The following is a 115,343-nucleotide window of genomic DNA, read 5'->3' on the forward strand; positions in this document are numbered from 1 at the left end:
GAACGTGTCGGAATCGATGGTAATGAGACTACAGACGGCGGTAAAGGAACTGCAGCCGGAGATGGTGCACTTTGACGCTCAGCAGGCTGTACTGCTTGCTCCTTTTCGTGCGCCTGCTCACGAATACCTTCAATATCAGGAAAATGTCCAGCATTCTCGTGTTGCTGCGGCTGATATTCCGGCATTGCCTGTGGCGCAGGAAGTTCTGGTTTCATATCTGTAATTATACCATAACCAAATTTTTCATTTATACTTCTGTCACGTTCTCCGGGCTACATATACGCACCCAAGCAGGACAAACAATGTTACTAAGCTAAGCTCATAAATCCCCACAGTACCGACAGACCGCAGACTGGCGACTATAACAACACCGAGGGAAACGACAGAGGAATAATAATACGCCTTACTTAAACTGATAACTTGAACATTTTGTAAAACATGAAGACTTTTACCAATTTTTCCTACAACTCTTACAGAAATCCAAACGAAAAAAGTAAGCAAACAAAGCAAAACAACATAGCTTAGTATAAAAACAGCCAATATGCCTGACGCACCCGCAGAACTTGGCGCAACAGTAGTAATAATAAACAAAAGAAGCCCCGCCGCAGCGAGACCGATAAGTACGAGTATTCTAGTAAGCATAGGTATTTAACAGTATACCACTTTAAATTTGGGTCACAGTGACAGGCCGTAATGATCTGGTTGCAACATCCGCCACTAATATATAGAGGGCGCGTGCTCCAATGATCAACCTGCCACTGGTGACTCTGACCGCTCCCGTATGGGAGCATGTCCATCTAATATTTCCGCAATACACCTAGTATTATCGCTGCTATTCCTATAAACAAGGATTAACTAGGTGTATTGGTACTATATTAGGCGCTTTAAGCCATTTGGGCTAAGCGTTTCGATAGCGCCAGAAGGTACTTGTTTTGCAAGATGCAAAGCATATTTTGTCGCTATCGATGAGCTGTCAAAATGACTATTTTTTATGTAAAGGTTCGGCGTTTTTTGTTTTTGTAAATGCCTACGTTTAATTTAGCATAAGGACGATAAAAGGTCAATAGACATTGATGTAATTATTGCGTATTAAACAAATAAGCGTAAGTTTTTCTCTGTTAATTTATATCGATGTATATACAACATCGTTGTTATTTTTAATTATTTGAGTCTTGGCCAAGTTCAATAAGTGTATTAACTAGGTCTTTTTTGTTCAAATGAGATGTATCTATGTTGTTGTGCTGAGCAATAACATAGCCTTGAATAATATGTTTTAGACGGATGGCATCGCTGCGCCATAAATGATTAATTTGGAAATGATCAACCGTACTCATAACACGACTAGCGATCGTCAACGATCCGAATAGCGGCCCGACGGATACTTGTACATTGAGTACGTCTTCAATTCTTATACTAAGCACGTTCGAAGACCAAAAGAAATCACGACGTGTTATCGTTACTTTTGTTCTATCGAGAGTTACGCTGTCTGGAAATAAAGTAATAGGAAAAACCGTATTCGCTGTCATAAGAACTTCATGAGATCGAGACACCGTCTTCTTAAGAGTCCTCTCCTTCTCTTTCGTCCACCTATCTGACACAACTTGTGGCCCTGATGGAATTGACGTTTTCGGTATAACACTCCCAAATAAGCTCTCGGGGGACGTTACAAGCGCTCTTAAGTCGAATGGCTGACCATGCTCACCTACAACCGATTGTCGCGCGGCAATAGTTCCTATTTTTCTACTCAACTGGATAACCAAGTTATAACTTTTAGGTAAACGTGGTGTAGCATTTTTGGAAGCCTTTTGAGTAGACCAACTTTCTCTGTTGTTCATAAACCTCCCTCAGCTTAGGCTATCTCTTATTATAGTCGCGTACGGGGCTGTTGTCACTCTTGTCGCGCTCAATCAGGCCCACTCTCATACACATCTTTGAACCTAAAGATAACATCATATGCCACCACCTATTATTCGTTTAGCCCGTAGTATTTTTTACCTAATGAAATAAAAAAAATCTGTTGACACAAGCACTTTGTAGGCATATTATGGGGGTAGCTTCTGAATAAAAAAATTATACAGGGGCCAAAAATAAACACTGTCAAAACACTCCACGTTAAGACAACCACTACTCGCAGGTGGTTGTCTTTTTTATCCCTACAATTTAGTTTTTCGCCTCAGTAAATGTGCGTCTTATGGACCATTTTAATCAATATTTAGTATATGCCTAGTCGCCTAAAACCCCCTAGACTCCACCAATGAAAACACCTGACAAATGTCAGGTGTTTTCATTGGTGGAGCTGCGGGGAACCGCCCCCCGGTCCGAAAGGTAACCAGTTATTCTTCTACGAGCATAGTTTACCTTGATATTTACGATTCAAAAACTTCAAAGGCAAACAAAAAAAGTTTTCTCATCGCGTGGAAATTTTCCTTGTCCCTTGGCCACTGCGCCTAAGGTAAGTAAGTGACGAAAATATGACACCACGGATCAGATGCGTCACCTATCTGATGTGGCGGCCTAAAATAAGTTAGGCTGTTTGCATGGCAAACTGAGGTGTGACAAATGCGCTAGCAAGTGTCTGCTTCAAGTTAACCCATGCAGATGCAAGTTTTGTTGCAATTATTAAATGCTTGACGTGCATAATCGACTCGCGAAATAACTTGTTAAAGTCCTCTCGTCGAAAGCTAAATCAGCCCCGACCTCTGTTTATTATAACATGCCTTGTGCCTAATGCGACTATAGGCTTATAATAACTTTAATATGGTTGCTCACGTTTTTACTGTTGCCCCCTCGGGGTACGAGGGTGCTGTCATTGAGGTGGAGAGTGATAGCAAAAAAGGTCTTCCTTCTATACAAATCGTTGGAATGGGCACAAAATCGGTTGATGAAGCAAAGGACCGTGTCAGAAGTGCAATTACCAATTCTCTTCTACAGTTTCCCGCAAAAAAGATTACTATTAATCTTGCGCCAGCAGATCTTGTAAAGGATGGCGCACATTATGACCTCCCTATTGCCCTTGCAATACTCGTCACCAGCGGTCAACTACGTCAAACAGATGTAGACGACTCCATGTTTGCAGGAGAACTAGCGCTAGATGGCGCCCTTAGGCCCATCAAGGGCGCAATTAACGTCGCTCAGACGGCCAAAGAATCAGGAATTAAAAAACTTTTCGTACCTCTGATTAACTTAGACCAAGCAAGACTTATCAAAAATATTGAAATCATTGGGGTGCGCAATCTTAAAGAGCTATACCTACACCTAAAAGGAGAGCTCAACCTCTCGCAGCCCGAAATAAAAATTACCCCGGTAAGCAATAACCAAGTACCAACCCACCTTTTAGATAACATCTTCGGTCAGGATCAGGCAAAACGTGCGTTAACGATAGCTGTCGCAGGCCGGCATAACATCCTATTAAGCGGCCCACCCGGTGCAGGAAAAACGATGTTGGCGAAGACATTAACTGCCCTTATGCCTCCGTTAACATCTGATGAAAAAATATCTGTCACTAAAATACACAGCCTAGCAGGGGAGATTGATGGTGAAATCATATCTAAACGCCCTTTTCGCTCACCTCATCACACAACGAGCCCCGTTGCTCTCATAGGAGGGGGCACGAAGCCGAAACCTGGTGAGATAAGCTTGGCGCACCTTGGAGTACTTTTCCTTGATGAGATACCCGAATACCCTAGATCCGTCTTAGAAGCCCTTAGGCAGCCCCTTGAGGACAAAAAGATTGCAGTTACTCGAACTGCCGGTCGAGTTGTTTATCCTGCAGACTTCATGCTTGTAGCAACAATGAATCCTTGCCCATGCGGTCATTTAGGGGACCCGTCAAAAGAATGCACCTGTACTACGACTCAAATTCTTGCATATCAAAAAAGACTTTCCGGCCCACTTCTCGACCGTATCGACCTCATAGTGAATGTCTCTCGAGTGCCAAATAATGTATTTCTTCAAAAGAAATCGTCAGAAAATATACAACATTTAACAGCGCTGGGCTTAATAGATAGGGCGAATTCTGCCCAGCAATTAAGATATAAAAGTAGTGATATATACAATGGATCATTAGCCAGTAGCCAAGTTGCCGATAAGCTCCACATTAGCGATGATGCTCGCAAGCTCTTAGTTACTGCAAGTGAACGACTCGGCTTGAGCGCACGGAGCCACTTCAAGGTCATGAAAGTAGCCCAAACAATAGCAGATATGGCCGACTCACCCATCATCGAACTGCCGCACGTTAGTGAAGCATTACAATACCGTAGTCAGACCTCTTGAAAAGCTAGTAACTATCTGATAAGATAATCTTCGAGTAAATGCTCACTATTACGTGTGTATTCATACGCAACACCCAGTAGAAAAGGAGAGAGAAGATCAGTACAAATATTCGCATCAACGGAGCCATCAGAGCAAATGAGCTTCGAGTGATTGGTGGAAGCGGAGAGCAACTTGGCATTTTGTCACGCCAGGATGCACTCAAGCTAGCAGAAGATGCGGGAGTTGATTTGGTCGAGATCTCGCCAAATGCCGATCCGCCTGTAGCAAAAATCATCGATTGGGGTAAATACCAGTACCAAAAGATGAAGGAGCAACAGAAGAACCGGCGCAGTAGCAAACAAAGCGAGCTTAAACAGATGCGCTTTGGCCTAAAGATTGGCGCAGGTGATCTCGAGATCAAACTTCGCAAAATCCGTGGCTTTCTTTCCGAAGGACACAAGGTAAGAATCCAGATTTTCTACCGTGGTCGCGAAAATGCTCATAGAGAGCTGGGCTACGATATGATTCATAAAATTGTATCAATGCTCGAAGATGACGCCGTAATGGAACAGCAACCACAAATGGCTGGCCGTGCGCTAAGCGTTGTAGTAAGGAGAAAATAATGCCGAAGATGAAAACCCATAAAGGAACCGCGAAGCGGATTAAACTTACCAGTACTGGTAAGGTTACACGACGTCGCGCGTTTGGCACGCACATGCTTGCAAAAAAAAGCAAAAGTCGCAAACGAGCGATTAGCGTGTCTGCCAGTGTAACTGGTTCTGTAGCAAAAAACGTTAAACGAGCACTAGGAGTATAAATTATGCGAGTAAAACGAGGCGTCCCTGCACGGGCGAAGCACAAAAAAATTCTAAAAGCCGCTAAAGGCATGCAGCATGATCGCACGCGCTCATTCAGACTTGCGAAACAAGCAGTTATTCGAGCCCTAGGTTTTGCGTACCGTGATCGTCGCAACAGAAAACGCGACCTTCGCAGCCTATGGATTACCCGAATTAACGCAGCCGCACGCGAAAACGGTACTTCGTACGGTCGCCTGATTGCTGGCCTCAAGGGTGCAAGCATTAATCTTGATCGCAAGGTCCTAGCAGAACTAGCCGTAAGTGAACCAAAAGCGTTCAGCGCTATTGTGAAAAGCGCCAAGAACTAAATACCGCCTACAATTATAAAATAACTCCCGTGTCGGGAGTTATTTTATATACAGCCTGTCGATAAGCCGGGTTCTGTACCGCAAATAGCGGAGACAATCATCTATCTAGCCTCACAGTTGCCTATGAGATCAAGCGGATATCGACCTGCAGACGGACCGTCTCTTATGCAGATCTCCTTGCAGCTGACAGGGTTTACCTTCTTCGTCTGTCACCAGACGCCGCTGTGGGCTCTTACCCCACTCGTTTCACCTTTTCCCAGATATTAATCAGGGTAGTTTTGTTTCTGTGGCACTTTCCCTAGGGTCTCCCCCGGTTGCCGTTAACAACTGTCATGTCCTACGCTGCCCGGACTTTCCTCCAGCCAAAATATATGACGGGCGATTGTCTAACAGACTGCATTCTAATTATACACTAGCCTGAGCGCTTTTATGATCGTCAAGAGTGCGGTTAACTTCTCTGTCCGCCAGTTGATTCATCTCTCTAGGAACGTGTCTAAAACTTACCCGTTCAAAACTAGGAATCAAATCTCGAATCCTCTCATTAATTGGCCAAAGATCTCTGTTTTTTATTACGTAGATTCCATTCATCTGATTCACTACAAGCATACTATCAAGCCTAAATTCTATTTTTTTCAAACCAAGCTCTAAAGCTTTTTCTAGACCTAAACGGACTCCTTGGTATTCGGCTTGGTTATTGGTAGTTATTCCTAAATACTCACCACCTTGAGCAAGTATGTGCTGTCCGTTATCCATAATCACATACCCAGAAGCTGACGGCCCCGGATTGCCCCTAGATCCACCATCCGCATAAATAATTGCATCACTTAACGTTGCGTTATTATCATCATTCACATCAACTCGGTCACTGCTTTTATCCGTTAACTGTTCTTGTTGTATAATTCCCAACAACAATTGCGTAAGGTCGGTTAAAGAATTCTGTTGAACATCTGACAACGTTTGCCATACGTGCTGATCATAGTTTTCACTAAGTCGCGGCTCATGATGACCGCTTGCCAAAGTCACCGAGTACGTGATTACTGCATACTGAATATTACGGTCGTCCCTATCGATGTATGTAACAACATCGAAAAGCTTTGCCTTTCCGATATGTAAGCCGACATCCTCGTGAAGGTATCGTCGCAGTGCGTCTTCCGGCTGCTCGCCATAATCCAGTCGTCCACCCGGTAATTCATAAAGTCCAAGTATACTCTCTCTGCCCGACGATCGTCGCAGCAAAAGTATCATATCTTCTTGTTTAATAATTGCTCGAATTGCTATTCGTTGGTTCATAAGTCTAATATACCAGTTTTCGCGTGGTCGGGATGACTGGACTTGAACCAGCGACCTCACGGCCCCCAGCCGTGCGCGCTACCAACTGCGCCACATCCCGAAACCATAATAGCCCCGAAGGGAAATCATGACGCTTGATATTCCCCGCTTTACGCAAGGTGGGTGTCCTCAAACCATTTCCACGGAAACAGATCATCTTGGATTCCCTATCATATGACATTAGGAAAATCATGCACGCCACAATACCCTCGGGACACTTATATTATACTCCATTACACTATGAATATCTTGGTGAAGAATTCGAGAATCGCTACGATTGCCGAGCCCATAATTGAGCTAATAGCAGTACTTGCAAACAAAACGATAACAAAAATAAACATTAATCCATACTGTTCAATAAATTCCATGGCACGTCGTGCGAAATCGGGCGCAAGGGCGTAGAGTACCCTTGAGCCATCAAGAGGTGGGAGTGGTATCATGTTAAAGACAAAGAAACCGAGATTGATAATTACTCCGTAAGTAAGAATCATACTTAAGATATTTGAATAAACTGGAATGGCAAGATTATATCCCAGTAATGCTCCAATACCGAAGGTCACAAAGGCGATAATAAAGTTGGTCAAAGGTCCAGCCAGCGCAACGAGTGCCGCACCCCATTCATTGTAGCGAACTCTCCCAGGGTTAAAGGGGACGGGCTTCGCTCCACCGAATATCGGTGCACCGACAAGAGCTAAGACTAGTGGTAGTAATATCGTAAGGAATGGATCAATGTGCTTAATGGGATTTAAAGTTAACCTACCCTGTAACTTTGCAGTATCATCTCCTAGCCAGTAAGCCACAAATCCATGCATAACCTCATGAAGTGTCATAGACACCAATATCACACCAAATATGACAATTAGGTTGAGGATTAGCTGTTCATTCATTTCCTTGTCAATTATAGCACTTATAATTGTGACGCCATGGCCATGGACGAATTGATTGATGGATTGACAGATACACTAAAAAGCGGTACACTGGGTAGGATTGTAAAAAATAAGACGTGGAGCAACAGACATGGCAGCACAATGCGATTTGACCGGTAAGGGAAAACAATTCGGCCACAATGTGAGCTTTTCTTTGCGTCGCACCAAGAGAGTATTCAAACCAAACCTCCAAAAGAAAACTTTCGTCGTCGACGGCCAGAAAGTTACAATGACCCTGAGCACTCATGCAATCAGGACCCTCAAAAAAAAGGGCATTTTAACACAGGCAAAATAAGGCACACATCTCGATAACAAATAAGACACCGTAACCGGTGTCTTATTTGTTATCTACCATTAATTAACTTCGTGTTATTTTAACTACCGTGAGTACCTGAGGAATTGAGGAAGATGATTTAACTTTATACTTTGATCCAGCATCTTCCACAGTGGCCGCTAGCTCTTTTACAAAAATATCGAGGCTATCTTGCGGTACTTCATATTTTAATGCAGAATCCGCATAATGAACGGGAATGACAACTTTCGGATCGATTTGACGTACCATTGTTGCCGCCGAGGTTCCGTCTAGGGTGTAGCCATTTCCTCCAACAGGTATAATTACAATGTCTGTAACCCCGATGGCCTCAAGTTGATCTTCGTTAAGTTTAGGGGCAATATTGCCTATAACTACCAATCGCACATCTCCAATTTCTATTCTATAAATAGTGCTCACAGGCTCATCCTCTGGACTATCTATATGACGAGTAGCTCTGATTCCTCTGACTGAAACTTCGCCGACCTCATACGCACCCGGGCCTTCAATCTGTAACTTTGCCGTATTGTCGTTAACAACAAACCTAGGCTCAGTAGCAATTTCTATAGAATCTTTAACACTTACATTCTTATGCCCAACTACAGACATATTTGGGTTAAAAACAAGTTGTATTTTTTTACTCGTTAGTACTACGGTGTTACCGCCTTTGTATTCAATGTCGAACATGCCTTATCCTTTCAGCACTTTATCGGTGTCCACCAAAACCGCATGATTACTATTCAATATCTCTGTAATAAATTTATCACGAACACTGAGACGATAATAGAACTCGTCGTATGGAATTACGCTGTAATTTAATTCTCTTCCTTCAATTTTTTCAATTGCTTTAATAGACTTCTTCAATCTAGTTGCAGCGACGCTACCAACCAAAAGAAGATCAACCTTGCTACCAGAATCTCTTACGAGCATACCTGCAGCAATGGCGACTCTTACGCCCGGCAGATCTTTAATGAAATGCTGCCAATCATTTGAAGCAGGGTCTGCAACAGATACGGATGCAATTTCTTTTTGATCAGAAAAAATGGCTCGCAACGGCACGTAATGTTCATACCTTTGATTCACCTCGTAATAGAGCTTATTGTCTGACGTGTCGCTTGTAATAATCCCCACGGTCAACATATTGGACAGTTCTCGGCGCACGGAATTTATTTGTTCATCAATAAGACGAGTAATCTCTCGTACGTAAAATGATGTACCGGGATTATTCATAAAAAGGTGAAGTAATTTCACCCTTGTTTTTGATCCAAATAAAGCATCAATCATCTTACCCCCGTATAATTCTCTTACACCGACTATACCACGATTATTGTTCAGATGCGAGTAAGGATGCGATGCTTTTTCTTGCCTCCTCCAGAGGAAGCCATAATATAAACTGATTACGTCGCATCCAGGTCAACTGCTTCTTTGCCAAACGTCCATCTTGAACTATAAATTTCTCCTTCACTTCTTCCAAATTCATACTTCCTTCAAGATACGCTCGACACAGCGGATAAATATTACCCGTCATCGACTCATGATCCCAACCAAACTTATTACCCAAATGTTCAGCTTCGCGTAAAACACCCTCTTCAAACATCACGTCAGCTCTTTGTTTGATTCTTTTTTTTAATTCTGCGATATCAGTCGATACACCTATAACAATTGAACCTTTCGTAGGCTTGCTTCTACGCTTATCGTTTAAACCTTTTTGTTCAATTGCCCGAATTAGATGCCGCTTATTCATATAGTTACGAGGTAACTCTATGCCGTCAGTATTACAACGTAACTGCAAATCCTCTACTGACAGCGCTTCAAGTTCCTGACGCACCTCCATGTCTGCAGGTTCGCCAAATTGATAGTCAAACAAAACCGCATCAACGTAAAGTCCGCTACCGCCAACAAGAAAAGGTATATTACCCCGATCTCGAATTTCCCGTATCTTATTTTCGGCATACTTTTTAAACTCCGCAGCTGTGTAACGTTGGTCGGGCTCCACAAGATCTAACCCCCAGTGCGGAATCTTTGCGCGCTCCTCGTCAGTCGGTTTTGCCGTACCGATATCCATACCTTTATATACCGTACGACTATCAGCGCAGATGACCTCTCCGTTAAATTGCTCAGCCAATTCAATGGCAAGTGAAGTTTTGCCGCTGGCAGTAGGCCCTACAATAACTACTAAAGGCTCAGTTTTCATCTAGCTCTCTCTGTTGAAGTCCATCGACTCATAAATTTCTTAGATACTCACCTAACATATCAATTGAAATCTTTTCTTCTCCAGATTGCGTACGAACGCTCACAACACGTGAATCTTTATCTTTTGGACCAACTATGAGCTGAACTGGAATTTTCCACGTAGTAGCCTCCCTGATTTTCTTACCAAGCGATTCATTACGATCATCCCTAGTAAAACGAAGCTCGTTGTATTTAAGCGGCTTCTCTAAGACCGTGTCCTGTAAAATATTCTCTATCTCTTTTACATAATCAAGCACCGTATCATTGATTGTCAATATACGGACCTGCTCGGGAGCCGTCCAGAAAGGAAACCATCCAGCCGTATGTTCAATAAACACGCTGAGAAATCGCTCAATCGACCCTAGTAGCGCACAATGAATCATGACGGGGCGTTCGGAGCCACCGTCACTGCCCGCATACTCTAAACCGAACCGTTCAGGTTGAACAAAATCTAACTGAACCGTAGCAACCTGGTGTTCACGTCCTATCGCGTCTGTTGCCATAAAGTCAATCTTAGGACCATAGAATGCCGCCTCTCCTTCTTGCTCAAAATAATCAAGTTCATTACGCAATACAGCAGCCTTCAACTGCTCCTGCGCTGATTTCCAAAGACTTTCATCGCCAAGATAGCCATCGCCATCATCACGATAGCTTAGGCGGACGCGAAGCTTCATTCCTAGTGTCGCATAAAGCTCATTTGCAGATTCGAGCAAGCCATTTATCTCATCCTCTATTTGATCATTTCGACAAAAAACATGACTATCATCCTGAGTAAGTGATCTAACTCGGTTCAGCCCACCCAGCTCACCAGTCTTTTCATCCCTATAGTCAGTAGTGGTCTCCAAGAAACGCACAGGCATGTCCTTGTAACTACGTGGCTTGCTTATATAGATTTGCGTATGATGAGGACAATTCATCGGCTTGAGTGCCATCTTGTCGCTTGTCTCCTGACTAGTAACCAAAAATAGCTCATCGCCAAATTTCGCCCAATGACCAGATGTTTCATAAAGGTCAGTCTTTGTAATATGTGGCGTCCAGACTTTCTCAAAACCCCTGTGCTGTCGCAATTGGTTTGAATACTGAGCCATCAAATCTCGCAAAATTGTACCTCTCGGTGTAAAAAGCGGTAAACCTACGCCTACAAGCGGGGAGATTGTATAGAGGTCAAGTTCCCTGCCCAATTTACGGTGATCGCGCAGCTTGGCTTGCTCTAATTGCTCTAAGTACCGATCAAGCTCCTCTTGAGTTGCAAATGAAACACCGTAAAGACGCTGCATTTGGGCATTTTTCTCATTGCCACGCCAATACGCACCAGCAACACGCATTAACTTAAACGCGCCAACTTCACTTGTGTTTATGGCATGCGGACCGCGACAAAGATCCATAAAGTCACCATTTGAATAAAACGACACCTCATCAACAGCCGCGTCACCCTCGGCGATTGTGCCCATTGCATCATTATCGAGATCCTTAGCAACCGTCGTGCCACTTCTTTTAAGGTCGTTCAGCAGCTCTTCCTTATATGTTTGCTTATTCTCTTTTGCCCACTGTATAGCATCGTCAATTGGCTTGGTCGAACGCACAAAATCCAGGTTTTGATTGATAACTTTACGCATCTCTTTCTCAATCTTGCCGAAATCTTGCTCACTTATCTTAGTATCCCCAAGATCAATATCGTAATAAAAACCGTTTTCTACCACTGGACCTACGCCAAATTTTGCATCCGGCCATATGTGCTGGACAGCCGTTGCGGTAATGTGGGCCAAGCTATGTCGCATTGCGTGAAGTTGTTCTTCATTCATATTGCATTCTCCTTTGCGTTTTATAAATAAAAACATGCGATGTCCAGATTCACGCTGTAAATCCATAAATCGCACGTCTCGGGTCACGATACATTATCGGGACGGTTCCACCGGACTTTTACTCGTAAGGAAACGTTACGCACGTCCCCATATCCCACGAAGCTCAGCGGGCGGTTACTCCACTTCATCGCTTATCGTAATGATACCACATTTCATATGATTGCAACACTTTACCATATCTGTTAATATAATGAGGCTTTACGGGCGATTAGCTCAGCTGGCTAGAGCGCCTCATTGACGTTGAGGAGGTCGGGGATTCGAATTCCTCATCGCCCACCAGAAAATATTCCAACAGATTACCGCAAGGTAATCTGTTTGTTTTCCACTAGGTCACAAAGTTTTCCACTAGGTTCTACGTACACTTTACACGTACCGTATATCAGCCATGATATACGGTACGTGTACTTGTTCCATTGACATTTCTAATTGCTTATGTTAACATTAGTACATGACAGAATCGTCACACAAAAAAGTTACCAACAAAAAACATATGTCCGACATCTCTGAACTAGAAAAGTTTACTCTTGGCTTTGAGTTAAATGTACCCTGGAGTGAAGCAAGTCAGACAGTTCAACACCGACCTACGAAAAGATAACTTTACAGTTATTTTGATTTCGATTTTACAGTAGCTTTTTCGGTTACATCGAATTTATCAAAATATCGACCTAACAAAAGGGCTGTTTGTGATGTAAAAGCCGAAGCTGAACTATATACAATAGCCGTAACAGGCATCAGGAACCACTGAAGAATCATCCAAACATTACGATGACGTTTGTATCTTAATGGGCGCGGTGGAAGCATCTTAAAGGCGAAAAACACTGTTATAAACAAGCCAACAAGAGCAATCTGTTGGATATGACTGATAACTTCTGGAAGTTGATGAGCGGCGATACTATGAGCAGCCTGACCGTTAACAAAAAGTGGCACCCACCCACCTATTGCAATCAGTATCGCGATGCTTGCAAGAGTAACGTGACCATCAATCAAACGAATAAGCCGAGCTAAACTTGGTCCAAGAGGCACTTCTCTACGATCAGTAAAAATTCTTGTTGCAACATATGCTATATCGGAAGCTCCGTATGCCCAACGACGAAGTTGTATAAACTGAGCCTTAAGTGTTCGTAGATAAGTTGAAGATAAAACAGCATCTTGATATATGGGTACAAATATAGATACAACGCCGTAATTACCTTTAAAATGAAAGTAACTCCTCCAATACTGATGGCCGTCTTCTACTATTGTTCGAGTGCTCCAAAAATTCATTTCAACAAGCGCATCCATTGGCTGAGAATGTGATGCAAAATTACGCAAAGTATGCGGTCTCATTGAGCTAATAATATTCCAAAATGAGTTTCCAGTAGCGACCACGCGCATCGGCGCTGGAGCATCCCAGATATTGTTAATGAAAAGGCATATTGGTTGATAGGAAAGGTTCTTGCGATCAAGATGAACGACATATTCATACGTAAGATAGTCAAAATAAGTAGGGTGTGTTCGATTGTCTGCGTCAAGAGTAGTAACAATTACATCACTATATTTAATTTTACGCTTATCTAGCCAGTCCTTTAGAAAGAATCCTGCATACGTTATATTGCCGCCCTTACCCCGAACTTCATTAGGCAAATCATTCGGATGTTCAACAAGTAGAAAATCCTTAAACTTACCCCGAAATTCCCTTTCAAGTGCATGAACTGTATCTTTAATCGCAGCGCCACCTCTCGCTTCATATGCGACGACGACAATCATATGTTTTTTATCATAAGTAGAGTCAACAAGCGACTGAATTGTTGGCTGCAAGATATCATAGGACTCATTGTATGTTGCAATTATAACAGCGTTATATATTTGAGACGGCTTCGGGTAGTTGTTCGGATGGGCGATAATTTCCTTTAGGTTCCCCGCATGATTATCGTGTGCAAAATCATTATCCGGTTTCAGTGCGTCATCGATATATTTCGATGGATTTTCTAATTGTTTTAGCCTATCATGCCAATCTACCTTCTGAGCCTTCTCAAGTTGATTACGCCCAGTCGTTGTATGATATGCAATACCGACAGCCTTTATAAGGGTGGTTATAATAATCGCCAACAAATAGGCGGCTGCAATTAACGGATTAAGCAAAGAAAGTGCAACGAGCAATATAATGGATCCGTAACTTAAAAACGCAGGCAACATTTCATAGAAACGATATGCTGGAGTTCGCTTGCCTATTGGAATCTCTAGATCAGGCATATCACGACAGCGAAGCAATTTTAAGAATTTGATAAAAAATTGTAGCCGCAACAAGAATAAGAATAATACTGAACCATATAAATGCCGCTGTAAAGTCACGCCCCTTTTTTTGAAGCAATTTATAACTGGTCATACTGTGCACAACCGCTAAAACAATTACGTAAGCAACAAAAGTTAGAAGATAATACCATTTATCACGATAAAAATTCGTAGGGCCAAAACCTGTGTAATGAACGACAACCTGAAGCTCGCTTGGGTGAATTTGGGAAAGTAAAAAGACGATGACACCAGCACATACTAGAAGAAATACGAACAGAAGGACGGCTATATACCGATCTTTAACGACTTCATTCACTGAACCTATGATTGTTTGCTTAATATTCATAATCTAATTGGTGCGGGTACAGAGAATTGAACTCTGCTCTTAACCTTGGGAAGGTTACATATTAGCCACTATACGATACCCGCGTTTATCGTTATGGAGCCGCTGTCCGGATTTGAACCGGAGACCTACGCTTTACGAAAGCGCCGCTCTACCAACTGAGCTACAGCGGCGAAACCGCGGTCCGTGCGTCTGATTATACCATTTGACGTAAAAGAAATAAACGAATCTACACCGTTGCGCCAGAGGCGAAAAGCTGGTATCATACTTGAAGCGCCAAGCTATGAGGGCTCGTAGTGAAGTTGGCCTATCACGCCTCCCTGTCACGGAGGAGATCGCCGGTTCGAATCCGGTCGGGCCCGCCAAAAATGTATCACCCAAACAGGGTGATTTTTGTTTACATAAAACAGGGGTGTTTTGATTGACCGCTATCCGTTAGCGTGATAGGATATAACAGTAGTAAAACAACTTCGCAAAAATAAAAAAAATGAGAAAAATATTCGGACACAAGTTTATAATCGGGCTAACGCTTATTACTGCTCTATTTTCACTTGTTCCCACCTCTGCTTACGCAGCTAGCAATTCCGTAGCCCTGACGCCCGCATCAGGAACCAACCAGCCTGGCACGAATTTCCCGGTCAGCATTGACGGTCATGTCGGGAGTTCATGGTTTGGAACCCACAGTGTCACCGGAACGATTACGTTTCCAGCGAATTTAATAAAAGTTGTCAGTATCAACACATCCGGATCAACATTCTTCGCATCGTCAAAAATTACATTCAGCAACACCAATGGTACGATAACGTTTAATCAAAGTAGCGGCCTCTTTTCTGCTGCTAATAACCAAGATGTTCACTTATTTATAGTAAACTTTCAATTTCTCGCCAATGGAACTGCGAATGTTAATTTCAGCAACGTAAAATACGACACAGGTACAGCCGCTACAAGTGGCGGTATCTACACCATTAGCACACCATCACCATCACCATCACCCTCACCTTCACCATCTCCGTCTCCAAGCCCAACGCCCACTCCTACGCCATCTACGAAACCAAGCCCGACCCCTACGCCCAATGCGAAATCGACCCCGAGTCCAGCGCCATCTACGAAACCAAGCCCGACCCCTACGCCCAATGCGAAATCGACCCCGAGTCCTACCCTTAAGGATAATGTAAAGCAAACACTATCATCCCCCACTCCAATAGCTAATAACCCTGTAAACCAGGATCTCGAGAGCACTCTCACACCCGTGTCGAGTAGTGAAGGAGGTCTTAAAATAAAAAACGTTAAGGTCACGGCTACTCGACAGCAAAACAGTATCACTTGGTCTCTAAGCAGTATCGACGCAAAACCCATATTTCTCTACGGGACATCAAAAGATTCTCAAAACAACACCGGAACAATCGTTCAACAAAATGACGGCAGCTATCTTGTCAACCTTACAAACCTTAAACCCGGAACGCTGTATTACTTCACTATCAATGCCGCATCTAAAGATAACTTACTCGGAGCAAACTATAGAGGCGCCCTAACTACCCGAGGCTACCCCGTTCAATTAACAATAAAACAAAATAACTTACTCATACCTGGCGCAAAAGTAAAAATTGGCGAAAGAGAGTTTGTAACAAATGAGTACGCAATCATATCAACAGAACTAAGCGATGGGGATTTCACGGCCATCATTACAGAACCCAATTCAACCGATAGTCATAGTGTTGAATTTACCGTAAAAAAACTTGTATACAACGGAGGCCAAAATCCAAGTCAACAGAAAATTGCACTTAATTTATCGACTCTTGGAAAATCAGCCGCGCCGAACACCTCGCTTTTGCCTATGGCCGTCGGAGGTGGCGTATCAGTAACTGGCATGACGGGCGGTATAGTCGGTCTCGCTATCTATCGAAAACGAAAAGCCAGTGAACAAGCAGGAAACCAAGTGGACAGCGACCTTCTTATTTCGAACTACGGTGAAAATGTAAGTCAACACCGTGATAATACCCCTGCTCCAAATTTAGCAATGATACCTGATATCAAATCACAATCTGGAATAACCCAAGTCAATCAGCCAAACTCCGAAAATCTACCCGCTGAACAAATAATTTATTCAGCTCCATCACCTAATGTCGACTCGGAGCCTAACTCCTTTAACTCAGAATCCCTGCCCCTACCCCCGTCGCCCAGTGTGACTACGGTCACGACCAATCAAAATGACTCTACCGGAGCTGTCATGAATAGTGACGTCTCTACGAATACCCGGTATGATTCTGAAGCCGAACAAATCTCTGAAGAAATAATAAAAGTGGAATCTTCCGAGCAGACAGTTGACGATTCACCGAGTGCTATTTACGATGCAGAGACAGGACAACTTGACATAATCCATCATCATAACTCCGAGAATTCAACCGAAAGTGAATCTCTCAACAGTTCCGGAACAGAAACATCACCTCCGAATGACTCAACAGAAACGACATTAAGTAATTCGTCTATAGACCAAGATGAATTAGACTTTCCCGATAACGATCATAGCCAGACCGAATTATCTTTAGATGAGAATGATTATTTGGATCATACTGCACCGTCCGTCATGTCTAAAGCAGCAAACCCCGCACCAGCATCAACATCAACATCAGCACCGACGACAACACAGCAACCCGTGATAACAGAACCTCATCAGGAGCTGATATGAGTAAGAAGATTCACCTAATCCGAACAACTCGTCGATATACAAAGGTGATCGTGGCAATTTTATACATCATAACAATCATTACGCCGTGTACGAATGTATTTGCAGCGACGAATATACTTTACGTTGCACCAAATCAATCACAAATGAACATAGGTGATCAACTTTGCGTGGACATCACTAGCTACGTCGGTACAATTAGTTCCGGTACAGATATCACAACCACTGGCACACTAACTTATAACTCAAACTTGCTGCAATTCGTACAGATATTAGCAAACGGCAAAAAATGCCCAGGCACCAACGGCAACGACAATGCCACTAGCTATTACCAGGGTCGATCAACAACCGTACATACGGGTTCAATCGATTTCAGCGCATCACAAAGTCAAGCGGATAGCGGAGTGCGGTACGTATTCGCCGCTAAATTCAAGGCAACCGCAGCTGGTAATGCCTCAATTGACTTCAGTAGTGGCAGTCTTAATGGCACTCAACCGACCCTTCAGGGTGGTACGTTCACGATTATCAACCCCACTCCTTCCAGTACGCCACAACCATCTAAAAAACCCTCATCCAGCCCCAAACCCGTCAGCTCGACACCCAAAACTACACAGCCTAGTACAACAACTCCTCCTAATGCGACAAGTCCCCAAACAACAACCAGTACGACAATACCTCAAACGACAGTCGACCCCACCGGACTTATTGACAGTGTCACGGCGACACCTTCATATACATCAAGCACGGTTACATGGCGAGTGGACGCTACAAATCCCACTTCAAGTATTAACTACGGAGTCTCATATGATCAATTAGATAAGAAAGCCAGTGTGAAAAAGGGAGCAGGCGGCACCTTTACCGCTACGCTATCCAACCTTTCACCGGGAATATATTATTATTTCACTATAACTGCAAATGGAAAGCACGTTTCAACCGGAAATTACAGTTCATCATTTGTCACATCTGGCTATCCGGTTGTTCTAACAATCACCGAAAACCATATACCTATACAAAGTGCGCAAGTAAAGATTGGTGAACAGAGCTTAACGGCAAATAGCAGCACCCTTACCGTTGGACTTGCCGCTGGCAGCTATAGTGGCACCATTACGACAGATACTGCCACGCTAAACATCAACTTAACCGTCAAAGAAGAACCGATTCCGACTGACGGCACTCCACCAAAATCGCAATCTCGATCATTCGATCTAACTAGCGCAGCCATTGATGGAGGACCTGGCTCTAATTTTGCAATTTTCGCATTCATTGGCGCCCTTGCTGGCGGCACCATACTTTTGGCATTTGGTTTTGTTGTCTTTATGAACTACCGCAAACGAAAGTTTGATTCAGAAACCTACTCCACTTCTCCCACGTCTACTGTCGTTATAGAAGACGGTTACAATTGGCATCAAAAAGCTGATTTACCCTTACCCGATGTAGAGCCAGTACCACCTATGCCAACCCTGGTGCCACCAAATATAGAAACACCCCGACACGCTAATTCGGTTTACTTAACAGAAGAAGAGCCACCCGATATGTTTGAACAAATACAGACACCTTCGCCAGAAACAATTAATCCGACTTCTCCGTCGACAAACGAGATGCCACAAAATCCCAATTCACCACATTCCACCACGCCTTAACATAATCATCTCTCTTATTTTTATAATCAAGATAATATGCGTGCTCCCACACATCCAATCCTAAAATCGGTTCAGGAAGACCATTGTTTATAGGGGTATTCTGATTAGGTGTTGTAGTTATTGTCATATCAGGCTGCAACCATACCCATCCACTTCCAAAAATACCTAATGATTTTGTAGTAAATTCATCAACAAATCTCTGAAAACTTCCGAACTTTTCTGCCAAATCTAACGCCAATTGGCCTGTTGGCTCGCCTCCGCCGTCAGGAGACATCCATTTCCAAAATAGTGAATGATTGTAATGACCACCACCATGATTTTGAATTGCGGTACGAGCTGACTCCGGTAGATTATCTAACCCACTCAGTAAATCTATCAATGTTCGATTCTTAAGCTCGGGGTGGCTATCTAGTGCGACGTTTAACTTATCGATGTAAGCTTGATGGTGTTTATTGTGGTGCAGCTCCATGATGTCGCTACTAATATATTTTCCGAGTGCATCGTAATCGTAGTCGAGAGCTGGTAAGCTGTACATATTTTAACTCCTATGGCTGTGTACTAAGTGATGATTTTACTTCAGGTAGATTTATATACTCCTCTACCTTGTGATCCTTCTTAATCTGATCTAACTGCTGCTGGAACATCGTCAACGGGATGCGCAACACTGCATAACTTATACGTTCGTTGTCGCGTTGCAATAATTTCACAACGTAATAGCCGTCTCCCGTGGTTGATCGAAAAATCTCTGAAATTTTCCCCACTTCAAGTTTTGACGCTTGTTCCGCCAAGCCTCCATCTTGATTATTAGAGGGAACGAGTGGAGTAACGCTTGATTGCACCTTGACACCACCTACGGGAGCAATCGCTGATGCTATCTTATCAAAATCAGACTCGCTTTTTAACTTTGCCTGCATCTCATCACGGAGCTTTGATGCAATAGTATCAACACGATAAGCCACTTTTTGGCGAAGCAGTTCATTTGCAGTAGCCTCACGAACCTCATCTGGAGTCCAGTCGTAATGGTCCAGTGCAATTGCAAAGTACGTATCCTCGGATATGGTACCGTTACTTGACTGACGTTGGTGCAAGATAGCCTCATTCACTTCTTTTGTTGAAACAGTTATATTCGTGGCTTTAGCCAATTTCTCTGCATAACTGTGAGCAATGGCACTATCAAGAGCCTGACGTTTCAACCAATTCAGTTGGGCTTTATTCTCTTTGCTATATAGATTAACGCCTTGCTTCGTCTCTAAATAATGCTCCTGTGACCTGAAGCTCTCTAAATAATCACTGTACGGAACATACTGACCATCCACGCTAGCCACTGGTAACGGCACCACCCTCGTTATTCTGTAGAAAAAAGTAGACGTATTTTGAACTAAGTATAATTGCCACCAAATCAAGACAACAACCAGGATAAGAGCAACTACGCTTATGACAATCGTGTTAATAACTAGACGATGTTTCGCGTATTGTACCGGGTATTTAAAACGACGACCACCAGCGAGAATCTTCTCTCGATGCTCGGCGACTGTTTCATTGGTAATCCGATTAGGTTTTTCGGCCTCTTCGGACTTATTTCGCTTAAATCGGCGTAGCTTTTTCATGCGATTCCTTGGTGCCCTCTGCTGCCGCAACGGCATCTTGAAGTTTGTTGTAGATCTCTTCGGGGTGTTCAACTTTATTTATAACCAAATCTCCAACATAGGTCTGAATTACTATAGTCCCAAACCCAAGTACCTCACCACCGAATCCAGGTATATTATAGCTTATGCTCTGTATTTTTGACAGGCCAAGCTCAACGACGTCTTTACCAAAAAACCCTTTTTGTGTCACCTGCCTCAGGCGCTGGTCGGTAACAATATAGACTGTATAGTACCACATGAGAAAATGATATAAAAATAACAACAATCCAACTCCTAAACCCGCTACGGGAAACCAATATATCGGAAGTATTGTAGGCCAAATAAATACAGGGATCGCTGATAATGCAAATGGAATCAACAGTAGCCAGAACCCTTTACGCATGGCGATTACATGACGTCGAAAAACGAAGAGTAGCTCTTCACCTACGCGCTGACCATCGAAATCAATAACTTTTTTTGCCATAGCACTATTCTAGCATGGTACCCCGGGCAGGAGTCGAACCTGCAACCTTATCCTTAGGACGGATCTACTCTATCCAGTTGAGCTACCGGGGCACGTCAGAATCAACGTTCAGCTTCTACGATGCCAATAAATAACAATCGCCTCGAAGCTCTAGTCGCTTCTTCCCTTCAAATTATCAAACAACTAAGGTTCGATTTGGCAATTTGGGTAACAACAAGGGTTACAAGAAAGATTATACTTTTTTTACTTCAGATTAGCCAATCGCTACCGTGTGAATTTCTCATTCAAGACGTTGTAGTCATACAACTCATCGTCACTGAACCAATGAGGTATCTCTTTCTTGGCATCATCAAGATCCCCAGACGCATGTATCAAATTCGGGATACCTTTGCCCTTCGCGTCTCCATATCCATAGCTCATATGCGAAAAATCACCACGAATCGTACCGGGCGCAGATGATTTCGGCTCAGTTGAACCCACAAGCTTTCGAACCAACGCAACCGCCTCTACACCCTCGAGCACCATGGCAATGACCGGACCCTCGTTCATCATGTCGAGGACATTATTAAACGTCGCTTCGCCTCGTCGAGTAATTACTTGTCCGATTTCTTCATAATGTTTGTAGTAGTGTTCCTTATCTGGAGCAATCATTTTAGTACCGATAATCTTCAAGCCGACACGTTCAAAACGAGTTAGAATCTCGCCTACAACACCACGCTGTACTGCATCGGGTTTAAATAATATTAGTGTTCGCTCTACATGTTCGCTCATTTGATCTCCTCATATTTTCAAACTAATTGTAACAAAAGTACGACTGTAAGCACAGCCGCAAGGGCCACACGATACCATCCAAATAATGACAAACCGTGATGCGAAAGATAATTAATAAGAAAGCTTACAGCCCAAAGACCTGAAACAAAAGCGACAGCATTGCTCAATATAAGAGTCGGCGCGTGCTCAATAAAATAATGCCTGCCATCAGAAGACACGATCAACTTGAGCATAAGTCCGAACATAATCGGCAGCGACGCCAAGAAGCTATATTCTGCGGCAGCAGCTGCACCAAGCCCCATCATACGGCCCGCTACTATCGTGGAACCAGACCTAGAAACGCCCGGAATTAATGCAGTTACCTGAATAAGCCCGATTACGAGCGCCCTACGCCAACTTAGTTTCTCACCGCTTTTAACACTGGACTTACTTGGAAGTTTATCTACCATCACCATAATGACTCCAACCACACCCAAAAAGACAGTCACCGTTACGAGGCTGCTGAAGAAGGGTGCGGTCTCAATAAAACCACTAAATGCTAATCCTACAGCTCCTGCAGGTATTGTGGTCAATATTATATTACGGCCCAGTTGATACTTCTTGCGCACCGTCACGTCAAGCGCAATATCAACAATACGATGCCTGAAATATACAACCAACGCGAGAAAAGTACCGAGATCAATCCACTCCAAGAAAAAATGGTCAGAGGCACCCGAGAAAAAAATTTGCGCGACTACCAGGTGGCCCGAACTACTTACAGGGATAAACTCCGTAAGCCCCTGGATTAGTCCCAGAATTATTGATTCGAATACATTCATAACGCTTATTATACGTTATTCTTATAGTATGTACGTCTCCGAACTTATCAATGACTACGTTGAACACCTTGAGGTGGAGGGCGGACGATCATTAAAGACGGCTGAAAGCTATAGGCTATATCTGGAGCGATTTGTAGAATTCACTGATGATATCGACGTGTCTAATATATCATCAGAACAAATAAGAAAATATCGATTATGGCTAAATCGTTACAAAAACAGTAACGGTGAAGAATTGGCCACTATTACACAAGGCTATCACTTGATTGCTCTACGTGGTTTTTTACATTACTTATCAACAAGAGACATTGATTCGTTGAGCCCAAATAAAATCACATTACCAAAAATTTCACGCAAACAAGTAACTTTTCTTTACAATGACGAAATAGCTCGACTCATTTCACAAATAGATACAGCTACGGAATCGGGACTTCGTGACCGTGCAATCATTGAACTACTCTTTTCAAGCGGACTTCGCGTTTCTGAGCTAGTGAACCTCGATCGTGATCATGTAAACACTAAAAGACGGGAATTTATGGTTCGCGGTAAAGGGCAAAAAGACAGACCGGTCTTTATCAGTCAATCCGCTTCTGCGCATATCGAGGAATATTTGGACGCACGGCATGATAGTTTACCACCTTTATTTATTAGCTACAGTCGAAACGCAGGAGCCGACACAAGCGGAAACTACAGGCGACTAACTGCCAGGAGTATCCAACGAATGCTTAGTGGCTACGCGCGTCTTGCCGGCATTACCAAGCACGTCAGCCCACACACTATGCGCCACAGTTACGCAACAGACCTACTTATGAACGGTGCCGACATACGCTCAGTCCAATCAATGCTTGGACACAGCAACATCAGTACGACACAAATATACACTCATGTCACAGATAAGCATCTGCGTGAAATCTATGAACAACATCATTCGGAAATAGATTAACTACTTGGCTTACATAAGTGGCTATTGGACTTATAATCACCTGTGGAATCTGTGATTTGGAATGCCTTACATAAACTTCCGGTGATATCGACTGTGGCCTCAACGTTCGGAATACTACTCTTCGTAAACTCAACACGACTTTGAACTCGTCTAAAATACGTATTTGCTCTACCCGTTGAATCTACTATAGGTTGAACACCCGAAAACCTCGGATGGCTAGGGTCTGTAGGATTACCACAGGACTCCAGGCACACACGAAATGTCGTATTCGTATTGTAGAACTCACTAACGTTTAAGTACGCATGCCGATCGGTACCGTCAGAAGAAGCATCCTTAGGTGTCGTAAGGGTTATTGTGGCGCTACAAGCATATTCACCCGCTGAAAAGTCCGTATTTTCACATCTTATAGGGCTTAGCACTCCTGATCGTATACTTGATAGTCTTTCGTCATCGGCAAAATTAGCTTTTTTCAACCCCACCTCACTAGGAACCAAGAAGAGTGTTGCATTGTTACTCTTGAAATTAAAGTCGTCCAAGCTAAAGGTTTTGCCGTATTGAAAAAGTTGCAGCCTCATAAGCGCTGGCGTATGCGGTGTCCAAGGATAAACAGACGTACCTGAATCTGTTGGAAGTTTTAGGTCCCTGCGTAAGTCGACCGTATTTCGATGGGCACTACCCAGTGAATCTGCTTGAAAATCTTTTTGAGAATACCATTGGATTTCGATATGTGTAAATTTCTGACCATCTTCCGCTTTAAGTGGAATAAGCCTAGAAGTGTTCTGCACTAATGATCCAACATAATCAAAGGTATTAAGCTGCACTTTTACGCATGTATACGCCTGATTGAGCTCCTTATCGCCCTCGCTTTGCTTTATGAGCACCTCTTTATCACTAGGAGATCCAACGACACCCGCCTGTTGTAATGTCGTACATTGCGTACTTTTACCGTCATTGCCGCCCATCAAATTAAGTAAGCTGTCGCATGTCGTACGATTCGCAATGGAATGAGATGAACATTGTTGGTTGTACATTACGACAAGACGCTTCGCGTCTTCTACTCCGGCATTAGCAGAATCAAGTGCGCTTTTTGACAAATCGTTTGCTGTCGCCTGCATTTGATTCTGAATCATAATTCGTATGAAAACTATAGTAATTGTAGTAATAAGAAGTGCTGAAAAAACAACTATGAATATCGAGACTGCCCCTCTTTGCTTATGATTATCCATGCTCATGTATTGCCCCCTTTATTTCCCGCAAGTGCCGTGAAGTCAAAATGGTTGATAGCACAAAAATCCTGCAGGGAGCTAGAATCACTTGGTGGCTTACAGGACGTATCGATTGTATCTATAGCGCCAGAGGACGATGCTGTACGGTCCACCGTAGACAAATCATCTGTACCGATTTCCATGACTACACGATATAGCGCTTCGTTGGTCGTCGGGTCTTTTGCAATTTCGGCGATATTGAAGCTCTGCAGTGCTATATGTCCACCCTTGTCCAGTAACTGCGTCGCATCGCTCTCATTGATTTTTGCATCCGGATTAGCACAATAACGCCCGCCATTATCGCGGACTCTGATAAACCGAATTTCTTTATTTACACCATTATCATAGACATTAACGTGGATATTATGAGAAAGTGAATCACTAAGATTCCATACGTAGCTATACGTACCGGTGCATAAACGTCCGCCATAAGCATCGTTTGCAGAAGCACCACACGCGCCAAGCTGTTTCTGTAAACATAAAGCGGTGCTAATTGAAAATGGCTGGCTTTGGCTGAGAGTCTGGCGAATGTCAGTACTAATTGCCCTGCCGGCTTGATCCACTTGCTGCATGGTCAAACCTCTATTGTATATAGTGATAATCTGTATAACCGTCAATGCTATCACGATTAACAAAACTGACACGAACGTCATAGCAAGCGTAAGCTCAATTATGGTGAATCCGGAACGATTATCAGCCTCGTGGTTCATATAACCTCACAATCGTTCCCAATGTAATTGGGGTAGTCTGGCCGGGCGTATGCCAACATGCCCTGATGTGAAAATCGTAAAAACCAGGCTTCTGCTTTCCACTGTCTGTGTACGTACTATTTGGCGATGAGACTGCCTGAATCCATAAGCCCTCGGCAGTCGTAGGTGCATTGTCGCTATTAACCCTGGCATAGGTGATGGCATCAGCTGTAGGCGACAGTAGCGGATTACTGTCCAGCTTCGTTAAATCAAGTGCAAAGTATGGCTGACCGTGTGGCAAAAGACAATTTGCACCATCCGTCATTTGATCAAATTGCTGAGCCTGCGCGCCACTAGTTAGGGCGTTATTGGTTACAATATCGTTCCAGAGTTTTGATGCTGGCCCGTTCTTACCGTAATCTGTTATATACGAACTGTTAAGAAATCGTAGAGCATCCGCTTGTCCATCTATCTGCTCACGCACAAGACCAATTTCTAGCGATCTTTGAGCAAGGGCCGTACCTTGATTCATGACAGACAAACCTCCGACTGATACCAAACTAAATACGGTAATAGCAAATAACACCTCAATGATCGTATCACCACGACTATACCCCGCCATGATGCACACAATCTGGATCTGCATCCATTACTGTTACACCACTCGCCCCTGCCACGCTAGGATCGATAGAAACTGACTGTACAGGTAAAAATACCGCGTCACCACGGACACAGTATTTCAGCAAATCCGTGTTCATACTAGAAATATCAATATTGCTTGTCAGAGGTCTTGGTGACCAAAATACTTTTATAAGCCCACTTACCGGTGAGCGCAGGATTAATACACTCGCTTGAGACACACTACTGTCTTTGGCATAAAGAGTCGTACCCCATCCAAGGCTATCCTTTTCTTCGTCAATTGTCGTTACTTTTGGCGCATACGATTTAAGCGCCGAAACATCGTCAGAGCTAAAGTCCAACGTATTATTATCTAACCCGACAACATTTGAAATTTTCACTGAAGTCCCGTTATCTTCAACTTGAACTGCTCTACCCAAAAGAACGCACTGTGACGTTCCAGAAGTCTGAGCTGTCGGAGCATTAGGGTCTATAACTCCATTACTAGCACACTCGCCGATCGTACGAGCATTTTGAGTATTTAAAACTTCTGAATATTGATTTTTTAAAAGCGAGCTATATTCAATAACTCCGTCACGATAGCGCTGCTGAGTTAGGTTACTGTTTACCCCTATCATGAGAGCTGCAAATAGCACTCCCGTGATACCCAAAAAAAGCATCACCTCAATAATTGTAAATCCACGCTCTACCATGCCCATTTGAGGTAAATTATAGCATAAGCTTTAAACAGTGCCCAGAGTAAATGTGAGGTACCAAGCAATGATATATGTTCCAAAAAGACCTGCTATAAACCACCCACCTATCAATAGTGGTCCAAATGGTATGTGTGTTCGGCGCTTTACACTTCCGCGTGCCATGAGGGGTAGGTAAATTATCGTACCTATTAGATTCGCCAAAAAGAGCGCTAGCGCAGAAAGCCTCCAGTCAGCTAACAATAATGCCAGCACAAGTCCCAGCTTGACGTCACCAAAACCAACCCATTTATATCGAGATAGGATGTAAATCAAATAATAAAGGCCCGAAAGGATAGCACAGCCATAAAAAATTCCTATAATTTCAGACCATGCAAACTGTCGATCTGCCAAAACGACAAGGACATTAATGATACCCAAGCCCAAAAGCGGAAAAACAACTGAATTCGGCAACAGGAACCATCGCATGTCGTATACGAACAAAATCGCAAGCCCAACACCAGCAATAAGCCAGATAATAAACTGTGTGATATCTGTAATAGAAACGAGCTGAGACGGCCAAAACAAATAAGAGACAACGAAAAAGGCCGCAACGCCTAATTCAATAGCTGGTTCAAACCACCCAATTGCCACGCGACAATATCGACACCTGCCCTGCAGGGATAGCCAACTAATGATTGGTATAAGGTCATACCATTTCAATTGATGACCACAGTGAAGACAAACAGACCGATCCTCAAGTGCAGACCTCTTCTTTATTTTAGTAACTTCTTGTAGTGCCTTTTTGCCGACTTTTTCGCCTTCCGATATATCTATTCGCAACTGTCTCGCTCTCAATCGCCAAACAGACGCGCCAGCAAAACTACCAAAAAAGAGACCAAGAAGACCCAAGATTAGACTTATACTTATTCCGCTCATGCATTATCATTCTAGCAAAGTAGAATATTTAAAGATAGGCATGCCAGTAATAATAAATAACGGCCATAAATTGACCGTTATTTATTAAACTTCGAAACAATTAATTGGTCTGGCAATACGCTCCGCCAGCTTCAAGACCTATAGATACTGCTATACTGCGGCCTGAGCCCCCTGTTACGTGTGGAGAGCCGTCGTCGTTACAAGATGCCGACTTACCAGCAACATAGTTGATATTAGCATCACCTGGAGTCGTAGAGGTGTCTCCAGCTTTAGGAACTTTGTCATTAATTGACATGTGAGTGTAGTCGCCTCCGCTCTGAGGATCTTGGAACTTATCATTACCTACAGTCAAGTATTGACTTATGAAACTATTCACAGATCCGGCAGTGGGTACATCTCCACGGTGATTTGATTGATAGCTACTGACCTGCGAAAGAAATCGACTTAAATCGTCTTTACGCTGCGCATCTCGCTGACTCCTCTGTAACGAAGGAAGCGCAATGAATACCATAAGAAATATTAGACCCGCAATCGCAAGTACCAACACAACTTCAATGATGGTAAAACCACTTTTTGCTGCCCGTTTTGATTGTTCTTGTTGTTTGTTCATGAATCCCACCTTTCTATGAACGTTTGGAAATATTTATCCGTTAATCTGTTAATTCCGTTCCGATGGGAACGCTTATGCTTATGGTACACCAGTCCCCCGACATTGTCCATATCACACGTGCATGGTGTTTACTAGGCTGTAGATAGGCAAGAGAATTGCAGCCACCATACCACCCGCAACTACAGCAAGTACCACCATAAGAACCGGCTCGATAGCGGTAGAGATTGAACCAATTTCGTCATCAAGTTCATCCTCATAAATCTTCGCGGTCTTACCCATCATCTCATCAATACGACCCGACTTCTCACCGATGTTAATCATTTGAGATACAAGCTCTGGAACATGCCGCTCCGGTAAGAGTGACGATGACAAATCCTTGCCACCTTTAACCTTTTCAGCAGCATTATCGATTTCATCAGATATAACACTGTTGTTTACTGCTTCACTAGCTATAGCAAGCATGTCTAGCATGTTTACGCCCGTATCAAGAAGTGTCTGCCCTGTCCTGTTAAATCGTGCCATATAGAGACGCTGGAACAAACCTTTGATAATCGGAGTGTTGAGCTTAATCTCGTCAAGCATTCGTTGACCCCCTTCAGTACGAAAATACTGATAAACCATATAGGCAATAATCGCTACTACGAACACTACCAGCCACCAATATTGCGTAGAGAATTGCGAAAGCGCAACGATAATTTGCGTAATAAGAGGTAGTGACTGATGTAAATCGTGGTACAGCTTCTGAACCTGTGGCACGACTGTGAAAAGCATAAATACCATAACAGCGAGAATGACCACTAAAACAATAAGCGGATATGTCATTGCTCCGCGAATACGACCTACGATTACTGCATCTTTTTCCTGTTGCATCGCGATTCGCTGCAATGCTTCGTCTAACGTACCCGAGGCCTCACCTGCAGCCACCAATGAAAGAAATAACCTGTCAAAAACATCTGGATGCTTCGAGAAAGAATCGTGGAGAGTGTGTCCTCCCTCGACAGAAGCAATAACTTCCTGAATAACATTGCGCAGTCTTGAATTTGCGGTTTGATCAACTAACGTGCGCAAACTCTGAGACAGAGGGAGTCCTGCTGTAATAAGTGTCGAAAGCTGACGAGTAAATACAACTCGGTCCTTAGTCGTAATACGATTCGTAAATCGAGCAAAAAAACTTTCCTCGGCGTTTACTTCCTTAATATTAAGCGGAGTAAAACCCTGCGCAACAAGTAACTTTGCCGCTTCGTGCTCAGTCTCGGCCTGAACAATAGCCTTTACAACCTTATCTGTAGTGTTGTCTCTTGCTTCGTAGTTAAACTTTCTCATAGCAAATCTAGCCTCGCATCAATCTTTCAAATTCAGTCAAATCTACTGCAAAACTTCTTGCTTCGTCATATGTTATGACACCGCTTTGAACAAGACCTACTAGAGTACGGTCCATCGTCTGCATGCCCGCATCTGCGCCTGTCTGTATAACTGCGTCGAGCTGATGAGACTTACCCTCCCTGATAATGTTACGTACAGCAGGATTAGCAATCAAAATTTCAGCCGCTACGACCCTGCCCCCTCCAATCGCAGGAACAAGACGCTGTGAACAGATTGCCATAAGAATATTGGCAAGTTGAGCGCGAATTTGCGATTGTTGATGTGGTGGAAATACGTCTATCATACGATCTATCGATTGAGCAGCACTGTTCGTGTGAAGGGATGCCAAAACCAAATGGCCCGTTTCAGCAATTGTAATAGCAGCACTGATCGTTTCGAGATCTCGCATCTCACCAATCAATACAACATCTGGGTCCTGACGAAGACTTGAACGCAAAGCTGCCGAGAAACTATAAGTATCATAGTGAACTTCTCGCTGCACGACGACCGACTTTTTAGATGTATGTGTAAACTCAATCGGATCCTCGATAGTAATAATATGCTGGGATGTCTCAGTATTTAACTTGTCGATCAGAGATGCAAGCGTCGTTGACTTACCACTACCCGTAGGACCCGTTACTAGTACAAGCCCCCTGGGATACTTTGCAAAATTCATAACGACTGGCGGTACACCTAGTTCGTTGATAGTCTTGATCTCGTTAGGTATAAGCCTCAGTGCAGCCGCAAGATTACCTCTTTCGTGGTAGGCATTTACGCGAAACCGACCTAGCGTTCCAAAAGCAAAACTAAAGTCAAATTCCTTGTCTTTGTCGAGGATTTGCTGTTGATCCTGATCCAAAATGGCAAAAAGTAAGGTTTCGACAGACGCCTCATCAAGAGGGTTAAATCCAGATATAGGTACAAGCGAACCATCGACACGCAATACCGGAGGTAGTCCGACTTGCAAGTGCAAATCAGAAGCTCGCCGACGAACGACTTCTTCTAGTAGAATTTCAATCCTTAGTTCTTGATTTGGCATACTATTCCTATCTCTCTACGCGGTGTCCGCTGTTACTCGGTTTACTTCTTCCAGCGTTGTAATTCCTTGCAGCGCTTTGAGATACCCATCCTGGCGCATGGTAATCATACCCTCTGCTACTGCCTGCCTTTGAATTTCTGAACTAGTTGCACGGCGAACTATGAGCTGCTGGATCGTTTCCGTCACATCCATTACCTCGTAGAGTCCTGCGCGTCCGCTATATCCCTTTGGCGTAGCCGGGGTGTCTTTACCCTTGACTAAAGTATAAGCGTTTTGACCTGCCAGAGGCAAGTCTTTATAGCCTAAATCTTGTGAAATCTTTGCAACATCTGCCTGCGTCTTGGGAAGAAGGTGTCCAACAGTAGCCAAAATATTTTGTGTTTCAATAGGACCAGACTGATAGGTGTCCCGCTTAGGAGCTACTCGACGCACCAAACGCTGACCAATAATTGTATTTACTGTGCTCGCTATCAGAAATGGTTCAATCTTCATATCTAGTAAACGCGGCAACACTCCAGCAGCGCTATTTGTGTGCAACGTACTAAGTACAAGGTGCCCTGTCAGTGCCGCCTGAACGGCCAAGTTAGCCGTCTCGTCGTCACGGATCTCGCCCACCATCACGATGTCTGGGTCTTGGCGTAAGATTGAACGAAGTCCAGTTGCAAATGTTAGCCCAACCTCACTGTTCACCTGGATTTGATTGACTCCCGCCATCTTATATTCGACTGGGTCTTCCAGTGTAACTATATTGACCGTGTCATCCTTAATTTCTTGAATAAGAGCGTACAAACTGGTTGATTTACCACTACCTGTTGGTCCAGAGGTCAAAACCATTCCATTCGGCCTATGAGCTCCCTTGCGAATAGCACGTAACGCACGCCCAGCGTACCCCATCTCTTCAAGATTAAACGTAGATCCAGACTTGTCTAACAGTCGGATTACTACCTGCTCACCCCAGACTACAGGACTAATCGCAATACGAAGATCAACTTCCTTGTTGGCAACTTTAACTGCAAATTGCCCATCCTGCGGCACTCTATGTTCGTCAATCTTTAGATTGGACAAAATTTTTATACGACTTACCAATGCTGGCTCGATAGCCTTTGGAAGCTGCATTATCTCCCGGAGGACACCATCCACACGACAACGAATCTTCAGAGCTGCTTCAAGTGGTTCGATGTGTATATCGCTAGCTCGTGACTTAACGGCATATTCCAAAATAGTCGATAAGGCGCGGCTAATCGGAGAATCTTGAACAATAGTTTTAATATTACTCGACTCTTCCTTCTCCGCCTCTTGTGCGGTCGCTTCTGCAGCGGCACCAACCGTAGACAAATCAGCTTTATATTGGTCTAAAACGTGTCGTACGCCAACCTCAGAAGCCATAAAAACCTTTAATGGCCGTTCTATCATGCTTGAAAGATAATCAACAGCCTGCACATTACTTGCGTCTACCATCGCAACCGCCAAGCGATTTTGAACTTCAGCAAGCGGAACGGCCATGAAACGCTCAGCAACATCCTCTGGTAAAAGTTCGAGTACGTTTTGATTTATAAGACTATTTGTCAAATTAACATAAGGAACGCCGGAAACCTGTGCAATTCCATGTGTGAGCATTTCGTCGTCTATGATGTGCCTTTCAGACAGAAGGGCAAACAGAGGTTTTTTCGTTTTTTGCGACTCCTCGTCTGCGGCACGCAAAACAGCTTTCGAAACAAGCCCTTCATCTGTAAGAAGGGTCATGAGCTTTTCCTGCATTTCAGTGGTCAGTAACGCCACGTCTACACTCCCCCCCTACGGTGTTTGACCGTTACCAATTTCCACCTCGACCGTCGGATTAATTGCATCCTTATTAAAAATCGTCTTATCAGGTGTTTCGATAGTATCGCTGATTGGCGCTATAGTTTTTACCTTAACACTTTCACCACTCGGCTGGCCAATCACCATACTCGCTACAAAATAAGCAACAACTACGCTGATAGAGGCTATAAGTACTATAGATGCTACTTCAGTGTTTTTCATTGCTTAACCACCTTATCAGTTAATTGAACGGTTTGAGCCGTGTCATAGTAGCCGACACCATTTGCAGTTAAAATGACTCTTCCACCCTGACTTTCGATTGATAGATTAGTTACGTCAAATGGCCTAATCGACATCTCTATACGCTGTAATACACTTCGTAAACTAGTCTGCTTGTTTGAAGCAGTACTAACAGCGAATGAAAAACTTATGGTATTTGAGCCAGCGGCATCAGTATTTGACGTTCCATCACTACTAGCAGAATCAACTCTTAAGCTCTCAATCGTTACTCCTGGTACACCGGCCAACAATTTTGTTTGCAAAGACGACGCCATCGCAGTTGAATTCGCATTAGATGGAAGCGCATCGAGAACAGATTGCAGAGGCGCGTCAGTACTATTAAGGCGCACTGATGCGAGATCTTGGTTCGTGTTAAGTACTCTAATGTTGTCTTTAAGAGCAGGAACTGTATCAATATTTTTCTGCAACACTGAAATGGTATGATCTTTTTCTGCAATAACTTTTTCACCAAACAATATACGTTGACCCAAAAAGATAACAAGGACAAATGAGAAACCAACGACAGTTGACGCGCCGGCAATTGCTAAAAACATTGTTTTATTCGCACGGCTAATTTGTTGACGTTTACGCAGTCCTGCCGCTTGTTTGTCCATTAGTTAGTCCCCTTCTGATCAGCTGCGCGATCGCTAAACAAGCTTTGTGGCAATCCTAAGTAGGAATCGGTTGCATTTTGACGACCAGGTCCAACAATGATTGCATCACTTGAGCTTCTCGCAAAAAACGCAGGGTCGTAAGTAAATGACATAGTGAAGCGAAGAACTTTATTTCCAGTTGCATCTTCTCCGTAACTCAACTCAGACGTCGAGACATTGTCCGTAAGCGGAACAGTTTGAGCCGTATCGCCATCCTTGTAACTCAATGACGTACCAAGAATTGTCTTTTTTAAGATATCTGCGGCAACATATCCATTCGCCGCCTGACCCTCTAGGTGAATGGTTCCGCTGTCAGAATCAACACGAGCAAGTGAAAAGGTGACTTGGTTTGGCGCTTGCGGATTGATTTTTGCCAACAACTCAAAGAACCGTGAGTAGATATTCTTCTCATTATGATAATTGGTTAGCTGTGTGAGTTGGTGCTGGATAGTCAACATGTGAGCTAGATCAGGTACGCTTGATAGTGATTTGCTTTTTTGCTTGATTTGATCGTCGTCGATAGATGAACGTACAGTTTGTACTCCGACTAAATAAACCGTCATGAGTACCACAATACCTATAAACACAAGGCTTACAAAAACAGCACCCGTGATGACAAGACTTCTTACCCGTTTTGCGCGTATGAGTTCTTGTTTAACGTCTGGTACAAGATTAATTTCTGTCATGCGATGTTCCTTCTCTTAGCCAGTCCTACGGCCACAGAAAATTCCGAGGCAATCGCAGCAAAATTCTGATCATTCGAAGGTGCAGACACACCCTGCCATGGGTTAGCAACAGAACATTGAATGCCTATCTTGGTTGTCATATACTGATCTAGCTGCGGAATCACACCCGCAAAACCAGCTAATAGTACGTTGCTTACCACCACTGCAGGATACCTTGTTTGAAAAAACTTAATGGATTTTAGTAGCTCCGACACAAGACCTTCTAGCGTACCCTCTAGGGCTCGCACAACCTGCCCCTCTAACTTGTCAGGAGCTAGGCCGAATTTAAGTATAAATTGTCGAGCCTGGTCCTCTTGGATTCCTAGATTTTGAACAGCAGCATGGACTAACGTCTCTAGACCGCTTGGAATTGATCTGACTAACCGTGGCGCATCTCCGTAGACAATACCAACGTTAATGTTCTGTTCTGCTACTTCAACAATCACCTGAGCCTCATGGATACCGGGTGCAGCAAGGGCACGGATGGCAGCAAGTGGCTCTGGCTCTGCAGCAATAACATCAAACCCGAGGCTCTCGACAAGCTCGAGTCGCTCCTCAGCATAAGAAATTGGTGTGCTTGCAAGTAATACTTCCTGTTTTGTGGGGTCATGTAGCGATTGACCCAACACTGACCAGTCAACCTTTGCATCATCTAATGACATCGGTATGTATTGATCAAGTTGATACTTAATAGTACTTTTCAACTCAGCCTCAGATGTAGTTGGTATGTCGATTACCGTAACAAACGTCTTGCCGGCAGATAAGCCGATTGCAACGTTTTTTGTCTTGATACCACTCTGCCCCACCACTGTCATAATAATCTCGCCAAGTCGATGCTTTGCCTCTGCAGAGTCAGATGTCGCAGTCTTGACATCGATCGGTGCATAACCATAGTGACGTAACGACCATTTATCTGGACCTGCGGGCGTAAGTTGCACGGCCCTAACTGAATTAGTTCCTATATCGAGACCAAAGAAGTCGCCCACGCCTTTTATCATAGCCATAATGCCTCTATTATACACAAGCGCTTTCGCACATAAAAGCCCATTTTTATTAATCTAGTAATACGGGGGTAAATCCGTAGAATATGTTGTTTGTAATTTACCGACACTCTCACCGCCACCTTTGATCTGCGACCACAAACTAGTCGTACCTGGCAAGTTAATGATCTCCGCAGGATCACCCGCACCACTATCCGCACCATACGTACGCAACAGATATAAATGACGTGCCATAACCGGACCATTAATCAATAGCTTGATGTCGCAAACTTTGGTCGACAAATGAATATTGACATCATCTCCGCAAGTAGAAATGTTACCCCCTGCACCACTAGCAATTAGCCAGGCATCAATCTGTTTCACTGACTTATCGATGTAAATGTTATTCGCGATAATCACTAGCTGTGGAATCTCGCTAATATCCTTATAGGGGTCAACACCCTTGCCGTTATCATATTTGATGTTACCAGTAATCGACACATTCGCATTTGGCGCCCAGACGATAATCATCTTTCCTTTACCTATAGGATCTTTAGCTTCTACTTTTAACGAATTTGATTGCGTTACGTGCAGTCCATTTCCTAGGTCTGAAATATTTAACTTCCTACTAGAATCAATAATGGGTATCTGACTACCGGCTGTTAGTGCGGGGACTGCATCTGGGATTGTGCCGACACCAGTACTACTCGAGAAGTTACCGCAAGAACTCGTATCGTTAGCAAAGGTAAGAATATTAAGTCTATAATCGCAAGTGCCCGATGGCACCCCAGAAAATCCTCCCGCATACCCCGAAAGAGAGGCGACTCCTACGACTGGTCCGGGAGCGATTATGCCGTACTCAACCCAGCTGCCATACGTCTTTCTGCTTCCACCAACCATCTTTGTCGATGTACTTGCATATACCTTTGCAGAGGCACTTCCAGGCCCACCGGCGAAACCTCTCCCGACCCTAAGGTCGCCACCTTGAATCTGTACGAACGCATGCTCCGCCACAAATATACATGCCGACTGACTATAACGATCTGTTGGCGAATCATTTTGAGTTGGTTGGTGGATTTTTAGAAAATAACATATTTTTGTGCCAGGACCCCAAGAAGGATCAAGTGCAGGCCTAGATGCTGCGGTGTTAATAACGTTATATCCTGGATTGAATGTCCTATTATTAGAATCGAGATTGTCATTGCATGATTGAGTTAATACTTGCCTGGTCAGCTGCGCACAAGTTCCCCCGCTAAGTCTAGAAACATCTTGCCCAGGGCTCACGACAACTTGAGTAATTGACCATTCAGTTGATTGACTAGTAGTGTCGATAGATGTGTTGTTTACACTAAAGACTAATGGCTGAACGCTCGCGCCACTTCCCGGGAAAACAGCTTGACTAGCGGGAGTCACTGACGGTATCAAATTGTACACTTTAGGCGCTGGTGTCGGCGGCGGCGTCACAGGGGGTTTAATTTCATCACACGCATTACCAATATAACTACGGAGCTGCTCAGCTAGGTTGGAATAGTTAGAATCAATGTGAAAGGTGTGCGTCGAATTATTAGAGCTACCATTAATCACACTGTTAAGTGCACCCTGATCCGCATTACCGATAATACCTCCTAGTATCAATTTAGGGTTTCCGATATCCGGACCACCTGCTTTTAATTTCCTTACAGCATTTTGAGCCAACCTGACCGCGTTACCAACGCCAGATGGCTGGTTCGGCAGGCCGTCAGTCATAAAAACAATAATGTCTGTCTTTTTCATGATGCCTGCAATGGCAGGATTGAGATTTCCATGATCATAACCAAAACCTTGCTCATAGTCGGTACCACCATAGGAAACTATGGAATTTAAATTCGCCATAAAGTTATAGTAGCCCGGGTCAAGATTGCCATATGAACTTACGAAGTCGCTATAAGGTGCGTCGTAATTAGAATCCGCAACGCCATACGCAAACGACCAAAATGCCAAAAATATGTTCGGGTCGTACAACCCGGTATTAGTATTGTTATTGTTATTTCCCGGGGGTTGAAACAACAATTTAATCTGTGCTTGCAAGGTTCGCTCATTAGTTGGACCAACTGAACCCGAGCGATCAAGTACCATAGCAACGTGACAAAGTGGAGTCGACTGAGCATAACTATAGGGAGTCACGATTGCAGCCACGAGAGCAGTAATCCCTATGCCAAACATAATGACCCATGGCAATATCCTATTCATCCATATTGTCATTACTTCTTCTCCATTGCAGCGGCATGAGTGGCCTGTGAATCGTAATACGCCTTGCTAAGAAGTGCTTCGTTCGTTGGACTTGCCGCCCATTTACCAGCCAAGGTATAGTATCGTGCAGCATTGGCGTATTGTTTTTGATCTGCATACATACGCGCGAGCCAGTCAGCTGCGAGATATTTATCAGTTGACACGCTTTCAGCCTGCAAAGCAACCTTAATTGCCTTGTTCGCATTACCCGTATCGTATAGAAGCTGTGACTGGCTAATATATAGCTGTATTTTGCGAACCGTATCTGGCTCGGACGCTATTTCAGACGCATAAATATCATTAGCCTTTGCAATGTCGCCATCCTTTATAGCCGCCAGAGCTTTATTATGTATCACACCTTCGCGCTTAATCTGCGCAACTTTGTCATCTCGTGCAGCCAATTGTGCCGCCGTAGGAGCTGCAGTCTCATCAGTGGTCTGTGATTGATTTAACCTAAATAATACCAACGTTATGCCTACGATAAAAAGCGCTCCTACGACAATAAACACTTTCGTCCGAAAGGATAACTTAATCCACCACTTGTTATTCTTTTTTGACATCTACCATCCATTAACGCTTATGCTGGGTCAAGTATAAACGACGGTGAATGTTTGGACAAGCAAACAAATAATTACTCGTCTCTTAGTGGCAATATACCGATGAGTGCCATCCACATCTACATAGATGTGGGTATGTTTCTATCAGCCTCGCATTATATTGGAAAAACTTCACCACCTCTGTTAGAATAGATTGGTTATGAGTTTATCAATAGGCACAGCAAGGACACAAACCAACCTATCGCCGCTACTCTTCTCCCCTTCAAGCTGTCAGTGAAGTTGCCAGTGCCGGACCAAGGCGGGCGTGGCTACTCAAAGGAATTCCTACAACAACTTACTTAAAGTGAATTCGACCCACCCCCCGTTCGAGTAGGGTGCGTTGGTTCCATGTTCAATAACAATATATAGCGAAGCGTCGGAACCTGTGGTTTCACCAGATCTTGTTATACGACACTAGCAGGCTTACTGCGTTGCAGTCGTCAATTCCAATACATTTGGCTGAATACGTAATATATACAGAATAAGATTGCTCGGTAATGCGTCAATCAGTACGTGTAGGCCGCGTGGGCAGGTTGCTTGGGTAAGCAGTTGATGTTAGAATTTACAGCATTAGGGTGGGAGACGGGAAGTATAGAAATGAAGGCTCGTTGGACCACCCCGCAACTTATTTGGGCTATTTTGTTAGTCGTTGCCGGAATGATAGCGGCTTTGAGCAGTGTGCCTAAACTATTGGATGCACTACCACAATCATCTCAGCTCTGTACGACTGCCGGCCTACTTGGTTTCATAGGCTCTATTTTACAACCGAGATATTACCTTACAATTTTGTTTCTATTGATTACCGTCACCCTGATACACAGGGCCACGAAACTTCTCTCATCAAAGAGTGCCGCGTTCGCTCCCTATCCTGCGCTTGTAGTCGCCCTGGCTGTAACGGTGCTTCTTTCCATTTCTGCTTTTAGGTGTGGTTGAATGCACAACCTTTTTCATTTTCCTGAGCAGAGTAAGAAATCTCTGAGCACACTATCTTATGACAATCTTGGCGAAGCAATTTACATTGAAGACCTCAAACACGCTCAGAAATCATTATCTGACCTGATAAATGGTTCGCAGAAAGCCAAACTGCTGCAAAGGGGCTACGTGAGTATCGTTAGCGGACCTTATGGTGTCGGCAAGACGGTATCCGCATGGGCGATAATTAACGAACTGCGCAAGGAAATACCAGAGATATTTTTTATAGAGAGGTCGCTATTGCCTTTCGGTAACACATCCGAAGCGATTTCGGCATTCCTGAACAATTTTGCATATCGATTGTGGCAAGAAGGGGTTGTGGATATTCGAGAAGATATAGCGCAATTTATATTTGAAGTGACCCAGGATGCAGTGCCGCTTAAACTCGAAGCAAGTATCGGACCTATCAGGGTTGGAAAAGACCTTGTTCCAGGTGCTAGAAGTGATGATGTGTACGAAGTAGTCAGTGGGAAATTCTCAGGTATAAAAAAATGTCCCGCTATCATCATACTACTTGACGATGTTGATAGGCTTCGCACAAGCGAAATCATCGAAACAATGAGACTTGTTGAAAAGTTACGGTTGCTCCCGCGTACAGTCGTTTTGTTACCCGTGTATAAGGATATTTTGACAAACGCTTTTCAAAATGAACTGCACGTACCTGGAGATACTGCTCCAACCTTCCTTAGAAAATTGTCGGACTACGAAATAAGCTTACGTGCCGATTACGGCGGACTGAAGAAGATTTTTCTTAGTAAATTTGAAGGAAAATACGGAAGCATAGACGGTATCAGTATCCCGGAGCTTTGCTGGTACAGCCTAGTGCATAACATTGTTATTCGAGAAGCGATAGCGAAAATCGATGGCGCACCAGACAAAGGTGTAATCAACCATGCCTTTGAATTTTCCAACTCACCTTATCTGTCTCACTTGCAAAAAGCCTTCATGCTACAAAATCACTATCAGGCAGGCTTCTCCAAAGAAGAGCATCCGATGCCTGCTCATTATTTTGAAAGCGGTCAAGACTATTTTTCACCACTCGGAAAGCAATACTCATACATTGCAGACAGGACTAATGACAGCGGCATGTATACACAGCTGGGTGAACTTAGAAACATAGATAATGTCGCGAAACTAATTACGTTGGATTCGAATATAGTAGATGCCTTGAGGTCAAACTATAAGACTGAGTTCAAAAAGGACGTAGAAGACAAGTCGTCTAGGCCCGCATTAGTTGCATTTTTTATACCGAAATTGCAAATATCCGAAAACGAACCTCTACTGACTAATAACTATAGAGCGCGAGACGTCGAGGACATGGCGCTACGCATTCTGGGTGACCGGAGATTTGATAAAAAAAGCAGTGACGCCTTATTGTTTTATAGAATTGCAAGTGAACGGTTCGATGAATATCGATAATTACAAAAAATTACACTCCCATAATCATCAGAGTTATAATTGATTCGCAATGAAAGACATAAAACAGCATAGTTCACTAACACCTAAACAAAGCGCATATATACAGGCATATGCCAGCCCTGACAGCGCCAGCTTTGGTAACTCGTACCAAAGCGCCCTGTTGGCGGGCTATAGTTTCCAAACTGCCCGCAACATGACACACCTCCGACCTGAGTGGTTATCGGAAAATATCGGACAGATGGCCGTCATTAAACCTCAAGAAATTATGCAGGAGCTAACAACGGTCATACATAACGAAAATGAACCAACAATTATCCGACTAAAGGCCATGGAGCTATCTATGAAGGCGTATAGTATGTTGCAGCAGCGCACCGCTACCGAACCAACAGCCGTTTCAATATCAATTGATTTATCGCAATCTTAGTTGCCGCACCAAGGAACACACTCTATGAACCGTGTTTTTTTGCGGCTCTTCGCTTCTTCACAGTCCTTTTGTGCATCGGGAATCTTTTTTGCACGTCCTTCTCTATAGCCTTAGCTTCCGCCTCGATATCAAAGTCGAAGGCGGCCATTACGCCGACGAATGCGTTATAAGTCTCACGTGCCTCCATGCTACTATTCTCAATACCATCTGAATCCAGGTAGCCAACCTCAATCGCATTAATAACGCTCCATAAAGACCCTATGCATTCATGCCAGGCAGTAACAGCAGCTTGCTTAGCCTCTATCGAATGCTGGTCAGAAGACAGTACGGTTTTTACATGTCGCCGACAAATCACGTTCAATTCATATTGCACCCGTTTTGAATTCAATATCTCACTATGTAACTTTTCGTCAAACAGATCGTCGTATGGCTTATTAATATCTTTTTGCAAGAGTTCCTGGACCCTTCTATACCTATCCTCGCCATACCTATCAAGCGACTCCTGTAATATCGACAGACGCCTCCCCGGACTGTTCGCGTACACGACCCAAGCGATAACGGCTACTATAACGATGACTATCCAAAACATACGTTCTATATTAACACCTTATTTATTCGTCATAGGTCGCAACAACAAGAAACACAAAGCCAGCCACAATATCAATAATCATCCATGCCTCCTTTGGAAATACAAAAAGAGCAATCGGATTGAATAGTAGAGCTATTAAGGGAAACATCGCCGCTCTTACATATCTACGCCGACTTAAGTACAGCCATATCGCACCCAATGACGCTGCGCATACAACCCACCGCAGAACAATAAAATACGCGTACGGGGCGGGTATTACGGATGATACAAACAATAATATTGCTACAGCACCAAGCAAAAATTCCTGCCAATGGTTTGTGATTCCGTAAAACAGATTCTCAAACTTTCGAAAAAAATTACCCTCGTCAATTACTTGCACTATTATGCCAGCCGTTAGAAAAACTATCATGAGCGCCCCGAACCCTATACAATACCACATCCATACTTGCCCAATAAATTGTTCCATATGCGACCCTTTCCGTTTGATACATGGCAAACCAAAAAGCCCGCCATGAGCGGTGGCCTTTCGGTCACCCACTACTGTTTCCAGCAGCGATAACGGAAAGATGTACTCACGACGAGCTGTTTCTTTCCGTTGATTGTTTAGCCATACCTGCGCATTTGCGTGGCTCTAGGCCAGTGGACTTGCCACTTGTTCATAATTATACCAGCCTGATAGATATTACCGCATAAGCAATATGAAATGGTAGCATTGATTCAGAATGGTTGCTGTTAATGACTTTGGCCCGATAATACCGTCGCAACTTCGCACAAGGGGCGACTGGCATAGATTTTTCGTATTAAACGATGAGGGTTTTATAAATGACGTCTATTCAAAGGTACGAAGAGTGAATGGTAAAAAAAATCTTAGCGACGAGGACGCGACAACAATAGGTAGCGCGTACGCCATAAACGTACTTGATATACATAATTATGTCGCGCGGGGTAGTCGCGGACAGTGGGTACCGCCATCCGACTACTTCACTGTACAGCAGTCGCCAGATTCACCCGATAAATGGGTGGTGGTGTTCGATAAATCAGCGATGCAGCAGGATTTTCTTAACGCATACGAACAGTTTGACTGGTTCCGCTCTAAACAACACCCCTTGGACTTCATGCGACGCCGAGCACCAGAACAGCCCGCGTTAATATACTCTATTTTTACCCAACGCAGGCAGGGAAAACATTGGGGCGAAATATTCAAAATGTATCAAAACGGTACACTTCCGGGATACGAAGGATCGGCATCACAATACACGCATCAAAAGTCACTGGAAGCCCATTACAACAGGTACCGACCAACACCCTAGAATCACTTAATCCGAGACAAAATGTTAGCTGTTTTTAGCAACAGTTCCATGTGTAATAGCTACAGAACGGTATCGATAGCCCTCTGACCAATAACCGTTCTGTCAGGGGGCTTTCCATATGCAGGAGAAGTGTAATGTATTCAATAGAAACGGTAGTGCGCTCAGAGCTAAGAGACGGAAAGGGCTACAGACTCAAAGTATCAATACTAGATTTGGGCCTCTATATCGATGGGTTTCGTGCGTTAAAATCCGAACGTAATCAAAATGGATGGTGGGTACAGCCACCGTCAAACCTGGTAAAGGGTGTCTGGGTAACGGCATGCGAATTTGATAAAACCAAGGCCTTCTGGCTGAATATCGAGCAATCGTGTGTCGATGCCATCGCGACATATTTGTCGGAAGACCGACAACAAATCACGCAAAACTCTTCGCGTGACATATTGCCAGCCGACGACGAGATGGAGGATGTTCTGTCTAAGGGTTTCGAGTTCCCTCCAGGCTGGGATGAGAAGACACCTGAACCACGCAAGGAATATCACCCATGACGCCACATCGTATCACCATGTTCACTACGCCCATATCTATATATAGAGATACCTCTATAACGGTTATACGTATCTATATAAAGATTCTAGTAATAGAGATGCTTACCAGTTGCCTGTGGGTAGAGGTCAACTGTGCAGAACCTGATTCATTACTGGACACCTGTATTGCTATTTATGACGAGTATCACGATGATATTGCCTATTGAGGTCAAATACGAACAAGTGGAAACACCCGACCAAGATAGGATTGATACAGCGTTCAACTACCTCTTTGAGCTAGTCTTGAAGCAAAGAATGTCAACCGAAAACGATGGACATTAAAGTTATATTTACTTATAATTACTTATAAAGGATAGTTATGGATACCGAATACCTCACAGTCGAACAAGTCGCCAACCTGCTCCAGGTCCACTGGCAAAGTGTTTTGAACTACATCAAGCGTGGCGACTTGCCTGCTATGCGGCTAGGGCGAGGTTATCGTATAGCTCGAAACGACTTGGACAAATTTATTGAACAGCGCACAACTAGGGGCAGCAGTCGATGAAAAGAGCCGCCGTATATGTACGCGTTAGCACCGCCAACCAGGAAGATGAAGAGACCATTGAGAATCAGCTCATGGAGCTCAAGGAGCGCATTAAGAACGATGGGGCCCTACTGCTGCCCGAATGCATCTATAGCGACAACGGATGGACCGGTACACTCTTAGAGCGACCAGACCTTGACCGGCTACGGTCAGACGCCAAGGAAGGCGCTTTTGACCTTCTCTACTACTATGACAGGGGGCGTATTGCGCGCAAATTCGTTTACCAAGAAGTTGTATTAGACGAGCTACAGGAATCAGGTATCGAATGTATAAGCCTGCACGACATCAACGGAACGACGCCTGAAGAGATACTGATGGGTAGTGTTATGGGCGTCTTTCATGAGTACGAGCGTATAAAAATTACAGAGCGAATGCGTCTCGGCAAAATGCGAAAAGTAAGAGAGAACGGTAAGCTGCTTGGATACAACGCATGCTACGGCTATGACTATCACCACCGTATAAAAGGAGGTCCCGACGAACGCGACGGTTACTTCAGTATTAATGAGCAAGAGGCTGAAGTTGTCAGGCAAGTATTTAAATGGGTTGCCGACGGCGTATCTTTACGTGAAGTCATCCGGCGCCTACATGCACTAGGGATACCGCCCAAGAAACAAAAACGCACAACGTGGACCAAGGGACCAATTGCCCGAATGCTCACGAACACCACCTATATAGGCAAGCATTTTTACAATAAGAGCGAAGCTGTCGAAACAAAGAGTCCGAAAGACCCTAATAAACGATACCGTCGGATAAAAAAGAGCAGCCGCAAAGTACGGCCAAAGGAAGAATGGCTCGAGGTCAAGGTAGACCCTATCATTAGTAAGGAGCTGTTCGAGCGGGTCCAGCAACAGATGGTTGCCAACCTAAAATTCAGCCACAGGAACAATAAGAAAAATGAATACCTTCTTACTGGACTAATTAGTTGTTCATGTGGCAAACCCCGAACCGGCGACCCAACCGCAAAGGGTCACCTATACTATCGTTGTACTGATAGACTTTCACGATTTCCCCTACCTCGCGAATGCTTTGCTGGAGGCGTTAATGTCGTTGTACTGGATACGATGGTCTGGAGTCAAATTAAAGAACTCGTTAGCAACCCAAAGTTAGTCAGACGACAAGCCGAACGCTGGTTGGCAGATTCAACATCTTCAGCAGCCACACAACAAGCTCAGGAGACTCTAGAACAGCTCACACGGCTAGATGAGGAAGAGAAACGATACGTAAAGGCCTTTGGCATGAACTACTTGTCAGAACGGCTCTACAAGGAACAGATGGACGAACTGTACTCAAAGCGGGCAGCTCTACAGGCTAAAATGAACGATGCGAAGGAGCAAATGGCGCAGCAACCAATGCTAACAGTGGAGCAAATGGTTGATGGAGTTCAAGTATTATTAGAAAGCTTGGATTTTACAGATAAGAAAGCTATAATTAGACGATTAGTTACCAAAGTAAAAGCAACGCAAGAAGAGGCAATTATATGGGGTCAACTACCCATTTTCACGAAAGCAGAGGTTGGTTTTGAGCCTAAGTATCGGCATCGTCGGCCTTCCAAATGTCGGCAAATCAACACTCTTCAACGCCCTGACCGGGGGTGATATCTTGGCTGCGAATTATCCATTTGCAACTATCGAACCAAACACCGGAATCGTACCTGTTCCAGATGATCGCCTAGTGGTGCTCCAAAAGACATACTCAGCACAAAAAATCATCCCCGCCACCGTGACATTTGTCGACATAGCAGGATTAGTCGCTGGTGCATCCGCCGGAGAGGGACTAGGCAACGCATTTCTAGCAAACATCCGAGAATGTAGCGCTATTGTACATGTCGTGCGCGCTTTTGAAGGCGACGTAATCCATGTAGCCGATCGTGTCGACCCAAAGGCCGACATAGAAATCATAAATACTGAATTAATCCTGGCCGATCTTCAAACCATTGAAAAACACCTACCAAAGGTACTCAAGGAAAGCAAAGCAAATCCAGCTAAGCGCGAAGTTGCTTCGTATTTGGAAAGTTTGAAACGCCACCTTCAAGAAGGCACACCCTTGTCTGCCCTGCCCTCACTCGATGAAGAAAAATTAACCGGACTTAATTTACTTACTGCTAAACCTGTTATTTACGCCTTCAATGTAGACGAAAACACCCTGACAAATGACAGCAAAAAGGCAGAATTATCCAATCTTGTCGCACCTGCAAAAAGCGTATTTACATGCGCAAAGCTAGAGGAAGAAATTAAAGACCTAACGGCCGTAGAAGCCGCTGAATTATTGGTAAGCTACGGAGTGGAAGAAACCGGCTTACAGCAATTAATACACAGTGCGTACGAAACGCTCGGCTTACAAAGTTACCTGACTGCTGGCCCCAAAGAAATCCACGCCTGGACAATTCGACGTGGCGATACCGCTCCACAGGCGGCAGGAGTAATTCATACCGATTTCGAACGCGGCTTTATTGCTGCTCAAATTGTAGACTACGACGATCTCGTAGCTGCAGGCTCCGAGCAAGCGGCTAAAGCTGCCGGCAAAGTCCGAACGGAAGGCAAAACCTACATCATGCAACCTGGCGATGTTGTAGAGTTTAGATTTAACGTATAGATAATTTCACTAATTGAAACACCCCGGGTCATATGACCCGGGGTGTAATGTACTTACCCGCTATTTGAACCGGTGAGTAGAGCGGCCTATCGTCAGACGCTTGCACACCCCTGATGGGATGCATCACACGCCACGACAATCAGATTCTGAAAGGTGTCGTTACTACCTTCTACGTCACAAGTAATCAACTCCAACCGACCGGGTCGGTTGTCTGCCAGCGCATGCTGCTGTGGCAAATCGACCTTATTCACGAGGTATGTCGCCTCAATGACATACGTCAACTTCCCTTGCGGCATTTGCAGAATCACTTGCGACTTGCCGAAATCATCCCGACCAATCTTCGTCAGTGGATTGAAAACCATATCATGATCAGCTTTCGCATGACCACCTATGACAACCGTTCCTTGATGTGTACCGGGTAACGTTGAGATTTTGTCCGCAACGTATAACCCCGGCTCCTGACCAGGTACGACAGCCCCGTCCGATCTCACCTTTAATAAGGTTTGATCAACCGGAGTCGGCTCAATAAGCATACCCGTAGGCGTTTGTACGGCCAGTGTACTCGGTATACCAGGAGGTATATCGACCGGCGGAGGTGGTGGTGGGGACGCCGACGACGGCGGCAGCTTATGCGCTGCCGACGCCGCCGGCGAAGGGGGCGCCGAGCCGGTTCCCTGAACCGTCTCAGCTACTATCAAGCCTCCACCAACCACCGCGCACACGAGAACCGCGTTTACGATGGCGCGGCTTCTCATACTACCGGAACACGCTCAGTAGCCGCTGCCGGTTGACATACGCCAACCCAAGCAAACCGATAACCACAATGCCAATACCGAACCAGAGGATAACTGGTTGTCGAACAAACCAACTCTGGGATGCAGTATTTGTCACTGGATTATCACCCGTAATGAAGGGTGGCAATCCTTGAGTCGGCTGTTGGAACACGATATCTGGCGTGTAACTCGTCGGCACAAACACCTGTTGTGGCTGGCCTTCGATTACCTGCTGCTGATAATCACCATATAGATACGTGTTATTGGCATACACACACCCGCAACCCTGGGGCACGAAATAATCATTCGTGTACCATGGTGCATACCCACTGGAATAGATATACAACGGCTGCACGATAGGTGGCGGCGGAACATATCCGCAGTTGCCGCCAACGTTAAAGGCTCCGCCACCAGCAAAGCTAGCACCGAAACCAGGTACACCAACGTTTGCCGACCAACCCCAACTTCCACCGACACCTCCACACCACCCTGAAGGGAGGTTATAGGGAGTGCCGTAATTAGCTGGGAAACTGAGAACATCGTGTGTTACGAAGTTTGTCAGATAAATATTGGCAGGCGCATTGTTGATCACGGTATTGTTCACCTGAGTGACATTATTAACGATCACCACTTGGTTATTTTGACCGGGGCCAACAAATACATTCGGATTCGGGGGTGGCCGACGTCGATTACCGTGTTGCCACGGATTATAGACATCGTGATTCCCTAGAATCGGTGGTGGTGGACCATTCTGATTACATGGGCCGTTACCACCACACGGGCCACCAGGACCACACGGACCATTCGGACCACACGAGCCACCAGGCTGACCATTAGGCGGCCCACCTGGGTACCCATTGCTCACCGGCACTGGTGTCGGTTGTGCCTCTACCGCCGGTTTGTGTCCCCAATCCGGGAATGGATTGGCAGGTGGCGGTGGCGGTAACTGTTGCGGCGGGCCGCTATGACTACCTCCGCCCGTAGGTTGCTTCGGCAAATCTGGAAGATCTACTGCATCACCGGGTGCCGACGGTAAGCTCGTACCGTGCGGCACGACAATCGACGGCGTCTCTTGCGCGGGCTGACCTATCGAAGGTACAGACCCGGCAATTTTTGGCGGAGAACTTTCAGCGGGGACAGCACTTCCTTGCACATCCTTCGTATCGCTGGGCGTAGGAACTTCCGTAGGTTTCGGTTGTTCCTGTACACCCATTCCACCAGGAGCTGTCGGCGATTTTACTGTCGGCACTTGACTAGACGGATTCTGCGGACTAGCTTTCGGCACCGAAGGTTGCGGCACGGATGACGGAGGTGGCGAATCAGGTAGACTCGTTACCGATGCCGTCGGAGGAACCGATTTGGGCGGCGTCACTTTAGGCGCTTGCGTCTTCGGTGGAACCTGTGCTGACGATGGTGGAACTACTGTAGTTGTAACTGGCGGCTGCGATACTTGCACAGGAGCCTGAGGTACTTGTACCGGGGCTTGTGGCTTTACTTGAACCGGCGGCGGTACTGGTAGTTCCGGAGGTGCCTGTACTGGCGATGGAGCCGCAGGGGGCACAGCTGGAGCTGCTGGTTGCGCCTGAGGTGGCGGAGCAATAGGCGGAGCCTGTTGCGGTAGCTGGGCCACGGGCGCTTCTGGCTGCTGTGGTGCCGCGGGAATTTGCGGTACAGGCACCGAAGTTGTTATAACGGGATCATTCGGTGGTGGCGAATCGACCTGAGCCGGCCCCGCCCAAGCAACAGGCATCGCTAAGATACTTGCCGCCCCGATAAGCGCTGCAGCTTTACGGCAGCGCATAGGCATTCTGCTCACGGCAGAGCCCCTTCCTTATTGTTAAGGCGACGACGGACCTTCCGTCACTCACGAGCCTCCGCTTTGGAAGCTACATTCCATTGTAGTTTTAATAGCCACAAGGAAACTATGAAATATTTAACAAATAGAAGCGTTCACGATTACCCTTACTCCCAGCAACTTCGCTATCACGCTTATCATAAATAACAAACGAAGATTTTGTCCATGTCTCGAAATCACGCAAAATCTGTCGTCTTACAGAATCATTTTTGATAACACCTTTGTTAACCTGGTCCTTACCTGCTTCAAACTGGGGCTTAACCATGGCAACAATCTGTGCTTTTGGTGCAATACGAGCAACCGATGGCAATATGTCACGCAGCGATATAAAACTGACATCAATGACTACAATATCGATCTGATGATCGGTAGTAAAATCACGAATATCAGTTTTTTCATGAAGCTCTATACGCTCGTCACTACGTAAACTCGGATGTAATTGATCAGTACCAACGTCCACAGCAACGACCTTTTCTGCACCGTGTTGTAACGCATAATCTGTAAACCCCCCTGTACTACTGCCAACGTCAAGCACCGTCTTGCTCTTAAAATCAACGCCAAGTAACTGAGCAACGCTAGCCAGCTTTAAACCCGCACGACTAACATACTTCTCCTCGGCAATCAGGCGAACATCAGCCTCATCACGCACAAACCAGCCAGACTTCGTCGCTACGCGACCATCAACTGTCACCTTGCCAAGCCCAATCCAACTCTCGGCCTGTGAACGCGAAGAAACCAGGCCCTTTTTAACCAATAATTGGTCGAGCCTGGTTTTCGTCATATTATTTTTTCCGTTCGCGATAGTCGCCAGTAGTTGTATCGACAGAAATCACGTCACCCACCTTTATAAACGCCGGCACCTTCACCACCAAGCCCGTTTCTACTGTTGCATCTTTCAATACGCTACTAGTGGTGTCACCTTTAACGACGTCTTCCGTGTATGTTACTTCCAAAAACAAGTTTTTTGGTAACTCCACGTTGATTACACGATTGTCAAAGAACTGCAGACTTAGCTCGTCACCTTCTTTCAAATATGAAGCAGCTGCGTCTACGACATCTGCGTTCAGTTGGAACTGTTCAAAACTAACTGGGTCCATAAAATGGAAATCAGAACCGTCCGAATACAAAAATTGTACGGTTTTGCTTGCCACTTCTGCTCGCTCAATCTTATCCTGACCCTTAAAAGTCTTCGGTATGACGCTACCGTCAATCAAGTTCTTAAGCTTGACGTTGACTATACTACCGCCACGCCCCATGACCTTTTGAGCATACTCAACAACACGATACGGCTTGCCATCGATTTGGCAAACTGTCCCTTTTTTGAGATCAGTCGGTTGATACATGTCTGTCTCCTAGTTATTGCTTACAAATGGAAGCAGTGCCAAATGACGTGCACGCTTAATAGCTACAGCAAGCTGACGCTGTTGTTTTGCAGTCAAGCCCGACTTTGCGCTCGGCTCAATCTGACCGTAAATGTTGATATAACGCAAAAGTGTCTTTGAATCTTTGTAATCAAAGTACGCTGGAGCGTCTTTCTTGTATCGTTTTAGTGCCATCAAAATTCTCCTAGAATGGGATCTCGCTGAGATCAATTGGTTTATCATCGATGTCTTCAATCACGACATCTTCTGCTTTTTTCTTAGTATCACTGGGTGCTGCAGAACCACCATTGCCGCTACCCTCGCCGCTCGGGCCATCCAAAAATGTAACGTCAGTAGCGACGACATCAACCCTGCTGCGTTTTTTGCCGGTTTCCTTGTCATCCCAGCTATCCTGACGCAAACGACCCTGTACGAGTACACGACGGCCTTTGCTTAGATACTGCGATACAAGTTCGCCAAGCTTTTCCCACGCAGTTACATCAAAAAAGTCTGCTTGATCATCCTGAGTCTGTCGGTCAACGGCAATACTAAAACTTGTAACAGATTTACCGCTTGGAGTCGTTCGTGTCTCAGGGTCACGCGTTAGGCGCCCCATCAGAATTACTTGATTTATACTGCGTGCCATACCTTATTCTCCCTTTTCTTCCTTAGTACTACCCTCGTCGTCTTCTCTTGCTCGCTTTTTATCTTCAGCCAACAAAGCGCGTCCTTTTTCGTTAACGCTTACAAGCAGATAACGCAAAACTTCATCGGTGATGTTCAGCGTATTGCTAATCTTTAGTGGCGCATCAGATGGTAGCTTGACGTCAAAGTAGACGTATACAGCAAAATCCTCTTTGCGGATGCGATAGGCAAGCTTTTTCTTACCCCAGTTGTCTTCACTGACGATTTCGCCGCCAGCACCGGTTACGATGTCACGTACCTTTTTCAGGGGCGCATCGAGATCCACCTCTAAGTCAGGGTGAATCAGAACTGTTAGTTCGTATTCTTTCACAGATTTCCTCCCTTGGAATCCTTATGGATGCTTACACTTGATGTAAGCTGAGTTAATAACCCTGTAATTATACCCTAAAGCAGTCTAAAAATCCAGAGGTGACTGGATAAAAAAACTGATTTGCTGTAGAGTGTGCGCATGACAATACCTGATCAACTACCCGAACTTGCAAAAAATATGGAACACGCTCGTGAACTCAAGAAAGTTTATGAAGAGCTCCACCTAGCTACCATGCGTTTGTGCGCGTTTTTAAGTTACACAAAACCAGAAGACGTCATAAAGCATATCCACACCGCAAAAACAGAGATTATAAATGAAAATGAAGATACACAAATCGTTGAATACTTCTCGCTATGGACAGAGGACGACTTACGATTAACTCCTTCGGGGAACCTGCTCCGCTGCAACTACTACGAAGGTAAATACGCCGACATGCAAACTGGCGTCGATAAGTCCTATGAAGTTTCAATGAAAGACATAGAATCGTACAGCTCAACTCAACTGTCTACGCTCACGAGCCAGCTAGGAAAATTTCTCAAGCCAAAAGAAGATTAAACCAAATAGCGCTGCCTCAGATAGCTCATGTCTTTGTACTAAATATCTTCGTCGATGACGTCACCGCCACCAAGGTCATCAACACTACTTACCAAAACATCGCGAGGTTTAGAATTACCGCTTGCCTGCCCAACGATGCCCTGCTCTTCCATGGTGTCGATATATCGGGCAGCTTTAGCATAGCCAATGCCAAGACGTCGTTGCAACAGACTAGCGCTCGCCTTTCCGCTGCCCACAACTATACGTAGCGCCTCTTGATACGTAGGATCTCCGCTCGTATCAGTGTTAAAGTCCATAACAACGCCACCCCTACCATTAAGCTGAACAGGTTGGCTGATAATTTCATCGTTATATTGTGGCGCCGATTGCATACGCAAATGATCGTTAATCTTACCGACTTCGTCATCAGTCACCCATGCGCCCTGGATACGTTTCGGCTTAGCCATAGCCGGCGTCAGGAGTAACATGTCACCCTTGCCAAGCAACTTCTCGGCCCCAGCCTGATCCAAAATAGTACGACTATCTACCTGGCTGGCAACCGTGAAGGCGATACGAGCCGGTATATTAGCCTTGATCAGACCAGTGATAATATCTACCGATGGTCGCTGTGTAGCCAATACCAGATGGATACCGACCGCACGAGCCTTTTGAGCCAAGCGTACGATGAGAGCTTCAACATCACGGGCTGCAATCATCATCAAATCAGCCAACTCGTCAATCACGATGACAATGTATGGCATAGCTCCGTCTTCGTGCTGTTGCACATTACCCTCTTCGTCGGCCACTTCAACCTTACTGCGCCCAGATTGAATTTTCTGATTATAGCTTCGAATGTCGCGCACCTTTTCAGAAGCCAACAGCTTATAACGGCGCTCCATCTCATTAATTGCCCATTTCAAAGCGCTAATCGTCTTCTCCGGTTCGGTAATAACTGGAGTAAGAAGGTGCGGAATATCTTCATAGGGCGCCATCTCAACCTGCTTCGGGTCGACAAGAATCAACTTCATCTCGCTCGGACTGTTACGGTACAGCAAGCTTGTAAGCAATGTGTTGATCATGACAGACTTACCACTACCTGTTTGACCTGCAATCAAAAGGTGAGGCATCTGATTCAACTCACCTACGACTGCATCACCAGAAATATCTCGCCCAACTGCAAATCCGAGAGGCTCTCTGCTACTGTCCCACTGCTTAGCTGTCAGTATTCCGTAAAGGCGTACATCCGCCGCCTTGCGGTTAGGCACCTCAATACCGACAGCCTTCTGACCGGGAATAGGCGCTTCAATCCTAAGTGACTGAGCCGCCAAATTAAGTGCGATATTCGTTTCTAGCGCAGTAATACGAGTTAGCTTGACGCCACTTGGTGGCTTAAGTGTATATTGCGTTACTTTCGGGCCAATATTTGCGCCCTCCATTTCCACATCAATACTAAATTCACTCAAAGTATCCTTAATAATTTGAGCATTCTGTTGCACATCTCCAGCGTCCGCCGGTGACTGTTTCCTTTCGAGCAAATCTAGGCTTGGCTGTTTCCAGTTCGGGTCACGCGTAGATACCAATGCCGACTGTTCTTCAGCAGCCTTATCTTGCTTGATACTACCCCGAAGCGTCGATAGTCGCCCAGACTTTTCTTCTTCGCTATCAAGCGTCGGTACGCCTGCATTTAACTTAAACTCGGCAGAAGGCTTTTTGCCCCCGTCAGCTGCTTCTCGCATAATTTTTACGTTATCAGCATCAAACCTTTCAGTCTGAAGCATTGCCCAAATCTTCGTAATTAACGTGACCGGAGATACACGAAGAACAAACAAAATTGTGATCAATACCAACAATACGTATATAAACCCAGCAACTGGCTTGTCTACCAACGTGGCGACCATTTGGTTAAGGTTGTCACCAACCCAACCGCCATGACTTGGGTTCCCGCCTGGAAGCCCGAAAAGTCCAGCTAGCCATACGATAAGCAAAGCTGTCGCAGTTTTCATAACAAGCGGCAATTTGTTTTCTTCGGCCCGGAATATCTCTACCCCCACATAAATAAACAAAAGAGGTACGGCATAAATCGCATAGCCAATAACAAAAAGTGCTTGTGTTTGCACCCAATCTAGAACAGGACCACCGACGCCAAACCAGGCCACAATCAACAACACTGAAAAAGCTATCAAGCCAAGTGCGGCGACTTGCTGCCAAAATCCTGCCGGCAACTTATGCGTCGGTCCTGCTGGTGCAGCTTTCTTCTTTTTTATTTTACGTTTTTTAGCCATATCTGTTTGTTTATTATATCTGATTAACAGTGTAGTTATTATAGCAAAATTTACTACAATTTGCAAGTCGTGTGCAGGAAGTCACGCAGCCACAAAAAAAGACCTCGCCTATGACAAGGTCTTTTGAGTCGAACAATGGCTAATATGCTTTTGTTTCAGACTTAGAACGAAGCGACGGATCAATTGCTTCAGTGTCTGGATATTGTTTTGGGGGGAATTTCTTTTGCGGGAACGATGCCGCCTTTGCAGGTCTGTTCGGCTTTGCGGAACCCTGTGCAGGATTACGACCAGCATCAGAACGGTTTTGACCACCGCCAACTTCATTGATAACAGGTATAACAATCGGCGTTCGGCGTGTCTGATCATACAGAATGTGTGTAATCTCGTCTTTGAGTTCTTTCTTTATCACATCCAGATCAATTTTCTTACCGCCGAAGCTGCGAGCAACTTTTTGCTTCAGATACTGACGAATGGTTCCCATTAATTCCTCGCTGTCGCGTAGGTAAATGAAACCTCGACTAATGATGTCTGGGCTGGTCATCAAACGACCCGAACCACGCTGGACGGTTAAGACAACCACAAACATGCCTTCTGTTGCCATGTGAATACGGTCCTTAAGTACAACCTCACTGACAATCGCACCGCTGTCGTCATACATGATGCCGCCAACTGGGATACGACCACTTTTTTTTGCACCGTTAGGTGTAATTTCGACGACGTCACCAGAGTCACATACGAAAATATTATCGCGTGGGATTGCCGCTTCTTTCTCCGCAAGTTCGGCATTATGCACCAACATGTGAAATTCACCGTGAATTGGCAAGTAATACTTTGGGTTAAGAGCGTTTATCAGTTTAACGTGATCATCATAGTAGCCGTGCCCAGAAAGGTGAAGCGGACCAACACCCGTCAAATGCGTTTTACCGTTTTGAATAACGTCGCTACCTTCACGCATCAGGCCATCAACAGTTCGTACGACATATTTTTCGTTGCCCGGAATCGGGTTGGATGAAAAGACAACGACATCACTGTTCTTAATCTTGATATATTTGTGAGAACCGCTAGCCATTCGGTTTAGTACGGCATTGAACTCACCCTGGCTACCAGTACAGACAATCGTTACTTTGCCGTCTGGAAACTTTACGATATCTTCCATCTTAACGACAACGTCTTTTGGAACCTTGATAGCCCCAGCTCGCAAGGCTACTTCGAGGTTCTGAATCATACTATAGCCGGCAAAAGCGACTTTTCTATCGTGCTTCTTTGCTTCTTCCAAGATAATTTGCATACGATGAATCTGCGAACTAAAACAACTAAGGATAAGACGGCTATTTGGATATTTTTCCATAACCTGCCCCATTGAAACCTGAATATCAAACTCGCCATGATGATGAGTACCTTCAGACTCACAGTTCGTACTTTCATTCATCAGCATTAAAATACCTTCTTTGGATGCAATCTCAGTAAGTCGTTCGAGGTCAAATTTACGACCGTCTACAGGTTCATCCTCGAAACGCCAGTCGCCTGTATCGATTAACACACCAAGTGGTGTACGTATAACTACGGCGGTCGCGTCAGGAATAGAGTGATTCACGCGTACGAGCTCTATGCTGAAATTATCACCAATCTGAACACGCTCATGTGATTCAGGATCCATTTCATGATAATCAGGCGTAAAACCACTTGTAGCCTCTTCCATTGTTCGCTGAACCATACCTAGCGTAAACCTACTGGCGTACACAGGGGCTGGAATCTTGTGAGCTATGTGACGAAAAGCACCAATGTGGTCTAAGTGACCGTGCGTAAATATTTGCGCACGAATTTTATGCTTATTTGCTTCAAGATAAGTAATATCAGGGGTGATGTAGTTAATGCCCGGATAGTCAGCTCCTGGAAACAGAAAACCACAATCAATAACGATGATGTCGTCTTCATATTCGATAGCCATCATATTTTTACCGATTCCCATTTCACCAAGACCGCCGATTGGCATAATCTTCAGTACTGGTCCTTTTGTCTTTGGCTGCTTTTTAGCATCGGCCAGACTAAATTGCCGACCACCGTAACCATTAAAAACCGACTTGTTTACCGGTACGTTAATAACGTGCTGACTCGCGCGCAAATTGACGTTTTCTGATGTTCGTCGCTGCGCTCGAAACACTTCACCCTTGCGAGTACTTGTGTTGTTCAATACTGTATTGTTTGATTTTTGCCGTTGCTGTTGAGGTCGTTTATTTTGGTCATCAGGCGTGGCGTTAGAGAGTCTTCGTTGACCCATAATTATGTTTGCTCCTATTGTTTAATAAAAATATCATTTCTAATTTAATTGAGGTGAGGGAGGTTCGGTAGATATCGGCAATCCCTCTTTAACAGTAATTCCATAGTAGCACGAAACATGCAAAAATGCAAATGTTTTACATTACTTGGAGGATTTGCGCTCGTGAATAACTCGTTGCGGAAACGGTATCTCAATACCTTTCTTTTCGAATGCTTTCTTGAGGCGTTTGCGATACTCGCCTGCAATATTCCATTGTTCGAGCGGTACTGTCTTACCTACTGCCTTCAAATTAACGCTCGAATCGCCAAAACTGTCCAAACGTAAAAATGTAATAGGTTCAATAATCCTAGATTTCCACTCAGGATCCTCGGCAAGCTCCTTACCGACCTCATTGATAATCTCTTCCGCTTCGCTTACCTCGGTATCGTAACTCACACCCACCTCTATGACGACCCCCGAATACTCCATAGTCATATTACGTACACTCGTGATTTCACCGTTCGGTATGAAATACACACTACCATCAAGATCACGTAGCTTTGTCATGCGAATAGTTATCTGCTCAACGATGCCACTATGCCCACCAACTGTTACAACATCCCCTATTCTGTACTGATTTTCAGTGATAATAAACGTGCCACCCAAAAAATCCTTGAACATACTCTGCGCGCCAAAACCAATGACGACACCTATCAAACCAGCACCCGTAGCAAGTGCGGCTAAATTAACTCCAAACTCTTGCAAGACAACAACTGCAATCACCACCCATGTTACAACTGCGGTTCCTGTTTTAAACATATCCGTTAGCGTACGCTCGCGCAGCTTTTCCTCACGCTTTGTCTTGTACCGATGCCCCAGTACAATTCTCTCCACAATTCGTCCAATAAAATGATTTATCGTAAATCGTATAATCAACAAAGCTACGACCGCAAATAATATGTGGCTTACATGCTGCATAAGTATTCCCCAGTCAAAAAACGATTCCGTCATACTACATCCACACTATCACATATTAGTTAAGCTTGGCTAGAATATCAGGAACTGTCAAAAAATCATCTATTAGTGTTTGTCGCATACTACCGTTATATAGTGCCGCCGCCGGGTGATACAGAGGTATTACAACCATTTTTTCTTCTCCTAATAGGATTCTCATAGATTTCCCGTGGACCTGACTTATTTTCATACCTGGTAGAAAATACTCCACACTATGCCGACCGAGCGTGATAACAATTTTCGGCTCTATAATCTGGATTTGCTGGAGTAAATATGGCAAAAAAGCAGCTTTTTCTTTTGGTAGTGGGTCGCGATTGTTTGGTGGGCGGTATTTAACAATATTCGTTATATAGACATCTCCTCGTTTCATTCCCGCCTCGGCCAACATGCTATCGAGAAATTTTCCTGCCGCACCAACAAACGGCAACCCTCGTTCGTCCTCCTTTTTGCCCGGTGCCTCGCCTATAAATACAATGTCCGCATCAACACTCCCGTCGCCCATCACTAACTGTGTTGCCTGAGCGGCCAGCTCCGGACAGATATTTCCAATGAGAATAGCTTGCTTCAATTTCTCAAGTTCAGCTTTCTTGTCACTCCCTTTTACCATACACCCAGTATAACCTCTTGTTTAGACAATCTATCCGCTCTATACTGGTTATGTGGATGTCGGCAGCTAGCCTGCTATGAAACAAAAAATACCAAAACCACCATTCAGTTCATTCCTACCACTTATTTTCGTGGCAGTTTTTGCGTTGTTCTGGCATCCGACCGCAAACCAGGCAACACCAACGAAACAACAACCTACAAGCACTCTGAAATCCATACCTGTCGCGTCGGACCACAAAACTGTAACCACTTCAGTAAAAACCACTCCACGCACCACGTCGGCCTCGCCACCTATAAAACCGAACAAGCTAGTCCGTAATGCCCCAAAACAAGCTGAAGTTGCAAAATCAGTAACGACACAATACGTGTATCGTATCTTTGGTACAACCAACGATCCCCTGGCGTCGTCCGATTGGACACTTACCACCGACAATGCACCGACGGCATGGGACACTGCAACGGGAAGTAGTAGCCAGACAATCGTAGCGGTGATTGACACGGGTTTTGCCCTAAACCACGAAGATTTAACAAACCAATGGTACCAAAACCCCGGCGAAACCGGCATGACACAGGTTGGCGATAGCTGCTGGACTGGCACACCACAAAACAAAGCAACAAATGGCTGTGATGACGACAATAACGGATACGTTGACGACTGGCGCGGATGGAACTTTGTCCATAGTGACAATAATCCACAAACTGGTCGCGATAATTCAACCGGCAACGGCGTCGCACACGGTACGGAAGTTGCCGGACTAGTAGGTGCTGCCGGCAACAACGGATTGGGCTCCACCGCTATAGATCAAAATGCTAAAATAATGCCACTGGCGGCACTAGATGACGACGGCATGGGCTACACGAGTGACATTGCCGCCGCTATACTATATGCCGTCGACAACGGCGCAAACGTGATTAACATGAGTCTCGGAACTTATTCTATCGACTCTGCCGTTGGGGCGGCCGTTGATTATGCCACCGCTCACAATGTTGCTTTGGTCGCCGCTGCCGGTAACTGCGGCGACGGTGCAGATGTTGATTGCCCTTCTCAACTTGGCGCCATTGGCTACCCAGCCGCTTATCCTGACGTCATCGCTGTTGGTGCCACCACGCAAGCCGGTGCCCGTGCTAGTTTTGGTAGTTACGGTAAAGAGCTCGACATCTCGGCCCCCGGTTATAATTTGCCCGTCTCAACGTCATGGTCACAAGCAAATCCAATAGCAAGATATGTCGGTGGTCTCTACGGCACGTCATTTTCGTCACCACAAGTAGCTAGTCTAATCGCACTTATCAAATCAATACGACCATCTACATCAATCGCCGATATCACAGCAATCATAGATGGTACGGCATCAAAACCTAGCGGTATGAATGGCTTACCCTATACCGAACAGTTCGGTCACGGCATTATTGATGCTGCCGCAGCACTAAACGTTGCCGAGGCTTTAAATGCTTCATCAAGCGCTCCAACGCTACTGCAAAGCGGAGGTCCAAAAACTGAACACATTTTAACAGCAAATTACACGGCAACCAGCGGTTGCGAAGCGACGTCAGGCGGTGCCTGTACTGTCGAATTTACTAACAGCGACGGCTACACTCGCTACCTACCCTATACCGTCCTGTCATCAAGCAACACTGGTTGGTCATGGAACACAAGCATGCTCGAAACAACCAACTGGGAAGTTCGAGCAAGAGACGGTGAGAACATCACAGACTCACCTTACGTTCTCATTAAAAAAGGTTAGTTCTATTACCTTAATAGGGCTTCGTTTTATGTATGTTATATTTATGCATAAGGAGAATCACGCATGATCAAATTTATATATACGGTATTTCTAGGTTTTATCATCACATTATTTGTGGGGCTCGGTGTGAGCACTTTCTATAGCGGTCCAGAAGAACCGCAATATCCAATAGATACTGCTGCGACCAAGGATGGTGAAATATCCTCGAAGCAAAGTGTAGCTCAGGCTCGATATGAAAAAGATTTTGACGTATACCAAACTAATTATCAACAATACAACCGCAACGTATCTATCATTACGCTTGTAGCGGCCGTGTTCCTACTGGCCCTTGGTTTGTTGTCTGAACATAAGAAAAGCGTCAATTCCGCAATTACCGACGGAATTGTTTTGAGTAGTGTTTTTACGCTCATCTATAGCATTATCCGTGGATTCGTATCAACAGATACTAAATTCACGTTTGTCGTCGTGACCGTCAGCGTGGCTATCGCCCTGTATCTTGGTCACCGCACCTTCACGCAACTCGGTACGCACAAAACAAAAGCATCAAAAAACTAATTAAAGAGACTTCGCAGCTTACTTTTCTTCGGCGTCTTTGATTGAAAGACTAAGGCGACCACGATCGTCGATACCGGTCAACTTAACCTTAACTATCTGACCTTCACGCAGAACGTCTTCGACTTTTTCAACACGCTCTTTTGAAAGCTGGCTAATATGCACCATGCCGTCAGTCCCAGGCATAATATTCACGAATGCACCGAAGTCTTTGATGGTTACAACTTTACCTTCATAAATCTTGCCGACTTCTGGCTCTTCAGTCAAACCGCGAATCCATTCAAGTGCTTTCTCGATACTAGCAGTGTCTGCTGCGGCAACGGTAATAAGTCCGTCATCCTTAATGTCAATCTCGGCACCAGTTTCTTTGGTAATCTTATTGATTACTTCACCACCCTTACCAATGACCGCACCAATCTTATCTGGATTAATCTTGATCTTCTCAATACGTGGAGCATACGGACTTAGTGCTTCTCGTGGCTGCGCAAGTGTTTCTAACATGTGCTCAAGTATGTGTGCGCGTCCTGGCTTGGATTTTTCCAAAGCTTGTCGCAAAATCTCAACGGGCAAACCGTGAACTTTCATGTCCATCTGAATCGCCGTAATGCCTTCGCTCGTACCTGTTACCTTGAAGTCCATATCGCCAGCAAAGTCCTCTGCGTCAGCAATATCGCTCAATACGTACGGTGTATCGCCGTCCATCATCAATCCCATAGCAATACCGCTTACAGGGCGCTTCAATGGCACACCAGCATCCATAAGTGCCAATACACTACTACACGTTGCCGCCATTGATGTAGAGCCATTCTGACTCATGATTTCGGTGACACTGCGAATAGTATATGGAAATTCTTCTTCAGTAGGAAGCATAGGTAGTACCGCGCGCTCCGCCAAGTAACCGTGACCAATCTCACGACGACCAGGTCCCATGAGGCGCTTTACTTCACCAACAGTATAGCCAGGTGCATTGTAGTGGTGCATATAACGACGCTCGAAGTCATTCTGCTCCATCGTATCAACCATTTGCGCGTAGCTAAGTGGTGCAAGAGTAACAATGTTCATACCCTGCGTGACGCCTCGAGTAAAAATGCTTGATCCGTGCGTACGAGGCAATACACCAACTTCGCTTGAAAGTGGTCGTATTTCATCAAGCTTACGACCGTCAGGTCGTGTATTAAGATCAACAATCCCTTTACGTACGTCTTCGTGCAAGGCTTTCGTGAACGCTTCATCATATTCATCACGCAACGCTTGATACTCATCTTCGCCAACCTTGTCAGACATAGCCTGGTGGTATTCCCAACGAAGGTTATTTACTAGTTCGTTGCGCTCCGGATATGGCATATGAAGTGCCTTGCCCAACTTACCGTCAGTCCATTCATTTGCTTGCTTTTGAATATCTTCGTTTGGCAATACAAGTGTGTATTCCTGCGCTACTGGCGCAACCTTTTTCGCTAATTCTTTTTGCAGCTCAATTGCTGGCTGATATTGTTCAAACGCCCATGCCAAGCCGTCTGCTACAACGTCCTCGGACACTTCATTCGCTCCAGCCTCTACCATAGTGATGCCACTCTCGATGCCAGCAACAACAAGATCAAGATCACTTGCTTCGCGCTCTTCTGGTGTTAGAAATGCCTTGAATTCGCCGTTCACGCGTCCGACGCGTATACCAGCAACCGGTCCGTCAAACGGCGTACCAGTTAGCATCAGCGCACTAGAAGCGGCAATCATAGCTACGCTATCCGGACGGAAGCTCGGATCCATAGACAAAACGCTAGCAACCACCTGTACTTCCTGACGATAACCCTTAGGGAACAATGGTCGAATTGGGCGGTCTATCAAGCGACCAATCAAGATAGCTTCGTCACTAGGGCGACCTTCGCGCTTAATAAAGCGACTACCGCTGATTTTGCCGGCTGCATAAAACTTTTCTTCGTAGTCGATTGATAGCGGGAAATAATCCAACACCACCGGGCGACTACCAACCATAGCTGTACCAAGCACAACGGTATCGCCATATGTTACCAACACGCTAGCTGTCGTGCGAAAACCAACACGATTAACCTCAAGTGTCAGCTCTTTGCCGGCAAGTTGCGTGCTTACTTTAATAATTTCCTTACCATGAGGATTAATGATACTCATTTTTACTCCTTACACACTCTTTCTTAGTGCGCGTAAGTAACGGGTACAGAAATTCGTAAATGAACCTCTCTATCCACCACCTACATCGCGTGAGTGATAGCTATACTATACTTGATTTGCCACTTCAGGTCTATGCAGCGGCAATTTCTTGTGAATTATAAATGCTCCATATCTCTTTAAAATCATCTTCGTCAAGATTTATTAATGAACGAACGTATTCTCGTTTGCCCAACTGACTCGCCTCATATAAATCGTTTATCTGCTCCTCGCTTAACGTTGCCACGAGTTGATCTCCATCTATCAAGACACGGCTACCGTTATCAAGCGCCTTAATATACGGTTTAATCTGTTCAGGTGGTAATGCTTTTATCAGTGTTGCGGCTTCAAACGGTGAATCTCGAAGAACATTATGCAATTTCATGCGGGCATCATCTGACACGTCGTCTGAGACCATGAGCTGGTCCGGAGTTTCCTCGTTAACAAATGCCCCTCCATATCCGTCGAGTACATATGTCGGTATCGGTCCATCCCAGCCCCTATCCTCTGCAGCTGCATTTCGTGCTCGTTTCGCCAATATTGTGTCTACCCCCTTAATGCTAGGGTCGGGATTTACGATAGTACGGCCCTTTGTGTTTTCAAGAAGGGCTGTGAAATATTCTTTATCGTCACCGTTACCTGAGTACCCTCTGGAAAGTAAACTATAGAGCATGCGTCCGGTTCGACCATTGCCGTCATCATAAGGGTGTATTGCATTCACAGCAAACGCCAACTCAAGCCCAGCGAGTTTAGGGTCTGCCATTTTCTGAGCACGTTCAAACGCCTCCTGCATTAAAACAGTACGGTCACTAGGAGCGGGCGGCTGATAACGAACTCCGTAACCAAGGTGTTCATTTCCCTCTTGTATATGACCACTCCCCTTCATACCTCTTTCAGAAACGGGAATTTTACGCGCCATACCGTTAAGCATGTCCGTCCATTTCGTAAATTCTTCAAAAGACAAGCTATCAAGAAACTCCTTAGACTTTTCTGGCGTCGTAAATACCTCTTCGGCATGAAGGCGCTCCATAATTCGCACCACATTGTGGTAATCTTTTTTATCTTCTTGAGACGACTGTTCCGTTACATATTCTGTCATGGTTTATTTTGCTTGTTTCTATATATATTTTTAGCATAAAAACTACCATAAGTCAATCTACGCTCATGCTATGCTGTACATATGTCTTTGCAACTACTTTGCTCTACGGTGAGTGACGGCTCAATGAAATCATTAAACGGCAATCAGTCAGCCGCACGACAAAATAGAATCGCCTTCCTTCAGCGACACCACATCAACCCGGAAGATACGACCCTCCACACACTAAGCTATGGCGGTAACAACTATCGAAGATATCTCACACTCGACAGCACCACCAAAGGTGACGGCATAATTCGTAACTCCACCATCGATGCTGATGCAGTCGTCGTGGCTGAGCCAAACCATGCCGTATTACTACCGCTTGGTGACTGTGTGGGTGCGGTGATTCATGATCCGACGCAAAACATCCTGATGATATCGCACTTAGGGCGACACAACCTGGAACAATACGGCGGCACAAAATGTATTCAATATCTCATCGATCAATACAAAGTTGATCCGTCCACTCTAATCGTTCAGCTCAGTCCGGCTGCTGGCGGAGAAAACTATCCGCTCCGCGCATTTAATGACCGAAGTATGTACGACGTCACCACCGAGCAGCTAACAACCGCGGGCGTTTTAACAGAAAACATCTTAACATCATCTACAGATACAACTACGCACTCAGACTATTACTCACACAGTGAGTACCTAAGGGGTAATAGAGATAAAGACGGTAGATTCGCCATCGTGGCTGTTATGAATTAACGCCACGACGGTAGCCACATATGCTGCTGTAAATCGCCCACGCTCATAGGCCAGCCATAACTAAGCGGCAAGAAATATACAAAGCCAAGCACGACAGCTATGGTGAGAATCCAATATGTTTGCTTTGCAACATCTACTCCATATTTTTTGCGTTGCCAGTCGAATATCTTCGCTAACATCACACAAGTCGCAAGAACACTGAAAATTAAAGCAAACAGATAATGATACAGGAACATCGGTCGTTCAATCAAAACAAAAGGCACAAAATTTAGTGCATATCCCGCCAGAAGAAAAGCAACTAATTTCCAACGCCGACCAAGCCATTTCGGCCGCACGAGCCATACAGCAAAAGCACTGATTACACCGAGAGCAGATAGCCACCAAACAATAGGATTACCCAGTAGGTATATATTGCCCTGCTGGCCATTCGACATCATTGCACCTTCCCAATAATATATAGGGCGAATTTCCAGCGGCCAACTATACCAACATGAAGCGTAAGGATGTGTGACATTTACAAGCGAGTTTTGTGCAGTATACATTTCGGCATTAAGTTCGACGAATTTATCCCAAAACGACATAGTTACGCCCGACCGATAGTATGTATTACCAATAAGCGTCGATTGAAATCGTTGAGACATAAATGCATCACCATCGCCACTGCGATTAAGTAACGTGAAATGAATTGCAAAACTTCCCATGTATATCGCAACGACAACTGAAATTACTGCTACAGCCTCAATCACTAATCGATGCCACTCAATCCGTCGCAAAATACCCTCGACAGCCCAAGTAACCGCAAGCAGTCCTGCCATCGCCAAACCAGTCCATTTCGTACTTACTAACATACCCAGGAACACTGCGGTCGCTAGTACCCACATCCACCTATATATTCCTTTACTTTTGCGCAACTGCAAGTAACAACTAAACGCACTAAAACCAAAAAGCAACAACAAGCTGTCCATGAGTACGAACCGTGACTCTACCAATAACGCATTGTCACACAGTACCAAAAGGGCGCCAAACAAAGCCATGCGTCGCCCAAGTCCAAGCTGTCTGATAATGACGTATACAAGCGGTATAAGCGCCGCTCCGGCCAGTGCCGGCAACAGACGCAACAATAAGCTACCTGGCGCTCCCGACAGCACCTGAGCTGATGAAAGGTGAAATAACGTACCTATACCTGCAAACAACAACTTCACAAATGGGGGGTGGATATCAAAAAAATAATGCCCATTCAAATAATTAGCCGCAAACTGACGGAAATAAACTTCATCAAAAACCACCGCATTCGGCTGACCAAGTTGCCAAAACCTAGTCACAAAAGCAATAACTGTCAGTACCCATGCTTCAGGATACGCAAATAGTTTGCCGTACCATTTCATGTACTCAGTCTAACAAAAAATCCGGCCCTGGGGCCGGATTTTATTATTTGCGGAGACCTAGTTGAGTGATCAGACTCTTGTAACCTAGGAAGTCTTTTTTCTCCAGATAAGCAAGTAGGCGCTTTCGGCGACCAACCATCTGAATTAAACCGCGACGAGCCATGTGGTCGTGCTTGTGAACACGAAGGTGTTCGGTAATTTCTTTGATACGAGCAGTCAAAACAGAAACCTGTACTTCGGCGCTGCCGACGTCTTGCTTGCTCTTCTGAACTGCCGTAATTGCTTTGGCTTTATTATCTGCTGTAATCATTAGTAGTGTATTGTAGCAACTTTTCACCGGTAATGCAAGGGTCTCTAATCAGTTATGCCTAGTTCCGCAAGCACTTGCGCCTGATTAACCTGCCACTCCGCGATTGCCGTACGCCTCAACTGAATACAATACGCTCCGGTCTCAAGAACGCTACCTATGTCCTCAGCCAAACTACGTATATACGTGCCACTACTGACGTGCGTGCGAATTTTTAGCTCAGGATAGTCATAATCTACCAGCTCTAAACTATGGACTGTGACTGTCCGTTCGGGCATATCTATCTCGCGGCCCTGCCGCGCGAGATTATATGCTCGCTGACCACCGATTTTAATTGCGCTATACATCGGTGGTGTCTGTTTGATTTCACCGATAAATTGCTTGATTGAATCATTAATTTCCTCAAGCGATGGTTGCCTGTCGCTTGTCTCTACGATTTCACCCTCCGGATCACCAGTGCTACTCGTCTGCCCCAAACGTATCGTTGCTTCGTAGACTTTATCGAGTTTTGAATATTTAGCCGCATTACGGCATTCCTTACCTACACAAAGTATCATCAAACCCGTTGCAAAGGGGTCTAACGTACCCGTATGCCCCACTTTAACCTTTTTGCCAGCTTGTTTACTTAGCACACGTCTCACTCGTGCAACTACGCCAAAACTAGTCATTCCAGCAGGTTTATCTATCAAAATAATTCCATCATCCATGCGCTCCAGTATACTAAAAGTATGAAAAAGATCTTATTTGGCATTTTTGCTCATCCAGATGACGAAGCATTTGGACCGGTTGCTACGCTTTTAAAAGAAGTTGCTAGTGGTACAGAGTTACACCTTATCACTCTCACCGCTGGTGAAAATGGCACTAATCCCGACGGCTTGGAAAACTTAGGAGAAACACGCCTGAACGAATGGCTAAAAGCCGGTGAACTAATTGGTGCATCTTCTATGAAACACCTCGGCTACGTTGATAACACTCTCAACAATCTGAATCACCTTGAGATAACTGAAAATATTATAAATATAGTAAATGACGTTATAGCGAATCGTAACGACATCGAAATAGAATTTATGTCTATGGACCTGAATGGGATTACCGGCCACATAGATCATATCGTTGCCGGACGTAGTGCGTGTCTTGCATTTTATCGTCTGCGCGAAAATGGTATACCCATGAAAAAAATTCGCCTCGCTTGTCTATCTAAAGAAGTTATCCCTGACTTAAACACATCATTCGTTCTCATGGAATCAGGTCGGTTAACAGACGAAATTGATGAAACAGTAGATGGACGAGAGTATGTTGATAAAATTCATGAGATCATGCGTTGTCACCATACACAACGCAACGACTACGAAACTATCGTAGGCCATAAAGGCGAAAGTCTAGGTATCGACCATTTTCTGGTCAAATCCTAAATAACTCGTTACCGTAATACTGATACGGATAGTATAAAAAGGATGGCAACATAGCCATCAAGAAATGTCGTAAAAATTTCTCAGCTAGCCTTGACCGGGAATTTTAAATATACCCGGCTCACTCGCTGAAGGTGCGGGCGGTGTCGAAGACGCGCTACTATCACCAAATACGTCTCCAGATACGGCTCCCGATGGCATAGTACCACTTTGACTACTAAACGCCTGCGGCGCCGGTGGCGGTGGTGGCAATGGCGGAACACTACCGTCTGAAGGTAACGGAGGTAGAGGTGGCAATGGCGGAAGTTCAGGTACTTCTAGATTTGTTGATTTACCCGCAGCGGTAGGATCAACGGCTGATGCGGAAGCTATTGCTGGTGATTGTGCTACTGTTGGTTCGAGAGTGGTCGAGGGTGGTGTTGCAAGCACGGCAGCTCCCTCAGATGTGCCCCCTCCTAGCCCAGACGGATTCACAGTTATACCTTCATGCGATGTTTGTGGCACATTAAATGGATTAACTACAGAATCTGAGTTGTTTTCAGTTTGAATACTGTTGATAGGTGGCGTCTCCTGTGGCAATACCACGTCGCTAGCATTGTGGCTGGTGGCTATTTCAGGCGGCGCCTGTTCCTTAGTCACTACGGGCGCCTGAGCAACAAGTTCTGGGACCACAGTTTCATCAGTGGCTAGCTGACTACCCGTATCTACCACCGGCTGTTCGGACTTTATAGGCTCAAACCCAGGCATGGCAGTATCTTTTGATGCCGACAAGGACTCGATACCAGTATCTGGCGTGTCGGACGCCTGCTCAAGCTCTTTTTCAATGTCTGCAAGTGTTGCATTCGCATTAGGTTGCGACACGCCCGCAAGCTGCCTCTCCAGTTCAATCTGATCATTGTCTTCTCTGGACATTTCTACCTTTGGTGCCTGTTCTTGCAAAGATTGTGCAGGTTCCTCTGCCTGTGTAGGTTCAATTACCTTTTCTTCTTTTTTGTCTAGAATCACATCTGTTCGTTCAGGTGCATCAGGTTCTTCTGATTGCGTAGGTTCAATGATTTTTTCTTCTTTTTTGTCTAGAATTTCATTGGTAATTTGTTCCTGGCCCTGTTCTTGAACTTGGCCCTGCCCCTGAGGGCTTGGTTGATCTTGATCGCGTTCTATAACTAGCTCAGTACTGTCCTTGACTTCGTTGTTTTCAACACTTTGATCTTGAGGTTCACTTTCCACGGGTCCGGGCGCGATATCGTGACCCTCCTCAAGTTTAGCTGCAATAAGTTGCTGATTCGCACCAACAGCCATCAATTGGGCGGCCATTGTCATTGCCCGCGAAGTCGTATGATCATTACTAAATCTGTCCGTAGCTGAAACGACACCTGTTAAAAGCGACGTTGCAATCTGCTCATCAAGCACCTTCTTATCATCACTAATTTTTTCAGACAACGCTACAATCATTTCCGAAAGACTACTGGATGTTGCGTCGTGCCAATCAACACCACCTAAATCACTTGCAGCCTCTCCTGAAGTAATAGTCATAACTTTCGCATCGTGCAAGATTTTACCGTGAGCATCAAGTGCTTTGTCTAAGTTATCCTGACTAGTAACGCCGAGAGCGATAACGAGCTCAACATTATAGTCACCCTGACTAAACTCCAGGTCAGCCTGAGACAGTGTTGTCTTGTAAGGGGTGATGAAAATCTTAACAACATCACCTTCAACTTTATAACGTAGATGATCCGCCTTTTCCTTGTCGAGCGCGATGATAAAGTCTCGCAAGCTATCGGCGGTACTTTCAAAAGTTTTAGCAGGCTCCAAAAAGTTTATCGCTGGTGGAATGGCGCCACTAAAGATAGCAGTGGCTCGTTTATCTAGCTTGTCGAGAAGCAACGTTAGACCTAGCGCTGCTGACAATCCATCAACCGACGGATCGGTACTCACCGTCACAAGAATATTACTCGTATTCTTGATGGCTTCGACTATCTGTTGTTGGGCGTTGTCCACAGTGATTCCTGCTTATCCGTTTTTCATGTTTGTTTCTACTTTGGTAGTTTGAGTTCACTATACCATGAGCAGAATCACTGCGTCAATAATTTGTTACCTCTTTACATTCCCCTGTTTTTACTCTATAATCTCTTTTTGATTGTAATAATAAACGTGTAAGAGGTAATGTTCCCTATGCCAATCATAAAATCAGCGATAAAACGAATGAAGCAGACGATTGTCCGCCGAGAGCGCAATGTCGGTATCAAGAAAGATATCAAGACTGCAACCAAGGCATTCAACGCCAAGCCTAGTGCTACCGCTCTTTCAAAGGCTCATAGCGAGCTAGACAAGGCTGTCAAGAAAGGCCTCATCAAGAAAAACACCGCAGCGCGCCGAAAAGCCGCTCTGTCTGCAAAAGCAAAAACTAGTGGTGTAAAACCTGTTGCAGCTACAAAGAAGGCTACATCAAAGCCAGCTGCGGTAAAGAAAGCTCCAGCAAAAGCAACTCCGGCAAAAAAAGCTCCAGCAAAGAAGCCAGTAGCCAAAAAAACGACGAAATAGTCGAAAATCAATACTGATATAAAAACGGCCTCATAATGAGGCTGTTTTTATAAGCGCCTCCTCTATAAGTAACCACGGATCGACAGTAGTAGACTTCATAGCTCCGTCAGCTTTGGCAAAAAAATCGGTAATCTTTCGCGTACCTGTCCTTCCTAACTTTTTAGCGTATGGAGCAAGTTTGCTAAGAGCATATGGATGCGCCCCTATATCTTTGGCAACTTCTGTAGTCGGCTTACTTGTAGAAGCGAGTGTCGCGAGTTGAAATACTTGCCCTGCAAGTAAACCAAAAGTCATATATGGATCCTGGTTCCGCTGTAATGTTTTGACCATATCGTGCACTTTCCTGTTATCGCCGCGAAGCCCTGCATCGAGCAAATTAAATACATTTTCAGAAGGATCAGCCTCTATAACAGATTCAATAACTTCACTATTTACCTCATCAAGAACAGCAAGTTTTTCCAAAGCATGGAACAATCGCCACTGATCCAATCCAACTCTTGCAACAAGTTGCTGTATATCCTTTTTGTTCAATACCACACCCTGATGCTTTGCTTCATTTAAAACCCACTTTTCAGCAGTCAAAATATCACGATCACCCCATACGACGAATTCCCGTACATCCGCTAACTTCTTTAAGTCCTTGTATGTTTTTGTCCTCTTGTCAGGCTTTGCCTCAACAAGCACCAAATGTACGTCGTCACTAACGCGCGACAACCAATTGGACATAACATCCCACAAAGATTTGTTTTCAGAAAGGTCATTAATGATAACAAGACGCTTATCGGCGAAGAGCGTGCCACCCTGTAATAAATCAGGCAGCCGTGAAAGTTCCACGCTAGAACCGTCAAGCCTCTCTGACACGCCATCAAAGGCAGCCTCAATATCTTTTAGAGCCCGCCTAATCTCAAAGCTGTTGTCTCCTGTCAAAAGTGTAATCACTGACACTATTTTATCACCTGACACTGCGGACAGATATGCGTACCACGGCCAGCAACACGCATTTTTATTATTATCTCCCCACAACGCGGACACGGCTTGCCTTCTTGGCGAAATGCTCGAGCAAAATCAATATAACTACCTTTTTTGCCCTCAGCATTCACGTAGTTACGATCGGTACTTCCTCCTTTTTCTATAGATAAGTTCATGACATACCGTAACTCCCTATATAAATCCACGAACTCACTTTTTGTCAGACTACCAACTAGACGTAGCGGGTGAATTTTTGCGCCCCACAACGACTCGTCGGCATATATATTTCCCACTCCCGCAACAACAGTCTGATCGAGTAGTGCTGCCTTAATTGATGATTTTGCACGACGCGCGAATCTTTCAGTGAACTGCGCCGCCGTAAAGTCAGCTTCAAGCGGTTCCGGCCCAACCTTTCGCATAAAATCAATATTTGGCACCTCAAGTGTCGGTATTAGTCGCACCCAGCCAAATTTACGCTGATCATTAAAATAAAGATGTGAGCCATCAGCAAACGTAAACGTCACCCGAGTTGATTTGTCGGGTAAATTTCCAACGAGCGAGTCATTCGGGTGCCCTGCACCAAACGACACATGCGTAGCACGAAATACTAGCTGACCAGTCATTTTCAAATGAATAACAAGCGTATACTCACTTGATAAATCTATGAGCAATACTTTTGCTCTACGACGTACATCTATAATTTTGGAGCCAATCAAAAACTTCTGCACATCAGCATCGGCATTAGGAAAACTTTTTGGAGTATCACACTCAACCGCAGTTACCCTACGATTAATAATTAATTCCAATAGTCCACGACGTACGGTTTCTACTTCTGGGAGCTCAGGCATTAATTATTTCCTCGATGGCGGCAATCGTATCGTGGGTATCCTGATGCCAAATAGCTTTCATACCAAGATTACGTGCGGAGGCACAGTAACCTTCAGAGTCGTCTACAAATACACATTCATTAAATTGCACACCTAGGCGGTCGATGATAGCCTGGTACATTGCGAGTTCAGGTTTAACGGCGCCCACTTGATACGACAATACTGTTGCGTCAAACAATTCGGTCTGCCTTGGTTCAAATAAATCACCCAGCCAATCACCGGCAGCATTGCTTAGCATACCAATCTTTACTCTTGGTTTCAGCGAATCTCGCATATACTCAAAAAGTAACGAATTAGGCGACGCACCACTTATGCGACGCCGCACTTCACTTTCATTAAGTTTCGACATTCGACTAATCTCAGTTATGAATTCGTCGTATTTTATAAAACCGGCGTTAACAGCCTTTTCCATGTCGCATGCGCGCTGTAGCTTTTCCGAATCACGTCCCCAAAGTTCCTCGCGCAAATGCTTCCAGCCATCAGCCGTCAATACGCCAAAACAGTCAAAAATAACAGCTTTTATCACGAATCTATTATACCTCAAGGGAAAGCCTCTCCACTTCGGCCACGCTAGCCTTACAAGGTTTAGCCGTCGCCGACCTAATTCAAGTACAGGTTAAGAAAACCCGATTTTGCTAAGAAGTTTGGAAAAGTCTGGTATCTGTAGCTGGAACAGATTACTAATTTGTCCCAAGTTCGCCTTTAGTGAACCGAGTGAACCGGAACATGTTGTCGTCCAGAGCTTTTGAATCGTGTTATCGCCCTGCCTTACTTCAAATTCATATAAATTACCCGAAGCGCATATACCTCGGGTATCGTTCGCAGCTCCTTTTAGTGGCATTCCCTCCATAAAATTCGCACGATTTAACGCATACACAAACTGAGTATACGCCTGTATATCGTTCTGCATCTGATCATTGTCAACCTCATTACCCAAATAGCCTACATGCGTTGTCATGTTACGCGCATCGGGGCTTATTGTGATGGTGTAGCTATGAAAATTTTCGCGAGCAACAATCGGACCGCGAACTGTCATGCGAACACTACGATCCGCCAGCGTACTAGTGAGTGCTTGCTTGCCTGTATTAACAGGTGATGATGTTTCAGGCGATGCGCCACCACCAAAAAGCGTACGTCCAAGTGAAACCAAGGCTGCTATAGCCAATACAACAATAATGAGTACCAATACAATTGGTACAAGCCTCTGGATTCCACTTCTATCCATACTAATATTTAATCATTTTTACAGTAAAATGTCAATGTACGCAAGCTCTAATTGTTACAATTCGCCCCAGTTTTTACCAATACCCACATCTACTTTGAGTTTAACTGGAAGCTCTGGCGCAATTGATTCCATTACTTTTACCAAAATATCTGAAATTTTTTCGGCATTTTCACTCGGACACTCTACGAGGATACTGTCGTGTACTTGTAAAATTTGTCGCCCTAAACCATCCAGCTTCTCTTCTAATTGATTCATCGCAAGCTTCATTAGATCGGCCTCGGTTCCTTGAATCGGCATATTCGCCGCTTGGCGATTAGCTGCTTCACGTACCATATAGTTACTACTGTTAACATCCGGCGTAGGGCGACGGCGACCATGATATGTCTCTACATAGCCGTCTGTTTTAGCCTTTTCAAGCGTTGAGTCGATGTATTTTCGTATCGGAGCCCGCAGCTCAAAATACTGGTCGATGTATTTTTTTGCATCAACGAAATTCATACCAGTCGCAGCCGAGAGTCCATGAGGACTCATACCATAGAGCACCCCAAAGTTAATGACTTTTGCATTCCGACGTTGAGCCTTTGTAACCTGATCCATAGGTATATTATTTGCAAGAGCAGCCGTCTTCGTATGGATATCAACGCCGCTATTAAAGTCACTTATCAGATCTTTATCGTCCGCCAAAGCCGCCGCAAGCCGTAGCTCGAATTGGCTGTAGTCAGCGCTAACAAGTACATTACCCTCCTCTGGTATAAATGCTTCTCGTATACGACGTCCTAAATCGGTTCGAACAGGAATATTTTGCAAATTCGGATCTGTACTGCTCAATCGACCCGTAGCGGCAACATCCTGATTGAATGTTGTGTGTACACGATCATGCTCGTCGGCCTGAGCTGGCAAGGTGTCGACATACGTATTTCTCAGCTTTGCTAATTCACGCGTTCGTTCAATCAATTCAATTATCGGGTGCTGTCCGCGAAGTTTGTCGAGCTCTTTTTGACCTGTACTGTAGGCAGTTTTGCCCTTTTTTATACCAGCAGTAGGTAACTGCAATTTAGTAAACAACACCTCTGAAAGCTGAGCTGGACTTCCAATATTAAATTCGTAGCCGGCCATTGTATACATTTCTTGTTCAAGCTTTGCATGCTCATCACTCAGTTCTTTGCTCATTTCGGCAAGTAGCTTTTTATCGATTTTTATACCACGCCGTTCAATTAAAAACAAAGTGTAGATGAGCGGAAAATCAAATTTATGCGCAATATCAGCAACTCGAGGTAACTCCTTGAAACTTTCCAACTGCCAATCGTATAGCTGCCAAAGCGTCGCCATACGCTCCAACTGCGTCTCAAGCTGGCCACCAATAAGCGAAGTCAGACTACGATCTCGACGCAACGGATCTACCAAAAATGCCGCTTGGCGGATATCGTGAATTTGCTCAAAATGAACGTCATCCACGCCGTAATCCGCCAAGTCATGATAAAGTTTCTTCACGTCGTAAGCTACAACAGTCGCTAATTCAAGTGTCCGCCATACACTTCTCGGAACCTCTTTAACTAGCATATGACAAACCGTATCTCTATTCATCGAAAGCCATAGCTCCTCATCAACGAGATCAATGGTTACAGCACCCGCAATCATGAGCTGTCTTGGCCACGGCTTCTCAACCATATCTACCGTCGATAGGTGGTTCACTGCTAATGCATGCGACGCAGAACCTTCATCCTGCATATGTTTTGGTAATCGCTTAGTAAGCGAATGGAATTCAAACTTCTCAAGTATGCTGGCGACCTTGGTAAGATTCGTGTTGTGTATGTCTGCAGCATCCCAATCAAGCACAATTGGCACATCAGTCCAAATACGACCAATCTCTTTACTCATATACGCCGACTCTTTGCCTGCAAGCAGCTTGGAGGCTATTGATGGCTTAATGTCTTCCAAATGCTCGTAAATACCATCGAGTGTCTTATACTCCTGAAGCAGCTGGATACCTGTTTTTTCTCCAATTCCTGGTACGCCAGGCAGGTTATCTGAAGAGTCACCTTTCAGCGACTTTAAGTCCAAAAACTGGTGTACATCGATGCCGTATTTTTTTTCAAAATATTCGACGTCAAATTCCTCAATGTTACTCAGTCCGTTCTTAAGTGCATATACTTTAGTATGTGGAGAAATTAGTTGCAGTGCATCCAAATCGCTCGTCAATAAACACGTTTCGATACCCTTTTCAGCTGCCTGCAAGCTAAACGCCCCCAATATATCATCTGCTTCGTAATCATCCAGCTCATATAGTGGCCAACCAAATGCATCAAGTAATTCATGTAGCAATGGTATCTGCTCATAAAAATCAGGCGGAGCTGGTTTACGACCAGCCTTGTATTCAGGATAAATTTCACGACGTTTACGTATATTAGTCTTGGGCTTGTCCCAGGCTACCGCCACATAGTCAGGCTCTAATTTTTTGATAAGTTCAATCGCCAAACTGGCAAATCCGAACACACCACCTGTAGGTGTGCCGTCACGCATGCTTAAACCTGACATGGCATAATAACCGCGATAAAACACTGATTTTCCGTCAATGACTGCCAGACGCTTCATAGTACCAGTATAGCCTACTCTCTGGTACAAGTAGTAGTCTTTGAGGCTATCGACGTATACGTCCTAAACGGCACGTGTTTCGTTCACTACCAACGACACTCGAATATTCGTAAGTAGATTCGTCTCTTCGTTGATTTAAGTAATTCCTATGCAGATTAGCCAAGCATAAACATAGGCATTTGACCCCTATTTGAGGTGAGCGTAGTATAAACAATATGACAAAGACGTTTCATGTAGCAATCATCCCTGACGGCAATCGCCGCTGGGCTCGTCAGCACGGCATTAAGGGGTACAAGGAGCTATATGATCGTGGCGTAGATAGCCTACTCGGCATTACGGAAGCTGCGTTTGAATATGGCATTACGCATCTGTCACTCTGGGGTAGTTCACACGCAAATATTGCCGATCGCTCGTCAGACTTCACTAATAATATCGATCGAGTATTTCGTGACAGTATTCACCGCTTCGCAGATCATCCCGTATTAGAAAAGTATGACGTCCGGATTAATGTCATTGGAGAGTGGCGCGATAGTCTGACTCAAAAAACCATAGACGCCATGGAGGACGCTATGGCAAAGACTGCGCATCGCAACGGTCGTGTACTAACACTTCTCATCGACTACAGTGGTACACGCGAACGCACGTTTGCCGTTCAGTCAATACTTACCAACCCCGAAAGCGACGTACAGACAGAGCAGCTACTTCGTTCACGTTCGTGGACTGGGCATCTACCCGACCTAGACCTTATTATCCGCACTGGAGCTTGGGAAGATCCCCACAATAGTGCCGGATTTATGAGCCTACTTTCCGATGAAGCACAGTACGCTTTTCCGGAATTACTATGGCCAGACTTTAATACCGAATATTTACATGACATTATCGACGACTTTCGTGGTCGTGAACGCCGTCGCGGTAAATAAAACAATTATGCTTATATGTTCAATTTTCTGATACAATTGGAATAATGTCAGAACAAAATGCAAAAATCATCGCATTCGTCGGCCTCGACGGATCCGGAAAATCAGCAGCCACAAGCTACCTTATAGAACGCGGATACCCTAAGGTTCATTTTGGTAGCGTCATTGTGAACGCACTAAATGACGAGGGGCTAGAGTTTACACTGGAAAACGAAAAAATGATGCGTGACAAATTACGCCAAAACGGTGAAGACCTTGTCGTACAGCGCATCGTTCAACAAATCAAAGATCTCATCAATGCCGGACAACGACGTATTATAGTTGACGGCATGGGCGGATGGGACGCATACCGAACATTAAAACATGAGTTTCCTGGCGAGCTAATAACTGTTTCGCTAACGCCATTCCGCAATATTCGCATGCGTCGTCTTGCCAACCGTACAGAACGGCCACTTTCCGAACATGAAGCTTATGAAAGAGATTTCGATGAAATCGAAAACCTCGGTAAGGGTGGCGTCATCGCAATTGCTGATTACTCTATCCTAAACAACAGCAGCCAAGAACAGCTTCACACGCAAATTGATGAACTGTTACGTTTTATCGACTTCTAGAGTTCAAACTCTTTTATCAGATAATCACGATAGGCATCTAGTGACAAAAAGTCATTCTCTATGACAACATCAACAAGTTCACGTACTGATTTCATATCGAGCGATCCCGAAGGAGCATCAGTCGGCGGATGCATCTCCCGATATTCATCAATTTTAAACTGTTCAAATGAAATCCGATCTTCATCGCGTCCACGGTTACTTTGCTGCAGCCGGTCATATCGCATACGCTGATCAGCATCAACCCACACCACTATTCCGTCACGTTCATGGACTCGTTTAACTTCGTCGGGATGACGAATACTAACAAGTGCCAGTCCTTTATGGTTTTTAGCATCCTTCTCAGCAAAGTAAACGTCCATAGCCTTGGTAAACATAATGCCGTTATCGCCGGATTCGTTTCGCCATTTTTTGCTTAATTCAGCTTGATTTTCGCGATTTACTGATTGGCCGGTACGTATCAGTTCTTCACGCAATAATTCGCTGACACTATGAAAGCTATATCCGCACCGTTCCTCAAGCAGCTTGCCAAGTTCATCCTTGCCTGCGCCGTTCGTACCCGAAATGCCTACGATTTGCGGTAGCTTCATTTAACTCAAGTACTCGTGTAGTTTTTTGGCGTCTTTATGCTTACGCAGTTTGGCCAATGCCTTTGCTTCAATTTGACGAATACGCTCACGTGTGACAGCAAATTCCTGTCCAACTTCTTCAAGTGTATGACTTTTGCCATTTTCTAGGCCAAAGCGCATTTTGATAATCTTTTGCTCACGATCTGAGAGTGTCGACAGTACGGCCTGAACCTGTTCTTTGAGCAACTGCTCGGTAGCAGAATCCTGCGGTGTTTTACCGTCTTCGTCTTCTATGAAGTCGCCAAGTACACTATCTTCGTCCTCACCGTCACGACCCACACCGGCGTCAAGCGATGTGATATCCTGCTTAATCTTGATGACATACTCAACTTTTTCCGGTTCCATTTCCAACTCTTTTGCAAGCTCTTCAATGGTCGGTTCACGATTAAGCTCCTGTGTCATGCGACGCTGAGTTCGCAGAAGTTTATTAATCGTCTCTACCATGTGTACAGGTATACGAATTGTACGAGCCTGGTCTGCGATAGCACGTGTAATCGCCTGGCGAATCCACCAAGTTGCGTAGGTACTGAATTTAAATCCCTTGTCTGGGTCAAACTTTTCTACAGCACGGAGCAAACCGGTATTACCCTCTTGAATTAGGTCCAAAAAGTCCAATCCGCGACCGCTGTAACGCTTTGCAATTGATACGACTAAACGCATGTTAGCTTCAGCCATTTTGTCCTTAGCCCTCTTATCGCCAGCCACAACCTTTTGGGCTAATTCCAGCTCTTCCTCTGAAGTTAACAATGGAATTTTACCGATTTCACGTAGGTAAAGTCGTACACTATCGTCGCTAATATCATCCAAATACTGACTGTTACTAAGTGCCTCATCATCAATTTCCTCTTCTTCGACAAGATCATCGAGCACTGGCTCCTCGATATCACTCAGGTCTTTAGACACAACTTCCGTATCGTTATCAGTAGTTTGATCGTCGGCTAGGTGCAAATCGTCATCATTATTTTCTGGCATCATTTCTCTCCTTTTATAAGTATGCTTAGTTGGCGCAAATAATCCCCTGCGGCAGCATCATCCCCCCGCTCCCTCGCGGCTGCCTCTTGCTGTATCAATTGTTCTTTTTTCGTTTTTTGGTAGTTTGCTTGCAACGATCGTAGAACGTCTGTAGCAGTGGCAACTCGATTCTCACTGCTCCAATCCACATTATCTACGTCGGGATGTAATAATAACATCGTAACATATTTTTCGTAGGCTTCCAAGCTTACCGGTATAGACTCTACCTTCTTCTTCTCGTTCTCAGCTAGATACGTTGCAACTGCCCGACGCTCCTTCCCGCGAAAAATCGAAGAGTCAATACCCGTAAATAAATCTTGTACCTGTATATCAACCAATGCAACAGCCAGTAATGTATCCTGTTTACGATCAGGCTCATCACGCGGTTCTTCAATGACTTGTTTTGTTTTTTTAATTGCCTTTTGTGTCTTTACCTCGTCTTTAACTGATGCAAGCTTGCGTATCAATGCATCACGCGTTGTATCAGTCATTTTAGCTATTTGGGAAAGATAGTGATCCTGTTCAACCGGATCGCTAAGCGCTCTAACGACATTCAAGGCCGCTGTCGTAAATGCTCTCTTGCCAGCTGCAGTATCTAGTTTTTCGCGCTCTGCAAACCGTGCAATTACCCAATCGACTACCGGTTGAGCTGTATTTATAGCGTCTTTCCATAATGCAACATCACGTTGAATAAGCTCATCTGGATCCTTGGCATCATTTGGTAAACTGATAATCGTCAATTCTACGCCCACCATCTGTGCAATGGGTATAGCGCGTTCTGTTGCCGCCAGACCAGCCTTGTCGGCGTCAAATGCCAAACGAATGTGTGGTGTCAAGCGACCAAGTGCTCGCAAGTGGTGTTCCGTCAAAGCAGTCCCAGCCGTCGCCACGACTTCACTAACTTCAACCTGATGACTACTGACTACATCTAAATTTCCTTCTACTACGACAACGTAGTCCGTTTTTCGAATAGCCTCCTTTGCCTGAGAAAATCCAAAAACATGACGACTTTTGTCGTATAAAAGTGTTTGTGGCGTATTTAGGTACTTCGGAGCTGAAGGATCATCATTAATTATTCGGCCCGTAAATCCAACAACTTGACCCGTACTGTCCATAAGCGACACCATCATACGTCCTCGAAACAAATCTCCGCCATATCGATTTGTTAGTCCGGCATCTGATAACTCTTGTGGGGTGAATCCCTTTTTCTTGAGAAAACTTGTCAGTGCATCCCCGCTATCCGGTGCATATCCTATCTTAAAATCCTGTACAACTTTTTTATTCAATCCTCGTTTTTTAAAGACATACTGCTGTGCATGTTCATTGCGTAGTAAGCTTTGCTGATAGTACGTGGCTGCCAATTCATTCGCAGCAAGAAGCCGTTTTTTACGCTTCGCTAAATCTTGCGATCCACTACTCTGATAAAGCGACAGGTCAACGCCTGCACGTCGAGCCAGAAGTTCAAGTGCCTGACGAAAATCCATCCCCTCAACTTCCATTACAAAACTAAATACGTCCCCACCCTTTCCAGAACTAAAATCATGCCAAATATGTTTGTCTGGACTGACATAAAAACTAGGTGTCTTTTCGCCTGAAAAAGGACTCAGTCCTTTGAAATTTCTACCTGAACGTTTCAGTGGAACATATTCACCAATAACATCCTCGATGTTAAGCCGAGATCGTACTTCCTCCTTGGCATCCTGCATGCCATTATTATAGCCCGAGGCTACCGTAATAGCCACCTCTGGGCTCTTTCATGTTTATCTCTATTATGCTTAAATGGATATACAATGGATCCAAACCAACAACCAAATCAAACACCGCCCCAGCCACCGGTACAGCCGGCGGCCCCTCAGCCGCTTACAGGCTATGATACACCTCAGCCGTTAGCGTACGATCCGAACTATCTTGATTCAATCGCACCGCCGCCACCAAGACCCTCGTTTTTTAGCGGTAGCTTCGGCAAAATATTCTTTGCGATGATTGGCGTTTTCGTACTCGCGGTTAGCCTAATTATCGCCTTCAGTGGCAACGATAACACGGCAGATCTCCAGCAGTTGGCGGTCCGATTAAACAATCTCTCTCTTACCGCGAAAAAGGTCCAGCCAAACCTAAAGAGCAACAACCTATCGACAGCTAATAGCACCTTTCAGGTTTGGATTACCGATAGTCAGCACCAATCAGTAACACTTCTGCAAGAAGCAGGTGTAAAAAAATCGCAATATGACAAAACGATGGTCGCAAGTGAAAAGACGTTATCTGATAATCTTAACGCAAAATTTGATGACGCTCGACTGAATGCGGTTTTAGACCGCGTTTACGCCAGCACGATGTCTTCCGAAACCGAAAAGTTAATTGTTCTGTTCAATGCCATGGGAAAAAACAGTAAAGCCAAAGCTATCCGTGATTACGCAAATAGCACCAGTGCAAACTTAGCGCTCATACATAAAAGTTTCAATTCCTATGTCGACGACGGAAATTAATAGAAAATTTACACTGTATCGCTAACTAGCTGATAACTATGGCGAGCAAGATCGAACACTTCTTCTTCGGTCAACTGACCACTGCAGATGATAGTGTTCCAGTGCTTCTTGTTCAAATGATACCCGGGCAACACACTTTCATATTTCTCTCGTAAGTGCTTAGCTAACAGCGGATCGCACTTCAAGCTAACACGCAGAGGAGTACTGTCCTCCGCTACAATTGCTACAATTTTTCCATCTGGCTTATCTCCGTATTTATAGACAGCCGTTCCTTCACCAAATGGATAGTCTAGCCACACTTTAGGGAACTGCAGTAGAAAATCTTCTATTTCTTTATGCTTCATACGCGTACTTTACCTAAATAATATTTTAATTCCATTATGCTGCCTCGTATGTCGTCGAGTGCACGATGCACCTCTGGTTTTGCAAACCTCTTGTTGTATTTACCATCAAATACAACCTTCCATGCACTAACATCCAGCATACGATAGTGTAGACGCTTGCTTAGATTGTTCCATTCACTATCAATAAACTTACGGTCTTGATGGATCGAATTTCCCGCAAGCAATACTGGCTTGTCGTCACTGAAATGCTCCGCAATAAATTCCAAAAGCATACCTTCAACAACACGAGCGTCTTTTGCACTATCAGAATTATTCTGCGCAATCAATGAGTCTCTTACCGTTGGAAACTTTTTCCAAAAATCTGGTGCATATTCGATTCGTTTAGCAAATAAGTCCGGCTCAACTCTTACCGCTGCATCAAACGTGGCAATTTCATTGAAATCCCAATCAGTTGCAATTACTGCAACCTCTAATATCCGGTCTTCAACCGGATCAAGACCTGTCATTTCCAGATCCATCCACAGCAGTCTCGCATGTTTTGTCATACGACCATTATACAGGCCTTTGCTATTTACCAGGATGGAATTTGAGGCTAAGAGAATTTATGCAGTAGCGTTGGTCCGTAGGCACGCCTAGGCCCTCTCCTTCAAAAACGTGTCCTAAATGACTATCGCAAGCTGCACACTTCACTTCAGTACGTCTCATACCGAGTGAATTATCTTCCGTTAATACAACGGTGCCTGGTATAGCGTCATAAAAACTCGGCCAACCACACTGCGCATCGAATTTCTTGTCACTTTCAAATAATTTCGTACCGCATGCCCCGCAGCTGTAAGTACCGACATCAAAAACGCTATCGTACTCTCCACTAAAGGCAGGTTCCGTGCCCTTTTCTCGAAGTACATGATACTGCTCAGGTGTCAGCTCATCTTGCCATTCACTTTCAGATCTATCAATCTTCATAAAACTATTATAATTCTTGTTTAGTCTTTTTTCTTGTCTATACGATCAAGTCCAGCCATGTGAACTAATACATATACGACAAAAATCGTTGCGACAAGTGTAATCAGAGAGGACAGCGCAGCGCCCCATAAAAGATCAGCTTTGCGTCCCCACAACTCGATATGCCAATAACTTGCCTCGAGTCTACCGTGTGATCCAACAATAAATCGTACAAGTGGCGTTATAAAGCTCTCAACAAGCGTCTTGATTGTCCCACTAGCGACGGTACCGATTGCAAGTCCGATTGCCATACCTACGATGCCTCGATCACGTATAAAATCAACGAAACTAACAGCCTGCCTATTAACACCTCTTACTACACGTTTATCTTTTGCCGCACGAGCTTTATTTGCGGCATGCCTTTTAGCTGCCGACACCATTTCTCGCTTACTTGGTTTATTGTTTGACATGGGATTTCTCCATTTTCTAATGATACCTGTATTGTATATGATTCTTTCAGACAGTAAAGGATGGCTGACTGCGCAAACTGGTATCAAGGAAGGTTATATTTACTGTGCTACATCTTCGCAGGCGCAGCAATACCTAATATCATCAAGCCAGCTTTCAGCGTGTCCGCATACAGCGCCACAAGACCAGCTCTATGTAATTCGTGCTCATCACCTACAACCTGATTCTTTTCATAATAACGATTAAATTCTTGCGCCAATTCAAATAAATAAGTACATATATGATGCGGCTCAAGAGATCGTGTAGCGACTTGTATGACTTCGTGATATTCACTCAGTTTTCGAATAAGTGGTCGATCTTCCTCGTTCACTTCCTTAGGATTCGTTATATTGCCTTCAATCTTCCCAAGTATACTTTTTGCTCTTGCGTAAGCATACTGTAAATAACTACCCGTATTACCCGTTAGACTAACGGCTTCGCTTACGTCAAATACAACATCGCCACCAATCTTTACTTTCAGAAACTGATACCTCAAAGCTCCCGCTATAATTTCGTCAGTAGGCTCACCTCCACGCTCTCTGATTGCCTCACGAAATTGATTAAACAACCACCCGATTTCAATAACATCACCATCACGACTACTCATCTTACCCGTAGCCAGCTTGACTAAGCCGGTCGCGATATTAGTTGTTACATCTTTTAACTCAGGAATACATAGCTCAGCGGCCGCTATCACACCCTTAAAATAATCTCGCTGCTCGCCACCGGTGACAATATAGCTTTTTTCCGCATGATACGCATTGTTTTTTAGCTGCATGAGACCTAAGTCACGTGCACCATAAAGTCCGCTGCCATTACCTGCCACAAAGGCATTATCGAATGACCCATATTCACTTCCCTTAAATATCAGTGCTCCGTCGGACTCTTGAAATACATCGGGGACATGTCTTTTGACCGTTTCAACTCCTACCGGATCCGCTTCACTTTCCAAAAAACGTCGCTCAATCGGCACATTACCAAGTTGCGCAACAATAGTGTCAATCTGCTCAAAGCTCCAAGCCTTGCATGTGTCATAAACCTGACTATATAGGTCCGATGTTGGTGCAAACGATTCCTGAGCAAGCTTATTAATCTCCGTTTTCGCTGATTCATCTTCTTTGTAAGCCTTCGATCCCTCCGCGTACATTCGTGACATAAACGTATTGCGGTCTTTCTCAGGAATTTGACTAAGCTTCGAAGAGTCGCCATCTACATAACGTAGCAAGCTGTACATACTTTTACCCACGTGAAGCCCAACATCCCCGTGGTAACTAACCCGATGGACTTGTGCTCCGTCGACAGCAAGAAGATTGGCAATTGTATCCGCCAAAATTGCATTAAATGCATGACCGATATGCATAGCTTTAAAAGGATTTGGATTATTCGTTTCGATAACAATATTCTGACCAGCCCGATTCGCAATCGGCTCATCACGCGTCAAATCCAAAAGAGCCTCTCCGCTTAAGCGGATATTTATAAATCCAGGACCTGCCACATTTACCTCTGTAAATTCGCCGCTTGCTCGTAACTTCTCAGCTATGCGCTCCGCAATCTCTCGTGGTGGTTTACTTAATTTACCTGCAAGCTGCAGGGCGACATTCGTAGCATAATCACCGAACTGTGGTTCAGGTCGCGACAATTGTACGCTTGTTTCAACACCGAATTCTTCTTGAATAAGCCGAGCAATTTTTGTATCCATTGCCCACTATTATACAAGATTTTAAGATTAGACGTCTGCTTCGAAGTCGAATTCTTGACCGAACTGCGCTTCTTCCTCTGCAGATCTGTATTCTTCCTCGAGAGTTTCACCGAGTACACCACCAGATACCGGGCTGGTACCTTTGACGTTCTTGAGTACATACCTTAATACACGGTTGTCGTCATGATAGTTTACTGGTTCGTTTGATTGGTCTTCCGACATGTTTGTATGTTTCCTTTACAGTTAAACTATAGCACTTACGCTTATTATTGTCAATAAATAGAAATGATCACACTGAAAATCACTATTTTAAGGCAGCTCTTATCAAACCGACAAACAGTGGATGCGGACGGTTAGGGCGTGACTTTAGCTCCGGATGAGCCTGAGTACCGACAAAGTACGGATGGTCAATTCCTTCGACAAACTCAACCAACTTGCCATCTGGTGATGTTCCGCTTATGATCAAACCACCCTTTTTGAGGTAATCTGCGAATGACTGATTAACCTCATATCGATGGCGATGGCGTTCAACGACGGTATTTTTTCCATATGTCTTCGCTACGACACTTGCTTTTACCAGTTTTGCCTCATAATTTCCAAGACGTAACGTACCTCCGGTCGACTCCTTACCCTCTTGTCCTTCCATGATATAAACAACGTTGTTTAAAGTTTTGGCATCAAATTCAGTACTGTTGGCGTCGTCAAGGCCAGCACGACGTGCTGCTGCTACTACAGCTAACTGTAAACCAAGACATAGTCCGAGATACGGTTTTTTATGCTTCAAGGCATATGTTGCCGCAGCGATTTTACCCGGAATACCTCGTCCACCAAAACCACCCGGCACCAAAAGCGCATCAACCTTCTGAAAGTCTCTGTATGTGGCCGTTTCGGCATTAATCCACTTTATATCTACTGCTACGTCATCATGCCACCCAGCGGCCTTGAGTGCTTCTAAAACAGAGATATACGTGTCCTCGTTGTCCATGTATTTCGCAACCAAACCTACAGTTACGGTTTTTTCGTGCTGCTTCTTTTGCGCCTGAACGATTTTCTTCCACTTGTTTAAGTTGGGTCTTGTTGTATCGCCAGTAAAACGACTCAATACGCCGTTAATACCACTTCCAGCAATCGATAGTGGCACCTCGAAAACTGTTGATGCATTAGGGAGTAAAATGACTGAATTTTCACTGACGCCACTAAACAAACTGATTTTTTTCGCCACACTTGCAGGAGCTGGCTCGTCAGTACGCACAATGACTACATCTGGAACAATGCCGAATCCACGCAAATCATTGAGAGCATTCTGCGCCGGCTTCGTTTTAAACTCCTTACTCGTGCCAATAAAGGGTACGTAAACAACATGAACATACAAACAATTTTCACGACCAACACGTGATGCAAATTCACGTATGGCTTCGATAAAACTAAGCCCCTCGTAATCACCGACGGTTCCGCCAATTTCCACTATGTGCATATCCGCTCCATCAGCCGCATCCTGTATTGCGTCCTGTATTGATCCCGTCAGATGTGGAACAAGTTGTACAGTTTTACCACCAAACTTTCCCGCTCTTTCGTCAGCGATAAGATTTTGTAGCAAACGACCAGCAAGAGTAGCATTTTTTTGTGTCAACTCTATGTCAAGAAATCGCTCATAATGGCCTAAATCCAAGTCCGTTTCGGCACCGTCTATTGTTACGAAGCATTCGCCATGTTCCGCCGGATTTAAAAGCCCCGCATCTACGTTGAGATACGGGTCACACTTTTGAATTGAAACTGTCATGCCTTTTGCCTGAAGAACGGCACCTATACTAGCCGCACTTATACCCTTGCCGACTCCGGACAAAACACCACCAGTAACAAATATAAATTTCTGATTTTTACCCACAGTTGAAGTCTCTCCCATGGGGTTTCATTGTACCACTTTGTATGGCGGTGTGCCAGACTAGCGACCGGCAGCGTAATTCAAGATATCAACAGCTAATTTCGGTATATTGCCAACACTTGGTATACCCGGAAGACCATCAGGCATCTGATACGCGAGGTGGTACTTATATAACGCAGGTGCAGCGCGTAGCAAAATATCTTGACGCTGAGCGGCGTTAATATTCATATCTTTCATTACTTCATACCAGCCCTCGTTACTATGGGCGGAAATAGTACTAAGACCACCTGAAATATTCGGATTTGCTGGGGTAGTTTGAGGTAGTTGAGTACTATCGATACCATTGGGGTGCGCGCCTTCACTCTGAACAGAACCGGCATCTGGATTGTTTCCATGTAGCCATGCCCCGAGGTAATGCCCACCAAAAGCGATAGCAGCCCCAGCAGCGGTGCTACCGAGCACGCGAACTAATCGTTTCTTCTGTTGTTCAGTGGTGTCTTCCTCAACTGCGTTTGTAATTGCCCAGACGGCGCGACCAATCTTAGATCCAACCAATTCCAATTCGTTCAATTTGACGAATTTTTCGCCATGTTGGTCCTGTGGATCCAATTTCATGTCAAGCGTGTTATTAATTCGTGATTTAACTACCTTTGATGATAACAATCCCTTGGTACGCTGAGCTCGCTCCTGGCGATGCTTTGTTTCGAATACGCTATATACCTTTGCACCAGTCCATACGCCAGCAGCACCAACGACTGCTAGTGAGCCACCAGTTGCAACCGTACCAACTGCAAATGCACCAGGTATAATGCCGTATGACAATACACGCCTACCCCATTTCTTCGCGCTAGAAGTCTCCGGCTCACCATTTTCTTTACGGCCTGCCATGAAGTTAATCGCCTTTCCAAGCAGTCGATTATTTTTGCCGTAGTTCATCGTAATGTTATTTGTCAGTTCATGAGCTAATTGAATTGTCCTCATGGCGATATGGTTGTCCATAGCCTCATATGAATCAAAATGGCCACCATTGATTTCTTGTGCTATACGCATTTGCGTAGCGGCTTCGTATCGTTGCTTAGCTAGCGTAAAATGTAGCGCCTGCTTGCCTACATTGGAATAGGAATTCATAAAATCAACACCCATCATACGCTTTTGACGCTTAGCGTATAGCTCGGCTAGCTCCATACGCTTTTCTTCCTGATATTCGCGCGCCTCACGAATATTTTCCGGCTCGATGCTTGCGCGCTCTTTCTTTTGATTAATGTGTGCCTTTAGCTGATCTTCGTTTAATTTCGCCTCAGCTATCAGATGGCTGAACACCTGTAGTTCTTCATCATTAAGAGGTTTGGACTCATCCTCACCAAGCCCGTCGAGCGTACGCGCATACAGTGCACTACTATCATCACCGTCAGGATTATTAAGCCACTCCGCAGCATCAAATTCTGCTTGTGGATTATGTCGAAGCAATGCCTCAAGATGACGAGCTACCTCTCGGAACTTACCCGCTGTGTATATCGGTCGTTCCATTGCTTCATCAGCGCCTGGAGTCATCTCATCACTTTGAGGTAACGCACCGTCTCTACCCCCGTCTTCATGAGGGGCTGCAATGATTTCTCTCCACTCTTCCGCAGAAGCGCGTGAATATGTTTCAACGGATTGCGACATATATACTCTTAAACTCCAATAATAGTAATATTTTACTAAATTATTGACAAAAAGTCAAGAGCTTGTGCTATTTCACTATCCGTTAATTATGTCTTTTGCGTTAGTGCCAGGTGTGTATATTTTAAGCGCTTCGTCTCTTTTCCACGCCTCTTGCAGCGGCGCTAAAATCTCCCAAGCACGTAGTACTTCGCTATTTGTAGCAAACAAACTTTTACGACTGTTTATCGCATCTACTAGCACCCGTTCGTACGCATCTGGTAAACGTGTATCGGGCGGATACATGTAGCTCAGTTTCTGATGCTCAAGTTCCTGATCGTAGCCTGGCTTTTTCGTAACAAGATCAATCTCTATACCTTCATTAGGCTGAATCTTAAAAATCAAAAAATCACTTTGATTTTCATTGATTCGTCGAAAGCGTACACGCACTTCAGTTTTTTTGCTGTCTAGCGCCTTTCCTGTAGTGAGTAGCAGTGGTACGCCATGCCACGTCGGATCATCTGACTGAAGTTCAAGAGTCACAAAGGTCTCCACCATACTTTGTAAATTGCTCACCTCTGCACGATACCCCTCATACTGAGCACGGTAACTCTTGGCAGGATCAACTGGCGCAACCGCTTCTAGCGCCGTCAAGCGTCGTTCTGGGAGGTTATCCCAATCCAGATCGTCTGGCAAAGGTGATAGAACCAGCGCCAAAAGCTGCATTAGATGACCCTGTACAATATCTCGAAGAGCACCTGTTTGTTCATAAAACGTCGCTCGGCCTTCAATACCAATTGACTCTAGTGCAAGCACCTCTATATTCTCAATGTATTGATTGTTCCATAAATGAGCGAAAATAGCGTTTCGCGCCCGAAAGGCGACGATATTTTGCGCCATCTCTTTGGCCAAAAAATGATCTATGCGATATATCTGCGATTCATGAAAATACTTTGCAGTATGATCAATCATTTCTTGAGCACTAACTAGATCTTTACCAAATGGTTTTTCAAGTAATAACTTGTTCTTTTGTCCATTTAAACCTGCTTGGCCTAGATTCTCTATAATATTCGCAACCGAATTTGGTGGAACTGAAAGATAAAACAGCACCTGCTCATCATCATCTGCATCTATATATTCGCGCAGTTTTGAATAATCAGCAGCATTCTCCAAGTCCATCTGATACAACGATGTCGTACCAGCCAATTGCTCGTGGTGCTCACCGAGTATCTCAAATTGCTCTACATGTCGTCTCGAAACGCCAATAATACGCAAGTCTTCACATTTGCCTGCATCAATAACATTAGTAAGCGCAGGTAGTAATTTACGTTGCGCAAGGTCACCGGTAATACCAAAGATAACGAGTGTTGATTTCATATATTTCTCATTATACGTTGCTTGCTTAAATTACAGTGAAAACTTGATATTTCTCAGAATTGCAATTGCGACGATCCAAAAACCTAACAACCAAGCAATCGCGAGAGGCATATAGATTGGCGACAATACATATGTAACACCTAGCCACATAAATACAAGCGGTATATATACGACAACTCGGTCAAATGAACGCATGGTTGGAAATAGCCAACGAACAACAAGCCAATAAAGAACAGAGGCGAGAAAACCGAACGGTATATATACCTGCGCCACGGCCGCGCCAAACAGCACACCAACCAAGACAACCGCAACAAGAGTTGTAACACGATCATTGACGCTAAAATTGCGCTCCGATTCATATGCATGCAGCTGCGAAGTAAGATCTTTATAGTCAACATACTCTATTTTTGCAGATGCAATACCGTCTAGTACGCTACTGTGCGCAGCATTTCTCCTCCTTACAATAATTATCGGCATATGCTTAGCGTAGGCAATGCCAGCCTCAATCAGTCTATCTCCCGAAGGGCGATTCGAAACATCAACAAGAATCGCATTACATGCAGTGATTTCATCGTCTACCCTACCCCAGAGCGACTGCTCGTCGTCAAATGTTTGTTTGTAGTTCTCAACATCGCGCACAAAACTAAAGTCAACCAACTTTGCCTCTCGAACGGCTTTACAAAGTGCCTCGACTTCTCCCTTATTATCCGTCCCCTCGAATCGAGATGCTACGTATATTTTCATAACAATAGTATATAGGACTTTCATAACCTCTATAAGGTTCCTTTTTGTTAAACATACTTCGGACTTTCCTATGAATATACAGGATCTAACTAAACAGCGTCAGCCATATAAGAGCAAAGTTCAACACGATAATTAACAGCGTTATAGTGCCTAATATATAGGTAGTAATTAGATGATTGACGCCTTCCTTCATAATGCGCCTGCTTGCCGTCACGAGAACCAACGGTATGAGCGCGAATGGTATACCAAAACTCAGCACGACCTGAGAAATAATGAGTGCAAACGTCGGATCAACACCAATCGCCACGATGAAAATCGCAGGTACGATCGTAACGAGACGTCGCCAGTGTAACGCGACCTTTTTGTGCAGCATACCCTCCATAATCACCGCACCAGCATGGCCGCCCACTGCAGTCGAAGCAAAGCCCGATACTAACAAACTAAGACCGAACAGTGCGCCTACCAGACTCGATAAATCCGTATTCAACACCTTATAAATTCCATCTAAAGTGTCTGTACCCGGCAGGCCGCGTAGTGCACTGGCAGCTAAGAGCAGCATGGAAATATTCACTCCACCGGCAATCACCATGGCAACGCCTACGTCCGCTTTGGTCACGCGCAACAAATGCTTCAGTTCATCGCCCCATTTTTTACCATGGCGATCTCTACTCATGGCCGAGTGTAGATAAACTACATGCGGCATAACTGTTGCTCCAAGCATTGCCGTCGCCAAAAGCAACATATCTGTGCCATGTAATTGCGGCACCATTCCCGCCAACAACCCACTCGTATCTGGCGGCCGCATAACCAGTCCAACGACAAATCCTAATGGAATCACCATAAGCAATCCCACCACAACTCGTTCAAATATCCTTTGACCCTGCGTGCTATAAATACGCAGTAGTAACATACTTATAATTCCGGTGATAACCGCGCCTACAAGCAGCGGTAAGCCGAATAAAATATTGAGTGCAATTGCTCCACCAACTACTTCGGCAATGTCAGTAGAAATCGCCACCAACTCGGCCTGAAACCAGTACGCAATCCGACTTTTGCGCCCTAATTTTTCTGCAATGACCTCAGGCAAACTTTTACCCGTTACTAACCCGACTTTTGCACTTAGATATTGAACCATCATGGCCATTAGGTTGGCCACTATTAACACCCATAGTAAAGAGTAGCCGTACTTAGCACCAGCACTAAAATTAGCTGCAAAGTTACCCGGATCGACATAAGCAACCGCTGCCACGAACGCGGGTCCAAGCAATGCCAAGACTCGTCGAACTCGTAGTACCATCACTTACCCACTTTCGTTCTATTAGCGATTAACGCGCTAGTTTCGTCGGGATTTTAGTCTTTTTTCGCGCCGTTTACTTCGTATGAAGTGTTCGTAGCCTCAAAGAAATTAACTAGCTGCAAGGTGTCGTTTGCCGTTGCCATCCATTTAGCCGGATTACCGACGTTATAGTGTGCATCAAACCCAAGCTCTTCCAGTCGACGGTCAGCCAAATACTTAACGTATTGGTTGATGTAGTCGCTGTTCAAACCTAAGATGCCGTTTGGCAATAAGTCTTTGTTGTATTGTTCTTCCATTTCAACACCGTCCAAAATCATCTGTTTGATTTCATCGGCAAACTCTTCAGTCTGCAAGTCTTCGTTTTCCTCAAGCACCGTTAAAATCAGGTTAATGCCAAACTTTAGATGCAATGATTCGTCGCGAACAACCCAGTCAATGAGCGTACCAAAGTTACGTAGCAAATTACGCTGACGGAAGCTGAGCGCAACCATAAAGCCACTGTAGAACCAGATGCCCTCAAGGATGATGTTGTACGCAATCATGTTGCGGATGAAGTCTTTTTTACCTTCGGTTGTGGTAATGTCGAGCGTTTCCTCGGTCATACGTTTGATGAATTTCGTCTCGAATTCTTCTTTTCGCGCCATACTCGGCGTCTCCACGTGCGCCGCGTATGATGCTTCGCGATCGATTGGGAAAGTCTCTAGGACATATTCAAAACTCATGCAGTGATTTGCCTCTTCCCACATTTGTTTTGCAAGATACAAGTGGCACTCTGCTGCGTTAACGTAAGGGTATACACCAAACGCCAGTGCCTTATTGACCAATAACTCATTTGGATTAAAGTAGCTCATCAAGAACGTTACTGCGTGCCGTTCTTCGTCGCTCATTTTCTTCCAGTCAGCTAAGTCCTGACCAAGCTGGACTTCATTTGGAAACCAAGTATTAGCAACCGCTTGATCGTACAAGTCCATCGCCCACTTATAGTGAACTGGTTTAAGTAGTAATCCGTCCTGGATACCAGTGCCGAGAATGCCTGCCATGATAACTCTGAAGTCCTTTCCTGATTAATTTAAACAGATGTGCCATAATGAACCAACCTTAAGCCTATTGGCAACCTTCACACATAGTAAGTTCAGCTGGATCAAGTGGTGCAGCAATAGTACCGTTTGCCTTAGCTTCTTCTTGAGCCTGATCCTGAGCAGCCCTCATAGCCGCGTCAATAGCGTCTAATTTCTGCTGCAGTGTCATGTTTTCTTCGATAATGTTTGATGCGTTCATTGCTTTTCCCCTTATACCCTTTTTACTTTATTTTCTTTGGTTTTTCGTTCTCATTTATCACCCGTCATATTTAGGCTCCTTCACCAACTGTTTGTTTTTTCGCGAAGCCAAAGCCTGTTTTGCGTGGGCCACTGCCTGATAACGTCTCGGCCTTGTTCACTTTCACGGTACTCTGTTCGGCGGTATGACGCGGTTTAACGTGTAGATAGTAAGTTGTTTTCAGTCCCTTCCTCCACGCTGTCGCGTATATCTTTTCGTACTCATCAATGTCACGAGTTTCCAAATACATGTTGCGGCTTATAGCCTGATCAACCCACTTCTGCGCCCTGGCGGCAACTTCGATAAATGCATAGGGACTTAGCTGGAAGCTTGTTTTGTAGACATCTTTAATGTGTTGCGGAATTGCCTCAATTTGCTGTACATCACCCTGTAAACGAAGTACGTCATCTTTTACCTGCTCCCAAATACCTAGGTTCTTTAGGTCATGAACCAAATTAGTGTTCACTTCTAGGAACTTACCGTTTAACGTCGCACGGCTAAAGATTTGTGCAAACTGCGGATCAATCCCAGGGGTCGTCCCAGATACATGCGCATTGTTTGCCGTAGGTGCAATAGCCATAAGAGTAGCATTGCGCATACCCTTTTTAACCTTTGGTCGTAGCTTCTCCCAGTCCAAACGTTTCTTCCGAGTGACATCAACTTTAACGTGACGATCGAGGTCGAGCGTATCAAGTGTATCTATTGGTAATATACCCTTACTCCAGCTACTACCTTTATAAGTCGGGTAACTACCGCGTTCTTTTGCCAAGTCGGCACTAGCATCGATGGCATGATAACTAATGAACTCACACAACTGATCGATCAAATCGTATGCTTCTTCTGATTCATAACTGTGACCTAATTTTTCCAACACATCAGAAAAGCCCATAATACCCAAGCCTACGGCACGATTCTGCAAGTTTGAGTGCATAGCCTGCTCAATCGGTGTATTAGTCAAATCACAAAGGTTGTCTAGCTGACGAATTGAAATCCGAACTGCCTTCTTTAGACGATCCCAGTCCCACGTTTTATCTTCTTTCAGGTGTACGGATAAATTGATACTCGACAAGTTACAGACGGCAGTATTGTCTTTGTCTTGTGGAAGTGTAATCTCAGTACACAAATTACTATGATGAATCGTACCGGTATTGTTGTTAAGTGCACGGACGTTCATGGTGTCCTTCCAGGTTAACCACGGATGACTGGTTGCTTGTAAGATGGTAAGAATCTGGCGGTATTGTTCGCGAGCATTAACCTTTGTAAAGTCACGAAGCTTACCTGCTTTCGCAAGTTTTACGTACTCGTTGTAACGCTTAGCAAATGCATCACCATAAAGCTCAACCAAATCCGGAGTCTCGGCAGGATCAAACAAATACCAATCTTGGTCTTTTTGTGCGCGACGCATAAACTCATCGCTCAAAATAACGGCCGTATTAGCGATACGTGTCCGTAGGTACGGATCACCAGAGTTTTGTTTCAAATCCAAAAACTGCGGGAAGTTCAAGTGCCAGTTTTCCATGAATATGGCAGCTGCACCCTGTTTTTTGCCTTTGCGACTGACTGCGAACAATGCCGTATCGAGCATCTTGATAAATGGAATAGGGCCCGTCGACTCGCTATTAGTCGTTTTGACCGGACTACCGGCTGCACGTAGTTTCGTAACGCCTATACCGATACCACCCGTGCCCTTAGCAATCCACATTGTGTCACGGATACCGCGAGCAATCGCTTCCATATCATCCTCGATATCGAACAAAAAGCAGTTAGAAAGCTGTGGAAACGAACCACCGGCATTGATACGAGTCGAGCCAGCAGGGTTGGCATCGAGCTTACTGATGTATTCATAGAATTCTAACGCCGTGGCTGTTGGGTCTTTTTCGAGCAGACTCAAGCCCATAGCTATGCGCATAGCAGAATATTGTGGCACTTCCATAGCCTCACCGCTGTTTTTACGCAGCGCATAGCGGTTACGACTAGTGATGACACCTAGGTAATGCATAAGGCCGTCTCGGGCTGGATCAAGCGCCGCCGCCAACTTCTTTAAATCGAAGGTCTTGCTACTCATACGTGGATCTAGTAGACCATCAGCAATGCCTTGCTTTAGATACTCCGGAAACTTCTTAACATGCAATTTACGCAGTTCGTCTGTATTCGCATAGCTGCCTAGCACCTTTCGATACACACTTCTCAACTGTAAACGCGCTGCAATAATGTCATAGTCTGGATCATCTTTGACATTCTGAAGCGCCGTATGTATGACGGCCTCGTTAAGCTGTTCGGTTGTAATACCGTCAAATAATGTCAATTGCAACTCTGTCGCGACTTGCACGACTTTTTGGATCTGGTCTTTTAGCCCCTCACTGGCTTCAACCAATGCCAGGTTGACCTGGTTGGCGTCAAATGGTTCGCGGGTGCCATCGCGTTTAACCACATGTATGCTCATATTCCCCCTTTATTAACCTCACATATCACTATGTAATACGCGTGGTGGAATGTTAGTTTTTATTAATTTTCCCTACACTTTACTTCCCGACTCCGGCGCGTCTCTCGTGCGCGTTTGGGGATGCAAGAAGAGGCCCAATCTAATTAGATTTGGCGGCGGTGTCTCTCCGTCTTGCAAAATGTGTATTTTTGTTGAACTACTACATATGTAGTGTCTACATAGCATTTTAGACCCTATATGTATGGTTTTCAAGCATTTTGTCTGTGTTTTTTTCACCACAAGCTTGATAACACCTTATAGTGTTGTAAATAATAAACATTACGCTATATGTGGTGTACGAATTTTGTTCTAAAGATATAATCGCGACCCCAATAACCACTTGATACCAAAAATTTACTGGATATCACTCAGCATAAGCGTTATTATGTAACTTAAATGAAAACGACTATTGAAATGGAGAAAGCTGCGAGGAAAACAAAGTTATGGGTTGTCCTTTTTGGCATCCTTAACCTCTTAATTTTAGCCGGTATATTAACTAGTTTATTGCTATTCTGGAAACCGTGGGACCCAACAATCACTACTGCTTCACGTAAAATTACCATCACTGGTAGCGCGACTGTTCAAGACGAGCCCGACCAGTTCAAATTCAACGTGTCCTACACCAAAAACTCAACCGACGAAATAACAAAGCTTAATGATCAGATTGTCGCAACTCTTAAGAACCTTGGCGTCAAAGACAGTCAAATTAAAAACAATGCGAGCAACTACGGGTCTACGGAAGTCTATTACACAGACAAGACTGCCGGCAAAAACGAAACAACCCTCAGCTTAACCATCACGGTCAACGATAAAAAAATTGCTCAAAAGATTCAAGACTACTTACTTACAACTAGTCCAGAAGGAAACATTACTCCGATTGCATCATTCAGCCCTGCAAAACGCAAGGAACTGGAAAATAAAGCTCGCGGCGCTGCAATAAAAGACGCTCGGACTAAAGCAAATCAAACAGTTAGTGGTTTGGGCGCCAAACTTGGCAAAGTACTTGAAGTTTCAGAAGGGACAAACACTGGCGGCTGCGATATCGGTGGTGTTGTTTGCCCCGTTACTTTGGAAGGCTCTGTATCATCATCTTCAACAGACGCTACCGCCAAAAAAAGCCCGAGCATCCAGGCAGGCACCGACGATTTAACATATAGCTTTACAGTCACATTTAGCTTGGAATAGCAGAGCAAATAAATTCATTGTATCGTCATTTTTTTATTAAGATTTAGACATCGTAACTACTCGCTAATGATAGTTATATAAATGATAAACTTAATACTTGATTATTTACATTTAGTAAAATTTATACTATAGTTCAGCCAGTTTTGATTGTGCCACTTTTCGGCGCAACTCGACTCGTCCCGTACCAATCCTGGTACGGAGATAACAGTTCGATTTCCTAGGAGTAGCAATGCATGAGTATCGCATGATCTACGTCATGAAGCGTATATTTGCACTCTTTGTCACAGTAATAATGGCCATAGCCATTGCCCCACGTGCAATTGCTGGACCGACTGTAGTCGGAGTTGACGGCACAATAGTGCAGTTACCTATCGACATATTAGAAGGTGCACTCGCACTTAACGACAACATGCTAACAAAACTACCAGGCTATCAAGAGGTGGTGGTTAAATATCCACAATCATTCGGCCTGTTCACCTTTAGCGCTATCGGCTATGACAAGTCGGTCGCTATCGGAAAAGCGGGTACAATTAATGCGATTAAACAAGCCCAGAACGGCGACCCATCAGTGCCAGTGAAGGTAGCCTGTCATTCGCAGGGATCAGACGTCTGCACACAAGCGAATGATCAACTACGAAACGATGGGTATAACCAGTCTAGTGTGACGTACTTTCTGGAAGGGAACGTTGACAACGCTTACCTTGGTATAAAGGTTTGGATTCCTCATATCGGGAAGAACGGAGTTTTCATTCCTGGTCCAGGCGTGACACTCGGCAATGCGACCCCCACGGCAGGAAGTGATGCACAGATTAATCAGGTGTCATACGAGTACGACGGCTTTGCCCGTACGCCAGAATACCCGATTAATCTGCTTGCCGATCTGAATGCAGTAGTAGGCACACTGCTCGAACATGGTTCATATAGTAAGGCAGACCCCTACGCGCCTAACAATATCGTCAGCACGACACCAGATGGCAAGATCACGAATATCATGATTCCTGTGAATGTAGTGCCCCTGTTGACAGTAGCAAAGTTTTTTGGCCTACCTCAGCAAATAGTGGACATCGTTAACCCCACGCTAAAGGCGATCATTGATACTGCCTATAGTCCAGTCCCAAACGGGCCTGGAACCTATCCGACTAAGGCTGTAACTGTCAAACTTTTTCCATCAAAAGAAAAGCTTCAGACAGACATCAAGAATGTTCAGCAAGGTTTGGCGGAGTCCAAAAACAAGTTGGCGGCATTGTTTAAGCCACCCATCCCCGCCATTACCACGTCGAAGTCATCATCTGGAGCACTCAACAAACCGACCTCGTCCGATTCGTCGAACACAAGGTCAGTCACTCAAGATGTAGCAGTTCAAGTGCAACAACCGAAGAGAAACGGATCATCGCCAACAAGGATTAATGGCCAGCATAGGCAAACTTCCTCAGTCAGGAGCACCAGTCCCGACACGGCGAAGCAAGCCAGCAATATTCACCCGTCGACGCCAAGTACTGTAAGTGCACGCGATAGACATAACGTCAAACGGAATGCCTCGCGCGGTTCAGGCAACAGATCGGTAAGAAATTCGAGTGGTAAATCCTAGAGTAAATCAGACTCGCTCCGTAATCCTACAATAGGTTAATAGTAGGATTACGGAGCTTTTTCATGCAATATCGCGGTTGCGCCAGTGAGTTGTCGCACAGTCCTGAGCCAAATCTGTAAAAATAAATAACGTCCAAATGGACGTTATTTATTTTGGCGGAGAGAACAGGATTCGAACCTGCGGTACCATTGCTGGCACACACGCTTTCCAAGCGTGCTCCTTCAACCACTCGGACACCTCTCCTCGTCGCAATAAGTTACTCTAAACATTTTAACAGACGACAACAAGAACAGCACCGGTCAACACTGTACAAATACAAGAAGGTTGTATAAATGACACGCGCTTACGGTTGCACATGCATCACATTGCTTTCTATAATAAAAACACCTATGGCAGCCGAACCCGTACCGCCAGTTATTGCTCTTGAGGGCCTTTCAAAAAGGTATGGACTTGGCGAGTCTGAACATACAGTGCTAGATGGGCTAGATTTAACTATTGAAAAGGGTGAATTTATTGCCATTATGGGGCCGAGTGGCTGTGGCAAAACGACACTGCTCAATATACTTGGTCTACTCGACCGTGCCGATGATGGCGATTACTATCTAGACAGCCGATCAGTTGACACGCTTTCAAACGGTCGTCGCGCACGTATTCGCAGTAGCCAAATTGGTTTCGTCTTTCAAAGTTTTAATCTTGTGCCTCGTTTAAATGTCATAGAAAATGTCGCCCTACCCCTAACTTATATGGGTATGCATAAAACCAAACGACTACAGCGAGCCAGCAAAATGCTCTCAACGTTTCATTTGTCGGAACGTGAATACTACATGCCGTGGCAATTGTCTGGTGGTCAAATGCAGCGCGTTGCAATTGCTCGCGCATTAGTCAACAAGCCATCGATTGTCTTAGCCGACGAGCCAACAGGCAACCTTGACAGTCGAAGCTCGCACGTCATCATGGAAGAACTGTCAGATATCCATCGCCGCGGCAATACTATCATCATGGTCACGCACAACCCCGACATCACTACATATGCGAGTCGAGTTATTCATATGCTCGACGGAAAAATTGCCAGTGACACAAAGATACCACGAATCAAAAAAACAAAATCTGAACCCAAGCGACCATTAGGCAAAAAGTCAAAAACGAAGAAAAAAACAACTACAAAATCCAAGAAAGGTTCAACTTAATGCGTTTGCTCGTCGCTAACCACATAGCCAATGCACTCGAATCGCTGCATTCAAATCGTCTCCGTACTGGGTTGACGGTTGTTGGCGTTACTATCGGTATAGCCAGTATTACAGTTATCTTATCCCTCAGTGCTGGTGCGACCAAAATCATTTCCGAACAAGTCGACCAGCTCGGTAATACAGTCGCTGTAATTCGTCCCAAATCATCAAACAGCGACACAAAAATTACCAATCTAACATCAACGCTAGCTGGTAACAGTATCACAAGCAGCCTAACTGAACACGACATGGACGCGATTCAAGCCATTAAGGGCATTGAAGCCGTAGCACCGATAATGCTCATCGGAGGTAGCGTAACGGCTAACGGAACTACCGCACATGACGCTTCCATAGTTGCCACGACAACTTCCCTCAAGGACGCTATTTCTCTACCACTTGAACAGGGCCAGTTTTTTGACAATACAACCAAAGACAACACCGCGGTCATAGGTAGCCAATTGTCGGTTGATTTGTTCGGCACCGAACAATCGCTTGGAAAAACATTTGACACACACGGCACGACATTCCGTGTCATTGGCATACTAAAGCGTCTCAATAATCCCGTAAACTACAATAATGTAGACTTCGATCATGCCGCCATCATAAATTTAAATAGCGGCAAAATCTTCAACCAAGGAGTAGCATCCATCCAACAAATCGACATTCGTGCCGCTTCAAGTCATATATTGCAATCCGTTTTATCGCAGGCCAACAAACTACTCATAATGAGTCATAAGGGAGAGAACGATTACATAATTCTCAGCGGTAAAGAACTCGCCCGACCAACAAACGAACTCTTCGCGGCCGTTGCTACGACCTTGACGACAGTCGCAGCCGTATCACTGATTGTTGGTGGCATCGGCATCATGAACATCATGCTGGTCGGCGTCACCGAGCGCACTCGTGAGATTGGCGTTCGCAAAGCGCTTGGAGCATCAAACGCTCACATTACATGGCAGTTTTTAATTGAAGCTCTCGTTATGAGTCTAGCGGGTGGATTCCTCGGCTACCTATTCGGCTACCTCATCGCCTTTGCAATCGCCCGCACCTTCCTTACATTCGACCCGGCATTCACCTGGACAGTCATAGCTTACGCTTACGGTGTATCTCTCGTGATCGGCTTGCTCTTTGGTCTATATCCAGCTATCCGAGCTGCTCGTAAAAACCCCATTGAAGCTCTACGCAATTATCAATAAATCTATGCTAGTTCTAGCTTAAGCTTCTCTACAAGATCGACTGGTGTCGGGTCAACGCCGTTCAGTATAGCCACGTAAATACTTGCGAAGTCAGCGAGGATACAGCCCCACAGCAATTGTCCGAGTACCGTTTCACCTGCCAATTGTACTGGTATTGCCTTTGGTCGGCGACCGCTAAGTAACTTATCTGTTATTTCGAAACGCTTCAATATGCGTTCATGTTCAAACGAGCTTTTGAGATCAAAAACAACAAACGGTTTGTCAACCGGGTGAGAAGCCCAGCCGATAAACTCATTATGATTTGTCTCTGGGTAAACATTCCAAAACGAAAGATTCTTAGCATTTTCATTCCAGCTTATTTTCCATTTATAAGCGACTGGGCCCGTTAGTCGTCCCCCGTAAAATACCGGCGTCTTACCTACTGCAAGAAGCGCTAACTGTTTAGCATAATTCTTGTCTGTCGGTACATCCGATGTCCATTTCTCTGATTCAGATTTCAACCACTGAGAAACAGTAGTAATCTCGTCTAACATTTCGTCAGAAATAATCCAAAAATGCTTTAATAATTCGCCAAGTGCACGCAAATTAAAAAGCATTGCCATGCGTGGTTGCAAACCTGCTGGAATTTGAATGCGCGTGATATGTTCTGCCGCTGCAATCTCAATTAACTTACCGCCAGCTGCCAGAATGGCAACTTGAGCGCCGCGTTCACGCGCCTGCGCCAGGCAAGCGACTGTTTCTTCTGTATTACCAGAATAGCTGCTCGCGATAACAAGCGTTGATTCGTCTACATATGTTGGTAACTCATATTCTCGCACAATCTCAAACGGAATCTTTAGTTTTTCTTCCAGCCATGCTTTTGCAAGAAGTGCTGCAAGCGCACTGCCACCCATACCTGCGACAACTACTTTTGTCAGCTGTCTGCCATCATGTTCGGCGTCGGCAATTTCAGCAGCGAACTGCACCTGCTCCCACTGCTTTGCGGCGATACCAAGAGCATTCTCGGAATCCCGTTGTTTTAATACATTCATATCATCTAACATATGTCGATTTCTCCTGTTGCGAGGTTCACTATATCTATGATACACTCTTTACTGATAAACCGTAAGCATATTATTGAGGTGGGCATGACTGAGGGATCAGACGAACAAGATCTAGTAAAGGCACTCGATAGCGTCGCAGACGCTGCAGCGAGCGTAGGGGGTGTACCCGCATCGAGTACAGCAACAGCTACACTTAATTCACCTGTGCCCGCTACGTCAGGTCCTGTAGATTCGCCTTTTCCATCTATATTCCCCGAATCATCAACTCAATCACAGCTATCACCTTCTGTTACGTTAAATCCACCTACTCCAGGTCCACTTCTCGACACAAACGAAACAACAGCATCCACGGCTCCTACACTTCCTCCAGACACTTTCGGACCCGTCAACCCAACTGTTCCTGAGGCTCCCGCTACACCGGAGCAAACCCCTACACCTGCCGTGTCTACTGAAGCATTTGAGCCTATTGTGCCCACTTTACCTCCTGAGCCTACTGCTTTAGACACCTCCGCTGAGCCGGTAATACCAGCCGTGCCGGAAACAACCGAATCGTCAGATACTATAACACCTGTCGCCTCAACACAGTCCGAATCATCAGATGCTATCGCTCCAGTTGTTTCAACACCACCTGAATCTGAAAAACCAGCAGAAGACAATGGACCGCTCGCCTCCATAAAAAAGGATGTTTTGGTTGAGCTACGCCCGCTAGTCGACAAGTTGAGTGTATCACCAGAAGAAAAATTTGATACTTTACTTTTGCTCATCCGTAGCACAGACGACTCCACCTTGATAGAGCCAGCACACGAAGCAGCCAAAGCGATTACAGATGAGACGCGACGCGCGGAGGCGCTTCTCGATATAGTCAAAGAAATCGACTATTTAACTCGTCAAAAATCTGACGAATCCTAAAGTTCTATGAATAATAAAATACCTCCGCTCGGAGGTATTTTATTATTGAATACATTATTTATCTTTAAATTTTTCGCTATCGTCCTTCATGTCCGAGTCGACGTCTAGAAGTGACGGACCAGTAGAAGTATGCACTCGTGCATTATGTAAGGCGCTCTCTAAGTCGCGTCGACTTCTGAAATAGTAGACGACACCGAGTGTTATAGCGGCTACACCGACAAGACCAGCAACAACTTCAACAGGGCCGGTTGTTGGCAGCGCAGCACAAGTACCCGAGACGGTTACGACCGCACTATCCTGACGATTTCCGTTATCCGTTTCTACAGAGGCGGTATTTTTTAGTATCGAACAAGGATCTGCATCAACACGTGCTTCGAATGATAAGTAAGCACTTCCACCAGGTGCATAGTTTCCAATATCAATCCCTCCGTTTGCAATACCATTACCGACGATTGCTCCGTTAGGATTTGTATCGTCATAAAGTTTCGTCTTGCCCGGTAGATACGTCAACCCGACTGGTAATATATCTTTGAGTTTTACGTCTAGTTGATTAATCGTACCAGTATTCTCATAGCTCAAAAGATATTCAACAGTTGAGCTTTTTTTCACAGTCACACTATCATGCCACCCGGTAGTACCGGCCTGACGAACCTCCTTTTTAAACGTAAAGTTCGGTTGTACTGCCTTAAATGCAAACGTTATCCAACCAGAGTATTGATCGCAACCCGGTAAATCACCGTTCAAACTATCAAAGCCAAGCGGTTTACCACTGCTACTAAATAGTGCTGTATCACCGAGAGACGTACCGTTCGTCATGCCCTTATTATGTATAACTGCGGTGCCCGGCACATAGCGCAGCGATATATCTGTTGCCGTTTGATTCTGCATAGTGAAATAGTCAAACACCATTTTTGGATTTGCATTACTAGCTCCAATAAAAGCCTCTGCTTCGGTACCGGTTGCGTGAGCTTTAACTACAGCAGGCAGCTCAACCCTAGCATAAGCTCCATGCGCAATACCAACGCCACTTTGATTCAAGCTACTCGATGCATTATTGTGGTAAAAAATCATCGCTTCATATTCTTTACCCGGAACTAAATTAGCGTCTTGTTCAAATGTTTTATTGTCAGTAAGGTTTCGTACTCTAAAGAAATTACGTTCGTCTCCGTATGTCGGATCGTCTGTAATCGAATCAAAGGTAACGTATGTAGCTGGTTGCGCCTGAGTAAATGTTGGGCGATCCGGACCATAGGCAAATACCGCCACTGGAATCACCACTATCGACACGAAAGACATCACAATAAAAGCAATAGAACGAACAGTATTTTTTTGACTGAAAAGGTTGGTTATCTGACGCATAGTTCTTCCTTTTTTGTGTTTATTTTTATGTCTTATTTTGGCTTCTTTGCCGCACCATGGAGTACAGACGAACTAGGCGCCTCACTGGGGCCGCTTGTATGTAGCTGGCTTGAAGTCGTACCCGCTACACGATTTGCATTTGGTGCGTTCAACGGACTCGTAATAGTCTCAGTTCTCGTTACGCCATTCGGGCTGATTGCAGTCGACGTGCTTTTCACAGGAGCAGGCACCGTCTCAAGATTATCGACAGGTAATGGATGCACGGCAGGCGGACCCGCCTCAACCCCCTTACTAATTAACGGTGGCGGAGGTGGCGGAGGCGGTGGCGTCACTTCAGGTGGCGGAGGTGGCGGTGGCGTCACTTCAGGTGGCGGAGGTGGCGGTGGCGTCACTTCAGGTGGCGGAGGTGGCGGTGGCGTCACTTCAGGTGGCGGAGGTGGCGGTGGCGTCACTTCAGGCGGTGGCGCTTGAGGTGGTGGTGACGAAGGCGGTGCTACTTCCGGTGGAGGCGCAACTTGCGGAGAATAGTGCACAGGCGGAGCATTATAAACTGGTACATACGTACTTCGTGGAGCGACTGGTGCCGGCGCATAATGCGGATGCGGAACCTGAGTTGCAATTTGGTTACAACCGACTTCTACGATAATCGTCTTGCCACCAACGTGCCACTGCACAGCTTTGACACCACTATAATTTACTTCGTTGTCGTAGAATACTTGCCCTTTATGCGTACCAAAGATAATGGCGTTGTTCATTTGGTTACTGCCCCACGAAGAATATCCAGGATCCAACGTCACATGGTCGCCAAGCGAACCATTGTTCATGGCGTCAACTAATTCATGCGTAACTTTGAAGCGGACATCCGGATGAGACTGTAGGTAATCAGCGAATTCATTTACCTTAGTATTGTAATCGTTGAGCGTCATTATATTACGCAACGCCTCTGGGCTAGGTTTTACAGGAGCGCCGCCCATACCAAGCTCAGACAAGTAAGCCGCAGTCATATGAGGATCGCTACGGAACATATCTTCAATATTTTTTAATGCCGCACCTTTATCACCATTCAAAAGTGCCAAATTTGCAGCATCAAAATCATTAATATGGTTCTTGTTCGGTAGCATTGCAGTGCTCTGACTGTTGAAGTATTGATCAATGATTGATTTTTCTGGTGCCTTACCTGGCAAAGGGACTCCTGAGCCATTCCCTGGACGATTATTCACGTCAACGCCGGATCCACCAAACAAATGAGGAGCTACTTCTCGATACGCCACATACGCTCCAACAGCCGCAGCGCCCAGGCCAACCAATTTGGCTATAGATTTACGTCGTTCGTGCTTATCGTACTTCTCAAGTTTTTTTTCTATTTCTTCGTCGCTAAAACCCTTATCTACAAGATCCTGTTCAAAGCGTGATCGTTTTTGCCAACGCTTTTCAGACTTCTTTTCACGCCATTCGGACAATTTACCCATGCCCATCATTACACGTGCGCTTGAATTCAACTTTACATGCTCGGACTTGCTTTCGGAATTTTCAGATGATTCCTCGCTTTTATTAAAAATATTTATCACTCGTTCACGAAGACTGTCGTCTTCATTTATGATAGAGCCCATATTTTTTTGCTTCATTACAGCTATAACATTCCAGATAGCCTCGGCATTATTACCACGACCACATATTCGATCCCACATCTTTTCGGGTATTGCATCGACGGCATTGGCTCCAATGGCCTTGTCGAATATATGGCTTATAATCTCTTCGCGGTCTTCGTTTTCATACTCCTTTATTTCCTCAGGAGTTAAATACTTGGCAAACTCCATAACAGTCGTCTGCTCCGACTCTGGTGACGAGACATTTTGACTCTCAACTACATCAGGAGAATCCTGATTATAATCCTCATGCCGCTTACCCTCTGGTACGCTGTCGTGTGATTGTGACGGCTCACCTTCGCTCATATGGTTGTAGAAATCCTGCAGTTATTATATTTGTTTTAGAGCTTTTGTAGCTTGATACTAGCATAAACACTATAAAGCGTCAATCAGTGGTGTCAATCTGAAATTTTTGCCATAAAAATACTCCGCATAGAGGCGGAGTATTTTAGCTTGCACTTTATTGTGCCGGAGGAACTGGTCCAACTGGTGGCTTTGATTCTTCAACTGACGGCTCAGCTGTTGGAGTTACCGAGGTGTCGCCCTCACTAACTACAGGAGACGCCTCTACAGGAGATGACTCTACACTTGATGCTTGTTCTACTGACACACTTGGAGCACCAACTTCCGTGGAACCATCACTAGGTACGTCCGCTTGAACATCATCTAGCTGCGGCTCTGGAGTTAATGATTCATGTGCTGGCGGCACGACGGGTCCTGCTGCCTCTTTTTTCTTGCCTCCTCCAAATAGTCGAGCAAAGAAGCCTTTTTTTGGCTCTTGGGGTGCAGGTGTGTTGTTTTCTACTGGTGGCATAGTTTTCCTTTTTTTACTATTTCTTAAACATTAGCGGATTTATTGAAAACTGTCAAATCACAACTTAGGATAACCATTCAATTAGATTGTCGGGGTAGATTAACTGTGCTTCTACGTCCGGGTATGTATCACTAAAGAATTTCGGTGTAATAAGTTTTTTATTTGTATACGAAAAATCGTGCGCGGTATATTTATTATCCTTTGCTTCGATAAGATCGAGTTCACTTCCCAGAGACCGCCAATAGTAGCGCTGTACACGTTCATCTCGCTCCTGCCAAAATTTTATACGCTCATTCATACAAAAGTTTTCCCATAACGCATCACGGTCGGCACGTAAGTCAAGCGGTTGCAATGACTGAATCAAGGCGTTTCTAATGCCAAGATCATAAAAATACACCTTTCGCTTCCGATTACTCAAATTACCCTGTATGCTCCCGGTAAGTGCCGGTAATCGATAGACGACAAACGCCATTTCGAGTAACGTTATGTAGCGTTCAATCGTTTCTACTTTTACACCAAACATTACACCAAGCTCGTGGTACGAAACCTCCTGACCTATATGCAAAGCTAGTGCCTGTAGCAGCCGTGGCAAAAGTTGTCTTTGGCGTAACTCTACCAGCTCTAAGCTGTCTTTATATACATAGTTGTTTGCCAGTGCCACGATCTCCTCGTCAGCACGACTATCATCGGTCAATACAATACCAGGGTAACTTCCAAGCCGAAGCAACCGTGGCAGTAATGTCTGTAGCTGCAAATCGCTATAACCAAAATATTTTTTTATCTCAATAAGTGAAAGTGGTGCCAACATAAATTCATACGCACGGCCGGTTAACGGTTCCTTCACCTTGCCTGCTAGATCAAAGGAAGAACTTCCAGTCGCAATGATGTCGAGTTCAGGGTGCGTGTCTATAAGTAGCTTTAGTGTGAGACCAATATTCTCAACCCTCTGCGCTTCATCTATAACAATACGCTTTGCCTGACCTATCACCCGTTCAAGTGCAGCCAAACTTGTCGGCTTCATAGCATCCGCCGTCACCATTTCGTCGCAATTTAGGTACAATCGCTCACTTTCTGGCACTTCTTCGAGTAATTGCCTTGCGACTGTCGTCTTTCCAACCCTTCGTGGGCCATACAAAACAATAACCCGCCCTCGTCCCAGATGGGATCGAATGAGCGGGACTATTGTTCTTTCTATCATACTGGAAATAATAGCATAAGTTATTTCCAGTAGACTAGAGTTTTTGGCTAATTATTGACTAGAAGCCCATACCGCCTGGCATACCACCAGCAGGTGCCGCCGGAGCTGGCGGTTCAGGAATTTCTACTACCAATGCACCCATGGTAACGGCCGTTGCTGCAATTGAAACCGCACTGAGCACAGCCTCTTTTGTGACACGGACCGGGTCTATAACACCAGCTTTTTTAACATCAATCAGCTTCGTACTCGGGTTGTTTACATCAACACCCATTCCAGGCTTTGCCGCCTCTACCTGCGCCAGAAGTGCTTCACTGTTCAGTCCTGCGTTTGCTGTAATTAACGTAAATGGTATGCGCAGCGCCTGCTTCAAAATCTGCCGGCCGGCATTGATACTATCCGTACCATCAGCCACTATACTTGCAGCCAAATTTACCAACGTTACGCCTCCACCGGCGACTATTCCTTCACTCAACGCAGCCTTTGTTGCAGCCACGGCATCGTCTACACGAAATTTCTTTTCGTCAATCTCGGTCTCAGTTGCTCCGCCGACTTTAATGACCGCAACCTTTCCGCTTAATGCAGCGGCTCGTTTTTCAAGCTGTTCTTTATCGTATTCGCTATTTGCATTTTCAGCTTGTGCAATCATCTGAGTGATTCGTGCCTTTACAGCACTAAGCTTACCGCTGCCCTCAACAATTGTCGTACTGTCTTTACCGACGATAACTTTTCGAGCACTACCCACAACATCTAACTCTACGTTTTCAAACGTCAGTCCTTGGTCTTCCGATATGACAGTCGCTCCTGTCAAAACAGCAATATCTTGTAATTTGTCTTTGCGGCGATCACCGAAATCAGGTGCTTTTACGGCCACGGTATTCAATACACCCTTGAGCTTATTCAGAATCAATACGCTCAGTGCCTCGCCTTCGACCTCATCGGCAATCAAGACAACGTCTTTTTTGCCAGCCTGAGCAAGCTTCTCAATTAGCGGAAGGATTTCCTGAACGCTACTAATTTTTTTGTCAGTGATTACAACTGCCGGTTTTTCATACACAGCCTCTTGACGACTCGCATCCGTTACAAAGAATGGCGAAGACCAGCCTCGATCGAGGCTAAATCCTTCAACCACTTCGGCTTCAAGCTCAAGCCCTTGACCCGCCTCGACAGTTACAACAGCGTCTTTACCAACTTTTTCTATAACGCCAGCAATCTTATTTCCAATTTCACTATCACCAGCGCTAATAGTTGCAACGTCTGCCACGCGTGCTGTCTTGCCTTCAATACTCTCGGCAAGTTTATCAAGCTGTTTTACGACTTCGTCGCCAGCCGCCTCTATGCCTTTTCGGAGCTCCATAGGATTATGACCTGCTGCAATCATTCGATTAGCCTGCTCCAAAATATTATATGTAAGAACAGTCACGGTAGTCGTACCGTCTCCGGCGTCTTTATTTAGCTTGCTCGCAGCCTGCTTAATCAATTCCGCACCTGTCTTATATCCCAACGTTTCATCGTCTTCCGGCAAATCAATCGCCTCGGCAACCGTTACACCGTCGTGCGTTACCGTCGGACCACCATAGCCCTTGGCAATGACAACATTACGTCCTTTTGGACCATACGTTACCTTCACTGCATCATATAGTGCCTTCGCCCCACCAAGCACTCGCGCTCGAGCATCATCATCATAAAATACTTTTTTTGCCATCATTTCCTCCTAAACTGTCGCTAGTATGTCTTCTTCCTTAACAATCAAATAAACGGTGCCGTCTATTTTCAGCTCGGTTGTCGTGTATTCTTTATAAACAATACGATCGCCTTTTTTTATTTCTTTAACATCTGGCCCAATTGCCTCTACAGTCGCAACTACCGGCTTTTCCTTCGCCGCATCTGGTAAATAAATGCCGCTTGCAGTCTTGGTTTTCGCTTCCTCGCGGACAGCAACCACACGATCAGCAAGGGGCTTGATAGGTGAACTCATAAGTGTGATCCTCCGTTTGTTTAACATTATTAATTGTAAACAAAAAAATTAGCACTTGCAAGGTGCGAGTGCTAATTTTTATAAAAATTCTTTATCTTGTTCGGTTTCGTATCTTTATATGAGAATCACCGTTGTAGTCACCGAAATCATCTTCCTCAAAAGTATCGAGAGTCGCCGCTCTGGCCAGACTGGCTCGAATTTCTTTATCCGTACGTCCGCCAACTTCCGCAATTGTCGGATAGGTATCATTGTTCAAATGCTCCGAAGCACTTTCTGCTTCTGGCTGTTCTGCTTCACGTAATATACGATCGGCCTCTTGTTCAAGTTCACTTGGACTCATTTGAGCATAATAATCATCTAGGCCGTCACGAATTACTTCTTTTAAATAAGCTTTATCTTTATTAATTAGGCCACGCTGCTCCCATTGATTTTCCCAGTATCCCTGATCGATATGCCCTTTGCGCTGTCCTGCATCACCGTGATCTTGCGTACGATTGTGGCGGTATTTAGATTTTGATTTGTTTGATTTTGGTTTTTCCATCATATTGGTCATGTTTTAAATTATACATTTTTTTGACTAATTGTCAATAATGCTTATGTAATTGACTTTTTATCTTTCGCGTGCTAAGCTTAAGCAAGAATTAGTTGCACATACAAACAAAAAATACCTATGAAAAAAGACGCATCTTCACCTCACGAAAATCACATTTCGACTGACGAATCGGAGATGACGGCCGATCAACGTGAATTTCTTGAGCGTATGTACTCTATGTACTCCGCAACCGCCACTACAGGAGAAAAATTACGTGACCTCTACTCACGCGAAGGTGCCCAGTCGCTAGACCAAGCAGTTGAAGACTTGGCATACGAGCTCATGGCAGACAACGAGGAGTACAAAGAGCTCCTGCATCAACGAGAATTAAATCGAAACGCCCCAATCGGTCCCCGAGTACGCGAACTAGAGGCAATGTACAAAAATTTTATCTATAGCATTAATGATCTTCCGAATGAAACAAGATATAAGCAAATTGAGGCTGCACGAAATAATGTCAAACACATACTAGCCGAAAGTATCAAAGAACCAATAGATGACCCCGAAAAAGCCATCGAGGTGCTTGGAATTAAACGAAAAGACAACGAAGGACATATCTCGTACCACTTCCCCGTCGAACTTGTTCCGGAATCAGTAAATGAAAAATGGGAAGTATATCTTGCGGCAGCTTGCGCCAATATAATCGCCGAAGACAATCTCAGGTCATCTGGAAACACTGATGAAATAGATGCAACAGATTCGGCACGAGTTTACGCTCATAACGCTGTAACCGACGACATACATGCGATATTAAACATCGACGGTATAAAAGGCTGGGACAGGGCTCGAACGCGCCAGCTACTTGCAACTATACGCGACAATACCTTCGCTACGTTTGGCTCAAAGAACGCATCGTCTCAAGAAACTGAACTAGCCAATAAATTGCTTGCAAAATACAACGACAAACAACTTGCAATCGTAAAAGCTCTTAGTAGTCGCTAACATTCCTTGTTTCGTTGACCAATAATTAATTTTGTTGTATCATATTTATGTATTACCCTGAAGAAACGAGATGGGTTATGACGCAAAAATTGCGAGGCGTATTTCGAACCAACGAAACGTCCGAGCAGGTGGCTCATCAGGTTGAACTTTCGCAAAAAAGCGCACAGCCCGTAAAAATAGCCACCGATACAGGTACCTCATTTGTCGCTACTTTTGTTAAAGAGCAAAACCAAGTGGCCGTCGGTACCACCGAATCGGGTGAAAGTATTGCGATATTCCTAGGAGAAAGAGCTCGTCGCTCCGTACTTCATGGAACAATTGTCATTGAAAGCCCGTAGCCAGTGTCGTTTGTGTAACACATTCGACACTGGCTTTTTCAATATACTTACTCAGACTTAAGCAAAGTGCCTTTTTCGGCAGCAGGCAAAAAATTACCAGCATTAACAAGTTCGCCGATTTCATTCAAACCAGTTTGCATAGAGATAGCAGCACCGTGAGAATCAAATAATGAAATCACGGCCAAATTTTGAGCCGCACTGTAATCCAATAATGCAGCACCTGCTGATTTATTTTCGCTAAGAGACGTATACACGGCTTGCTGACCACCAACACCAGCATCAATTACTGTTCTTCCCTGAAGTAAAAGCCCCTCTACAAACGCCGTTACTGCAGTTTTATCGGCAATTTGCGACGTCACGACAGCAACACTGCCGTCTTCTGGAAGCCATTCTGCAAACGCCTTGCCGACATTCCATACGTATTCGGTGGCCATAGAGTCTCCGAGATGAACGCGAATATCTGCATCAGAAAATATTGTTCCCATATGGAATAATTGTATACCACGCCCGTGTAACGTCCAAAACATTTGTGTCAAAAATTAGCGTAGGTAGTATACTGGCTATATGAATATACGCTTTGCTGCTAATGGCGAAATTGCCTCATGGGACTCCAAGGTTCTTTCTAATCCCGACGGCGGAAATGTATTCCAAAGTGAAGAATTCGCAGATCAAAAAAAGTTATCTGGCTGGGAACCACGATTTATCTTCGCAGATGAAACCGCTATAACCGTACTCGAAAAGAGCGTGTTTGGCCTAGGAAAATTATGGTACATACCCAAGGGCCCGGGAGTTTCTAGCGTAGAACAACTTGGCGACATACTACCCATGCTGAACGAGTTTGCCAACGAAAACGGCGTTTTCGCCATCAAGATTGAGCCTGAACTTATAAAGACAAGTGAAACCATGGAAGCCCTCGAAAAACTTGGGCTGACGCCCACCTCACCAATACAACCCAACTTTTCGACAGTGCTTATTGATATTTCACCAGATCCTAACGAAATCATCGCAAATCTCAACCAAACAAGTCGTCATGCCATGCGACGCGCTGAACGCGATGGTGTAAAAGTAAATGCTGTTGAATCCGACAATGTGAATTGTAAGCTGTTTTATGACCTACTCTCTGATACAGCTGCGAACTCATTCAACATCCGATCCTATGACTATTACTACAAATTTTGGAAGCGTTTTGCTGATGCCGGCCTAGGACAGCTATTTTTCACCTACTACAACGATAAACTAGTGGCAGGTGCGTTCGCTATGGTTTTCGGCGAAAAAAGCATTTATAAAGACGGCGCCAGTGTCCGGGAGAAAACTGCATATGGTGCAAGCCATTTATTACAGTTACACGTTATGCAGTGGGCAAAACTACAGGGTTCAAAGATGCACGATCTTGGCGGCTCACCACCAAGCGATCAAATCGGCAATAAAGATCACCCCCACTACGGCATAGGTGTATTTAAAACGAGCTTCAATAAACAAGTTACCGACTATGTTGGAGCCTTTGACTTGGTTGTTAAACCCACAAAGTACCGATGGTGGAAACAGTTTGGCGAACGAACCGTGCAGCGCCTGTGGTGGCGAAAGCATCAAGAAAGCTGGTATTAAGACTCTCCTATTAGCTCTCGGACAACGTCAGCATCGTTCCAAGGCATACGTTTACCCTCTATAATTCGAAATTTTTCGTGCCCCATACCGGTTATTAACACCATGTCACCCTTTTTAGCCACGGCAAGCGCCTTTTTGATGGCATCACGACGATCAGCAATTTCTGTCGTTTTTGCGATCCCTTTTGCTTTTTCTATTCCAGCCATAATATCTTGTCGGATGGCATCAGGATTTTCGTTATAGCTCTCTTCGTCGGTCAAAATTATACGATCAGCCAACCTTGAAGCAATTTCACCCATAATCGGTCGTTTAGTTTTATCACGATCACCACATGCGCCAAAAACGAGTACGACACGATTTTTAGTTATCTCTTTGGAAGCAACCAAAAACTTTTCGAGAGCATCGGGTGTATGAGCATAGTCCACTATCACGTCGTACTCTTTGCCTGTCTCAACTCGCTCAAATCGGCCCGGTACGCCATCAAGATTAGCGACGCCCTCAATGATGTCATTTAGCCCTACGCCAAGCAAATAAGCCGCTGCAGAGGCAGCAGTCATGTTGTATACGTTAAACTCACCAGGTAGTGCTGTGGCTAGCTCCAGCTTTGTCTGATGGTCAATAACGATTGTTGCTTCACTGCCCTTGCGAAACAGTTTGGTACGCTCTATCTTCGCTTCGGCATCATCATGCTTTCCGTAGGTAATCTTTTGAGCTGCAGCTTGAGCTTTATTAAAATAATCAAACCACTCATCATCACGATTTAAAACAATAAACTCTGGTTCATTCATGAAAAGTTTCGCTTTAGCCGCAGCATAATTTTCCATCGTACCGTGATAATCCAGATGATCCTGTGTCAGATTCGTCATGATAGCCATGTGAATTGGAACGCCATCTAGTTTATGCTGATCAAGAGCGTGGCTAGTAATTTCAAGTAGCGTGTAGTCTACCTTTGCGCGTTTAGCGTCGCGAAAGAATCGTTGCATTTGAGCGGTCGAAGCCACAGTTGCATTAAGATCGTTTATTTTGCGATTATCAGCGATTTCAATTACCGCTGTTGTAAACATTGCTGTTTTATAGCCAGCTTCTTTAAGAATTTCGTTGATGTAGTTCAACGTTGTTGTTTTGCCATTTGTCCCTGTAATACCGATGACTTTCAGTTTTTTAGACGGATTACGGTATCGCGTACGAACTAATCTGACTCGGCCCTTACGATACGTACTCTCAAGATGTTTTACGGCGCCTTTCGGTAATGCCTTTCGTGCCCCCTTTACGAGTAATTGCTTCATGCAACCAGTGTAGCATCTTTACAGGCATGGTACAGTAGTAAGAGTGAAAATATTAGGCATAGAAACCAGTTGTGACGAAACTGCGGCGGCGGTAGTAGAAAATGGTCACATTTTACTAAGTAACGTCATTCAGACGCAGATTGATATACACGTACAGTACGGCGGGGTCGTGCCTGAAGTGGCGGCACGTAGCCACATAGAGGTCGTCAATCCTGTCATAAATCGGGCACTATCAGATGCAAACTGCACATGGGACGACATTGATGCTATAGCAGTCACCTATGCACCGGGTCTTATCGGCTCCCTACTCGTCGGCACACTTGCTGCACGAACGCTCGCTATCATCCACGACAAACCGTTGTATGCAATACATCATGTTGAGGCTCATGTTTACGCAAACTTCCTTACAGAACAGGGGCGAACACCAAATCATTCACCTGACGAACTTGTCCCTCTGGCGCAGTCCGGTGCGACAGGAGCTACGGGCGGAACAATCACTCAGACCGAGCTAACTTTGCCATCAAAGCAGCCTGATTTCCCCATATTGGCACTGATTGTTAGTGGTGGTCATACACAGCTTGTAATGTTCCGTGACCATGGTGACTTTGAATTACTGGGTCAAACACAAG

At 44.8% G+C, this 115,343-nt stretch carries 117 protein-coding genes, 7 tRNA genes and 2 other RNA genes (2 of these 126 running past the window's edge); 37 read left to right on the forward strand and 89 right to left on the reverse strand.

Translation table 11 applies throughout. The features are described 5' to 3' along the window. The 4 genes from H6797_05125 to ssrA form a co-directional block, all read right to left on the reverse strand. On the reverse strand, positions 1-215 hold the 5' portion of the coding sequence (locus H6797_05125; GenBank protein ID USN96424.1) for a hypothetical protein. Its footprint begins 193 nt before the window's first position; 215 of the gene's 408 nt are visible here — the first part of the coding sequence; the start codon lies at positions 213-215; the stop codon falls past the left edge of the window. Positions 216-258: 43 nt separating this feature from the next. Further along, positions 259-642, reverse strand: coding sequence for a hypothetical protein (locus H6797_05130; GenBank protein USN96425.1), 384 nt, complete (start codon positions 640-642; stop codon positions 259-261). Between the two features lie 515 nt (positions 643-1,157). Beyond that, positions 1,158-1,835 carry a hypothetical protein gene (locus tag H6797_05135; protein ID USN96426.1) on the reverse strand — a complete coding sequence of 226 codons (678 nt, stop codon included), beginning with the start codon at positions 1,833-1,835 and terminating at the stop codon, positions 1,158-1,160. Between the two features lie 453 nt (positions 1,836-2,288). After that, positions 2,289-2,694: a transfer-messenger RNA gene (gene ssrA, locus H6797_05140) on the reverse strand. 63 nt (positions 2,695-2,757) lie between these two features. On the opposite strand from ssrA, the gene H6797_05145 reads away from it, so the two are divergent. The 4 genes from H6797_05145 to rplT all read left to right on the forward strand — a co-directional run bounded on the left by H6797_05145 (position 2,758) and on the right by rplT (position 5,416). Further along, positions 2,758-4,272, forward strand: a complete 1,515-nt coding sequence (locus H6797_05145) for a YifB family Mg chelatase-like AAA ATPase (protein ID USN96427.1) — start codon at positions 2,758-2,760, stop codon at positions 4,270-4,272. A gap of 146 nt (positions 4,273-4,418) precedes the next feature. Further along, positions 4,419-4,874: a translation initiation factor IF-3 gene (locus tag H6797_05150; protein ID USN96428.1), complete on the forward strand. Its 456-nt coding sequence runs from the start codon at positions 4,419-4,421 to the stop codon at positions 4,872-4,874. Next, positions 4,874-5,068 carry a 50S ribosomal protein L35 gene (gene rpmI / locus H6797_05155; protein ID USN96429.1) on the forward strand — a complete coding sequence of 65 codons (195 nt, stop codon included), beginning with the start codon at positions 4,874-4,876 and terminating at the stop codon, positions 5,066-5,068. Before H6797_05150 ends, rpmI begins: the two co-directional genes overlap by 1 nt. Beyond that, positions 5,069-5,416: a 50S ribosomal protein L20 gene (gene rplT / locus H6797_05160; protein USN97112.1), complete on the forward strand. Its 348-nt coding sequence runs from the start codon at positions 5,069-5,071 to the stop codon at positions 5,414-5,416. Positions 5,417-5,462: 46 nt separating this feature from the next. On the opposite strand, the gene rnpB is transcribed toward rplT, so the two are convergent. The 4 genes from rnpB to H6797_05180 all read right to left on the reverse strand — a co-directional run bounded on the left by rnpB (position 5,463) and on the right by H6797_05180 (position 7,632). Beyond that, an RNA gene (rnpB, locus tag H6797_05165) (RNase P RNA component class A) lies at positions 5,463-5,814 on the reverse strand. 7 nt (positions 5,815-5,821) lie between these two features. After that, complete coding sequence (locus tag H6797_05170) at positions 5,822-6,706, reverse strand: reverse transcriptase-like protein (protein USN96430.1); 885 nt, start codon at positions 6,704-6,706, stop codon at positions 5,822-5,824. Positions 6,707-6,730: 24 nt separating this feature from the next. Further along, a tRNA-Pro gene (locus H6797_05175) sits at positions 6,731-6,806 on the reverse strand. A gap of 172 nt (positions 6,807-6,978) precedes the next feature. Next, a complete protein-coding gene (locus H6797_05180) occupies positions 6,979-7,632 on the reverse strand; it encodes a site-2 protease family protein (GenBank protein USN96431.1) in 654 nt (217 codons plus the stop codon). A 130-nt stretch (positions 7,633-7,762) separates the two neighbouring features. On the opposite strand from H6797_05180, the gene rpmB reads away from it, so the two are divergent. Continuing rightward, the gene (gene rpmB / locus H6797_05185) at positions 7,763-7,966 is read left to right on the forward strand and encodes a 50S ribosomal protein L28 (protein USN96432.1); all 204 of its coding nucleotides are present in this window, start codon (positions 7,763-7,765) and stop codon (positions 7,964-7,966) included. A gap of 63 nt (positions 7,967-8,029) precedes the next feature. Here rpmB and H6797_05190 read toward each other — a convergent pair whose 3' ends face one another. The 4 genes from H6797_05190 to thrS are packed head-to-tail and all read right to left on the reverse strand — an operon-like array spanning position 8,030 to position 12,015. After that, positions 8,030-8,668 (reverse strand): MBL fold metallo-hydrolase, encoded by a 639-nt coding sequence (locus H6797_05190; GenBank protein USN96433.1) that lies wholly within the window; start codon positions 8,666-8,668, stop codon positions 8,030-8,032. Positions 8,669-8,671: 3 nt separating this feature from the next. Next, positions 8,672-9,265: a transcriptional regulator gene (locus H6797_05195; GenBank protein USN96434.1), complete on the reverse strand. Its 594-nt coding sequence runs from the start codon at positions 9,263-9,265 to the stop codon at positions 8,672-8,674. Positions 9,266-9,305: 40 nt separating this feature from the next. After that, on the reverse strand, positions 9,306-10,175 hold the full coding sequence (locus tag H6797_05200) for a tRNA dimethylallyltransferase (protein ID USN96435.1): 870 nt from the start codon (positions 10,173-10,175) through the stop codon (positions 9,306-9,308). A 28-nt stretch (positions 10,176-10,203) separates the two neighbouring features. Next, complete coding sequence (gene thrS / locus H6797_05205) at positions 10,204-12,015, reverse strand: threonine--tRNA ligase (protein USN96436.1); 1,812 nt, start codon at positions 12,013-12,015, stop codon at positions 10,204-10,206. Between the two features lie 262 nt (positions 12,016-12,277). On the opposite strand from thrS, the gene H6797_05210 reads away from it, so the two are divergent. Together H6797_05210 and H6797_05215 are read left to right on the forward strand one after the other, a co-directional pair. After that, positions 12,278-12,354: transfer RNA gene (locus tag H6797_05210), tRNA-Val, on the forward strand. Between the two features lie 169 nt (positions 12,355-12,523). After that, positions 12,524-12,670, forward strand: coding sequence for a hypothetical protein (locus H6797_05215; GenBank protein ID USN96437.1), 147 nt, complete (start codon positions 12,524-12,526; stop codon positions 12,668-12,670). A gap of 8 nt (positions 12,671-12,678) precedes the next feature. Here the strand turns inward: H6797_05215 and H6797_05220 are convergent, their stop codons facing one another. The 4 genes from H6797_05220 to H6797_05235 all read right to left on the reverse strand — a co-directional run bounded on the left by H6797_05220 (position 12,679) and on the right by H6797_05235 (position 14,862). Continuing rightward, positions 12,679-14,307: a glycosyltransferase family 2 protein gene (locus tag H6797_05220; protein ID USN96438.1), complete on the reverse strand. Its 1,629-nt coding sequence runs from the start codon at positions 14,305-14,307 to the stop codon at positions 12,679-12,681. A gap of 1 nt (position 14,308) precedes the next feature. Continuing rightward, on the reverse strand, positions 14,309-14,692 hold the full coding sequence (locus H6797_05225) for a hypothetical protein (GenBank protein ID USN96439.1): 384 nt from the start codon (positions 14,690-14,692) through the stop codon (positions 14,309-14,311). A gap of 8 nt (positions 14,693-14,700) precedes the next feature. After that, positions 14,701-14,775 (reverse strand) — tRNA-Gly (locus tag H6797_05230). Between the two features lie 11 nt (positions 14,776-14,786). Beyond that, a tRNA-Thr gene (locus tag H6797_05235) sits at positions 14,787-14,862 on the reverse strand. A gap of 114 nt (positions 14,863-14,976) precedes the next feature. Here H6797_05235 and H6797_05240 point away from each other — a divergent pair. From H6797_05240 to H6797_05250, 3 genes are all read left to right on the forward strand, one after another. Then, a tRNA-Asp gene (locus H6797_05240) sits at positions 14,977-15,054 on the forward strand. A gap of 122 nt (positions 15,055-15,176) precedes the next feature. After that, positions 15,177-17,375, forward strand: coding sequence for a hypothetical protein (locus tag H6797_05245; GenBank protein ID USN96440.1), 2,199 nt, complete (start codon positions 15,177-15,179; stop codon positions 17,373-17,375). Continuing rightward, positions 17,372-19,012: a hypothetical protein gene (locus H6797_05250; GenBank protein ID USN96441.1), complete on the forward strand. Its 1,641-nt coding sequence runs from the start codon at positions 17,372-17,374 to the stop codon at positions 19,010-19,012. The genes H6797_05245 and H6797_05250 overlap by 4 nt, the downstream gene beginning before the upstream one ends. Here H6797_05250 and H6797_05255 read toward each other — a convergent pair. The 6 genes from H6797_05255 to H6797_05280 form a co-directional block, all read right to left on the reverse strand. Continuing rightward, the gene (locus H6797_05255; GenBank protein ID USN96442.1) at positions 18,942-19,547 is read right to left on the reverse strand and encodes a superoxide dismutase; all 606 of its coding nucleotides are present in this window, start codon (positions 19,545-19,547) and stop codon (positions 18,942-18,944) included. The two genes, H6797_05250 and H6797_05255, sit on opposite strands and share 71 nt — an antisense overlap. 10 nt (positions 19,548-19,557) lie before the next feature. Next, on the reverse strand, positions 19,558-20,619 hold the full coding sequence (locus H6797_05260; protein ID USN96443.1) for a SurA N-terminal domain-containing protein: 1,062 nt from the start codon (positions 20,617-20,619) through the stop codon (positions 19,558-19,560). Continuing rightward, a complete protein-coding gene (locus H6797_05265) occupies positions 20,597-21,121 on the reverse strand; it encodes a PH domain-containing protein (protein ID USN96444.1) in 525 nt (174 codons plus the stop codon). The genes H6797_05260 and H6797_05265 overlap by 23 nt, the downstream gene beginning before the upstream one ends. A 15-nt stretch (positions 21,122-21,136) precedes the next feature. Further along, a tRNA-Arg gene (locus tag H6797_05270) sits at positions 21,137-21,213 on the reverse strand. 172 nt (positions 21,214-21,385) lie between these two features. Further along, positions 21,386-21,892: a nucleoside-diphosphate kinase gene (locus tag H6797_05275; protein USN96445.1), complete on the reverse strand. Its 507-nt coding sequence runs from the start codon at positions 21,890-21,892 to the stop codon at positions 21,386-21,388. 17 nt (positions 21,893-21,909) lie between these two features. Then, the gene (locus H6797_05280) at positions 21,910-22,710 is read right to left on the reverse strand and encodes an undecaprenyl-diphosphate phosphatase (protein ID USN96446.1); all 801 of its coding nucleotides are present in this window, start codon (positions 22,708-22,710) and stop codon (positions 21,910-21,912) included. A 28-nt stretch (positions 22,711-22,738) separates the two neighbouring features. On the opposite strand from H6797_05280, the gene H6797_05285 reads away from it, so the two are divergent. Beyond that, positions 22,739-23,653, forward strand: coding sequence for a tyrosine-type recombinase/integrase (locus H6797_05285; GenBank protein ID USN96447.1), 915 nt, complete (start codon positions 22,739-22,741; stop codon positions 23,651-23,653). Here the strand turns inward: H6797_05285 and H6797_05290 are convergent. From H6797_05290 to H6797_05360, 15 genes are all read right to left on the reverse strand, one after another. Continuing rightward, positions 23,650-24,783 carry a hypothetical protein gene (locus H6797_05290; GenBank protein USN96448.1) on the reverse strand — a complete coding sequence of 378 codons (1,134 nt, stop codon included), beginning with the start codon at positions 24,781-24,783 and terminating at the stop codon, positions 23,650-23,652. The genes H6797_05285 and H6797_05290 overlap by 4 nt on opposite strands. A 98-nt stretch (positions 24,784-24,881) precedes the next feature. Continuing rightward, positions 24,882-25,628, reverse strand: coding sequence for a type II secretion system protein (locus tag H6797_05295; protein USN96449.1), 747 nt, complete (start codon positions 25,626-25,628; stop codon positions 24,882-24,884). After that, a complete protein-coding gene (locus H6797_05300) occupies positions 25,612-26,229 on the reverse strand; it encodes a hypothetical protein (protein ID USN96450.1) in 618 nt (205 codons plus the stop codon). Before H6797_05300 ends, H6797_05295 begins: the two co-directional genes overlap by 17 nt. After that, the gene (locus H6797_05305) at positions 26,216-26,944 is read right to left on the reverse strand and encodes a type II secretion system protein (GenBank protein USN96451.1); all 729 of its coding nucleotides are present in this window, start codon (positions 26,942-26,944) and stop codon (positions 26,216-26,218) included. The genes H6797_05300 and H6797_05305 overlap by 14 nt, the downstream gene beginning before the upstream one ends. 24 nt (positions 26,945-26,968) lie before the next feature. Next, on the reverse strand, positions 26,969-27,856 hold the full coding sequence (locus H6797_05310) for a prepilin peptidase (protein USN96452.1): 888 nt from the start codon (positions 27,854-27,856) through the stop codon (positions 26,969-26,971). Positions 27,857-27,956: 100 nt separating this feature from the next. Beyond that, positions 27,957-28,466 carry a type II secretion system protein gene (locus H6797_05315; GenBank protein ID USN96453.1) on the reverse strand — a complete coding sequence of 170 codons (510 nt, stop codon included), beginning with the start codon at positions 28,464-28,466 and terminating at the stop codon, positions 27,957-27,959. Positions 28,467-28,577: 111 nt separating this feature from the next. Further along, complete coding sequence (locus H6797_05320) at positions 28,578-29,789, reverse strand: type II secretion system F family protein (protein USN96454.1); 1,212 nt, start codon at positions 29,787-29,789, stop codon at positions 28,578-28,580. A gap of 7 nt (positions 29,790-29,796) precedes the next feature. After that, complete coding sequence (locus H6797_05325; protein USN96455.1) at positions 29,797-30,867, reverse strand: type IV pilus twitching motility protein PilT; 1,071 nt, start codon at positions 30,865-30,867, stop codon at positions 29,797-29,799. 15 nt (positions 30,868-30,882) lie between these two features. After that, positions 30,883-32,646 carry a Flp pilus assembly complex ATPase component TadA gene (gene tadA, locus H6797_05330; GenBank protein USN96456.1) on the reverse strand — a complete coding sequence of 588 codons (1,764 nt, stop codon included), beginning with the start codon at positions 32,644-32,646 and terminating at the stop codon, positions 30,883-30,885. Positions 32,647-32,661: 15 nt separating this feature from the next. Beyond that, on the reverse strand, positions 32,662-32,889 hold the full coding sequence (locus H6797_05335; GenBank protein ID USN96457.1) for a hypothetical protein: 228 nt from the start codon (positions 32,887-32,889) through the stop codon (positions 32,662-32,664). Next, a complete protein-coding gene (locus H6797_05340) occupies positions 32,886-33,560 on the reverse strand; it encodes a hypothetical protein (GenBank protein ID USN96458.1) in 675 nt (224 codons plus the stop codon). The genes H6797_05335 and H6797_05340 overlap by 4 nt, the downstream gene beginning before the upstream one ends. Then, positions 33,560-34,285 carry a hypothetical protein gene (locus tag H6797_05345; GenBank protein ID USN96459.1) on the reverse strand — a complete coding sequence of 242 codons (726 nt, stop codon included), beginning with the start codon at positions 34,283-34,285 and terminating at the stop codon, positions 33,560-33,562. The genes H6797_05340 and H6797_05345 overlap by 1 nt, the downstream gene beginning before the upstream one ends. Continuing rightward, positions 34,282-35,328, reverse strand: a complete 1,047-nt coding sequence (gene pilM, locus H6797_05350) for a type IV pilus assembly protein PilM (protein ID USN96460.1) — start codon at positions 35,326-35,328, stop codon at positions 34,282-34,284. Before pilM ends, H6797_05345 begins: the two co-directional genes overlap by 4 nt. Positions 35,329-35,382: 54 nt before the next feature. Then, positions 35,383-37,545 (reverse strand): VWA domain-containing protein, encoded by a 2,163-nt coding sequence (locus H6797_05355; protein USN96461.1) that lies wholly within the window; start codon positions 37,543-37,545, stop codon positions 35,383-35,385. Continuing rightward, complete coding sequence (locus H6797_05360; protein USN96462.1) at positions 37,545-38,132, reverse strand: hypothetical protein; 588 nt, start codon at positions 38,130-38,132, stop codon at positions 37,545-37,547. Before H6797_05360 ends, H6797_05355 begins: the two co-directional genes overlap by 1 nt. Positions 38,133-38,720: 588 nt before the next feature. Between H6797_05360 and H6797_05365 the strand changes: the two genes are divergently transcribed. Genes H6797_05365 through H6797_05375 form a run of 3 tightly spaced genes read left to right on the forward strand, consistent with a single transcriptional unit; the run spans position 38,721 to position 40,983 of the window. After that, entirely contained in the window at positions 38,721-39,101 is a 381-nt protein-coding gene (locus H6797_05365) for a hypothetical protein (GenBank protein USN96463.1), read from the forward strand. Then, positions 39,102-40,559 (forward strand): hypothetical protein, encoded by a 1,458-nt coding sequence (locus H6797_05370; protein USN96464.1) that lies wholly within the window; start codon positions 39,102-39,104, stop codon positions 40,557-40,559. A 49-nt stretch (positions 40,560-40,608) separates the two neighbouring features. Then, the gene (locus H6797_05375; GenBank protein ID USN96465.1) at positions 40,609-40,983 is read left to right on the forward strand and encodes a hypothetical protein; all 375 of its coding nucleotides are present in this window, start codon (positions 40,609-40,611) and stop codon (positions 40,981-40,983) included. A gap of 22 nt (positions 40,984-41,005) precedes the next feature. On the opposite strand, the gene H6797_05380 is transcribed toward H6797_05375, so the two are convergent. Continuing rightward, positions 41,006-41,572 carry a hypothetical protein gene (locus H6797_05380; protein USN96466.1) on the reverse strand — a complete coding sequence of 189 codons (567 nt, stop codon included), beginning with the start codon at positions 41,570-41,572 and terminating at the stop codon, positions 41,006-41,008. Between the two features lie 22 nt (positions 41,573-41,594). Beyond that, positions 41,595-42,038 carry a hypothetical protein gene (locus H6797_05385; GenBank protein ID USN96467.1) on the reverse strand — a complete coding sequence of 148 codons (444 nt, stop codon included), beginning with the start codon at positions 42,036-42,038 and terminating at the stop codon, positions 41,595-41,597. 256 nt (positions 42,039-42,294) lie between these two features. On the opposite strand from H6797_05385, the gene H6797_05390 reads away from it, so the two are divergent. The 5 genes from H6797_05390 (at position 42,295) to ychF (ending at position 46,602) form a co-directional block, all read left to right on the forward strand. Continuing rightward, positions 42,295-42,882 carry a hypothetical protein gene (locus H6797_05390; GenBank protein USN96468.1) on the forward strand — a complete coding sequence of 196 codons (588 nt, stop codon included), beginning with the start codon at positions 42,295-42,297 and terminating at the stop codon, positions 42,880-42,882. A 134-nt stretch (positions 42,883-43,016) separates the two neighbouring features. Further along, a complete protein-coding gene (locus tag H6797_05395) occupies positions 43,017-43,427 on the forward strand; it encodes a hypothetical protein (GenBank protein ID USN96469.1) in 411 nt (136 codons plus the stop codon). 358 nt (positions 43,428-43,785) lie between these two features. Further along, entirely contained in the window at positions 43,786-43,971 is a 186-nt protein-coding gene (locus H6797_05400; GenBank protein ID USN96470.1) for a helix-turn-helix domain-containing protein, read from the forward strand. Continuing rightward, positions 43,968-45,605: a recombinase family protein gene (locus H6797_05405; GenBank protein ID USN96471.1), complete on the forward strand. Its 1,638-nt coding sequence runs from the start codon at positions 43,968-43,970 to the stop codon at positions 45,603-45,605. Before H6797_05400 ends, H6797_05405 begins: the two co-directional genes overlap by 4 nt. After that, on the forward strand, positions 45,529-46,602 hold the full coding sequence (ychF, locus tag H6797_05410) for a redox-regulated ATPase YchF (protein USN96472.1): 1,074 nt from the start codon (positions 45,529-45,531) through the stop codon (positions 46,600-46,602). The genes H6797_05405 and ychF overlap by 77 nt, the downstream gene beginning before the upstream one ends. A 92-nt stretch (positions 46,603-46,694) precedes the next feature. Here ychF and H6797_05415 read toward each other — a convergent pair whose 3' ends face one another. The 7 genes from H6797_05415 to rpsF all read right to left on the reverse strand — a co-directional run bounded on the left by H6797_05415 (position 46,695) and on the right by rpsF (position 51,606). Then, positions 46,695-47,357, reverse strand: a complete 663-nt coding sequence (locus H6797_05415) for a hypothetical protein (GenBank protein USN96473.1) — start codon at positions 47,355-47,357, stop codon at positions 46,695-46,697. 1 nt (position 47,358) lies between these two features. After that, positions 47,359-49,176, reverse strand: coding sequence for a hypothetical protein (locus H6797_05420; GenBank protein USN96474.1), 1,818 nt, complete (start codon positions 49,174-49,176; stop codon positions 47,359-47,361). A 121-nt stretch (positions 49,177-49,297) separates the two neighbouring features. Beyond that, a complete protein-coding gene (locus H6797_05425; GenBank protein ID USN96475.1) occupies positions 49,298-50,011 on the reverse strand; it encodes a TlyA family RNA methyltransferase in 714 nt (237 codons plus the stop codon). A gap of 1 nt (position 50,012) precedes the next feature. Next, complete coding sequence (gene efp, locus H6797_05430; protein USN96476.1) at positions 50,013-50,573, reverse strand: elongation factor P; 561 nt, start codon at positions 50,571-50,573, stop codon at positions 50,013-50,015. Positions 50,574-50,582: 9 nt separating this feature from the next. After that, positions 50,583-50,786 (reverse strand): 30S ribosomal protein S18, encoded by a 204-nt coding sequence (locus H6797_05435; protein ID USN96477.1) that lies wholly within the window; start codon positions 50,784-50,786, stop codon positions 50,583-50,585. A 10-nt stretch (positions 50,787-50,796) separates the two neighbouring features. Continuing rightward, positions 50,797-51,237 carry a single-stranded DNA-binding protein gene (locus H6797_05440; protein ID USN96478.1) on the reverse strand — a complete coding sequence of 147 codons (441 nt, stop codon included), beginning with the start codon at positions 51,235-51,237 and terminating at the stop codon, positions 50,797-50,799. Between the two features lie 3 nt (positions 51,238-51,240). Then, positions 51,241-51,606: a 30S ribosomal protein S6 gene (gene rpsF / locus H6797_05445; GenBank protein USN96479.1), complete on the reverse strand. Its 366-nt coding sequence runs from the start codon at positions 51,604-51,606 to the stop codon at positions 51,241-51,243. 138 nt (positions 51,607-51,744) lie between these two features. Here rpsF and H6797_05450 point away from each other — a divergent pair, with 138 nt between their 5' ends. Further along, entirely contained in the window at positions 51,745-52,161 is a 417-nt protein-coding gene (locus tag H6797_05450; protein USN96480.1) for a hypothetical protein, read from the forward strand. A 38-nt stretch (positions 52,162-52,199) separates the two neighbouring features. Here H6797_05450 and H6797_05455 read toward each other — a convergent pair whose 3' ends face one another. The 4 genes from H6797_05455 to H6797_05470 form a co-directional block, all read right to left on the reverse strand. After that, on the reverse strand, positions 52,200-54,422 hold the full coding sequence (locus H6797_05455; GenBank protein USN96481.1) for a DNA translocase FtsK 4TM domain-containing protein: 2,223 nt from the start codon (positions 54,420-54,422) through the stop codon (positions 52,200-52,202). Positions 54,423-54,561: 139 nt separating this feature from the next. Continuing rightward, complete coding sequence (locus H6797_05460; GenBank protein USN96482.1) at positions 54,562-56,700, reverse strand: ribonuclease J; 2,139 nt, start codon at positions 56,698-56,700, stop codon at positions 54,562-54,564. A 141-nt stretch (positions 56,701-56,841) separates the two neighbouring features. Further along, the gene (locus H6797_05465) at positions 56,842-57,690 is read right to left on the reverse strand and encodes a mechanosensitive ion channel family protein (GenBank protein USN96483.1); all 849 of its coding nucleotides are present in this window, start codon (positions 57,688-57,690) and stop codon (positions 56,842-56,844) included. A gap of 22 nt (positions 57,691-57,712) precedes the next feature. Further along, positions 57,713-58,300, reverse strand: coding sequence for a uracil-DNA glycosylase (locus H6797_05470; protein USN96484.1), 588 nt, complete (start codon positions 58,298-58,300; stop codon positions 57,713-57,715). 76 nt (positions 58,301-58,376) lie between these two features. Here H6797_05470 and H6797_05475 point away from each other — a divergent pair, with 76 nt between their 5' ends. Beyond that, a complete protein-coding gene (locus H6797_05475) occupies positions 58,377-60,041 on the forward strand; it encodes a S8 family serine peptidase (GenBank protein USN96485.1) in 1,665 nt (554 codons plus the stop codon). A 63-nt stretch (positions 60,042-60,104) separates the two neighbouring features. Next, the gene (locus H6797_05480) at positions 60,105-60,596 is read left to right on the forward strand and encodes a hypothetical protein (protein ID USN96486.1); all 492 of its coding nucleotides are present in this window, start codon (positions 60,105-60,107) and stop codon (positions 60,594-60,596) included. A gap of 18 nt (positions 60,597-60,614) precedes the next feature. Here H6797_05480 and pnp read toward each other — a convergent pair whose 3' ends face one another. After that, entirely contained in the window at positions 60,615-62,735 is a 2,121-nt protein-coding gene (gene pnp / locus H6797_05485) for a polyribonucleotide nucleotidyltransferase (protein ID USN96487.1), read from the reverse strand. A 130-nt stretch (positions 62,736-62,865) separates the two neighbouring features. Next, positions 62,866-63,870 (reverse strand): Fic family protein, encoded by a 1,005-nt coding sequence (locus tag H6797_05490; GenBank protein ID USN96488.1) that lies wholly within the window; start codon positions 63,868-63,870, stop codon positions 62,866-62,868. Between the two features lie 81 nt (positions 63,871-63,951). Between H6797_05490 and H6797_05495 the strand changes: the two genes are divergently transcribed. Further along, positions 63,952-64,617, forward strand: coding sequence for a laccase domain-containing protein (locus tag H6797_05495; GenBank protein USN96489.1), 666 nt, complete (start codon positions 63,952-63,954; stop codon positions 64,615-64,617). Here H6797_05495 and H6797_05500 read toward each other — a convergent pair. Genes H6797_05500 through truB form a run of 3 tightly spaced genes read right to left on the reverse strand, consistent with a single transcriptional unit; the run spans position 64,614 to position 67,016 of the window. Next, complete coding sequence (locus tag H6797_05500) at positions 64,614-66,002, reverse strand: phospholipid carrier-dependent glycosyltransferase (protein USN96490.1); 1,389 nt, start codon at positions 66,000-66,002, stop codon at positions 64,614-64,616. The two genes, H6797_05495 and H6797_05500, sit on opposite strands and share 4 nt — an antisense overlap. Positions 66,003-66,045: 43 nt before the next feature. Then, a complete protein-coding gene (rpsO, locus tag H6797_05505) occupies positions 66,046-66,312 on the reverse strand; it encodes a 30S ribosomal protein S15 (GenBank protein USN96491.1) in 267 nt (88 codons plus the stop codon). 44 nt (positions 66,313-66,356) lie between these two features. Next, positions 66,357-67,016, reverse strand: a complete 660-nt coding sequence (gene truB / locus H6797_05510; protein ID USN96492.1) for a tRNA pseudouridine(55) synthase TruB — start codon at positions 67,014-67,016, stop codon at positions 66,357-66,359. Between the two features lie 21 nt (positions 67,017-67,037). Between truB and H6797_05515 the strand changes: the two genes are divergently transcribed. After that, entirely contained in the window at positions 67,038-67,721 is a 684-nt protein-coding gene (locus tag H6797_05515) for a PIG-L family deacetylase (protein ID USN96493.1), read from the forward strand. Positions 67,722-67,805: 84 nt separating this feature from the next. Here the strand turns inward: H6797_05515 and H6797_05520 are convergent, their stop codons facing one another. Continuing rightward, on the reverse strand, positions 67,806-69,716 hold the full coding sequence (locus tag H6797_05520; GenBank protein ID USN96494.1) for a hypothetical protein: 1,911 nt from the start codon (positions 69,714-69,716) through the stop codon (positions 67,806-67,808). Between the two features lie 174 nt (positions 69,717-69,890). On the opposite strand from H6797_05520, the gene rpsT reads away from it, so the two are divergent. Beyond that, a complete protein-coding gene (gene rpsT / locus H6797_05525; protein USN96495.1) occupies positions 69,891-70,259 on the forward strand; it encodes a 30S ribosomal protein S20 in 369 nt (122 codons plus the stop codon). 30 nt (positions 70,260-70,289) lie between these two features. Here rpsT and holA read toward each other — a convergent pair whose 3' ends face one another. From holA to H6797_05550, 5 genes are all read right to left on the reverse strand, one after another. Further along, positions 70,290-71,198, reverse strand: a complete 909-nt coding sequence (gene holA / locus H6797_05530) for a DNA polymerase III subunit delta (GenBank protein ID USN96496.1) — start codon at positions 71,196-71,198, stop codon at positions 70,290-70,292. Between the two features lie 5 nt (positions 71,199-71,203). Next, the gene (gene mutM / locus H6797_05535) at positions 71,204-72,076 is read right to left on the reverse strand and encodes a bifunctional DNA-formamidopyrimidine glycosylase/DNA-(apurinic or apyrimidinic site) lyase (GenBank protein ID USN96497.1); all 873 of its coding nucleotides are present in this window, start codon (positions 72,074-72,076) and stop codon (positions 71,204-71,206) included. Next, complete coding sequence (locus H6797_05540; protein USN96498.1) at positions 72,069-72,641, reverse strand: HAD-IA family hydrolase; 573 nt, start codon at positions 72,639-72,641, stop codon at positions 72,069-72,071. Before H6797_05540 ends, mutM begins: the two co-directional genes overlap by 8 nt. Positions 72,642-72,731: 90 nt before the next feature. Further along, entirely contained in the window at positions 72,732-73,340 is a 609-nt protein-coding gene (locus tag H6797_05545) for a hypothetical protein (GenBank protein ID USN96499.1), read from the reverse strand. Positions 73,341-73,394: 54 nt separating this feature from the next. Then, positions 73,395-75,932 carry a DNA polymerase I gene (locus H6797_05550; GenBank protein USN96500.1) on the reverse strand — a complete coding sequence of 846 codons (2,538 nt, stop codon included), beginning with the start codon at positions 75,930-75,932 and terminating at the stop codon, positions 73,395-73,397. A 215-nt stretch (positions 75,933-76,147) separates the two neighbouring features. Here H6797_05550 and H6797_05555 point away from each other — a divergent pair, with 215 nt between their 5' ends. Both H6797_05555 and H6797_05560 read left to right on the forward strand, forming a co-directional pair. After that, a complete protein-coding gene (locus H6797_05555; GenBank protein USN96501.1) occupies positions 76,148-76,852 on the forward strand; it encodes an undecaprenyl diphosphate synthase family protein in 705 nt (234 codons plus the stop codon). A 44-nt stretch (positions 76,853-76,896) separates the two neighbouring features. After that, the gene (locus tag H6797_05560) at positions 76,897-77,460 is read left to right on the forward strand and encodes an AAA family ATPase (GenBank protein ID USN96502.1); all 564 of its coding nucleotides are present in this window, start codon (positions 76,897-76,899) and stop codon (positions 77,458-77,460) included. On the opposite strand, the gene H6797_05565 is transcribed toward H6797_05560, so the two are convergent. Genes H6797_05565 through H6797_05575 form a run of 3 tightly spaced genes read right to left on the reverse strand, consistent with a single transcriptional unit; the run spans position 77,457 to position 80,803 of the window. Further along, positions 77,457-78,047 carry an AAA family ATPase gene (locus H6797_05565; protein ID USN96503.1) on the reverse strand — a complete coding sequence of 197 codons (591 nt, stop codon included), beginning with the start codon at positions 78,045-78,047 and terminating at the stop codon, positions 77,457-77,459. The two genes, H6797_05560 and H6797_05565, sit on opposite strands and share 4 nt — an antisense overlap. Then, positions 78,048-79,058 (reverse strand): RNA polymerase sigma factor RpoD, encoded by a 1,011-nt coding sequence (rpoD, locus tag H6797_05570; GenBank protein USN97113.1) that lies wholly within the window; start codon positions 79,056-79,058, stop codon positions 78,048-78,050. It lies immediately after the preceding gene. After that, entirely contained in the window at positions 79,058-80,803 is a 1,746-nt protein-coding gene (locus H6797_05575) for a DNA primase (GenBank protein ID USN96504.1), read from the reverse strand. Before H6797_05575 ends, rpoD begins: the two co-directional genes overlap by 1 nt. A gap of 84 nt (positions 80,804-80,887) precedes the next feature. Between H6797_05575 and H6797_05580 the strand changes: the two genes are divergently transcribed. Beyond that, complete coding sequence (locus H6797_05580; GenBank protein USN96505.1) at positions 80,888-81,580, forward strand: hypothetical protein; 693 nt, start codon at positions 80,888-80,890, stop codon at positions 81,578-81,580. Between the two features lie 8 nt (positions 81,581-81,588). On the opposite strand, the gene H6797_05585 is transcribed toward H6797_05580, so the two are convergent. The 14 genes from H6797_05585 to H6797_05650 all read right to left on the reverse strand — a co-directional run bounded on the left by H6797_05585 (position 81,589) and on the right by H6797_05650 (position 95,773). Further along, positions 81,589-81,924, reverse strand: a complete 336-nt coding sequence (locus H6797_05585; protein ID USN96506.1) for an MmcQ/YjbR family DNA-binding protein — start codon at positions 81,922-81,924, stop codon at positions 81,589-81,591. Further along, positions 81,921-82,469 (reverse strand): oligoribonuclease, encoded by a 549-nt coding sequence (gene orn, locus H6797_05590; protein ID USN96507.1) that lies wholly within the window; start codon positions 82,467-82,469, stop codon positions 81,921-81,923. The genes H6797_05585 and orn overlap by 4 nt, the downstream gene beginning before the upstream one ends. A 22-nt stretch (positions 82,470-82,491) precedes the next feature. Then, positions 82,492-82,887: a peptide-methionine (R)-S-oxide reductase MsrB gene (msrB, locus tag H6797_05595; GenBank protein USN96508.1), complete on the reverse strand. Its 396-nt coding sequence runs from the start codon at positions 82,885-82,887 to the stop codon at positions 82,492-82,494. Between the two features lie 20 nt (positions 82,888-82,907). Next, a complete protein-coding gene (locus H6797_05600) occupies positions 82,908-83,336 on the reverse strand; it encodes an MscL family protein (GenBank protein USN96509.1) in 429 nt (142 codons plus the stop codon). A gap of 107 nt (positions 83,337-83,443) precedes the next feature. Further along, positions 83,444-85,072, reverse strand: coding sequence for an arginine--tRNA ligase (gene argS, locus H6797_05605; GenBank protein ID USN96510.1), 1,629 nt, complete (start codon positions 85,070-85,072; stop codon positions 83,444-83,446). Positions 85,073-85,099: 27 nt separating this feature from the next. Next, on the reverse strand, positions 85,100-85,294 hold the full coding sequence (locus tag H6797_05610) for a hypothetical protein (protein ID USN96511.1): 195 nt from the start codon (positions 85,292-85,294) through the stop codon (positions 85,100-85,102). Between the two features lie 82 nt (positions 85,295-85,376). Beyond that, positions 85,377-86,975: a CTP synthase gene (locus H6797_05615; GenBank protein USN96512.1), complete on the reverse strand. Its 1,599-nt coding sequence runs from the start codon at positions 86,973-86,975 to the stop codon at positions 85,377-85,379. Positions 86,976-87,014: 39 nt separating this feature from the next. Further along, positions 87,015-88,619, reverse strand: a complete 1,605-nt coding sequence (locus H6797_05620) for a hypothetical protein (protein USN96513.1) — start codon at positions 88,617-88,619, stop codon at positions 87,015-87,017. Positions 88,620-88,694: 75 nt separating this feature from the next. Beyond that, positions 88,695-89,972: a glucose-6-phosphate dehydrogenase (NADP(+)) gene (locus H6797_05625; GenBank protein ID USN96514.1), complete on the reverse strand. Its 1,278-nt coding sequence runs from the start codon at positions 89,970-89,972 to the stop codon at positions 88,695-88,697. 30 nt (positions 89,973-90,002) lie between these two features. After that, on the reverse strand, positions 90,003-90,716 hold the full coding sequence (locus H6797_05630; GenBank protein USN96515.1) for a hypothetical protein: 714 nt from the start codon (positions 90,714-90,716) through the stop codon (positions 90,003-90,005). Between the two features lie 85 nt (positions 90,717-90,801). Beyond that, positions 90,802-92,013 carry an Nramp family divalent metal transporter gene (locus tag H6797_05635; protein USN96516.1) on the reverse strand — a complete coding sequence of 404 codons (1,212 nt, stop codon included), beginning with the start codon at positions 92,011-92,013 and terminating at the stop codon, positions 90,802-90,804. Between the two features lie 53 nt (positions 92,014-92,066). Continuing rightward, a complete protein-coding gene (locus H6797_05640; protein USN96517.1) occupies positions 92,067-93,053 on the reverse strand; it encodes a ribonucleotide-diphosphate reductase subunit beta in 987 nt (328 codons plus the stop codon). A 64-nt stretch (positions 93,054-93,117) separates the two neighbouring features. Next, a complete protein-coding gene (locus tag H6797_05645; GenBank protein USN96518.1) occupies positions 93,118-93,291 on the reverse strand; it encodes a hypothetical protein in 174 nt (57 codons plus the stop codon). A gap of 70 nt (positions 93,292-93,361) precedes the next feature. After that, positions 93,362-95,773, reverse strand: coding sequence for a ribonucleoside-diphosphate reductase subunit alpha (locus H6797_05650; GenBank protein USN96519.1), 2,412 nt, complete (start codon positions 95,771-95,773; stop codon positions 93,362-93,364). A gap of 435 nt (positions 95,774-96,208) precedes the next feature. Here H6797_05650 and H6797_05655 point away from each other — a divergent pair, with 435 nt between their 5' ends. Together H6797_05655 and H6797_05660 are read left to right on the forward strand one after the other, a co-directional pair. After that, positions 96,209-96,997 carry an SIMPL domain-containing protein gene (locus H6797_05655; GenBank protein ID USN96520.1) on the forward strand — a complete coding sequence of 263 codons (789 nt, stop codon included), beginning with the start codon at positions 96,209-96,211 and terminating at the stop codon, positions 96,995-96,997. Positions 96,998-97,226: 229 nt separating this feature from the next. Further along, complete coding sequence (locus H6797_05660) at positions 97,227-98,585, forward strand: PE-PPE domain-containing protein (protein USN96521.1); 1,359 nt, start codon at positions 97,227-97,229, stop codon at positions 98,583-98,585. Positions 98,586-98,738: 153 nt separating this feature from the next. Here H6797_05660 and H6797_05665 read toward each other — a convergent pair. Further along, positions 98,739-98,828: transfer RNA gene (locus H6797_05665), tRNA-Ser, on the reverse strand. Positions 98,829-98,974: 146 nt separating this feature from the next. Here H6797_05665 and H6797_05670 point away from each other — a divergent pair. Together H6797_05670 and H6797_05675 are read left to right on the forward strand one after the other, a co-directional pair. Then, positions 98,975-99,772: an ABC transporter ATP-binding protein gene (locus H6797_05670; protein ID USN96522.1), complete on the forward strand. Its 798-nt coding sequence runs from the start codon at positions 98,975-98,977 to the stop codon at positions 99,770-99,772. After that, positions 99,772-101,007, forward strand: coding sequence for an ABC transporter permease (locus tag H6797_05675; GenBank protein ID USN96523.1), 1,236 nt, complete (start codon positions 99,772-99,774; stop codon positions 101,005-101,007). The genes H6797_05670 and H6797_05675 overlap by 1 nt, the downstream gene beginning before the upstream one ends. A 2-nt stretch (positions 101,008-101,009) precedes the next feature. Here the strand turns inward: H6797_05675 and H6797_05680 are convergent, their stop codons facing one another. Continuing rightward, positions 101,010-102,050, reverse strand: a complete 1,041-nt coding sequence (locus H6797_05680) for a bifunctional phosphoglucose/phosphomannose isomerase (GenBank protein ID USN96524.1) — start codon at positions 102,048-102,050, stop codon at positions 101,010-101,012. An 84-nt stretch (positions 102,051-102,134) separates the two neighbouring features. Here H6797_05680 and H6797_05685 point away from each other — a divergent pair, with 84 nt between their 5' ends. Further along, the gene (locus H6797_05685) at positions 102,135-102,959 is read left to right on the forward strand and encodes a hypothetical protein (GenBank protein ID USN96525.1); all 825 of its coding nucleotides are present in this window, start codon (positions 102,135-102,137) and stop codon (positions 102,957-102,959) included. A 54-nt stretch (positions 102,960-103,013) separates the two neighbouring features. On the opposite strand, the gene H6797_05690 is transcribed toward H6797_05685, so the two are convergent. The 7 genes from H6797_05690 to H6797_05720 all read right to left on the reverse strand — a co-directional run bounded on the left by H6797_05690 (position 103,014) and on the right by H6797_05720 (position 110,504). Then, positions 103,014-104,318: a DUF11 domain-containing protein gene (locus tag H6797_05690; protein ID USN96526.1), complete on the reverse strand. Its 1,305-nt coding sequence runs from the start codon at positions 104,316-104,318 to the stop codon at positions 103,014-103,016. A gap of 32 nt (positions 104,319-104,350) precedes the next feature. Beyond that, positions 104,351-106,270 (reverse strand): hypothetical protein, encoded by a 1,920-nt coding sequence (locus H6797_05695; protein USN96527.1) that lies wholly within the window; start codon positions 106,268-106,270, stop codon positions 104,351-104,353. A gap of 154 nt (positions 106,271-106,424) precedes the next feature. Beyond that, positions 106,425-106,778, reverse strand: a complete 354-nt coding sequence (locus tag H6797_05700) for a hypothetical protein (protein USN96528.1) — start codon at positions 106,776-106,778, stop codon at positions 106,425-106,427. A 64-nt stretch (positions 106,779-106,842) separates the two neighbouring features. Beyond that, complete coding sequence (locus tag H6797_05705) at positions 106,843-107,976, reverse strand: ATP-binding protein (protein USN96529.1); 1,134 nt, start codon at positions 107,974-107,976, stop codon at positions 106,843-106,845. A gap of 58 nt (positions 107,977-108,034) precedes the next feature. Beyond that, positions 108,035-109,678 carry a molecular chaperone GroEL gene (locus H6797_05710; GenBank protein ID USN97114.1) on the reverse strand — a complete coding sequence of 548 codons (1,644 nt, stop codon included), beginning with the start codon at positions 109,676-109,678 and terminating at the stop codon, positions 108,035-108,037. 9 nt (positions 109,679-109,687) lie between these two features. Next, positions 109,688-109,951: a co-chaperone GroES gene (locus H6797_05715; GenBank protein ID USN96530.1), complete on the reverse strand. Its 264-nt coding sequence runs from the start codon at positions 109,949-109,951 to the stop codon at positions 109,688-109,690. A 91-nt stretch (positions 109,952-110,042) separates the two neighbouring features. Beyond that, on the reverse strand, positions 110,043-110,504 hold the full coding sequence (locus H6797_05720) for a hypothetical protein (protein ID USN96531.1): 462 nt from the start codon (positions 110,502-110,504) through the stop codon (positions 110,043-110,045). Positions 110,505-110,621: 117 nt separating this feature from the next. On the opposite strand from H6797_05720, the gene H6797_05725 reads away from it, so the two are divergent. Beyond that, positions 110,622-111,485 (forward strand): hypothetical protein, encoded by an 864-nt coding sequence (locus tag H6797_05725; GenBank protein ID USN96532.1) that lies wholly within the window; start codon positions 110,622-110,624, stop codon positions 111,483-111,485. 77 nt (positions 111,486-111,562) lie between these two features. Continuing rightward, positions 111,563-111,823 (forward strand): hypothetical protein, encoded by a 261-nt coding sequence (locus tag H6797_05730; protein ID USN96533.1) that lies wholly within the window; start codon positions 111,563-111,565, stop codon positions 111,821-111,823. 47 nt (positions 111,824-111,870) lie between these two features. Here H6797_05730 and H6797_05735 read toward each other — a convergent pair whose 3' ends face one another. Continuing rightward, positions 111,871-112,308: a hypothetical protein gene (locus tag H6797_05735; protein ID USN96534.1), complete on the reverse strand. Its 438-nt coding sequence runs from the start codon at positions 112,306-112,308 to the stop codon at positions 111,871-111,873. 79 nt (positions 112,309-112,387) lie between these two features. Between H6797_05735 and H6797_05740 the strand changes: the two genes are divergently transcribed. Further along, on the forward strand, positions 112,388-113,428 hold the full coding sequence (locus H6797_05740) for a peptidoglycan bridge formation glycyltransferase FemA/FemB family protein (GenBank protein USN96535.1): 1,041 nt from the start codon (positions 112,388-112,390) through the stop codon (positions 113,426-113,428). On the opposite strand, the gene H6797_05745 is transcribed toward H6797_05740, so the two are convergent. Further along, positions 113,425-114,714: a UDP-N-acetylmuramoyl-L-alanyl-D-glutamate--2,6-diaminopimelate ligase gene (locus H6797_05745; GenBank protein USN96536.1), complete on the reverse strand. Its 1,290-nt coding sequence runs from the start codon at positions 114,712-114,714 to the stop codon at positions 113,425-113,427. The two genes, H6797_05740 and H6797_05745, sit on opposite strands and share 4 nt — an antisense overlap. Before the next feature lie 43 nt (positions 114,715-114,757). Between H6797_05745 and tsaD the strand changes: the two genes are divergently transcribed. Beyond that, positions 114,758-115,343: the 5' portion of a tRNA (adenosine(37)-N6)-threonylcarbamoyltransferase complex transferase subunit TsaD gene (gene tsaD, locus H6797_05750; GenBank protein USN96537.1), read on the forward strand. It continues 575 nt past the right edge of the window; the window shows 586 of its 1,161 coding nt (coding positions 1-586); the start codon lies at positions 114,758-114,760; its stop codon lies off the right edge, out of view.

The sequence above is a fragment of the Candidatus Nomurabacteria bacterium genome (assembly GCA_023898645.1).
GTDB lineage: Bacteria > Patescibacteriota > Saccharimonadia > Saccharimonadales > Saccharimonadaceae > UBA2112.

Excerpts from the sequence above, each read along its gene's own strand:
- H6797_05130 (USN96425.1), bottom strand. The coding sequence starts at position 642 with ATGCTTACTAGAATACTCGTACTTATCGGTCTCGCTGCGGCGGGGCTT.
- H6797_05135 (USN96426.1), bottom strand. The coding sequence starts at position 1,835 with ATGAACAACAGAGAAAGTTGGTCTACTCAAAAGGCTTCCAAAAATGCT.
- H6797_05145 (USN96427.1), top strand. The coding sequence starts at position 2,758 with ATGGTTGCTCACGTTTTTACTGTTGCCCCCTCGGGGTACGAGGGTGCT.
- rpmI (USN96429.1), top strand. The coding sequence starts at position 4,874 with ATGCCGAAGATGAAAACCCATAAAGGAACCGCGAAGCGGATTAAACTT.
- H6797_05170 (USN96430.1), bottom strand. The coding sequence starts at position 6,706 with ATGAACCAACGAATAGCAATTCGAGCAATTATTAAACAAGAAGATATG.
- H6797_05180 (USN96431.1), bottom strand. The coding sequence starts at position 7,632 with ATGAATGAACAGCTAATCCTCAACCTAATTGTCATATTTGGTGTGATA.
- rpmB (USN96432.1), top strand. The coding sequence starts at position 7,763 with ATGGCAGCACAATGCGATTTGACCGGTAAGGGAAAACAATTCGGCCAC.
- H6797_05190 (USN96433.1), bottom strand. The coding sequence starts at position 8,668 with ATGTTCGACATTGAATACAAAGGCGGTAACACCGTAGTACTAACGAGT.
- H6797_05195 (USN96434.1), bottom strand. The coding sequence starts at position 9,265 with ATGATTGATGCTTTATTTGGATCAAAAACAAGGGTGAAATTACTTCAC.
- H6797_05200 (USN96435.1), bottom strand. The coding sequence starts at position 10,175 with ATGAAAACTGAGCCTTTAGTAGTTATTGTAGGGCCTACTGCCAGCGGC.
- thrS (USN96436.1), bottom strand. The coding sequence starts at position 12,015 with ATGAATGAAGAACAACTTCACGCAATGCGACATAGCTTGGCCCACATT.
- H6797_05215 (USN96437.1), top strand. The coding sequence starts at position 12,524 with ATGACAGAATCGTCACACAAAAAAGTTACCAACAAAAAACATATGTCC.
- H6797_05220 (USN96438.1), bottom strand. The coding sequence starts at position 14,307 with ATGCCTGATCTAGAGATTCCAATAGGCAAGCGAACTCCAGCATATCGT.
- H6797_05225 (USN96439.1), bottom strand. The coding sequence starts at position 14,692 with ATGAATATTAAGCAAACAATCATAGGTTCAGTGAATGAAGTCGTTAAA.
- H6797_05245 (USN96440.1), top strand. The coding sequence starts at position 15,177 with ATGAGAAAAATATTCGGACACAAGTTTATAATCGGGCTAACGCTTATT.
- H6797_05250 (USN96441.1), top strand. The coding sequence starts at position 17,372 with ATGAGTAAGAAGATTCACCTAATCCGAACAACTCGTCGATATACAAAG.
- H6797_05255 (USN96442.1), bottom strand. The coding sequence starts at position 19,547 with ATGTACAGCTTACCAGCTCTCGACTACGATTACGATGCACTCGGAAAA.
- H6797_05260 (USN96443.1), bottom strand. The coding sequence starts at position 20,619 with ATGAAAAAGCTACGCCGATTTAAGCGAAATAAGTCCGAAGAGGCCGAA.
- H6797_05265 (USN96444.1), bottom strand. The coding sequence starts at position 21,121 with ATGGCAAAAAAAGTTATTGATTTCGATGGTCAGCGCGTAGGTGAAGAG.
- H6797_05275 (USN96445.1), bottom strand. The coding sequence starts at position 21,892 with ATGAGCGAACATGTAGAGCGAACACTAATATTATTTAAACCCGATGCA.
- H6797_05280 (USN96446.1), bottom strand. The coding sequence starts at position 22,710 with ATGAATGTATTCGAATCAATAATTCTGGGACTAATCCAGGGGCTTACG.
- H6797_05285 (USN96447.1), top strand. The coding sequence starts at position 22,739 with ATGTACGTCTCCGAACTTATCAATGACTACGTTGAACACCTTGAGGTG.
- H6797_05290 (USN96448.1), bottom strand. The coding sequence starts at position 24,783 with ATGATTCAGAATCAAATGCAGGCGACAGCAAACGATTTGTCAAAAAGC.
- H6797_05295 (USN96449.1), bottom strand. The coding sequence starts at position 25,628 with ATGAACCACGAGGCTGATAATCGTTCCGGATTCACCATAATTGAGCTT.
- H6797_05300 (USN96450.1), bottom strand. The coding sequence starts at position 26,229 with ATGGCGGGGTATAGTCGTGGTGATACGATCATTGAGGTGTTATTTGCT.
- H6797_05305 (USN96451.1), bottom strand. The coding sequence starts at position 26,944 with ATGGGCATGGTAGAGCGTGGATTTACAATTATTGAGGTGATGCTTTTT.
- H6797_05310 (USN96452.1), bottom strand. The coding sequence starts at position 27,856 with ATGAGCGGAATAAGTATAAGTCTAATCTTGGGTCTTCTTGGTCTCTTT.
- H6797_05315 (USN96453.1), bottom strand. The coding sequence starts at position 28,466 with ATGAACAAACAACAAGAACAATCAAAACGGGCAGCAAAAAGTGGTTTT.
- H6797_05320 (USN96454.1), bottom strand. The coding sequence starts at position 29,789 with ATGAGAAAGTTTAACTACGAAGCAAGAGACAACACTACAGATAAGGTT.
- H6797_05325 (USN96455.1), bottom strand. The coding sequence starts at position 30,867 with ATGCCAAATCAAGAACTAAGGATTGAAATTCTACTAGAAGAAGTCGTT.
- H6797_05335 (USN96457.1), bottom strand. The coding sequence starts at position 32,889 with ATGAAAAACACTGAAGTAGCATCTATAGTACTTATAGCCTCTATCAGC.
- H6797_05340 (USN96458.1), bottom strand. The coding sequence starts at position 33,560 with ATGGACAAACAAGCGGCAGGACTGCGTAAACGTCAACAAATTAGCCGT.
- H6797_05345 (USN96459.1), bottom strand. The coding sequence starts at position 34,285 with ATGACAGAAATTAATCTTGTACCAGACGTTAAACAAGAACTCATACGC.
- pilM (USN96460.1), bottom strand. The coding sequence starts at position 35,328 with ATGGCTATGATAAAAGGCGTGGGCGACTTCTTTGGTCTCGATATAGGA.
- H6797_05355 (USN96461.1), bottom strand. The coding sequence starts at position 37,545 with ATGACAATATGGATGAATAGGATATTGCCATGGGTCATTATGTTTGGC.
- H6797_05360 (USN96462.1), bottom strand. The coding sequence starts at position 38,132 with ATGTCAAAAAAGAATAACAAGTGGTGGATTAAGTTATCCTTTCGGACG.
- H6797_05365 (USN96463.1), top strand. The coding sequence starts at position 38,721 with ATGTTAGAATTTACAGCATTAGGGTGGGAGACGGGAAGTATAGAAATG.
- H6797_05370 (USN96464.1), top strand. The coding sequence starts at position 39,102 with ATGCACAACCTTTTTCATTTTCCTGAGCAGAGTAAGAAATCTCTGAGC.
- H6797_05375 (USN96465.1), top strand. The coding sequence starts at position 40,609 with ATGAAAGACATAAAACAGCATAGTTCACTAACACCTAAACAAAGCGCA.
- H6797_05380 (USN96466.1), bottom strand. The coding sequence starts at position 41,572 with ATGTTTTGGATAGTCATCGTTATAGTAGCCGTTATCGCTTGGGTCGTG.
- H6797_05385 (USN96467.1), bottom strand. The coding sequence starts at position 42,038 with ATGGAACAATTTATTGGGCAAGTATGGATGTGGTATTGTATAGGGTTC.
- H6797_05390 (USN96468.1), top strand. The coding sequence starts at position 42,295 with ATGGTTGCTGTTAATGACTTTGGCCCGATAATACCGTCGCAACTTCGC.
- H6797_05395 (USN96469.1), top strand. The coding sequence starts at position 43,017 with ATGTATTCAATAGAAACGGTAGTGCGCTCAGAGCTAAGAGACGGAAAG.
- H6797_05400 (USN96470.1), top strand. The coding sequence starts at position 43,786 with ATGGATACCGAATACCTCACAGTCGAACAAGTCGCCAACCTGCTCCAG.
- H6797_05405 (USN96471.1), top strand. The coding sequence starts at position 43,968 with ATGAAAAGAGCCGCCGTATATGTACGCGTTAGCACCGCCAACCAGGAA.
- H6797_05415 (USN96473.1), bottom strand. The coding sequence starts at position 47,357 with ATGAGAAGCCGCGCCATCGTAAACGCGGTTCTCGTGTGCGCGGTGGTT.
- H6797_05420 (USN96474.1), bottom strand. The coding sequence starts at position 49,176 with ATGCGCTGCCGTAAAGCTGCAGCGCTTATCGGGGCGGCAAGTATCTTA.
- H6797_05425 (USN96475.1), bottom strand. The coding sequence starts at position 50,011 with ATGACGAAAACCAGGCTCGACCAATTATTGGTTAAAAAGGGCCTGGTT.
- efp (USN96476.1), bottom strand. The coding sequence starts at position 50,573 with ATGTATCAACCGACTGATCTCAAAAAAGGGACAGTTTGCCAAATCGAT.
- H6797_05435 (USN96477.1), bottom strand. The coding sequence starts at position 50,786 with ATGGCACTAAAACGATACAAGAAAGACGCTCCAGCGTACTTTGATTAC.
- H6797_05440 (USN96478.1), bottom strand. The coding sequence starts at position 51,237 with ATGGCACGCAGTATAAATCAAGTAATTCTGATGGGGCGCCTAACGCGT.
- H6797_05450 (USN96480.1), top strand. The coding sequence starts at position 51,745 with ATGACAATACCTGATCAACTACCCGAACTTGCAAAAAATATGGAACAC.
- H6797_05455 (USN96481.1), bottom strand. The coding sequence starts at position 54,422 with ATGGCTAAAAAACGTAAAATAAAAAAGAAGAAAGCTGCACCAGCAGGA.
- H6797_05460 (USN96482.1), bottom strand. The coding sequence starts at position 56,700 with ATGGGTCAACGAAGACTCTCTAACGCCACGCCTGATGACCAAAATAAA.
- H6797_05465 (USN96483.1), bottom strand. The coding sequence starts at position 57,690 with ATGACGGAATCGTTTTTTGACTGGGGAATACTTATGCAGCATGTAAGC.
- H6797_05470 (USN96484.1), bottom strand. The coding sequence starts at position 58,300 with ATGGTAAAAGGGAGTGACAAGAAAGCTGAACTTGAGAAATTGAAGCAA.
- H6797_05475 (USN96485.1), top strand. The coding sequence starts at position 58,377 with ATGAAACAAAAAATACCAAAACCACCATTCAGTTCATTCCTACCACTT.
- H6797_05480 (USN96486.1), top strand. The coding sequence starts at position 60,105 with ATGATCAAATTTATATATACGGTATTTCTAGGTTTTATCATCACATTA.
- pnp (USN96487.1), bottom strand. The coding sequence starts at position 62,735 with ATGAGTATCATTAATCCTCATGGTAAGGAAATTATTAAAGTAAGCACG.
- H6797_05490 (USN96488.1), bottom strand. The coding sequence starts at position 63,870 with ATGACAGAATATGTAACGGAACAGTCGTCTCAAGAAGATAAAAAAGAT.
- H6797_05495 (USN96489.1), top strand. The coding sequence starts at position 63,952 with ATGTCTTTGCAACTACTTTGCTCTACGGTGAGTGACGGCTCAATGAAA.
- H6797_05500 (USN96490.1), bottom strand. The coding sequence starts at position 66,002 with ATGAAATGGTACGGCAAACTATTTGCGTATCCTGAAGCATGGGTACTG.
- rpsO (USN96491.1), bottom strand. The coding sequence starts at position 66,312 with ATGATTACAGCAGATAATAAAGCCAAAGCAATTACGGCAGTTCAGAAG.
- truB (USN96492.1), bottom strand. The coding sequence starts at position 67,016 with ATGGATGATGGAATTATTTTGATAGATAAACCTGCTGGAATGACTAGT.
- H6797_05515 (USN96493.1), top strand. The coding sequence starts at position 67,038 with ATGAAAAAGATCTTATTTGGCATTTTTGCTCATCCAGATGACGAAGCA.
- rpsT (USN96495.1), top strand. The coding sequence starts at position 69,891 with ATGCCAATCATAAAATCAGCGATAAAACGAATGAAGCAGACGATTGTC.
- mutM (USN96497.1), bottom strand. The coding sequence starts at position 72,076 with ATGCCTGAGCTCCCAGAAGTAGAAACCGTACGTCGTGGACTATTGGAA.
- H6797_05545 (USN96499.1), bottom strand. The coding sequence starts at position 73,340 with ATGGATAGAAGTGGAATCCAGAGGCTTGTACCAATTGTATTGGTACTC.
- H6797_05550 (USN96500.1), bottom strand. The coding sequence starts at position 75,932 with ATGAAGCGTCTGGCAGTCATTGACGGAAAATCAGTGTTTTATCGCGGT.
- H6797_05555 (USN96501.1), top strand. The coding sequence starts at position 76,148 with ATGACAAAGACGTTTCATGTAGCAATCATCCCTGACGGCAATCGCCGC.
- H6797_05560 (USN96502.1), top strand. The coding sequence starts at position 76,897 with ATGTCAGAACAAAATGCAAAAATCATCGCATTCGTCGGCCTCGACGGA.
- H6797_05565 (USN96503.1), bottom strand. The coding sequence starts at position 78,047 with ATGAAGCTACCGCAAATCGTAGGCATTTCGGGTACGAACGGCGCAGGC.
- rpoD (USN97113.1), bottom strand. The coding sequence starts at position 79,058 with ATGCCAGAAAATAATGATGACGATTTGCACCTAGCCGACGATCAAACT.
- H6797_05575 (USN96504.1), bottom strand. The coding sequence starts at position 80,803 with ATGCAGGATGCCAAGGAGGAAGTACGATCTCGGCTTAACATCGAGGAT.
- H6797_05580 (USN96505.1), top strand. The coding sequence starts at position 80,888 with ATGGATCCAAACCAACAACCAAATCAAACACCGCCCCAGCCACCGGTA.
- H6797_05585 (USN96506.1), bottom strand. The coding sequence starts at position 81,924 with ATGAAGCATAAAGAAATAGAAGATTTTCTACTGCAGTTCCCTAAAGTG.
- orn (USN96507.1), bottom strand. The coding sequence starts at position 82,469 with ATGACAAAACATGCGAGACTGCTGTGGATGGATCTGGAAATGACAGGT.
- msrB (USN96508.1), bottom strand. The coding sequence starts at position 82,887 with ATGAAGATTGATAGATCTGAAAGTGAATGGCAAGATGAGCTGACACCT.
- H6797_05600 (USN96509.1), bottom strand. The coding sequence starts at position 83,336 with ATGTCAAACAATAAACCAAGTAAGCGAGAAATGGTGTCGGCAGCTAAA.
- argS (USN96510.1), bottom strand. The coding sequence starts at position 85,072 with ATGGATACAAAAATTGCTCGGCTTATTCAAGAAGAATTCGGTGTTGAA.
- H6797_05610 (USN96511.1), bottom strand. The coding sequence starts at position 85,294 with ATGTCGGAAGACCAATCAAACGAACCAGTAAACTATCATGACGACAAC.
- H6797_05615 (USN96512.1), bottom strand. The coding sequence starts at position 86,975 with ATGGGAGAGACTTCAACTGTGGGTAAAAATCAGAAATTTATATTTGTT.
- H6797_05620 (USN96513.1), bottom strand. The coding sequence starts at position 88,619 with ATGTCGCAATCCGTTGAAACATATTCACGCGCTTCTGCGGAAGAGTGG.
- H6797_05625 (USN96514.1), bottom strand. The coding sequence starts at position 89,972 with ATGAAATCAACACTCGTTATCTTTGGTATTACCGGTGACCTTGCGCAA.
- H6797_05630 (USN96515.1), bottom strand. The coding sequence starts at position 90,716 with ATGAAAATATACGTAGCATCTCGATTCGAGGGGACGGATAATAAGGGA.
- H6797_05635 (USN96516.1), bottom strand. The coding sequence starts at position 92,013 with ATGGTACTACGAGTTCGACGAGTCTTGGCATTGCTTGGACCCGCGTTC.
- H6797_05640 (USN96517.1), bottom strand. The coding sequence starts at position 93,053 with ATGGCAGGCATTCTCGGCACTGGTATCCAGGACGGATTACTACTTAAA.
- H6797_05645 (USN96518.1), bottom strand. The coding sequence starts at position 93,291 with ATGAACGCATCAAACATTATCGAAGAAAACATGACACTGCAGCAGAAA.
- H6797_05650 (USN96519.1), bottom strand. The coding sequence starts at position 95,773 with ATGAGCATACATGTGGTTAAACGCGATGGCACCCGCGAACCATTTGAC.
- H6797_05655 (USN96520.1), top strand. The coding sequence starts at position 96,209 with ATGAAAACGACTATTGAAATGGAGAAAGCTGCGAGGAAAACAAAGTTA.
- H6797_05660 (USN96521.1), top strand. The coding sequence starts at position 97,227 with ATGCATGAGTATCGCATGATCTACGTCATGAAGCGTATATTTGCACTC.
- H6797_05670 (USN96522.1), top strand. The coding sequence starts at position 98,975 with ATGGCAGCCGAACCCGTACCGCCAGTTATTGCTCTTGAGGGCCTTTCA.
- H6797_05675 (USN96523.1), top strand. The coding sequence starts at position 99,772 with ATGCGTTTGCTCGTCGCTAACCACATAGCCAATGCACTCGAATCGCTG.
- H6797_05680 (USN96524.1), bottom strand. The coding sequence starts at position 102,050 with ATGTTAGATGATATGAATGTATTAAAACAACGGGATTCCGAGAATGCT.
- H6797_05685 (USN96525.1), top strand. The coding sequence starts at position 102,135 with ATGACTGAGGGATCAGACGAACAAGATCTAGTAAAGGCACTCGATAGC.
- H6797_05690 (USN96526.1), bottom strand. The coding sequence starts at position 104,318 with ATGCGTCAGATAACCAACCTTTTCAGTCAAAAAAATACTGTTCGTTCT.
- H6797_05695 (USN96527.1), bottom strand. The coding sequence starts at position 106,270 with ATGAGCGAAGGTGAGCCGTCACAATCACACGACAGCGTACCAGAGGGT.
- H6797_05700 (USN96528.1), bottom strand. The coding sequence starts at position 106,778 with ATGCCACCAGTAGAAAACAACACACCTGCACCCCAAGAGCCAAAAAAA.
- H6797_05705 (USN96529.1), bottom strand. The coding sequence starts at position 107,976 with ATGATAGAAAGAACAATAGTCCCGCTCATTCGATCCCATCTGGGACGA.
- H6797_05710 (USN97114.1), bottom strand. The coding sequence starts at position 109,678 with ATGGCAAAAAAAGTATTTTATGATGATGATGCTCGAGCGCGAGTGCTT.
- H6797_05715 (USN96530.1), bottom strand. The coding sequence starts at position 109,951 with ATGAGTTCACCTATCAAGCCCCTTGCTGATCGTGTGGTTGCTGTCCGC.
- H6797_05720 (USN96531.1), bottom strand. The coding sequence starts at position 110,504 with ATGACCAATATGATGGAAAAACCAAAATCAAACAAATCAAAATCTAAA.
- H6797_05725 (USN96532.1), top strand. The coding sequence starts at position 110,622 with ATGAAAAAAGACGCATCTTCACCTCACGAAAATCACATTTCGACTGAC.
- H6797_05730 (USN96533.1), top strand. The coding sequence starts at position 111,563 with ATGACGCAAAAATTGCGAGGCGTATTTCGAACCAACGAAACGTCCGAG.
- H6797_05735 (USN96534.1), bottom strand. The coding sequence starts at position 112,308 with ATGGGAACAATATTTTCTGATGCAGATATTCGCGTTCATCTCGGAGAC.
- H6797_05740 (USN96535.1), top strand. The coding sequence starts at position 112,388 with ATGAATATACGCTTTGCTGCTAATGGCGAAATTGCCTCATGGGACTCC.
- H6797_05745 (USN96536.1), bottom strand. The coding sequence starts at position 114,714 with ATGAAGCAATTACTCGTAAAGGGGGCACGAAAGGCATTACCGAAAGGC.